Origin of the sequence: Arenimonas malthae CC-JY-1 (assembly GCF_000747075.1) — a bacterium.
Classification (GTDB): domain Bacteria; phylum Pseudomonadota; class Gammaproteobacteria; order Xanthomonadales; family Xanthomonadaceae; genus Arenimonas; species Arenimonas malthae.
Genome location: NZ_AVCH01000001.1, coordinates 1 through 114,979, shown reverse-complemented (window position 1 = coordinate 114,979; position 114,979 = coordinate 1). Strand labels below are relative to the sequence as shown.

The following is a 114,979-nucleotide window of genomic DNA, read 5'->3' as shown; positions in this document are numbered from 1 at the left end:
GGGATCTTCGCCCTCGTGTACGCGATTCCAGTGGGTGACGTCCAACGTGAGCTGCAAAGCGTCGCCGACCATTTGCTCGCGGCGCTGGACGAAGGCCTTGTGAGCCACCCGTCGCGGCGCCACATCGATGTCATGCCAAAGCGTCAGCTGCTGGCCGTTATTCCACTGGACCACCGCTAGATTCGCGCGGTAGGGCCGGCCGGTGACCTTGTCGTGGCGCACCTCTTCGCGAGCGGCGATGGACAGTTGCTCGGCCAGGCGGTCCAAGGCGCTTTTGGGCTTAGGGAGCGGATAGCCGCGATCGGCGGCGAACTTCGCCACTTCGTGCATGTCGACCGACGCGTTGCCGGTTTCGTCGCGGTAGTGCTGGATCAGACGTTGCAGTCGCTGGCTCTTTGTAGACACGTTTCTTTCCTCACAGACCGACGGGCGCGATATCTCCCCAGCCGTCGACCATGGCGCCCGGGGCCACGATCGAGCGAATCTTTACCAAGTGGTTCCGGAAATGGTCGAAGCGCTGTGTGCGGTGCTGCAGCTGTCCGGCGACCAGCCCCGGGTGCACACCGAGCGTTGCAGCAAACCCAAGTACATCGCGCTCGGCGAAATAAGGGGCCTTGCGGGCGACGAAGCCGCTGAGCTTCTCGGGCGGCACGGCGAAGGCAGCCGCGGCAGCGTTGGCGACGCGTTCTTCGTCGACCACATCCTCGTCGGTGCGTCCATCCAGGTCGACATCCAGGATCGGCGTCGCCTGTCCGTGGTGCTGCAGGACGTGCTCGAGTTCATGCCGGAGCACGAACCAGAAGTTGTCGATCCGATCGAAGCGGAACGACAAGGCAATGACCGGCGCCGTGGGGCCCAGCCACAGGCAGGCTCCGTCGATCTTCGAGCCTGGCAGCGCCTCAACGATCACAAATCGGATCCCGGCTTCGGCCAGTAGACGCGGCACCTTGCGGGCCTCTTCGGCGGACCCCAGGAGCGGCCGCAGGCGCGTCACCAGTGCGCGCCCGCCAGCGTCCGAATACGGCGGCACCAGCATGTCGGCGGCAATGGCTTTGACGCGGTACAGCCAGGCGAGCTGCAGCGGAGTGGCTGCGACAGATACCTCCGTGCGGCGCGCGGCATGCGGGAGGAATTCGACATCTTCGATGCGCTCGGCGTCGAAAAACGTCGCCACGGCCTTTTCGACGGAGGCGACGTCCTTGACGTTGACCACGCCCGGCAGCCAACCGCGCTTGGTCATTTCCGCAATCGGCAAGGCCCCGAAAATCTGGGCTCGGATGGCTCGGCCAGGGTCGCTGCGGTAGGCGATCCGCGCGAGTTGCAGGTCGTAGTCCTTCTGCAGTGAGAGCAAACGCTCGGCCGCGACGCCGAAGACCTCCTCAAGCTGGAGGGCCAGGTCCGCCGACAACGGGCGCTTGTCCGACACCAATCGGGTGACGGTGGCCTCGTCGATGCCCAGCACGATGGCGAGCGTGCGCTTGGTCCAGCCGCGCTCCTTCAGGAGCGAGGCAAGCAGTTGGCCGGGGGTGCGAGGTTCCATGGGGTGGATAATCAGGCGATTTGATCAATTTGTCAAATCGCTGCTAAAACAGGCGCATACAACTCAATGCTGGTTCCGGACTGCCCAGAATAGACCTCACCTACCCTGCGGCAAACGCTGGGGCCGAATGCCCGTGTCAAGTTCAGGCCACCTACTAAATGATCGATGCCTGCCCCGAATGAGTCGCGCTGGTGCGGTTTGCCAGTCGGCTAATATCTTGGAAGTCGGCGCCGACTGTTCCCCCGATACTTCGGGGTCGCTGGTCGTTGCCGAAGATTCAGTGAGGACTCGCCATGAACCCCGACACCTGTGGGCCTCTGCCGGTGAGGCGCGACCTAGCCAGGCCGGCCCTCAACGCGTTTTTTAGTATCTGCGAAAAGTGGGACCTCACCTCGGAAGAGGCCCGCATACTGCTCGGCAGTCCAGCACGTTCGACGTACTACCGGTGGAAGCGGGATCGCACCGGAGCGCTAACCCACGATGCGCTGGAGCGCATCAGCTACATTCTTGGTATCTACAAGGCCCTCCATATCCTCTTCGGCGCGTCGGCGCAGGCGGACGGATGGATCAAGCGAGACAACTCGGCGGCCTTGTTCGGGGGGCACAGCGCTCTGGAGCGGATGGTTGGAGGACAGGTCGCAGACTTGTATGTTGTCCGCCAGTACCTGGACTCCCAACGAGGCTGGGGCTAGGACCCTCTGCTTGCCCGCACCGTTGTCAGCACCACCGCCTCACTGCCCCGGCGATTTCCGATGGTCCGCACCGCCTGCGCAGGTCGTCCGCGCGAATTGAGATTCTGGTGTCCCGGAGACATTCCGCAGCTGCCGTCGGGAACGTTCGATGCCTCACGGGAGGGAACCGGCGAGCAGGACCGCTGGATCTTATTGATCGAGGCAGAGACTGCACGGTCAGGCGAACGACGCAGTGCTGGGAAACGTTGAGTTGCCCCTACGTGGGAAAACGACGTTTTCGGGTGGTCTGCGGGTGCCGGCTCAGTTGATCGTCGGTGCCGGACGAGGCTGAACCATTTCGCTGGTGCTGACCGCAGCGAAGACCCAGTACACGGCCACTTCCGGTTCCGACCTATTCCCTTGAAAAACTCGGTTGAATCGGCCTTCTGAAACTGGTCCACTGACTTCCCATCGATCCAGCGGAAATCGCAGCGATGATGGGACGTCAGGAAGCCGGGCAAGTGCCACTGTTCTACGCCTTCAACCTCGAAGACCACGTCCTGAAGGATTGTTGATCCTGGCGTGGGTGGCATTGTGGCGACCCATCGAAACGATCGGATTCGATTCTTGGGACTGCAGGGAAGAGCGTCGCCTGCTTACCGCGCTGTCTGGCGTGCCGATCCGTTTTGTGCCCACAGCGGATGCTGAGGACGAGCCGGGCTCGGATCGACAGGTCAGTTGAGCGCGCACTCCTCGTCATCAGGTCTGCCATTGAGTCATCGTGGGCAGATGAGTGTTTGCTGGCGTTCGTCCACGGGACGGCAACGCTTGCATCATCAGCGGGTGCTGCCTCGGAAGCTCCGAGTGGCATCGCGTTGGTTTCGGCCAAGCGAGGCGCTGCCGTCCTGGCGCCGGCGTGTTGACGCGCTTGAGGGGTCCCGGCCGGCGCTGGGACCGGCGGCAGCGGCCAGCAGAGTCGTCGGGTTGGCGCCCATATTGTAAATGCGACCTATTCGCATTAGAGTGACGCCGCCGCGGCCCATGCCGCACACCAGACTCTTTCGCCATGACGTCCCGATCTGCCCTCCGCCCTGCCCCGCTGGCCGCTGCCCTCGCCCTGATCCTCTCCCCAACGCTGGCTGCCGCCGCCGCTCCTGACGCCGACGCACCCGCATCGGGTGCACAGCCGACCACCCAGCTCGCCACCATCGAGGTGACCGGCAAGGTCGATTACCGGTACGTCCAGAAGACCACCTTGACCGCGACCCGGACCGACACCGACCTGCTCGACGTGCCCCAGGCGGTGACCGTCATCACCCAAGACCTCATCCGGGACTTGGGCATCCAGGGGATGGCCGATGCGGTGCGCTATGTCCCGGGGATCAGCGTCACCCAGGGCGAAGGCAATCGCGATGGCCTGGTGTTTCGAGGCAACAGCTCCACGGCGGATCTGTTCGTGGATGGATTGCGCGATGACACGCAGTACTACCGCGATACGTACAACATCGATCGCATTGAAGCCTTCAAGGGCCCCAATGCGATGATCTTCGGTCGCGGCAGCCCCGGCGGCCTGCTCAACCGCGTCACCAAAGTGCCGGGCGCGGACCCCGCCCGCGAGATTGGCCTGCAGATCGGTTCGTGGAACAAGCGCCGCCTGACGGCCGACCTCAACCAGCCGCTCAATGACCGTGCGGCCTTCCGTGTCTCCGGTGTTTATGAGGATTCCGACGGCTTTCGCGACGGGTTCGAACTGCGCCGCAAGGGCCTGAACCCCACGCTATCGCTGCGGCCGACCGACGCCACGGTGGTCACGCTGGGCTATGAGGTTTTCCGCGACGAGCGCACGGCAGATCGCGGCATCCCCAGCCTGTCCGCCGCCCAAGCGTTCGACGGCACGCGCTATCCGGTCAGCACGGACCGGGAGACCTTCTTCGGCGATCCCCAGGGCAGTCCGGCATCGGTGGACGTCAACGCCTTTACCGCGCTGATCGAACACGACTTCGGCGGGGCGTTCCTGCGCAACCGGTTCCGCTATGCGGACTACGACAAGTTCTATCAGAACGTGTTCCCCGGCAACGTCAATGCGGCCGGCACTACCGTAGCGCTCTCGGCGTACAACAACGACACCCGACGCGAGAATGCATTCAACCAGACGGACCTGACGTTTGACCTGGCCACCGGCCCCATCGAACACCGCTTCCTGATTGGCGCCGAAATCGGTCGTCAGGAAACGAGCAACGAGCGTCGCAGCGGCCGCTTCGCGCCGGGTCAGTCCGTCTGCCTGCCCGGGAGCTCGGCCAGCACTTGTCTGGTGGCGTTGTCGGATCCGAACGTGCGGCTGTCGGTGGACTATGCGAACAACAGCGCCGGCGGCAGCGGGGATGCCCGAAACGCCGGTGTCACCCGATTCGCCGCGCTCTACGCCCAGGACCAGATCACCCTTTCGCCTCAGTGGGATGCCGTCCTGGGTGTTCGGTGGGATCGCTTTGATGTGGACTTCACCGACCAGCGCAACGGGGTGTCGCTGGCGAATCGCGACCTCTCCTCGTCCGACGATTTGTTCTCGCCCCGGGTCGGATTGGTCTATCAGCCGGCCGACCAGCTCTCGTTCTATGCCAGCTACGGGGTCACGTACTTGCCGCGCTCGGGCGAGCAGCTGGCATCGCTGACGCCGGGTACGCAAGCCCTGGATCCCGAAGAGTTCAAGAACTACGAGATCGGCGCGAAGTGGGACATCACGCCGCGCTTGAGCGCGACGGCGGCCGCCTTCCGGCTCGGCCGCAGCAACGTGGCGGTGGTCGACCCGATCGACCCGACCCAGATGATCCTGTTCGAGGGCGACAGCCAGCGAACCGAGGGACTGGAGCTCTCGCTCAGTGGTGAAATCACGCGGACCTGGCAGGTGGTGGCCAGCTACACCTATCAGGATGCGGTGATCACGCGCGATATCCGCACCGGACCCACGAGTGTCACGCCGGAGGGTACGGAGCTGGCCCAGTCCCCCAAGCACATGGCCGGGCTCTGGAACCGCTTCGAACTCTCGGAACGCTGGGGGCTCGGGTTGGGTGCAATTTACCGAAGCCGGTCCTTTGCTTCGACCAGCAACCAGGTGACGCTGCGGAGCTACAGTCGCTTCGACGGCGCCGTGTACTACGCCGTCAACGAGAATGTCGACCTGCAGCTCAATGTCGAGAACCTCTTCGACAAGACCTACTTCCCGTCCGCGCACAGCGATAGCAACATTACGCCCGGCGCGCCGCGCAGCTACTATCTCAGTGCGCGATTCGCGTTCTAGCCGATGCATGGTTCAGGCAGGGATTGCGGCGCCGACCCACCGCCCGCGGGCGCAGGCCACGCAGGCTCCGGAAGGGTTAGCGTTCTGACACTAGCCGGCGGGGCCCAGGCCGGGAAGGCGAACCGGAATGCTCTCCTGCTCGCACCCTGCCCGGGTACCCGCATCGCGAATTCCGTTGGCAACGGCGTTCCAACCTAATCGCAGCGCGTTTCGAGACATGGCCGCGCACGCGGCCGGCGAGACCTCGACCCGTCTTCCACCGCACGCGATGGGGTCCATCAACCACGGGTGCAGTCCCGCAGTTGCCGGGTCCGCCTGCTGTATGACCAAGGCGATCCGGAACCCGCCTTCATCGATGTCGCCCCAGTGATAGGCCGTGGCCCGCGGCGGCAAGGCCGCTCGGATCCGGGCATAGGCGCGGCACCACGCCGGCGACGGCATGCCACCGGTGTAGAGGATGAGTCCGTCGGTGCGGGCCCCAAGCGCCATTGCTGCGACGTGGAAGGTGGTCAGGTTCTCGATGGTGAGGATCCATGCGGGCGCGCCGGCGTAGCCGATAACCGCCGACGGTGAAACGCCCACATAGGGCCGCACGATCCGGCACGCTTCCCCTGGGAGCAGGATCTTGCCGTGCCCTGAGACGAGGAACGGTTGTGGCTCTTTGCGCAAACCGATGCGTGCGAAGACTTCTTCGGCGTGGCGCGCGGGGGCCTGCACATCCTCGGCGGTCAGCACGTCGACGTGCCGCTGCAACGCCTCGATCCGCTTGCTGTGGGCGAACAGCTCGACGCTGACCTGCCGCAGCACGCGGTCCTCCGCCGGCTGCCCGCGAAGGTGGCAGACCAGCCGCGCGGCGTCTGCGAAGTCCGGCGCGGCGTCAGGCCCCATTCCGCGCACCGTGCGCAGGGACCGCCAGGTGGCCAGCAGGGTCGGGATCGGCAGTTCCGACGCCGCCCAGGGGGCCAACACACGTTCGGCAGTGTCCACCTGATCGGCGACGGTGGGACGGCCCAGGTGCGCGGCTAGGTGCCGCAGGCTGACCAATACCACGCCGTCGAGGGGGCGTTCGTCGCCGCCCAGTTTCGACCACTCCAGGCGCACCGCCCCAGCCGTCTCGGCCGCGCGCATGCGCTCATGCAGGAGGACCCGGTCATCCAGCGTGAGCGCCCAGTACGGACTTTGGGTGTCCTTAAACGAGATCCGAATCGTCCGCGTGCTCGCCGCGTGCAGCGCCCGCTCGCCACGCGCCAGCAACTGCTCAAGCGTCGCCTGGCTGAGATCCATCGCCTCGCTCCCTGGCCAGCCTCGCCATCTCTTGCTCGATCAGTTCCGGGTGGTACAACGGGTTGTCGCTGGCCAGCAGCTCACGGGTCGCGTCCGTGAGCACGGTGCGGTCCATCTGGATCGTCTTTCCGCCGTAGCGGCCCATGTCGTAGTAAACGCTCAGGAACGAGGAGAGTTTCGGCTGGTCGGTCTCGGGGCCGGCCATGATCAGCTGCAGGCCGAGGGAGTTGAGGTACTGCGCGGCCGCACGGACATTCTGCGTATCCATCTTGTCGAACGCCTCGTCGAGCAGCATGATCCCGCCGCCGCCGTTCTGACCCTGTACCTTGCCGTATGCAGCCGCCAGTGCCGCGCCGAAGATCACGTACAAGGGCGTGCGATGCTCGCCACCGGACCCGGGGCCGAAACGCTTGCTCAGCAGGCCAATGACTTTGCCCTCGCGACTGATCTCGACATCAAAGCTGAAAAAGCGCCGGTAGTCGGCCAACGGACTGCCGTCCTGCAGCAGGACTGAGCTGGCGTCGCCCTCCATCAGCTCCCGGAACGCCTCCGGCACCTGGCCGGCCTCGCCGAACAGCCCATCGTCGCCCCCCACCTCCCGGACCCGCTGCAGGAAGTCGTACAGGGGGCGGTGCAGGTCGACCACCCGGGAGCGGAACTGATAGCGCTCGTTGTTGGAGAACGGTGGTGCGTTCTTCAGCACCAGGTTCAGACCGCGCATTTGCTCGTCCACGCGGTCGAAACCCGACAGCAGTGCTTGTGCGACGTCGGTCCGGAAGATCTCCAGGGCCCGCTGGTAAGCCTCCTCGGATTCCTCCAGTCGCGCAGCCAGTTCGGTCTCCTCCAGCCGCTGGCGCTCGCGCTGGATAAAGCGCTGGGCCGGAATCCACTGGCCGTCCAGGCCCTCGGCGGCCAGGTGGTATTGGGCCACATAGGCCGCCAGCAAAGACCAGGCCTCTCGATCCGCGCTGGCGGCGCTCGAGCGCGCCCGCTGGATGGCCGCCTCGCAGGCCTGCATCCGGGCGTCCATGACCGGGTGGCGCTCGTCCAGGCGCGCCCGATGGCGATCTACCTCCTGCGCGTCGTACAGCGCATCCTGCCGGGCCGTGCGCTCGGTGCCGGCGGCCAGCGCGAGCTGCCCGGCTAGCTCGTTGACGGTCCGCTGCGACGTCTCCAGTCGCTGTTTGAGGGTGGTCACCCGTTCGAGCCCCTGGCTTTCCTGGCGCTTGGCCTCGACGGCGGCCAGGCGCGCCGCGGTGACGGCGTCCTGCAATGACCGGGTTCCCGGCGTGGCGGTGGTGGCGAGGCGCTCGGTCAAGTCCTGAACCACGGCCTGCCCGGCGGCGATCTCGGCCAGCCGCTGTTCGATATCGTGCTGCGTAACCTGGAGGTTGCCGAACGGCGTGAGTTGCAGCAGCGCACCCTGCAGGGCCTGCTCCTCGGCCTTGCGGGCAGTGGCCAGCCGCGTGCTCTCCTCGAGTTCGGCCTGTGCCTTGCGCCGCTGCGCGTGCGAGTCGGTTCGCCCGATCCGAAGATGCTCGGCACTGGCCAGCCGCCGGCGCTCCACGCCGCTGCCGGTCGCGATCATGCCGGTGCGGGTGAATCCCTTCTGACCTGCCACCAGGTCCGGGAGGGACTCCACGCACATCACCGACCCGAGCTCGCCGCGCAGGTAGGTCACCGCATCCGCATTCTCGCCATCGACCAGAAGGGCGGCGGGCTGACCTCCCGCCGGGGCCCGGTAAGGCCGCAGGCGCGACGGCAGGGCCAGCTTGACGCCATACACCGCCTGGGTGCCGCGCAGGCCCTCATAGGCCCGTACGGCGGCGATTTCCTTCCCCCTGGGCACCAGCAGCGCCTGCACGTGCGGCCCCAGATACGCCTCGATCACCGGCTGCCACGCCGGCGCCGAGATCCGCACCAGATCGCAAACCGGGGTGCAGTCAATTCCCGCCTCGGTGAGCTCGCGCTGGAGGCGAGCGACCTCCGGGTTGAGCTCAGCCAAGCCCCGGTTTGAGCGCTCCAGGGCCAAGGCCGCGTCTTTGCGCCGGGCCTCGGCCTCCTTGTATTCGGCCTCGGCCGCGGCCAAGGCACGCCGGACGGCCTGGTACGCCAGCTCGACCTGCCGCAGGGCGCTGGCCACGCTCACGGCGTCCGGGGCCGTGCCGGCGTCCGGCGCCAACCTGCTGTCCAGGTCAGCCAACTGCGTGAGGGCGGCCTCGAACAGGCCTCGCCTCTCGAGAAGCACCGGCAACCCGCCGGCCGTGCGCACCGCCGCCGTCATCGCCTGGACACTGGCGCGCAGCGCACGCTGCTGCTGCGCCAGGTCCTTCTGGCGGTCACCCAGGTGCTGCGCGCTGCCGGCCTGGCGGGCGTAGTCAGGATCCTGGTTAAGCGTTGCAATCGCCCGCTCCTTCGCCGCGTCGGCCGCCTCAAAAGCGGCCTGCGCTCGGCGGTGCTCGGTGTGGGCGCGATCGAGTTCGCCGGCCAGCGTGGTGACGGTCTCGCTCGCCTCTGCCATCGACTCGCCCAGCCGCTCGCTGTCGTACACGGCTCGCAGACACGCATAGTTCGCTTCCGCGATCCGTTCCCGGCGCACCACGTCGTACTTGCCGCAGACCACGCTGGCCTGGTCAATCTTCTCCTTGGTGAGTCGCACCACGTCGCGCACCTGGCGGAACTGGTCGAGCCTGAGCCGGAACTCGCGCACATTCGTGGGCCGTGCCTCGATCAGGTGGTCGCGCAGCGCCACGCTCAGATCGTCCATGCCCTTGAGCTGCAGCGAGCGCTGGAAGGCATTTCGGAACGCCTGCGGGTTCGGGCGATCGCCAGGCGCCGCCAGGTGTTCGACCAGCAAGCGCCGGGTGAAGTCTTCCCGGTTCGTGGTGAACACGGCGGTGCCGATCGAGCCTGCCTGTCGGCACGCATCGGCCGCCTGTGCCTGGAATCGTTTCCAAGGCAATACCTGCGAGCCACCGCTCCCCTGCTCCAGGAACGAGGCGCTGTCGACGGCCACGCCGGGCAGGATGAACAGCCCCTGGACGATGACTTCCGGACTGTGCGCGCTCGCCGACAGCGCGATGCCCGCGGTGACGACCTGGCCTGACGTCTCGTCGCGAAAGCCCAAGGCCACGTACGTGTTGGCCACATCGCGGCACCGGCCTTCCTCGGACTGGTCAAAGACCCCCAGGCAGTAGTCGCGCAGCGTCCGCGCCCGCTTCTTGCCGTTCGCCTGCGAGTTGAAATGGGTCCGGTGCGCATCCGCCGCCAGCATCACTGCCTGAATGGCGTCGAGCAACGCGGTCTTGCCGGTGCCGTTGGGGCCCAGGAAGGCCGTATTGCGACCCATGGTCAGATCCTGCCGCTCGTACAGGAAGAACTGCACCAACGTCACCGACTCAAGCAGCTTCATCGCTGCCCTCCTCGAGATCAACGCCGTGCGCCGCCAGCTGTAGCAGCGCGGACTCGCCCAGGACATCGACGATGCCGGCGCGAATCACCACGTGGTAGGGTTGCAGCGGGTCCTCCGCACCCTCGATCTTCGCGATGCCGTAGCGACGCAGGGCCTGCAACAGGTCGTCCAGTTCGCCTTTGGACGGAAAGGGACGACCGAGCAATTCACCGTAGGCGCGCTCCAGATCCTCCAACCCGACCAAGGCCTCCCCGTCGGTCACGTCCGCCCGGTGGATGGCATCGTCGTAGAGTCGACGAAGCACCAGTGCCAGGCGCGTCTCTGACAGGCGCATGCGTGGACCCACCCGGTGCCTCGCCAGCGCGACCACGTAGTTGTGGTGGTGATTGTGCTGCATCGTGACGCCGAGCCGGTCGAGCACGTCCTTAAACGCGGCGGCGTAGGTCACCAGCAGGTGATACGGGGTCGCGCTGCCGCGATCAGCGGCGTAGACCACCTGTTCGACCAGCAATTGGTAGGCCGCCCGCTCGAAATCGGCGCCGGTGTAACGTCCGTCGGTGGCCTCGGCCAGCCGCTCCCATGAGGCGGTCATGCGGCTTTCTCCCGTTGGATGACAAAACGCCGGTGTTCCACGTAGGGGTTGAGGGTGCGCGGGCCGTCGACGAACTGGATGCGGACCGCCGGCAGCATCTGTACGAACGGATCCTGGCGCGCCGCCGCGAGCGGGGCCTCGTTGCGCGAGGCGATCAGCAGCAAGCGCTGATAGCAACACAAGTCGCTGACGGTCTCAATTTGCAACTGGTCAGAAAACACGGGGGTGGCCCGCTGTAGGTGTCTCGCGACGTAGGCCGCCAGCTTGTCGGGGCGCACCAAGCGAGCGTCCGCCATGCGTTTGCGCAATGACTGCAGGGCCAGTTCCTCGAGCGTAGGGACCCGCGTTTGCACCCGGGTGGCGTCGGGCTCGCGGGTGACCTGCCGAGCCTTGCCCAGCCAACCCTCGCCCGCCAGCTCGCCCGCGGTCCCGGCCGGCAAGGCGCGATCGCCGTCGCGCAGCGACGCCACGCCGGCAATCGCCCGGGCGATCAGTTTGTCAAAATGCCTGGGAGCACGAAGGCGGTAATCCAGATACGCCAAAGCCCGCTGGTTGGCGGCGCGAATCTCGTCATCCAGTCGGCGAAGTTCGTCCTCCACGCTTTCCAGGCGCATCAAACGGCGGGTGTCGCGCTCGAAATAGGCTTCGGCCCGATCCGCGTCGCCCCCGGCGGTGTTGTGTTGGTACCAAGCGACGATGTCTTTCCGCCGCTCCGGGTCGTGTTGAATCTGGAGCGTCAAAGTGACGATGGCGGTCCGATGCTGCAGGGGGTGCGCCTTTGTTCGGAGCTCGTGGTAGTCACCGATGAAATGCCGACGGATGAAGTCATCGAAATAGCCCGCCACGAATTCCCGGGTGCTGGCCACCGATTGCAGCGACGCCATCAGGTCGTACACCGCCACGCCCGTGCTCGCCAGATGCGTCATGCAGTGCTTGGCTTCACGCGCCGCCTTGGCGTAGGCGTCCCCCTTCCCGCCCGCGGCCTCCTGGAGGTTGAGGAATACGGAGCGGACCTCGCTACCGAGGAACTCAGGCTCTTTGGTTCCGAATTCACGCAGCAGCGTATGAAACTGGGCCAGCACCGGGCGAATGGTGGCCATGTCGCGTACGCCGCGTTTGCGCTGGCTCAACCAGCCGCTGTCCCGAAACACGCTGTAGATGCCATGGGCCCGGATGTTGGCTGGGGTATCGGGCGCCGCGCCGTCCTCGGCTTCCCAGGGGTCGCTTACGACCAGGTACGACTCCAGGGCCGCAATCAACTCGCTTTTGGGAACGTCTTCACCGGGCGTACGCGCCCCGTCGCCCCAGAACTCGTCGACCAGGCGACCGAGCAGATCCCAGTAGCGTGTGTTGTTGGCGGCCGCCAAGGGCCGGAACACGGTCCGGGGCAGGCGGTCGAACAGCGTGTTGGCGTTGGGATCAGTCACGGGCATCACAAACGTAACATGAAGTTAAACATAACATGGTGTTTAGTTAAACGCCATGTTATGGTTTTCCCACCTTTCCGCGGGCCTCCCCTTCCCCATGCCGCGCCGCCAAGCCCCTCTGGACCGCCTCAAAGCGATCGAAACCCTGCTGCTTTGGGAGGGTCGGGTCACCAACAGCCGTTTGCGAGAATTTTTCCCAGTGCACGCGGTCCAGGCCAGTCGGGACCTGACCGCGTACCGCGAGCAGGCCGAGCATAACTGCCACCCGGTTCCGGGGGAGCGGGGGTATCGCGCGACCGACTGGGTCAAACCGGTTCTCACCGAAGGATCGTTTCGGGAGTACCAGCAGCTGGTTGGCGCCGCCGGCAGCGAAGGCGGCCTGCAAACGGGCGTCCCGTCGGAATCGGTGCTCGAAGATGCCACGCACACGTCACTTCGAATTTTCCCCGTCGTGCATGCGGCGATTCGCACCGGCCAAGGCGTGGACATCGAGTATCAGTCGCTGCGCCATCCTGAGGGCACGCGTCGGCGCATCTTTCCCCATGCCCTGATCCAGGCCGGGGTGCGCTGGCACGTCCGGGCCTATTGCGAGCGGGCTCAGGCCTTCCGGGATTTCAATCTGGGGCGAGTGCGCAGCGCGACGGCGGTACCGGTCAGCGCCCCGGCTACCGGCGCGGAGGACGTGGAGTGGAACACGCCGGCCACCCTGCGCTTGCGACCGCATCAAGCGCTCACGGCTGCGCAGAGCCAGATGATTCGCCTGGAGTACTTCGAAGGTACGGTGGGGTTGGCGTTGACGCGGCGCGCTCCCTTGGTCCCCTACCTCATCCAGGCCTATCGCGCGGCGCTGGATCCGGACCGCGAGTTGCCGCCGGCGTTTTTGCTGCAGGTTCACGAGCCCGAGCAATTGCCACCCTGTGCCCGGTGGGCGGAGACGTCGGACGGCGGGGTGCTCGGGAGCTAATGGCGTGGGGACAGAACCTTCCGACGCCGTCCGGTATCTGTCCCGGGACCAAAGGAGGCGGAGTTTGGTCTGACATTCCAGATCAGGGGCTGCCGTTGCAGTCGATTCCAGAGACGAACACCAGATGCCAGAATCTAGGTCGCTCATGCATGGAACCTGAGTATGTGGGTGTGTTTACCCGCCCTGATACGTGGTCGCCCCAACTTAGGCGGTTGCCTCAGCGATGACAGCGCGGTTTTGGCTTTGAACGCTCATCACGTCGCTATCCCGCGCAACACGACAGTTGCGTCACATCCTTCGTAAAGGTCTGTGCCGCGAGCTTCAGTCCCTCGACCATGGTGAGGTACGGGAACAGCTGGTCGGCCAACTCGTGCACCGTCATTCGTGCCCGGATGGCGATCGCCGCTGTTTGAATCAGCTCACCCGCCTCAGGAGCTACGGCCTGTACGCCGATCAGGCGGCCGGAATGAGCCTCGGCGACCAGCTTGATGAATCCGCGGGTGTCGAAATTAGCCAGCGCCCGCGGCACGTTGTCGAGCGTCAACGTGCGGCTGGTGGTCTCGATGCCGTCGTGGTGCGCCTGAGCTTCGCTGTAGCCCACGGTAGCGACCTGCGGGTCGGTGAACACCACCGCCGGCATCGCCGTCAGGTCCAGCGCCACATCGCCACCGGTCATATTGATTGCAGCGCGGGTGCCGGCTGCCGCTGCGACGTACACGAACTGCGGCTGGTCGGTACAGTCGCCGGCGGCATAGATATGCGGTGCGCTGGTGCGCATCCCCTTGTCGATGACGATGGCGCCTTGCGCATTGACGGCCACATCGGCCGCATCAAGGTTGAGCGTACGGGTGTTGGGAGTGCGCCCCGTGGCGACCAGCAGCTGGTCAACGCGCAGCTCGCCGCGTACGGTGGTCAGCAGGAACTCTCCATCCAGATGGGTGACCCGGCTGGCTTGCGTACGCTCCAGCACCTCAATGCCTTCGTCGAGGAATGCGGCCGAGACAGCTTCGCTGATGGCGGGGTCTTCGCGGAAGAACAGCTTGTTGCGCGCCAGGATAGTCACCTGACTGCCCAGTCGGGCAAAAGCCTGCGCGAGTTCAACCGCCACCACCGACGAACCGATCACCGCCAATCGTTCGGGGATCATGTCGGTGGCCAGCGCGTCGGTCGATGTCCAGAAAGGCGTGTCCTTCAAACCCGGAATCGGCGGAATCGCCGGGCTGGCCCCGGTGGCGATGAGGCAGCGGTCAAAACTCACCTCGCACAGGTCATTCTCAGTGATCGCCACGGCCAGCGTGTGCGCGTCCTTGAACCGGGCTTCCCCGCGCAACACGGTGATGGCGGGGGTGCGCGCCAGGATGCCTTCGTATTTGGCAAGGCGCAGTTCATCGACGCGTCCCTGCTGCTGCGCCAGCAAGCGCTCACGCTGTATCTTCGGCGAGGCGGCGGAAACGCCGCCATCGAAGGGGCTCGTGCGTCGCTGATGAGCGATATGGGCCGCGCGAATCATGATCTTGGACGGCACGCAGCCGACATTGACGCAGGTGCCGCCAAGGACACTGCGCTCGATCAGCGTCACGCGCGCCCCTTGCTCGACAGCCTTCAGGGCCGCCCCCATTGCCGCGCCGCCACTCCCAATGACCACGACGTGAAGCTTCGACGCACCCTGCGCATGCTCTGGTTCCCCCACCGGCCGACGTAGGGTGTTCTCCCGCAGGGGGCGCGCCTGGACAAGCTGCGCCCGGTAACCCAGGCCGGATACCGCCTCGGAAAGAGAGTTAACGTCCACGTTTGAATTGACATTGACCTCGATCTCAGCCTGGCGATCTGGGAAGGACACCGAGACCGTGCGCACACCCGGCACGCTCTCCAATGCTTGCCTGACGTGCGCGGCGCACGACCCGCAGGTCATGCCCTCGATGTGCAGCAAGATGGTCTGTGTCATCAGCGCGGACTCACTGCTTGACCGTAGAGGGATAGCCCGCGTTCTCCGTGGCCTCGGTGAGGGCGGCCGGGGTGGTCTTGGTATCGTCGTAGGTCACCACCGCCTCCTTGGGCTCCCAGGTCACCTTGGCCTCGATGACGCCTTCGACCTTTGACAGCGCCACCTTCACGGTGATCGGACAGGTGGCACAGGTCATGCTGGGCACCGACAGCGTAACGGTCTGGGTGGCAGCCCAGACCGGCGCACTCAGACCGACCGTCAGGACGAGCAACGCAAGGAACTTCTTCATGGGTATCTCCTTTCAGTAGAACAGGGGCATGGCATAGGGAAACACGAGGGCCATCAGCACCAGGCCAGCGACGATCCAGAACATCACCTTGTAGGCCAGCCGCACCCGAGGCACGGCGCATGCGTCGCCCGGCGCGCAGGCGGCTACAGGCCGGAAGATTCGGCGCCATGCGAAGAAAAGCGCCACGAGCGCTGCGACAATGAAGACCGGTCGGTAGGGTTCCAACACGGCCAAGTTGCCGATCCAGGCACCGGAGAAGCCCAGCGTGATCAGCACCAGCGGACCGAGGCAGCAAGTAGAGGCAAGAAGCGCGGCGATGCCGCCGGCGGCCAGCGCGCCACGACCGGTGCGGAGGTCTGCCATGGGATTCTCCTTCCGAGACTTCGCGTGATGCGCTAACGTTACTTCCGTAGTCAGGTACGGAGTCAAGCGCTATGGCCGACACACCAGACACCCTGACCATTGGAGCCTTTGCCAAGGCCGCCGAGGTCAACGTGGAAACGATCCGCTTCTATCAGCGCAAGGGGCTGCTGCCGGAGCCGGATCGCCCTATCGGTGGTATCCGTCGCTATGGGCCAGCGGACGTGGACCGCGTGAGGTTCGTGAAGTCCGCCCAACGACTGGGATTCAATCTGGACGAGGTCGCCCAGCTGCTCAGACTCGAGGACGGCACCCATTGCCACGAAGCGGCCGACCTGGCAGCAGCGCGCCTGAAAGACGTTCGCTTGCGGTTGGCCGACCTCAAGCGCATGGAATCAGCGCTGTCCCGACTGGTAACGGCGTGCAGTTCAAGCCAAGACCACGTGACTTGCCCTTTGATCGCCTCCCTTCACCGACGTACCGCCGCTGACTAATACTGCCTTTAAGGCACGCCAGGCGAGAAAACACGAAGTTGATACGGGACCCTTGCAAGGGGTCGCGGTCTGTCCAGACGGAGTTGGGCGTCGTTTCCACGCTGTTTCCGGATAGCGCTGAAAAGGCCGCGTGACGGCTGCTAGAGCCAACGCCGCGCCCACCAGCCGATCAGCTCCAGGGCCGGCGCGTACCAAGGTCGCTGTCTCCAAGCCGCCTTCAGCACCTCTCGGGACTCGGCCAGATCAAGCACGAAGTGTTCCGCCAACGTGGCGTTGAGGGCTGGCGCCTGCCCGAGCAGGTTGATCTCGTCGTTGAGGAAGAAGCTGCGGTAGTCGAAATTGGCGGTGCCGACCGTCGCCCAGTCCCGGTCGACCAGGGCGGTTTTGGCGTGCAGCACCCGTGGTTGGTACTCCCAGATGCGCACCCCCGCGTCGAGCATGTGTGCATAGGCCGCCCGTGCCGCCCATTGCGCCAACGGAACATCACTTTTGCCTGGCACCAGCACGCGGACATCCACGCCGCGGCGAGCGGCGCCGCACAAGGCCCGCTGGCTGCGCCGGTCCGGTGCGAAGTACGGCGTCGTCAGCCAGAGCCGCTCCCGGGCCTGGTCGAACGCCTCGGTGAACGCGCAGCGCAGGCGATGCCGGCAACGACGCGAACGGTTCGACAGCAGTGCCAAAGGCGACCGCGCCGTGGGCGCCGGGACGCGTGGCGCCCGGGGGTAGTCGTCGAACAACCGGATGGCCTCGGCCACCCGAGGGCCGGTTAGACGGACATGGGTGTCGCGCCAGCGAGCCGCCCCCACCGCCCGCTGGGAATTGCGCCGGTCGAGGTTGAATCCGCCCAGGTACGCGACCGCGTCGTCGATAACCAGGAGCTTGCGGTGATTGCGGACGTGGAATTGCCCCGGCTGGCGCCACGACCACGGCCGGCTCCAGTGCCACTGCACGCCGGCCGCGATCAGGGCACGGACCCGCTCGGGTGGAATCAGACGCCAAGAGCCCACGGCATCGATACGAACCTGGACCCGCCGGCCGGCCTGTGCCAGATCGGCCAAGGCGGTGAGCATCGGCCCGCCGACGTCATCATCCGCCACGATGTAACACTCCAGACGCGCGTCTCGCGTGGCGCCGGCGAGGTCCGCGTGCATCGCCTCGTAGAGGGCGTCCCCCTCCACGAAGACCGTGGTCGTTTCCGTTATGGATGGCATGGCAATGGCGGGTCAGCGTAGTTCCGGGGATCAGCCTAGCAGCGCGGCCGGGGCCCTGGGCCGCTAGCCCGGAAAGCGGGCGCGTACCTCGGCATCCCGGCCGGCGACCAGCGCCTTGAGCATGCTGCCGCCGCAGCAGGTCCCGTGGTCGCAACCTTCAGCGCCCTGAGGCGCTTTCCCCTGCGCTTGCAGCCGGTCCGTGGTCGGTTTGCATTGACGGCCGGCGCAGCATGGGCCTTATGATTAGGTAATGACCGTGGCGTCACCCAAAAACTAAAGGGGAAAGGAGCGCGGGCTTGGGCTGGTTCCCGCTGCGAATTCCGCCCCACTTCTCCAGCGGTCCGCTCCGGCGGGCCGTTTTCTTTGGGAAGGCCCGGCTCGGACAGCGCGGCGTAGGCCCCGATCCGGATCAGGCAGGGCTCTGCGAGCCCCCGTCATCCCACTGCCCAGGCGACAGCAGCCTGCTTCAGGGGCACGCCGCACGCGATCGGGTCACCGCAGAACCGTTCCCGTCGGCAGGTCAAAATCGACGTCTGCGGAATGCAAGAGGGTGTCTAGTTGTGATTCGGACAGGGCGCCGCGCTGCAAGGCCGCCTCGGCGACCCGCTCAATGGCTTGCCACACCCCGGGTTGCGCGAGATAGCTCCGCGCCTTGTCACAAACCTCAAACCACCGGAGCGGACCCAAGGCCGCACGCACGGCCAGTACATCGCCGTGTGCGTCTCGAAACAACTCATCCTCCGAGACCGTTGCGCCAACGCACTGTCGATACCGTTCCTGCGCGACGTACCCAGCCGCCGCGATGATGGCTTCCTCCAGCGCGTAGTCGATCTCTACATTTCCCGCACCTCGCGCTCGGGCGGCGGCCAGATCGTGGTGACGGTCGTAAATTGCAGCGGCTTGGGTGGCGGTGTGTTCACCGGTCAGTTTCACCGCAATGCAAATGCCGGTCAGGTGGGCGAAGACAATGTGTCCCGCCTCGTGGTACGCCGTGTCGGGGGTCAAGGCAGGGTTCCGATAGGGCCGTTGGGCCCCGATTGGACCATGCGGGAAGATGAAAATCTTCATCCATGGTCGCGCCCAATTCCCCAAAGGGGGTTCTGCTCCGCTCATTCTGACGGCCCGCTTCGGTAGGCCGGCATTCTTTGGGCGCCCCTTTCGTTCCCGACTCCCGCCGCTGAAGCTTCGCACTGGAGCATGCCATAGTCCCAAATTGGGACGACGCATTGCATCATCGCCATCCGCGCCCTGAAACGCTTCTTGGAGCGCCATCCGGAGACCGAGCAGCTGCTCCGGGGACCCTGATCCTGTCGTCATCGCCTCCCCGGCCCTCGAATGTCCAGTGGATGGGATCACACTGGCTTCGCCGGCGTCTGCAATCCGCCCAAGATGGCGCAGGTGCCCCGGCGGCCGCCGCAGCAATCGGCAATGGTGCGTTCCAACTCTTGCGCCATTCGTTGCAGTTCGGCCTGCCGCTCGCGGATCTCGGCGAGGTGGTGGCGCGCGAGCCGGTCCACGTCGTCGCAGGACAGGTCCGGATCCTCCGCCAATCGCATCAGGTCGCGAATCTCGCTCAGGCTAAAGCCCAGTTCCCGGCCGCGGGTGATAAAACGCAACCGTGCCACGTCGTGGTGGCCATAGACCCGATAGCCGTTCCCCGTTCGGACCGGCCCAGGAAGCAGTCCGATCCTCTCGTAATAGCGGATGGTCTCCAAGTGACAGCCACTGGCGGTGGCGGCTTCACTGATTTTCATTCGCATCCCGCTTGACTCTGTAGTGGCTACGGACTTTACGCTACCCCTCTCCCGCTGCCAACGAAGTGCCCCTGCCATGCCTCAGATCCGCCCTCTGCTCGTACTGCTGAGGCAGCAATGGATCGCAGCGCTCGTGATGGGTCTGGTGCTGCTGCCGGTTCACGCCCAGACACCCCCCGTTGAGCCGCGACAAACGTGGCAAATGCTCGACTACATCGCGGTGGACTATGCCGCTGCCGTCCACGGTGGCCGCATCCTGTCGCCTGGCGAGTATGCGGAGATGCAGGAGTTTGCCAGCGCGGTTCGCACGCAACTCCAAACCCTGCCGGCGAGTCCTCAACAGCCGCGGCTGCTGGCCCGAGCCGACCAGTTGGTCGCGGCGGTGGACCTCAAGGCCGACTCCACCCAGGTCGCCACGCTGGCTCGCGGGATGGCCGACGATTTGTTGGCCGACTATCCCATCGGGGCCGTGCCAGTGTCGCCACCAGAGCCGGCCCGCGTGACGGCGCTCTACGCCCAGCAATGTGCGGCCTGCCACGGTCCGACCGGGCGCGGAGACGGTCTGGCGGGAGCCACCTTGGATCCCCCGCCGATCGCCTTTACCGACGCGGGTCGCGCGGCCCAGCGGACGCCCCTGGCGCTGTATGAAGTGATCTCCCAGGGCGTGCAAGGCACCAGCATGCCCAGCTTTTCGGCGCTGTCGGAATCCGATCGCTGGGCGCTGGCGTTCTACACGGGCAGTCTGGCGTACTCCGCTCGCGCCCGCACCGACGGGGAGACCTTGTGGCGGGCGCGGGCCGACCTCCGTGGCCGCATCCCGACGCTCGAAGCCCTGACCCGGACCCGCGAGGCGGAGCTGGCGGCCACGGTCTCCCCGGCGGAGGCGCACGCCATCGTTGCCTACCTTCGATCACGCCCTGAGGCGGTGAACCAGTCGCCAGGCCGTTCCCATCCGTTCTCCCTCGCCCGCCAACGTATGGCCGCCAGCGAGCGGGAGTATGCCGCCGGCGACACGGCGCAGGCCACAACGTCGGCGTTGTCAGCCTACTTGGACGGCGTAGAGCCGGTTGAGGCGGCCCTGGGTACCCGCGATCCCTCACTGATGCGAGAGATCGAGACGGCCATGGCCCGCTACCGCAGCCAACTCGCTCGCCCCGGTGCCCTGGCGGACGTGAGCGCACAGTCGGCGGAGGTCAACGCGCTGTTGGATCGCGCCGAGGCGGTACTGACGGATACCCGGATGGACACGACCACGGCCTTTCTGGGCAGCTTCACCATCCTGGTGCGGGAAGGTCTGGAAGCGCTCCTGATCGTGATGGGCATGATCGTGTTCCTGCGCAAGGCCGAGCGCGCCGACATCTTGCCGTACGTCCATGCGGGATGGGCCAGCGCCTTGCTGGCCGGCGCGGCAACCTGGGCGGCAGCGACCTACTTGATTGACATCAGCGGTGCCAATCGGGAGCTGACCGAAGGATTATCGGCGCTATTCGCCGCTGCCGTGCTGCTGAGCGTTGGTATCTGGATGCATCAGAAGAGTTTGGCCGGACGCTGGCAGCAGTACCTGCAGGCCAAGTTGTCGAAGGCGTTGACGCGGCGATCGGCTCTCTTCTTGTTCGTGCTTGCGTTCATCGTGGTGTATCGCGAAGTGTTTGAGACCATCCTGTTCTTCATCGCGATGTGGAGCGAAGCGGTCTCCGGCGCCATCCTTGCTGGCTTCGCGGCCGGATGTTTGGTCTTGGCCGCGGTGGCCTATTGGATGGTTCGCGCCAGCGCACGTCTTCCCGTCGGCCGGTTCTTCTCGATCAGTTCGCTCCTGATCGCCGTACTGGCCGTCGTCTTGGCGGGCAAAGGCGTGGCTGCCCTTCAGGAGGCGGGTTGGGTCACCCAAGCAGGGGTGACGGGGCCACGCATCGAATGGCTGGGCGTGTACCCGTCCTGGGAGTCCTTGTTGGTGCAGTTGGGCGTGGCGACGCTGGCGATCATTGGCTTCATAACCAACACCCGGTCGCTGAAAGCGTCGGCCGCATCTTCCTCGCGCTCATGAGCTGCCCAAGGGACTTGCGATATTGCCGCCGGGCCGCGACCTCCGCGTGCGCCGCACTCCTCCTGAACAGCGTGCCGTGGCCAACGCATGGCCTGCGCGCGGAGTTCGCCTCGGGCTGGGGCCTTGCCGCTCGGTGGCCCACGTTGGGTGATCTCTGCGGTTCATGCTCGCCCGCCAACGGAGAAAGCCATGAGTGACTGCGGTTGCCACCACGATGCCAAGAACGCGCAAGAGCGCCGCATCCTGAAGATTGCGTTGGCTCTCAATGCCGCGATGGCGGTGATCGGCGGCATCGCCGGTTGGATCGCCGACTCGACCGGACTGCTGGCCGATGCACTGGACATGCTGTCGGATGCCATCGCCTACGCGATCGGGTTGGTCGCCATTGGACGCGCCGCGAGTTTCAAAGCCAATGCGGCCTGGCTCAGCGGTAGCATCTTGCTGGTGTTGGGTTTGGGCGTGCTGGCCGAGGTCGGGCGCCGGGTGGTTCACGGCGCCGAACCGGCCAGCAGTTGGATGATTGGGACGGCACTGCTGTCTTTGGCGGTCAATGTCACCGTGTTGCGCTTGCTCGCGCCGCTGAAGACGGGAGAGGTGCACCTGCGCGCGACGTGGCTGTTCACCCGCGCCGACGTTGTGGCGAACGTGGGGGTCATCCTTGCGGGCGGTCTGGTCCTGTGGCTCGACTCGCCCTATCCCGATTTCATGATCGGCACGTTGATCGGCCTGTATGTCATCAAGGAATCCTTCGAGATTCTGCGCGATGCCCGCCGTGCCCGGCAGGGGGCTGGCACATGAGGCAGCCTGACCGGTCAAAACGAACCGGCGACGCCCTGCGCGCTGGCGACGTTCATGCGCGGCAGGGAGCGCCCGGAGTGGAGGGAATCCGCACGAGCGCCATCGCATGGCTGCTGCTCTCGCTGGCGGTGCTGTTGTTGGACCAAGCCACCAAGTGGTGGGCGATGACGGCGATCCCCGATGACGTGGCCATCGCTGTCGTGGAAGGGTGGTGGAACTGGCGTCGTTCCTACAATCCCGGTGCGGCGTTTGGTTTGCTGGGCGGTGCGGGAGGCTGGCAGCGGCCGGTGCTTGCGGCATTGGCGCTGGGCGTGTCCGCTTACCTGGTGTACTCGCTTTACCGCCTGCCCCGACGGGCATGGCGACTGGCGGTTCCGTACGCCTTGGTGATTGGTGGTGCTTTGGGCAATGCGGCCGATCGGCTCAGTCGGGGGCAGGTCGTCGACTTCATTCAGTGGTACTGGCGGGACTTCTTCTGGCCCACCTTCAATGTGGCCGATATGGCCATCGTCATCGGGGCGGTGGCGATCGCGGCGAACGGCCTGATGCCACCGAAGCTGTCGCAAGGACAGGCGGCATGAAGTCTTTCTCGGCACGCCGGATGCGGCGGTGGCCTGGCATCGACCGGGCTGTCGGCTCCCGGCGACCTTGGAGCCCCTTGAGGCCCTTCACGCCCGCGATTTGTTTGCAGCTCCCCGTAATCTCATGTCCTCCTGAACGCGATGCGGCGTGCAGAGGAGAATGAAATTGTGTAACTCCAGTGCCGTCAGATACGCTGCCGCAGCCATGCGTACTTCCCCTCCCCTGCTGATGGCCCGACTTCGCGCATCCGTGCGGGTGGCCGCGTGGGTGCTGTTGGTGTTCCTGCTCAAGGTGGGCATGGTCGCGGCTTGCACGGTAGATGAGATGCAGGACAGCACCTGGGGGGCGACCAGCACCCAGGGGCCGGCGGCCGATACCGCCCTGACGCCCGATGCGTCGGCAGCGGACGATCCTTCGTCGCTCCTCTCGCATGCCGCGGGCGGCTGCCTGGACTGCCATTGCCATCATGCGGCGGCCCTGCCGCCCGTGGTCGTCCTTCTGGCCGGACCGCCGGCCATGGCCCGCGTTCTACCCGTTCCGATCGCCATGCCGATCGGTCCCGCACGCAACGAGCTTCGCCCTCCCATTCTCTGAGCCCTCTCGTTTTCGCTCCCTGACGCCGAGGCGTCGGGGTCGACGTGTGCTCAGAGGATGTTTCCATGCGTTTTATCCCTCCCCCGCGACGCTTGCGCGTCGTGTCGTTGCCGACGATCGTTCTGCTCCTGGCGGGCGCGTTGGCCGCGCCCATCCATGCCGCCTCGCCCGCGGCGTCTCCCATCGCCCTGCGCGATGCCGTCACCGCGGCCTGGCGCGCCCACCCCAGCGCCCGAGCCACAGACGCTACCTTGGCCGCCGCCCGCGCCCGCGCCGACGCTGCCGGCCGTCCGCTTTACAACCCCGAAGTCCAGTTTGCGGCCGATGACGAAGGCACCGACCGCACCACCACCGCGGGCGTCAGCCTGGCGCTGGACCTGAGCGGCAAACGTCGTGCCCGGCGCGATGCGGCCGCGTCACAGCTGGACGTTGCCGTGGCCCAGGCCCGGCTGAGCCGACGTGATTTCGTGGCCGCCTGGCTGGTGGGTTGGGCGGATTGGCAAAGCGCGTCACGGCGGGTGCAGCAAGGCGAGCAACGCCTGGCGCTGATCTCCCGATTTGCCGATCTGGCCGACAAGCAGTTCGGCGTGGGCGACATCTCGTCGCTTGAACGGGATCTGGCCCGGCTGGCCCGCGATGAAGCCGAAGCGGAACAGGCGGCGCTGCTGGCCGAAGCCGCCGAGGCCGAGGAAGCCTTCCGCAACGTCGGCGGACAGCCCGACGCCGTGGCCTCGGACTCGGCGTGGTCGCAGGCGCTGCCGGATGTGGCGCCCGCTCCCACGACCTGGGAGGCCTTGCCGGAATGGCAGATCGCGCAGGCCCAGTCCGAAGGGGCGGCCCGTCAGGTCACCGTCGCACAACGCGACCGAGTTCCGGACCCGACGCTCGCGCTCACCGGCGGCCGAATCGACTACGGTCCCGTCTCGGACAACGTGGTGGGCGTGTCGCTCAGCGTGCCGCTGTTCGTGCGCAACCCCTACCGGGCCGAGGTCGTGGCCGCGCTTGCCGATGCCGATGCCGCAGCAGCCCAGGCCGACATCACCGGGGCGCAGTTGGCCTCGCGGGCCCAGCGCACGGCGGCCAGTTATGCCGCGGTCCGTCGTGCCTTTGCCCGCTGGAGCCAAAGTACCGGTACCGATGTCGAAAAACGGGCCGAGCTGCTGGAACGCCTCTGGCGCGCCGGCGAGCTCTCGACCGCTGACTACCTGCTCCAGCTCAAGCAGACCCTGGATACCGCCCTTGCCGGCGCCGCGCTGGAAGGTCAGCTCTGGCGCCGCGCCACCGATTACCTCGCCGCCACCGGCCAGCTCGAAGCCTGGCTCGGAATGAATGACGCGACTGGAGAAACTTCGCGATGAACCCGAAAAGCTACCTGTTGATTCCCGCCGGTGCGGTCCTGGTCCTGTCTTTGGCAGGCTGTGGCGCCGAGCCTGCGGCGACGCCTTCACCCCAGGCCGTGGCCACCGACACGAGCACGCCACGCGGCGAAGACGCTGAACATGCCGACGAGGCAGGCCAGGAAGAGGCGGGCCACGACGAAGAGGCCGTGCATGACGAAGAGGCCGGCCACGATGAAGCGGAAGAAGGCGCGGAACCGGTTCGCATGGACGCCGCTGCGCTGGAAGCCGCCGGCATCAAGCTGGCGACCCTGGATGCGCGCTCACTGAGCGAACCGCTGCAGGCCCCGGGTGAAGTGCTGGACAACGCTTACGGCACCACCCTGATCACGCCGCGGGTCGAGGCCCTGGTGGTCCGCCGCCACGCCAAGCTGGGCGACGAAGTGGCCGTCGGCGCGCCGCTGGTGACGCTGTCGTCCGTGGAGGTGGCCCAAGCCCAGGGCGCGCTGGCCATCGCCGAGCAGGATTGGAAGCGCGTTCAATCCCTGGGACGCGAGGCCGTCTCGGGCCGCCGTTACCAGGAAGCCCAGGTCACCGTCGAGCAGGCACGTGCGACGGCGCGAGCCTACGGCTTGCCGGGCACGGCCACGGGCCGGTCCAATGGCGAGTTCACGCTGACCGCGCCGCATGCGGGGCGTCTGACCGAGGATGCCTTCGTGGTCGGCGAGCGGATCGAGCCCGGCCGCACGCTGTTCCGCCTGGTCGATGAGTCGGTGGTGTGGGTGGATGCCACGCTGCCGGCCGAGCAGGCCCGGCGCATCGCCATCGACAGCACCGCGCAGGTGGTGCTGGGCCCGGTGCGACTGCCCGGCAAGGTGGTGCAGCGCGCCCACCGCACCTCCGAGAACACCCGGACGGCGCTGGTGCGAATCGAAGTAGCCAACGAGGGCGATCGCCTGCACGGCGGCGATTACGTCGAGGTCTATCTCGATGCCGGCGGTGGCAGCGACCCGCAGCTGGCGGTGCCGACGGCGGCGCTGGTGCAGTTAGAGGGCGAGAACGTGGTCTTCAAGGAGACCGATGGCGCCCTGGCGCCCGTGGCGGTTCGCCCCGGTCCGGTGGTCGGCGACCACACCGTCATCGCCGACGGCCTGGTCATCGGCGACCGGGTGGTCGTCGAGGGCGCCTACGTGCTCAAGGCCCAGATGCTCAAGGCGCAACTGGGAGAAGGTCATGGTCATTGACGCCCGCGTCGCCGCGCGCGGAGGTGCGCCATGCTAAATCGCCTGGTCGAACTTTCGCTGCGCTACAAGTTCCTGGTCCTGATCATCTTCGCCGTCGTGGCCTTCCTGGGCCTGCGAGCGGTTCGCGACGTCCCCATCGATGCCTTCCCGGACGTCACCCCGGCACAGGTGAACATCTATACCGAGTCCCCGGGCCTGGCGGCCGAAGACGTCGAGCTGCTGTTGACCACCCCGGTCGAGTCCGCGCTGGCGGGCTTGCCCAAGGTGCAGGAAATCCGCTCGGTGAGCCTGTTTGGTCTTTCCTATGTGTCCGTGTATTTCGAGGACGACATGGAGATCTACTTCGCCCGCCAGCTGGTCAATGAACGCCTGCAGGAAATCGGCGACCGCCTGCCTGAGGGTTACGGCAAGCCCAGCATGGGTCCCAACAGCTCGGGCCTAGGCCAGGTGTTCTGGTACACGGTCGAGCGCGCTCCGGGCGTGAGCAAGGACCAGGTCACCGACATGGACCTGCGTACCTGGCAGGAGTGGACGGTGCGCTTGATCCTGCGCACAGCACCGGGCGTGGACGACGTCAGCTCCTGGGGCGGCGGCGAGCGCGAATACCAGGTCCGGATTGATCCGCAGCGGCTATATGCCCGGGGTCTGGGCTTTGGCGACGTGATTGCGGCCCTGCCGGCCAATAATGGCCAGGTCGGCGGCAACGTGATGGACGTGGGTCGCGAACAGTACCTGGTGCGCGGCCTGGGCTTGCTGTCCTCGACCGAGGACATCGGCGCGATCGTGCTCAAGGCCGAGGATGGCGTGCCGGTTTACCTGCGCGACGTCGCCCGGATCATCGAGTCGCCGGCGCCGCGCTTTGGCGCGGTGACCCGCGATGGCGAAGAGGTGGTGCTCGGCATGGCGTTGGCCCGCATCGGCGAGAACGCCAAGGATGTGGTGGAGGCGGTCAAGGCCAAGCTGGCCACGGTCCAGGACGCCCTGCCCGAGGGCATGGTCGTGCGCCCGATCTACGAGCGTACCGACCTGGTCAACAAGGCAGTGGGGACCGCGACCCGGGCCCTGATCGAGGGTTCGATCCTGGTGGCGATCGTCCTGTTCCTGTTCCTGGGCGAGTTGCGTTCGGCGCTGGTCGTGATCGTGACCCTGCCGCTGGCGATGCTGATGGCCTTCATCGGCATGGGCCAGTTCGGACTGTCGGCCAATTTGATGTCCCTGGCGGGCCTGGCCATCGGCATCGGCATGATGGTAGATGGTGCCGTGGTGATGGTGGAGAACGCCTACCGCATCATGGCCGAGCGGCACGCCCATGGCGAAAAGGTGGACCGGACCTCGGCGGTGCTGGCGGCGGCCAAGGAAGTGGCCAATCCCATCTCCTTCGCGATCCTGATCATCATCGTGGTGTTCCTGCCGCTGTTCAGCCTCGAGGGCCTAGAGGGCAAGCTGTTCAAGCCCATGGCCTTCACCATCGCGTTCGCGATGGCCGGATCGATGCTGCTGAGCCTGACGCTGATCCCGGTCTTGGCCGCCATGATCCTCAAGCCCAAGGAAGAGAAGGACACCCGCCTGGTGGCCTTCCTCAAGCGGCGCTATCGTCCGCTACTGGAGCGTGCCCTGTCCGCCAAACGCGCCGTGGTGATCACGGCCTCCGTGGCGCTAGTGCTGGCCTTGGGGCTCTTCCCGTTCCTGGGCAAGGAGTTCATGCCCCAGCTACAGGAAGGCTCGATCATGTGGCGGGTGACGGGCATCCCGTCGACGTCGCTGGATGAGTCGATCCGCACCAGCAATGTCATCGCCGAGGCGTTCAAGAAGTTCCCGGAAGTGGAGACGACGCTGGCCATGATCGGCCGCGCCGAGAAGGGCGAGACCGCCGACGTCAACTACATGGAGATCTACACGGCGCTGACCCCCGAGGAGGACTGGACCACCGGCCGCTCGATCAAGGAGCTCGAGGAAGCCATGCAGGAGACGCTGGAGGAGGTCGTGCCCAACGTGGTGCCCGGCTACACCCAGCCGATCCAGATGCGCGTCGAAGAGCTGATCTCCGGCGTCCGCGCGACCCTCGCGCTCAAGCTCTACGGCGAGGATCTGGGCGAACTTGATCGCATCAGTAGTCAGCTCAAGCCGGTTCTTGCCGGGATCGACGGCGTCGCCGACCTATCGCTGGAAGCGAACGTCGGTAAGCCGCAGATCCGCATCGAGGTGGATCGGGCCGAGCTGGCCCGGCACGGCATGAACGCCGAAGAGGTGCTGACCATCGTGCGCAATGGCCTGGGCGGCGAACCGGTCAGCGTGCTGCTGGACGGGGTGCGGCGGTTCGACATCTCCGTACGCCTGGATGACGGCACGCGCAGCTCGGTCGAAGCCCTGCGACGGATCCCGCTGAAAGCCGCTTCGGGTGCGTTGGTGCCGCTTTCGGAGGTCGCGACGGTGTCAGTAGCCGAGGGCTATTCGTTCATCCGTCGCGAGCAGCTGCAGCGTTACGCCGTGATCCAGATGGATGTGCGGGGTCGGGATGTCGATGGCTTCGTGGCTGATGCCACGGCGGCCATCGAATCGCAGGTGGACCTGCCGCCCGGCTACTGGATCGAGTGGGGCGGTGCGTTCGAGAACCAGCAGCGGGCCCTGGCCAAGCTGAGCCTGATCGTGCCCATCACGATCTTCTTCATCTTCGTGCTGCTGTACACCGCGTTCAACTCGATCAAGTTTGCGGCCCTGATCCTGGCCAACGTGCCCTTCGCCACCATTGGCGGCCTGCTGGCCTTGTTCCTGACCGGCCAGTACCTTTCGGTGCCGTCGGCGATCGGGTTCATCGCGGTGTTCGGCGTCGCCATGCTCAACGGCATCGTGCTCGTGAGCTTCCTCAACGAGCAGCGCGAACGCGGGCTATCGGTGCGCGAGGCGGTGCTACAAGGCACGGCCCTGCGACTGCGCCCGGTGCTGATGACCGCTAGCGTGGCGATCCTGGGTCTGGTGCCGATGCTGATCTCCAGTGGCGTCGGCGCCGAAACCCAGCGCCCGCTGGCTACCGTGGTGGTGGGCGGCCTGCTCAGCGCCACCCTGCTGACCCTGTTCCTGCTGCCCGTGGTCTACGAGTGGCTGGAAACCCGCGCCGAACGCAAGAACCCGGAGGCCACGCCATGAAGCGCATTACTGCCTTGCTGCACGCCCATCGGATGAGCGACATCGTGCACGCCCTGGAGGCCGCCGGTGAGCGGCGCCTGAGCGTGGTGCAGGCCCGCGGTTTGTTGCGCGCCTCCAGTGCCCGCGAGCAGGACTACTCGGTCGAGCTGGGTGAACGGGTGACCCAGGAAATCCAGCTGGACGTTTTCTGCGAGGACGAGCGGGTCGACGCGATCGTTGCGTTGATCCGGCAGCACGGCCGCACCGGGCAGGTGAATGCCGGATGGATCTTCACCAGTTCCATCGACGATGTGCTGCTGATCGACCGGGCGGACGTGCCGGCCTAGCCCAGCACGGCGAAGGACCCGAGGCAGGCGCGCTCCGTCGGAGCGCGCCTGCAGGCTCCCTACTTGAGGAATGCCCGATGAGTGATACCACGCCTCCCCCGGCCGCTAGCGCGGGGCACAACCACGGTCACGGCAGCGGGGGCCCTTGGGCCGGCCGCGCCGAGATCATTTTTTCCCTGGCCTCCGGCGCCCTCCTCCTGGCCGGCTGGGCCTGGGGTCGAACACAGGGCGACGGTGCCACCGGTCCTCTCATCCTGCTGCTGCTTGCCTATGCGGCCGGCGGCTTCTTCACCGTGCGCGAAGCGCTCGAGAACCTGCGCCACCGTGAGCTGAAGATCGATTCCCTGATGATCGTGGCGGCCGCGGGCGCCGCGGTCTTGGGCCAATGGGCCGAGGGGGCGTTGCTGTTGTTCCTGTTCAGTCTCGGCCATGCCCTCGAGAACTACGCGATGGGCCGCGCCCGTCGCGCCATCGAGGCCTTGGCCGACCTTCGGCCAGAGTCGGCGCTGGTGCGCCGAGGGGCCGAATTGGTCGAGGTGCCCGTAGGCGACTTGGTCGTCGGCGACGTCGTGGTGGTCAAGCCCGACGAGCGGGTGGCCGCTGACGGCTTCGTGGTGCTGGGCGAGAGCAGCATCGACCAAGCCGCCATCACGGGCGAAAGTGTGCCGGTCGATAAACGGCCGGTGGTGGACGTGGCCGAGGTAAGGCGACGTCTTGACGCGGTCGGCCCAGAACATCGGGTGTTCGCTGGCACGATCAATCAGGGCAAGGTCCTCGAGGTCGAAGTCACCCGCCTCGCCAGCCAGAGCACCTTGGCCCGAGTCGTGGAACTGGTGCGTTCGGCGGAGCACCAGAAATCCCCGACGCAGCTGTTCACGGACCGCTTCCAGAAGATCTTCGTCCCCGCGGTGCTGGGACTGGTGGGCCTGCTGCTGTTCGCCGGATTGGTGGTGGACGAGCCGTTCAGCGCGACCTTCTACCGCGCCATGGCGGTGCTGGTCGCGGCCAGCCCCTGCGCCTTGGCCATTTCCACGCCCAGCGCTGTGTTAAGCGGCGTGGCGCGGGCCGCGCGGGGCGGCGTGCTGATCAAGGGCGGCGGCCCGCTGGAGCGGCTGGGCGTCCTGCACGCACTGGCTTTCGATAAGACCGGCACGCTGACCGAGGGCCGACCGCAGGTTACGGACGTCATGCCCGCCGATGGCGTGACGAAGCAGGAACTGTTGAGCGTGGCCATCGCGGTCGAACGTCTGAGTGACCATCCCTTGGCTGCCGCGGTAGTGCGCGATGGCTTGGTCCGGCTAGGCGACCACGCCACGCCGCTGGCGACGGACCTGGAGAGCCTCACCGGGCGCGGGCTGAGGGCGACGGTGTCGGGCGAGACGGTGCACCTGGGCAAGAAGAGCTTGTTCGATGCGATCGGCGGTCCGGGCCTGCCCCCCTCCCTGAAGGCCCGGGTGCTGGACTTGGAGCATCAAGGCCGGACGGTGTTTGTGGTGCGCCAGGGAGAGCGGTATCTGGGTGTCGTGGGCTTGATGGACACGCCCCGGGAAGCAGCCAGGGCGGTGATGTCACAGCTACGTGAACTCGGCATGACCCGGCTGGTGATGCTCTCGGGCGACAACCAACGGGTCGCCGATGCGGTGGCCGCCAGCGTGGGCATCGACCGGGCCTATGGCGACCTGATGCCGGAGGACAAGGTCAAGGCGATCAAGACGCTGCGTGCCGAAGGCGAGGTCGCCATGGTGGGCGACGGCGTCAACGATGCGCCGGCGCTGGCCAGCGCGTCGGTCGGCATTGCCATGGGAGCCGCGGGGTCAGATGTCGCGCTTGAGACAGCGGACGTGGCCTTGATGGGCGACAAGCTTGAGCACCTGCCGTTCGTCGTGGGGTTGAGCCGGCAGACCCGGCGCATCATCCGCCAGAACTTGTGGGCCAGCCTAGGCATGGTGGCTATCCTCATTCCGGCAACGATCCTGGGCATGAAGATGGGCGTCGCCGTGCTTTTCCACGAGGGTTCCACCCTCTTGGTGGTGGCGAACGCGCTGCGCCTGCTAGCGTACCGTCCCGTTCTGGACTAGCGACGCGCATCGTGGTTGCCGGTGTGGCGATAGAAGTTAGCGCCTACCTCTCTGCTGATCGGATACGAAGCGTAGTAGAAAGTTGTGGACCGGGCGCACTACGCTGTAACCTTATGACTGTGAGCCATACCCCCCGTCCCCTACTCCGAGTTGTCCGCGCCCTTTTCTGGGCGCTGATTTTGTTGGGTGTGATGGTCCAGCCCGTGCTGAGTTCGGTCCAGGACCTTCACGAGTGGGAACATGCGCAATTGGATGCGACCGGCGACGCCAGCACGTCGGCCGCCCAGGTATCCCCGATTCCAGGCACCCTGGATGGGTTGCTGCATGCCTTTGACGGTTACGTAAATGCTACTGCCTTGACCGGTACTGGACTACCGTGGTCTGCGTGCATGTTGCGCAGTGTGCCACCCCAAACGGCTTTGCCTCTCGCGGTCCCCTCGCCCCTCTCTCGGTTCCTGCGCCCTCCGATCGCGGCCTGACGTCCTCACGTCCCCGGGGCTCACGCCCCGATTGCCCGTTCCCGGAGAAAATTCCCATGTTGAGAACCAAGACGGCCCTGGCCGTCCTGTGGTGCTGTGCCGTGCTGGCTCTGCCGGCCCAGGCCACCTCGCCCGCGCCAAAACTGGACCTGCATCAGGCCTTCGCGCTCACGCTCGAGCGCCATCCCGACTTGCGGCGACTGCCGCTGCAGCAAGTGGCCCTGACCGCCGAAGCCGACCTGGCCGCCCAGTCCCCCGCTTGGGTAGCAGGCGCTGGGGTGGAAAACGCGCTAGGCACGGGCCCCTATCGCGGCGCCGATGCCGCCGAACTAACCCTGAGCTTGGGTTCTGTCATCGAGCCCCAGGCACGCCGTGACGCACGCGTAGGTCTGGCGCAGTCCCGCCTGGCTGGACTGGATATCGCGGCCGAAGGCCGCCGTCTGGACCTCTTGGCCGAAGTCGCCCGCCGCTATCTGGAGGTGCTCGCCCTTCAGGAGGAAGCCACGGCGCTGGACGCGACGGTCGCGCAGCGGCGCACCGCGGCGGCGGCCGCGCGTCGCCGCGTGGGCGCCGGCGCTTCGCCGGCGTCGGTGCAGTTGGGCGCTGAAGCCGCAGTGGCACGTGCCGAGCTCGAGCTCGCCCGCACGCAGGCCGCCACGGCAGCCGCCCGCCGTCGACTGGCGCTGATGTGGGGCGGTGATCCGGTCGGGACCGTGGAGGGCGAACTGCTGGCGCTGCCAGCCACGCCCGACTTCGACCACGTGGTCACGCTACTGGAAAGCACGCCGGACCTGCAGCGTTTCGCTGGCGAAGCCCGCCTGCGCGAAGCCCGCCTGCAGTTGGCGCAGACCCAAACTCGTCCGGATCTGGAGTGGCAGGTGGGCCTGCGCCGCCTGCAGGGCAGCGACGACTGGGCGCTGATGGGCGGACTTTCGATGCCTCTGGGCAGCCGGCGCCGCGCCGAACCCGCGATCCGGGCCGCACGGGCTGAACTCGACGCCCTGGCCCTAGAGCGGGAAGCCGGCGAACTGGACCTTCGCGCAACGCTGGCCGAAGCCCACGGCCGGCTTCAGGTCGATGCCCTGGCCGTGCACCAGACCACGGAAAAGGTGCTGCCAGCGCTTGAGCGCGCCGAGGCTGCGGCCGGCAAGGCCTACCGCGCAGGCGCACTGAGCTACCTGGAGTGGGCGCAGCTTCAGTCCGAACTGCTGGCCGCCCGCCGCGACCGCATTGCTGCCGCACGCGACTTCCACCGAGCCCTGATTGAAATCCAGCGTCTGACGGCTGAGCCCTTCGTGCTCGCCGAGCGCACAACTGATGAGAGCACGCCATGACCTTGCGTTCATTCCTGATCCCGCTCCTGCTGACCCTGAGCCTTGCGGCCTGCGGTGGCTCCCAACCCGAGGTCCAGGGCGAAACCGCCGGGCACTCGGAGTCCGAAGCCGACGCCGAGCCCGCCAAGGGCGCCCACAACGGCCGCCTGCTCATCGAGGGTCCCTACACGGTGGAACTGGCGATCTTTGAAGACGGTGTACCGCCCGAGTACCGCGCCTGGCTCTACAAGGACGGCGAGCCGCTGCCACCGACCGCGGGCGAGTTGACCGTCGTGCTCACGCGCCTGGGCGACATCACCGATACGCACACCTTCACGCCCAAGGAGGACTATTTGCTGGGTAGCTTGGAGGTGTACGAGCCGCACTCGTTCGACGTGGCCGTCACCGCCCGCATCGATGGCCAGACCCTGGCGTGGACCTTCCCGAGCTACGAGGGCCGCACGAGCATCCCGGCCACCGTGGCCAAGGACGCCGGCATCCAGATCGCCCCGGCCGGACCTGGCGTGATCCGCGACGAGCATGACGTACAGGGCCTGCTGACGCCCATCGAAGGCCGGCATGCCCGCATCGTGGCCCGCTTTCCGGGTCCGGTGAAGGCCGTGCGCGTGGGCCTGGGCGACACGGTGCGCGCCGGCCAAGCGCTGGCCACGGTCGAGAGCAACGTCAGCTTGTCGAACTACACCGTGACCGCACCGCTGGCCGGCACCGTGCTGGCACGCAATGTCGCCGTAGGCGATCTGGCGGGCGAACAGCCGCTGTTCGAGATCGCCGACCTCTCGGCCCTGTGGGTGGATCTTCACCTCTTCGGCGCCGACGCCCAGCACATCACGCCCGGCCTGCCGGTCGAAGTGACCCGGCTCAGCGATGGCGTCAGTGCCCGCACCACGCTAGACCGCGTGCTGCCCGGCACGGCGACGGCCAGCCAGAGCACGGTCGCCCGCGCCACCATCGACAACGCCGACGGTCGCTGGCGTCCAGGCGCGGCGGTACGCGCCCGCGTCACGGTGGCTGAACAGAAGGTGGACCTGATGGTGCCGCTGGCCGCGCTGCAGCGATTCCGCGACTGGGACGTGGTGTTCGTTCGCTTCGGCGATGACTACGAGATCCGGCCGCTGGAGCTGGGTCGCCGCGATGGCGTCAACGTCGAAGTGCTCGGTGGCCTGAAGGCTGGCGATCCGGTGGTCGTCGCCCAGAGCTATCTGGTGAAGGCCGACATCGAGAAGTCGGGGGCGTCCCATGACCACTGAGACGCCTGGGTTTCTCGAGAAACTGATCCGGTTCGCCATCGCGCATCGGTGGCTGATGCTGCTGCTGACGGCAGCGCTATGCGCGCTGGGGATTTGGAGCTTCACCAAACTGCCCATCGATGCTACTCCGGACATCACCAACGTCCAGGTCCAGATCAACACCGAAGCGCCCGGCTACTCGCCGCTGGAGTCCGAGCAGCGGGTGACTTTTCCCATCGAGACGGCCATCGCCGGACTGGCCAAGCTTGAGTACACCCGGTCGCTCTCGCGCTATGGGCTGTCGCAGGTGACGGTGGTGTTCGAGGACGGCACCGACATCTACTTCGCCCGCCAGCAGGTAGCCGAGCGACTGCAGCAGGCCAAATCGCAGCTGCCGCCTGGCCTGGAGCCCGAACTCGGGCCCGTCGCCACCGGCCTGGGCGAGATCTACATGTACACCGTGGAGGCCGCCCCGGGGGCGACCAAGCCCGACGGCACGCCTTGGACGCCCACGGACCTGCGCACCTTGCAGGACTGGGTGGTGCGGCCGCAGCTGCGCAATACGCCGGGCGTGACCGAGGTGAACACCATCGGCGGCTTCGCCCGCCAGATCCACGTCACGCCCGACCCGGCCAAGCTTGTCGCCTTCGGCTTCACCCTGCAGGACGTCGTCGACGCCGTGGCCCGGAACAACCAGAACATCGGCGCCGGCTACATCGAGCGCAACGGCCAGCAGTATCTGGTGCGCGTGCCGGGCCAGGTGGCGGACCTCGGGGCCCTACGGCGGATTGTGCTCGACCGCCGCGAGGGCGTGCCGATCCGGGTCGGCGATGTCGCCGCCGTCGGCGAAGGTCCCGAACTGCGCACGGGCGCCGCGACCCAGAACGGAGAAGAGGTGGTGCTGGGCACGGTGTTCATGCTGGTCGGCGAAAACAGTCGCGCCGTGGCCCGCGCGACCGCCGAACGCTTGGCCGAGGTGTCCAAATCGCTGCCTCCGGGCGTCGCAGCCACACCAGTCTACGACCGAACCTCGCTGGTCGATCGCACCATCGCCACCGTGACCAAGAACCTGGTCGAGGGCGCGATCCTGGTCATCGTGGTGTTGCTGCTCCTGCTCGGCAATATCCGCGCCGCACTGATCACGGCGGCCGTGATTCCGATTGCCATGCTGATGACGATCACCGGTATGGTGCGCGGCGGGGTCTCGGGTAACCTGATGAGCCTGGGCGCGCTCGACTTCGGCCTGATTGTCGACGGCGCGGTGATCATCATCGAAAACTGCATCCGCCGCTTCGGCGACCGCCAGCACGCACTGGGCCGGCTGCTGACCCGGGAGGAGCGCTTCGATCTGACTGCGGCGGCCACGGCCGAAGTGATCAAGCCCAGCTTGTTCGGCGTGGCGATCATCGCGGCCGTGTACCTGCCGGTCTTCGCCCTCACCGGCATCGAGGGCAAGATGTTCCACCCGATGGCCTTCACGGTCGTGCTGGCGCTGACCGCGGCGATGCTGCTGTCGCTGACCTTCGTGCCGGCGGCGGTGGCGGTGTTCCTGGGTGGCAAGGTGCAGGAAAAGGAAAGCCGGGTACTGCAGGCCGTCCGTCGCGCCTATGCGCCGGCTTTGGACTGGGCCCTGCGGTTCCGGGTCCCCGTGGTGGCTGGCGCGGCGGCCCTGGTGGTCGTGTTCGGTCTGCTGGCCTCGCGCTTGGGCTCGGAATTTATCCCCAGCCTGGATGAGGGCGACATCGCCCTGCACGCCTTGCGCATCCCGGGCACCAGCCTGGGTCAGGCCGTGACCATGCAGGCCACCCTGGAAGCGCGCATCAAGCAGTTCCCCGAGGTGGCACGGGTGTTCGGCAAGCTAGGGACGGCCGAAGTGGCCACAGACCCGATGCCGCCGTCCGTGGCGGACACCTTCATCATGCTCAAGCCACGCGAGCAGTGGCCGGACCCCCGCAAGACCAAGGCCGCGCTGGTGGCCGAGATCGAGGCGGCCGTGAAGCAGCTGCCCGGCAACAACTACGAGTTCACCCAGCCGATCCAGATGCGAATGAACGAGCTGATCTCGGGCGTCCGCGCAGACGTCGCGATCAAGCTCTACGGCGATGATCTTGAAACCCTGGTGGAGGTCGGCAAACAGCTCGAGGCGGTCGCCAAGTCCGTGCCCGGTGCCGCCGACGTCAAACTCGAGCAGGCGACCGGCCTGCCGCTATTGACCATCACCCCTAACCCCGAGGGCCTGGTCCGCTACGGGCTGAATCAGGTCGCGGTGCAGGAGGCGGTGGGCACCGCGGTGGGCGGCACGGTGGCCGGCCAACTGTTCGAGGGCGACCGGCGCTTTGACCTCGTGGTGCGGTTGCCCGAGACCCTGCGAACCGATCCGGCCCGGCTGGCGGACCTGCCGGTGCCGTTGCCCTCTCAGGACGTGGGGCGCGATGAAGCCAGCCGAGGCGCCAACTGGGCCAGCGGCATTCCCACGACGGTGCCGCTTCGGGAACTGGCCACGATCGAGATCGTCGAGGGGCCGAACCAGATCAACCGCGAGAACGGCAAGCGCCGCATCGTGGTGACCGCCAATGTGCGGGGCCGCGATCTGGGCAGTTTCGTCGCCGATCTGCGCGAGCGCATCGATGCGCAGGTTACCGTGCCACCCGGCTACTGGGTCGACTACGGCGGCACCTTCGAGCAACTGATCGCGGCCAGCCAGCGGCTGTCGGTGGTGGTGCCGGTCACGCTGGTGCTGATCTTCGGGCTGCTGTTCATGGCGTTCGGCTCGGGACGGGATGCCGCGGTGATCTTCAGTGGCGTGCCGCTGGCGCTGACCGGCGGCGTGCTCGCCCTGTGGCTGCGAGACATCCCGCTGTCCATCTCGGCCGGCGTGGGCTTCATCGCTTTGTCGGGCGTGGCCGTGCTCAACGGCGTGGTCATGATCGCCTTCATCCGCAAGCTGCGGCAGGAGGGCGACCGGCTGGAGGACGCCATCCGCGATGGCGCTCTGGGCCGGCTGCGACCGGTGCTGATGACGGCGCTGGTGGCTTCGCTCGGGTTCGTGCCGATGGCCTTCAACGTTGGCGCCGGCGCGGAAGTTCAACGCCCACTGGCCACCGTAGTCATCGGCGGTATCGTGTCCTCGACGCTGCTGACCCTGCTGGTGCTGCCGGCGCTGTACCGGCTGCTGCACCGGGACACCGAAGCGGGTGATGGCCAGCTTCATCGATGACCAACGACTCTTTGCGGGAGAGCGAGGCTATGGAATTTGACACGTCGCCGTGGAGCCACCGGCATAACTATGCGGCCGATACGTCGGCCGCCGAACGGGGTACCCGCGTGGTGTTGTGGATCACGTTGCTGGCGATGGTCGTGGAGATCATCGCCGGCTGGGCATACAACTCCATGGCTCTGTTGGCCGACGGCTGGCATATGAGCTCGCACGCGCTGGCCATCGGTCTGAGCGTGCTGGCTTATGGGGCGGCGCGGCGCTACGCGGACGACCCCCGGTTCGCGTTCGGCCCCTGGAAGATCGAGGTGCTGGGCGGCTTTGCCAGCGCGGTGCTGTTGCTGGGGGTCGCGGCGCTGATGGCATTTGCCTCGATCGAGCGACTTCTGGATCCGCAACCGGTCCGCTATCGCGAGGCGCTGCTCGTGGCGGCTGTCGGGCTGGGAGTCAATCTCGTCTGCGCGTGGATTTTGGGGCGCAGCCATACCCACGGGCATGCCCATGGCCACGGCCATGAAAACGGGCACTCCCACGGGCCGGAGTCCGCCACCGACCTGAACCTGCGCTCAGCTTACGTGCACGTCTTGGCCGACGCGGCCACGTCGGTGCTTGCCCTGATCGCCCTGGCGGGCGGCTGGTGGTACGGCTGGCAGTGGCTTGATCCCGTGATGGGCATCGTGGGTGCCGTGCTGGTGGCCATTTGGGCGCGGCGTCTGATCATCGACACGTCCCGGGTGTTGCTGGACCGGGAAATGGATCATCCGGTCGTCGAGGAAATTCGCGAGGCCATCGATCTCGCACAAGAGGGCGCGCCGAGCCGTGTGACCGACCTCCACGTCTGGCGGGTGGGCCGGGCGTCCTATGCCTGCGCCCTGACGGTGGTGACGCCTGACGCGACGCTGACGGCGCAACATATCCGCGAGCGACTGGCGATCCACTCCGAAGTCGTGCACGCGACGATTGAAGTTCATTGTTGCGATGCGCCCCTAGGCCGGTCTGAGGCCGGGGCCGACCGTCCGGTCAACCCCGCGAGCCCTGGCGCGACCTTGTGACGGCGATGGGCAGTGCATTTTGCGCGGCCGTCGGGCGTGGGATAGGCAGACTGCAGGATCAGGGGAATCCAACGGGCGTGGGAATTCCCGGTAAACGCGAGCGTCCGGTTGGCATAAACCTTGCTACGTCAGGGGACGGGGCGCGTTGCCGACGTCCCGTCACCCCCCCCCAAGGAGCCCCTCATGCATCAGCTCTCGTCCGAAATGCAGGCCTGCATCCGCAGCTGTCTGGACTGCTATCAGCACTGCCAGCACATGGCCCTGACCACCTGCCTGGAAAAAGGCGGCGATCACGTGGCGCCGGATCATTTTCGCCTGATGATCGATTGCGCCGAGGCCTGCCGCGCCGCCGCCGCGCTCATGATCAATCACTCCCCGTACCACGCCGAGTTCTGCCGCCTGTGCGCGCAGATCTGCCGCGATTGCGCCGCCAGCTGCGAAGAACTGGACGGCATGGAGGCCTGCGTGCGCGCCTGCCGGCAGTGCGCACAAGCCTGCGAGGCGATGGCGGCGTCGCCCTGAACGACGTCCCCACGCGGTAAAACTTCCCAAGCCGGGTAACCCGTTCCTTCGGCCCCACGGGGGCCGGGGAACATCGGCGAACCGCTCCGCCCGGGGAACTTTTTGGCTCCAATGGCGGTCTAGACCGCATCTTCCCCAGTTCTGGGGTGTATCCCATCGCTTTTTTCTGGGTGTAGACTCCGGCCATGTCCCTGCTGCGCACCGTCGGCCACCTGCTGCTCGCTTTGGCGTTGATCGCCAACGCCGGGCTGCCGTCGGTCGCGTCCGCGGTCGATCATGCCGCGCACCAGAGCGCGGAGGTGGACCAGGACATGGCGGCGGCGGGGCATTCGATGGCCGACGGCGACATGGCGTCGTGCCATGACGAGACCGCCGTGACGCCCGTCGTGCCCAGCCCGGACTCGCCGCTGGATTGTTGTGACGGCGGCACCTGCACCTGCAGCTGCCTGCATCACGCGCCGGTCGTCGTGATCGCCGACGCTGACTGGGCGGTTTCCCCCTATCGCTGGGTGGCCCAATTGGGCCGCCTGGTGTCGGTCCCGGCCGCGCCTTCGGCGCCGGCTATTCGACCTCCGATCGCCTAAGCCCTCCCGGCGGATCTTGATCCGCCCCATTCGCTCGACCCGGCATCCGGGTCGCGTTGCCCGTGGCCTGTCGCCGCGGGTGCTTTGGAGGGTTTCCCATGACTGTACGTTTCCGCCCGGCCGCCCTGGCCGTGGCCCTGGGCTTGGCCCTGAGTGGCTGTGCGTCCTTGGCGTCGCGCCCCGGCGACACCGACATCAATGCTTTGCTGGCCGAGCGACGCGGCCCGCAGGTCGAGTGGTCCGCGGTGGGCCAACCGCCCCCAGAGCGCCAGGCCATCGACCAGTGGCTCGGTGCACCGATGACCGCCGAGGCGGCGGTGCGCGTAGCTATGCTGCGCAGTCCCCGCCTCCAGCAAGAATATGCGCGGCTGGGCCTGGCGCGGGCCGACGTGCTCGAGGCCGTGCAGGTGGCCAACCCCACCCTCTCGCTCTCCCGGTCCTATCTGGACCCGGGCAGCGGTTACAACCGTCTCGCCGGCCTGACCTTGCCGCTGGCCGATCTACTGGTGCTGCCGGTGCGCACGCGCCTAGCCCGCGCCGAGTACGAGCGCGCCAAGCTCGAGATCGCCGGCGCAGTCCTGAACGTCGCGGCCGACGTGGAAGCCGCTTGGTACACCTATGTGGGTGCTCAGCAAGTCGCGGATATGCGCACGGCCGTGGCCGGTGGCGCCGATGCCGCGGCCGAACTGGCGCAGCGCTTCTTTGATGCCGGCAATATCAGCGAGCTGCAGCTCAAGCAGGAACAGGCGGCCGCCAGCGAGGCGCGCATCATCGCCGCCCGGGCCCGTGCCGATGCCGGCCGCGCCCGCCTCACCCTCAATACCCTCCTGGGCCTCAGCGGCGAAGATGCGGCGTGGGCGACCAGCGATCGCCTGCCCATGCCGGTGGGCGCCGAAGACGATCCCCAGCAGTTGGCGGACCTGGCGCGCACCTCCAGCCTGGAATTGCTGGCGGCGCGGCAGCAGGCCGAGATCCTGGTCGACGCGTTGGGCATTACCCGCAAGCTGCGGTGGCTCGGCGGCAGCGAGATCGGCTACGAACGCGAACGCGACGCGGACGGGTCGCGTCTACGCGGTCCGACACTGGATCTGGAGCTGCCGATCTTCAATCAGGGCCAAGCCAAGTTGGCCCGGGCCGAAGCGCTGCTCGCCCGGGCTCGCGCCCGCGTGGCCACGGCGGAGCTCGGCGTCGACAACGCGGTACGCCTGGGGGCCGAACAGGTCCGCGAACTGAGTCAGGTCGTGGCGATCCACCGCGATGCCCTGATTCCGCAGCGCGAAAAAGTGGTCGAGCGCAGCCAGCAGGAGCAGAACTTCATGCTCATCGGCGTGTTCGAGCTGATCCAGGCCAAGGTGCAGGAATACAACGCCTACGAGAGCTATCTTGAAGCCGTGCGCGATTACTGGTTGGCTCGCGTGGAGCTGATGCGGGCCGTCGGCCAGCGCCTGCCTAGCGACGCCGCCATTGGGGACCGCACCCCCAGCGTGCAGGACATCCTGACGCCCTCGGCCGAGGAGGCGATGCCGGGCATGGACCATAGCGGCCACGACATGTCGTCGATGCCCACCGCTCCGGCGGACGCGATGGAGGGCATGGACCACAGCGGTATGGACATGCCGGCGAAGTCGGATGCGCCGGCGCCCCCCGCGTCTGCGCCCGCCGACGCGATGGAAGGCATGGACCACGGTGGCATGGACATGCCCGCGACATCGCCCGCGGCCACGCCGACACCGGTCGATCACTCCCAGCACGGTGCTCCGCCGGCGCCCCCCGCACCGCCGACTCAGGATGAGAAGGAAACCGAGGAAGTCACCCCCTCCCCGCCCGACCACAGCGCCCACGGAGGCACCCCATGAAGATCACACGACGCGACATCCTGCTGGGCGCAGGGGCCGGTCTGGTCACGACGGCCGCGACGGGCATGGCCCGCGCCCAGAGTCAGGGCCACGACATGAGCCAGATGAAAGAGCCCGCTGCGCCGCCTGAGGCGCCACCGGTCTCCCGCCCGCGAGCGGGCAAGGTACGCACGCTCAACGGCTGGACCCTGCCCTACCGCATGAACGGCGGCGTCAAGGAATTCCATCTGGTCGCCGAGGAGTTCGAACACGAGTTCGCGCCCGGCTCCAAGGCGATCTGCTGGGGCTACAACGGCTCCACGCCGGGGCCGACCATCGAGGCGACCGAGGGCGACCGGATCCGTATCTTCGTAACCAACCGCCTGCGCGAAGCCACCACCATCCACTGGCATGGCCTGATCCTGCCCAGCGGCATGGACGGCGTCGGCGGCCTGAACCAGCCGCAGATCAAGCCCGGCGAGACCTTCGCCTACGAGTTCACGCTCAAGCAGCACGGCACCCACATGTACCACCCGCACGCCGATGAGATGGTGCAGATGGCCATGGGCATGATGGGCTTGTTGATCATCCATCCCAAGCGGGGCGAGGCAGTGCCCGTCGACCGGGACTACGCCTTCCTGCTGCACAACTTCGCGCTGCATCCGGGCACGCGTCGCCCGGACCCGGCGATCATGCAGGACTTCGACCTGTGGACCTTCAACTCCAAGGTCTTCCCGGCGATCGAACCGATCGTGGCGCGTACCGGCGAGCGGGTCCGGATCCGCGTGGGCAACCTGAGCATGTGGAACCATCCGATCCACCTGCACGGCGTGCAGTTCCACATTACGGGCGGCGACGGTGGCCGCTTGCCGCGCTCGCAATGGCGCACGGAGGTCACCGAAATCGTCGGGGTTGGCCAGATGCGCGATATCGAGTTCACCGCGGTGCCGGGCGACTGGGCGTTCCACTGCCATATGTCGCACCACACGATGGGACCGATGGGACATGACATCCCGAACACCATCGGGGTGGACCAGCGCGGCGTGGAGGCGAAGATCCGCCAGATGCTCCCGGGCTACATGGCCATGGGCGAAGACGGCATGGGCGAGCACCAGGACCATACCGATGGCGGCATGCCAGGGCCCCCGAACACGCTGGCGATGATGGCCGGCAAGGGCCCGTTCGGAAACATCGAGATGGGCGGCATGTTCACCGTGGTCAAGGTGCGCGATGACCTGGCGCCGGGCGATTTCAGCGACCCGGGCTGGTACCGCAATCCTGCCGGCTCCGTCGCCCGGCGCGTCAGCAACGATCCCGCGTTCGGCAACCCGCCCCGTCGCCCCCGCTAACCAGGAGATCCGCAAATGTCCCTTATCAAGAGTGGTTTGATTCTCGTGGGTTTCGGTGCCGCGGCTGTGGCCGGTGGCATCTACTTTGGCGCCGTGCACCCCGGCGCCGATGAACCGCACTCGGCGGTCGTCTTCAAGCTGATCGAAACGGCGCGGGACCGCGCCATCGCCGTGCGCGCCCACGACGTCACCGTGCCCGCACTGGGGGAGGCGGCCCAGCTGAAATCCGGCGCGGGCAACTACGCCGCCATGTGCACCACCTGTCACCTCGCGCCGGGCATGGCTGCCACCGAGCTCAGCCAAGGCCTGTATCCCGCGCCGCCAAACCTGACCCAACTGGGGGCGCCCGATCCCGCCCGCGCGTTCTGGGTCATCAAGCACGGCATCAAGGCCTCGGGCATGCCTGCCTGGGGCAAGAGCATGTCGGACGAGTACATCTGGAACATGGTCGCCTTCCTGCAGCAGATGCCGACGATGTCGCCCGAGCAATACCAGGCCCTGGTGGCCAGCAGTGGCGGCCATGACCACGGCGGCGGCGAGAGCATGCCGCACGACGACGGCATGCCCGGCATGGCGGGCATGGACGGCGAGAGCGCGGATCACCACGGTGGCGCGGAGGTCGCGCCGCACGACGATGCCGGCTCGGCGCCGCACGATCACGGTGCCCCCGCCCCGGCTGCGCACGACGATGCCGGTGCACCGCCTCACGACCACGACGCGCCCCCGCCGCCGGCCCACGACGACGCTGGCGCGCCACCGCATGACCACTGACCCCTCTCTGACAGGACCCACCACCATGAAGCGTATTGCCACCCTTGCTGTCTTTTCCCTCGCCGCCGCCGGTAGCCCCGCGTTCGCTGAAGGCCCGGTCACCCCGCCCCACGCTCACGACGCGTCCACCGCGCAGGCAACCGCCGGCCAGGTGCTGAACATTCCTGCGCAGGCGCAGCCGGCGGTGGCGACCGTCGAACGTTTCTCCACCGCGCTGGTCGCGGGAAGACTCGACGCCGCCGGCGCGGAGCTCGATCCGAATGTGCTGATCCTGGAGAGCGGCGGCGCCGAACGCTCCGCCGCCGAGTACCTGGGGGGTCACGCCAAGGGCGACGCCGCCTTCCTCAAGACCGCGCACATCCAGCTGATCCGCCGCACGGCCCAGGTCAGCGGCGATCTGGCCTGGGTCGCGAGCGAAAGCGAACTGCACCTGAGCAAGGACGGCAAGCCGGTCACGGTGCTCAGCACCGAAACCATGCTGGTGCAGCGCTCGGACGCTGGCTGGAAAATCGTCCACATCCACTGGTCCTCGCGCACGAAAGCGCCGGGCGATCATCACTAGGAGGCCGCCATGCGCCGGTTGACTTCGATCCTGACCACCGTGGTGCTGCCGCTGGTCCTCGCTTCGTGCGAGGGCCGCAACGACCCGCCGCCGGAAGCCTTCGGTCCCCACGTGGTGGCGACCCCGGCTGCGAGCGTGACGTCCCCGCGAGCGGATGACACGTCCGCGCCCCATGTCGCCGAGCACCCCACGGCCTTGCCACCGATCACCATGCACAAGGACCCCTACTGTGAGTGCTGCAGCCTGTGGGCCCGCCACGTCGAGGGCGCCGGCTTCCCGGTGAGCGTGGTCGTTGATCGCAACATGGACGCCTTCAAGCGCAGCGTGGGCGTTCCTGCCGGCAAGGGCTCCTGCCACACCGCCCAGGTTGAGGGGTATTTCATCGAGGGCCACGTGCCCGTCGAGGACATTCACCGTCTCTTGGCCGAGCGCCCCGACGCCCGCGGCCTGTCCGCCCCGGGCATGCCCGTCGGCTCGCCTGGCATGCCGGGCCCACCGCGCCCCTACACCGTCTACCTGATTGGCAAGGACGGCAGCAGCACGCCCTTTAGCCAACACGGGCAGTAACTGGAGCTTCGGACATGACCACGCACGCCAGCCATCCCCCGACGCCGGGAACAACACCGACCGAGCAGCCCCGCGATCCGGTCTGCGGCATGTTCGTCGCCGGTCCGTTGTTCGTCTTGCGCGGGGACACTCGTTACCACTTCTGCTCGGAGCGCTGTCGCCAGAAGTTCCTGGCCGACCCGGCGCGCTATCTGGACGCCGATGCGCTGATCGAAGGGATGACGCCAACGCCGGTGCCACCGGTCGCGGCCGTGCCGGGCGCTCGCTACACCTGCCCGATGCACCCGGAGATCGTCCAGGACGGACCGGGCACCTGCCCCAAGTGCGGCATGGCGCTCGAGCCGATGCTGCCCTCGTTAGAGGAAGACGAGAACCCGGAGCTGGCTGACTTCACCCGCCGCTTCTGGAGCACCTTGCCCGCCACACTCATGGTGCTGACCCTCGCCATGTTCGGCCACCAATGGGATGGCATGGACGCGACCACGCGCAGCTGGCTTGAGTTGGCGCTCGCGACGCCGGTGGTGTTGTGGGCCGGCTGGCCGTTCTTCGTGCGCGGGCTCGCTTCCGTCCGCACCCGGAACCTGAACATGTGGACCCTGATCGGGACCGGCGTGGCGGCCGCGTACGGCTACAGCGTCGCGGCCACCATCGTGCCGGGCTGGTTCCCCGCCTCGTTCCAGGAGCACGGTCGCGTCGGGGTCTACTTCGAAGCGGCGGCGGTCATTGTGTCCCTGACTTTGCTGGGCCAGCTGCTCGAGCTCAAGGCCCGTTCGCAGACCTCGGCGGCCATCAAGGCGCTGCTGCGGCTGGCGCCCAAGACTGCCCGTCGCATCAACGCCGGCGGCGGCGAGGAAGACATTCCCTTGAGCCACGTTCACGTCGGGGATCGCCTGCGGGTGCGCCCGGGTGAGACCGTGCCGACCGACGGCGAGGTGGTGGCGGGACGCTCGAGCGTGGACGAGTCCATGCTCACGGGTGAACCCATGCCGGTGGGCAAGAACCCGGGCGACCGGGTCATCGGCGCGACCCAGAACACGACCGGCAGCCTGGTGATCGTGGCCGACAAGGTCGGCGCCGACACGGTGCTCAGCCAGATCGTGCAATTGGTCGCCAACGCCCAGCGCTCGCGGGCGCCCATGCAGCGCATGGCCGACACGGTGTCGTTCTGGTTCGTGCTGGCGGTGTTGGCGATCGCCTTGGCGACCCTGCTGGTCTGGGGCTTGTTCGGCCCCGAGCCGTCGTGGGTGTATGGCGTGCTCAATGCCGTGGCGGTGCTGATCATCGCCTGCCCCTGCGCCTTGGGCCTGGCGACACCGATGTCGATCATGGTGGCCACGGGACGCGCTGCCAGCGGCGGCGTCTTGTTCCGTGATGCCGAGGCGATCGAGAACCTGCGCAAGATCGATACCCTGATCGTCGACAAGACCGGCACCCTGACCGAAGGACGGCCGCGCTATCGGGACACGGCCGCCTTGCCGGGTTTCAGTCCCGCCGAAGTCCTGCGATTGGCCGCCAGCCTCGACCAGGGCAGCGAGCATCCCCTCGCCGCGGCCATCGTGACCGAAGCCCGCGACCGCGGCTTGGCGCTGTCGGTTCCGGACGCGTTCGAGTCGGCCAGCGGCATTGGCGTGCGCGGCCGCGTCGATGGCCGGGCGCTGGCGCTGGGCAACCGGACCCTGATGGCCGAAGAAGGGGTGGAGGTGACCGTCCTGCAGGGCGCCGCCGAGCGGCTGCGGGCCGAGGGCGCCAGTGTGATGTTCTTGGCGGTTGATGGCCGCATCGCCGGCCTGCTGGCGGTGTCCGATCCCATCAAGGAATCCACGCCCGAGGCGCTCGCCCAACTGCGCGCCGCCGGTCTGCGGCTGATCATGGCCACGGGCGATGGCGAAACGACGGCCCAAGCGGTGGCCCAGGCCCTGGGCATCACCGAGGTGCATGGCGAAGTGCGGCCTCAAGACAAGGCCGACCTGGTGGCGAATCTCAAAGCCCAAGGCCGACGCGTGGCGATGGCGGGCGATGGCATCAACGATGCCCCGGCGCTGGCCCTGGCCGATGTCGGTATCGCGATGGGCACGGGCACGGACGTGGCGATGAACAGTGGCCAGGTGACCCTGGTCAAGGGCGACCTGCGCGGCATCGTCCGGGCCCGGCAGATCTCCGAGGCCACGGTGGCCAACATGAAGCAAAACCTGGGCTTTGCCTTCCTCTACAACGCGCTGGGCGTGCCGATTGCGGCCGGCGTGCTCTATCCGATGTTCGGCCTGCTGCTCAGCCCGATGATCGCGGCCTTGGCCATGAGCCTGAGCTCGGTCTCGGTGGTGATCAACGCGCTGCGCCTGCGCACGAGCGAGCCGGGATGATTTTTTGCCTGGCCGCTGCGGCGGCGCAGGCATACCGGACCGGTGGGTGTTGGGACAACCACCGGTTCGTTTCTTTTGTCCCCCCAAGGAGATTTCCCCATGAAACGTCTGCTTCCGTTCGCTATCGCCCTGCTGATCGCCGCCCCGCTTGCCTGGGCCGACGACAAGGGTCACGACCACATGGCCGCCAAGAACGGCCAGACCCAGCCGCACGACATGGCCGCCATGTCCGCGGAAGAGTTCGCCAAGCTCGACGCCGACAAGAACGGTCAGCTCAGCCGCACGGAACTGCCCAAGGAACACAAGCTCGCTGCGCACTTCGACATGCTCGACACCGACAAGAACGGCACCCTCTCGGCCGCCGAGTTCGCCAAAGGCAACGGCATGTGAGGTTTCGCCCGGGGCGGCCTTGGCCGCCCCGGCCACTGGAGGCAAGGAGAGCGCAATGACACGATTCTGGACGGGCCTGGCGGCCCTGCTGCTGGCCGGTGCGACGATGGCGGCCCCCGCCGCCGCAGCCTCGGACGACACCGCCGCGATCAAGGCGGTGCTGGCGACTTACAAGACGGCGCTCGAGCGCCGAGACCTGACGGGGGTGGACGCCCTGTTTGCCGAGCGCAATGAAGTGATTGAATCGGGCAAGGTCGAAGGCTCCTATGCCGATTACGTCACGCATCACATTGGCCCGGAACTGGGCCATATCCAACGTTTCACCTTCGACGACTATGCCGTGACGGTCGAGCAGGCCGGCGACATCGCCTGGGCCACGGAGACCTACCGCTACACGATCGTGCTGCCCGATCGCGCAGACCCCATGGTGCGTCAGGGCGTGGCCACGACGGTGCTCGAGCGGCGGGAGGGAGCCTGGAAGATCCGCGCGATGCACAGCTCCTCGCGTGCGCCAAAGCCCGCGGCGCCATGAGGCGTCCGTGACGCAGGCCCTGGTGATGCCCGACCTGACCTTGGCCCTGGAGCATTGGCGCCAGGATCCGGGCGGGACCTATCGCACCTGGTTTCTGTGGGAGGAGCGGATCAAAAACTTCCGCTCGATCCGGCGGGGCCTGCAGGCGGTCGTGCAGGAGATCGAGGCCGGTACGTTCGGCACCGCCTACCGCGGCTCCACGTTGGAGACCGTGGTCTCGGCCGTCGCCGAGCAGCGTCAGATCTTCAAGGGCGCCGATCACGCCTTCTTGTGGAAGCCAAAGCTGCGCATCCCCGACATCTACGAAAGCCCGGACAACCAGCGCACGTTCGGGCGCTTCCTGCATGCCTGCGATTGCTGCGACGACGAGGCCGGCGTGTTGTGGGCGATCCAGGCGCTGGACGATTGCCGGATCAAGGGTCTGGGCCCAGCGGCCGCCAACCTGCTGTATTTCCTGCACCCCACCTTGGTGACGCCTTTCAACACGGCGATCGTCAAGGGCTACAACACGATCACGGGTGCCCGGGTCAAGCTGGGCCGCTGGGACGAGTACCTCGCCATGCGCCGCGGCGTGCTTGTGCTGAACCAGCAGTATCGGACGCGGCTGTCCAACGATCTGGGTGCGATCGCCGGGTTCCTGTTTGACGTCGGCTCGGGCCGGCTGCCGCTGCCGACCGCCGAGGCCAACCCGACGGCGTGGGCCGCCGATCTGGCCCGTGTCCGCAACGATGCCGCCGCCGAGCGCCGCCGTGCGGCCGAAGCGGCCGAGGACCGCTCCCATACCCAGGTCCAAGGGTGGCTGCGTGACCTGGGCCGGGCCTTGGGCTATCAGGTGTGGGTCGCCAGCAATGATCGCGGTCGCACCTACAACGGTGGCCGGTTGGCCGAGGGCTGCCTGGACACCCTGCCGGCGGCACTGGAGTCCTCCTTGGCGGTGGATACGATCCGGCTGATCGATGTGCTCTGGATCGAGCCCGAGGGGCGGGTCGCCGCCGCGTTCGAGGTCGAGCACAGCACCAGCCTGTACTCGGGCATCGTGCGCATGCTCGACCTTGCCTTGGGCGCAACCGATGGCCTGGCGGGGCGCTACTTCCTGGTGGCCCCGGATCGGCGCGAAGCCGATGCCCGGGCGCAGTTCGCGCGTCCTGCGTTCCAGCGCGTCCTGGATCTGGACCTGCGCTTTCTCGCCTACAGCGATCTGGCCGAGCACCGCGAATCCATGGCGCGGTTCGGGCAAGGACTGCGCCCGCTCGATGCCCTCGCCCGCCCATTGCGGGGTCCGGGTTGAGCGCGGACCTGATCCCGTTGGATCGCCGGCGGCCGCGCACCCCCTGGCGTGGCGGCGCCTTGATGGGCGCAGGTTGGGCAACGTTCGCCGGCGCCGTGGGCGACAACCGGGAACATGCCCACCACGCGCTTCAGTTGGTGGTTGGCGAAACGACTGACGTGGCGGTCTGGATCCGTGGCCGGGGCGAGGTCCAGGCACCGGCGGTGCTGCTCGACGCGGACGTCGTGCACCGGGTCCACCCCGGGCCCGCCTACCTGCTTTATCTGGACCGCGAGTCGCACGCCGGCCGTCTGCTGTCACCCACGTGCGTGGCCGGCGCCCGCGGGTTGACGTCCGCCGAGCGACACGCGGTGCTCGACGCCTGGCCTCGCCCCTCTCGTCTAGAGTTGGGACCGATCCTCGCGGCCTTGGGCCAGGGCCTACCGGCGAGTCCGCCCGTCGCCGCACCCTCCGATGACCGCGTCCAGCGCGTGCTGGACTCCTTGGTCACCCGGACGACATGGGAGGGCACGTTGACGAGTTTGGCCGCGGAGGCTGCGATCTCCCCCAGTCGCTTCCGACACCGGGTGCGGGAATTGATCGGCATGCCGCTGCTGCCCTACCTGCGCTGGCTGCGCCTGCGGCAGGCCCTGACGGTGGCGGCCACCGGCGAGAGCCTGACGCGGGCCGCCCAGGACGCCGGATTCGCCGACGCCGCCCATCTGACCCGGACCATGCAGCGGCATTTCGGCGTCGCCCCGAGCGATGTGATCCAGGCGCTCCGGCAAGGCGGCTGAAGCCCAAAGGTCAGCCAGTTCATTCAAGCCGCGGGGCGACGCCACGTCGATGATGCAGGTCATGGGCGCATGGGACGCCCCTTCTTGGAGAACTTCATGGCGGCCTGGGCCCGCACCCTGACTCGCTTCATCCACCGCCAGCGTCGACCCGTGCGCGGTCTGCTGGCCGTAGCGGCCCTCGTCTTGTTGATCGATGGGTTCCTGATCGAGCGCAGCGTGCTTCATTTGCTGCTGCTGCACCCGCTCCTGCTGATGGCGCTGCTCGCTGGACTGATCCTGACCGAGACCCCCGACCCGCCCGGAGCGTCCGATGGCCACTGACTTCATTCCGGCGTTGCGATTTGCCGCGCTGACCCCGTGGTACGACCGCACGGTCGCCTGGAGCACGCGCGAGGCCGAGATGAAGAACCGCGTCGTGGCGCTCGCCGCGCCCCGCCCGGGCGAGCGCGTGCTCGATCTGGGCTGCGGCACCGGCACGTTGCTGCTGGCCCTGGCCAACGCCGCGCCTTCCGCCACGCTGACCGGCATCGACGCAGACCCGGCGATCTTGGCGTTGGCCGCGGCCAAGATCGAGGCCGCCGGCGCCCAGGCCCGGCTGCTGCCCGGGTGGAGCGATGCCTTGCCGCTGCCCTACGCCCGTTTCGACCTCGCGGTGTCCACGCTGTTCTTCCATCACCTTCAGCCCCACGCCAAGCACCGCGCGGTGCAGGAACTACGACGAGTCCTGCGCCCGGGCGGGCGCCTGGTGATCGCCGATTTCGGGCGCGCCAAAGCGGGCTGGCGCCGCGGGATGTTCCATCTGGTCCGCCTGCTCGACGGCTATTCCAATACCCGCGACCACGCTGCCGGCACGCTGGCGTCGTTCCTGCTCGATGGCGGCTTCGTCGATGTGCAGTCGCTGACCCCGCTGCCGGTGCCGCTAGGCAGTATCGATTTCCTGGTAGCCACCCGACCTCCCCGCCCCTGACCCGACGACGCTCGGTTTGTAACGGCCGGGCGCCCGGTGGTTCCCCCCGCCGGGCGCAGGACTTTTGAAAAAGGAGCCACGACGATGCGTCCCGTGCTACGTGTGACGGCCTATCCGGTCGTGTTTGGCCTGAGTTTCTGGGCGGTGATGGAGATCGTGGCCCGCCCGGCCTGGCAATGGCCCGGGCTGGCGGCCGTCGCCTTGGTGGCTATGACGGTGGTGGCCGCCTTGGAATGGGTGATCCCCTACCAGCGCGCCTGGCTGGAGGATCACGACGATCTCGCCACCGACATCGCCCATGCGCTCGTGAACCTGGCCGTGCTGGCCGGCACCGCGTTCGCGCTCAATGCGCTGCGCGTGGACCTGCCCTCGATCTGGCCGGACGCGTGGCCGGCGTGGGCGCAGGTGCTGCTCGCCGGCGCGGTGATGGACCTGGGGCTGTATCTGATGCACCGCGCGAGCCACCACGTCGGGTGGCTGTGGCGCCTGCACGCCCCACACCACAGTTCTGAACGGCTGTACTGGCTCAACGGCGAGCGGCGTCATCCGCTGAGCGCCATGCTGCTGGCCAGCCCCGGTCTGCTAGTGGTCGTGGCCTTGGGCGCGCCCCCGGTCATCATCAGCGCCTGGCTCACGCTGCTCGCCGTGCACCTGGCGTTCCAGCACGCCAACCTCGACTACCGCATGGGGCCGCTGCGCTATGTGCTGGGGGTGGCCGAGATCCATCGCTGGCACCACAAGCGCGAGTACGAGGACGCGCAGGTCAACTTCGGGGAGTTCTGGATGCTGTGGGACCACCTGGGTGGCACCTTCCACGATCGGCCCAACGGGGTGGTCGCCGGCGAGGTGGGCCTGCGAGACCGGACCTTCCCGACCGCCTATGGCGCGCAACTGCGTTGGCCCTTTGAACGGCCGGCTTCCGCACCGACCGCCACACGTGGCTCGTCCTGAGCCCCGACCGCCCCCACGACAACGGTGATCCCATGCGACTGCGAATCCTCGCCCTTCTGGGCGTCCTGAGCCTGACCAACCCTGCCCTTGCCGTGGATGACATCGGCGACGTGACGCCGATGCGCTTGGTGCTGACCCAAAACGGCCAGGTGATCCTGGCCGAAACCCTGTACGTCACCGAGGCTCCCGCCCACCTGCGCGTCGGCACAGACAACGGCTACCCGGTGCGCACGTGCACGGCGACCCAACAAACGCTGACTTCGGTGAGCCTGTTCGCCGGTTGGCACGTGCAAGTGCAACGCGATCCCGCGGGCGTCCAGGTCCATCTGGTGCAACACGCCGTGCAGACTGGCCAGGGCGCCGCCGATGCCCGCGGCTGCACGCCCCTGACGGCGCAGTCCAACGAGGCCGTGACCTTGCACGCCACCGTGCCTGCGGCAGCGACCGGTGTGCAGCGCCAGGCGCTGGACGCCGGATTTGCGCTGGAAGTTGAGATGGGGACGCCGCTGGCGCGGTGATGCCCCGACTGCGCTAGTCTTGATGGACGGCAATGCCTCCGCACCGGCGCCTGGCCCCTCCAGTGCGGAGCGTCTCCTTGGGCCAGCCGAAGGAACCACGCTCATGTCCAAGAAGGAACAGTCGGGCCCCAAGGTCACCAAAACCGCGGCCAAGGTGCTGGGCAGTCCCGCCGCCAGTCCGACCGCCAAATCGTTGGCCGGTAGCGCGCTGGCCCAGGCCAAGACCAGCAAGCAAAGTTCGCCGGCGACAGCGACCAAGGCCGCCAAGGCGCTCACCGATGGACGCACCAGCAAGACGACGAAATCTCTGGCGGGCAGCGTCCTGACGCAGAAGGGAAAGCGCTAGCGCGCCCCAGCGGCCCCAGATCGGCGAACGGCAAACCAGCCGCCGTCTGGCGCCGGGCGGGACCGGCTACTTGTAAGCTCGGCAGACGTAGGCCCAATGGGCAGCGCTACGCTTTCTCGAGCCCAGACCACGTGCGCCCCGCAGACTCGGTGACCAGCACCGCGTAGGACGTGACCACGCGGCCCGCGGCCACCTGCGCCTTGGCCAGCACCTCGGCACGCGTCGCGGTGCCTTCGTAGTTGTATTCGGCGGGCGGCATTTTGACTCGCCCCTGCTCGGTTACGAGGGTATCGGTGAATCCTTGGTGCGCCATGTACTCGTACAGCTTTTCGTAGTGCGCCCAAGTATCGGCGCCGTGAAGTTCGACACGAACGGTGAAGCGTGGCATGGCATCAGCTCCTGGCTGCGGTGAGAGGATCAAGGCGTGGACGCGGGTACGGGACGATCGGCCTGGCCCCAGACGACATCGCCCAGCGCGAGGGGACCATCGAAGTGAGGGCAGCGGTGCCCCTGAAGTGCTTGTAGCTTGCGGCTGGGCATCAGGGTCAATCGGTTGCCGTCGTACTCGGTATAGAACGCCGGTCGATTGAGCGACCACGGCGTGACAAGTTGCATGAACTTTCCGACGGCCGTCGATGCCAAGGTGCCGTTGGGCCAGATGACTTGGGGTCGACCGCCGGCGGCGCCGTAGCGCTGCGCTTCTTCGGTCAGGCGGTGCTCGGTGATAAAGCCGAAGCAACGCAGGCAGGGACCCTCGGGTACGGACAGAATTACTTGGCCCGTGATCGTGTAGGGCGCTTGGTCGCCGTGCACATCCATGCCCAGGTCGAGATAGGGAATCAGGAAGCGACGGGCAAAGCGCTCGAGCTCGTCGCGGGCGCGGTAGCTGTCGACGCCGCCAAAGATCACGTCGCTGAACTTCAAGGCGTCGCTCACCTCCTGCCAAGGGGCGGCGAAGATCGCCACCTGTGCGCCGGGCTGGATCGCGAGGATGCGCTCGCGGATCACGTCGACCTTGCGGTCCTTGCGCGCTGCCGCCGCGGCATCGAGGCCGACCATCCGATTGCTGTTGCTAACATCAGCCCGATCAAAATCCACCAAATTGAAGCGGCCGACGCCGATATGAGCCAGCTGTTGGGCCAGATGCGAGCCGCCACCGCATAGCCCCACGATCGTGACCTCGGTGTGGGCCAAGATTGGACCGCCCAGACTTTCCTAGACATTCCAGTGGCCATAATTCATGGCAACGAGGGAGACGTCTATGAGGAGCATGCGGTACACGGATGAGTTCAAGGCCGAGGCGGTGAAGCAGCTCCTGGAGCGTTAGTTCACGGTAGTCCACGCCCGCGAGTTCCGACTATGCGCGATGTGCCGGATTATGGGTGTCCACGGAACCGGCAGCAGCCCAAATCCGGTAGTTTCATTGCGGCCGCCATCAGATCGTGCCCTGGGTAAACACTTGCAGTTCGAAAAGGAACACCTCGCGGAGCTGATCGAACTCGGCTTGCGCGATGGGCGTCGCTCTCTCGCTGACACCCCGGCTTGCTTCCCGAAGCGGACAACGCCGAGGCGTCGGCAGCGATCCGCTGGCGCGCAGTCTACGATTCGCGCATCCACGCGGCATCGTCATCGTGATAGCGGGCATCATGCTCGTAGGAACGGGCAATTCCCTCCAGCACGGCGGCGGTTTGCGGGTAGCTGCCCTGCAGCGCTTTTGCTGCCGTGTGGTAATGCTCTGCCAATGTGCGCTCCGGTGCGCCGCCAGCGAGCATTGCGCGGCTATGGACGCCGCGATTGTTGAGCACGCCGACATGAAATCCGCGCCGAATTATTTCGGCGCTTGGATCCTCTAGCAGCTCGCGCACAGGCGTGCACGGCCAGAGTCCGTCGGGGTCGGAGGGGCACTTTGACAACCATCCGCCCAGGAGGCTGTCCGTTGCCTCGGCCCGGTGCTTCGCCTGCGCGATCGCGCGCACCTGCTCCACCCAAGCGACGAACTTTTCGCGATCGACGGCGCCGCCTTCATCCAGTCCCGGCATCCCCCGGCCGTTGTGAAGCAGGCTCCATGCCTCGCTGCGCACACTCGGATGCACTTCAAATTCGGCAATCTCATCTTTCGGCGGGAAGCCGATGCAGACCAGCTCCATGAAGAACTCGGCGTCCTGAGACATCTGCGCTTTGAGCGTCTTGGCGGCTCTCCCGTTCTCCAGGGCGCCCATGAAGCGAAACTCCAGCACGGCCAGATCACGCCGCGGGAAGCTCTCATCGTCGGCCAACGCCTTCAAGGCTTCCGCAATGCGATACCCGTCCAGCAGGCCACCCTCGGACTCCGTTCCGGTGTGGATCCCATCCAGGATCGCCAACAGCCGCGCGCTACCGACCCCGGCCGGCCGAAACTGCAGCGTATTGAATGCGGTGCGGGGCCGCCCGGCTGCCATCAGGTGGTCGACCGCGTAATCGAGGTCCGGACCCTCGTCCAGAAACACTCCCGGCTGGACGTCACGCCAGTACGCGGCTTCCAGCTCCATCGGCAAGGTCTCGACAAAGTCCCACGTGGCGCGCTCGAAAGCCAAGGCGCTGAGCACCGCCGAAAGTTCGTCGTGCGCCTCCGTCGTTCGGACGGCCTGAAGGTAGGCGGCTCGACGCTCCGCTGACATGCCGTACAGGACGCCGCGAAGCACCGCATCGCGGTGTGGGTGGCCGCGCCGAGCGAAGTGGTCCCTCGCCCAGATCGCGGCCTCGGGCTCGAGGCCGCGCGCCATTCCGACATGCCAGCCGACGAGTCCGGGGGTCCCCGCCAACGTGATGAGCCGCTCCACGCCGTCCCATCCGTCCGCTTCGAAGATTTCCTCCAGCGCCGTGGCGCGCAGCCGCTCGCGCTGATGGTCGGCTTCGCGATAGTCGTCATCGCGGCCGTCCGGCAACTCGACCCATCCGTTCTCGAACAGCCAGGCGTGCCGGGTGGGCAGATCTACGGGCGCCAGATCGTCAAACAAGACGCGCAACTGCTTGGCTTCGGCCATCGCCGCGTCGTTGTCGCGGTTGTACGACAGGTGCCAGTTCAGGTGATGCCGCAAGGCATCGCGGACCTGTTGCCGCTGCGCGTCGGGGAACTCTATGGCACTGCGCAGCAGCGCGAGCACTTCGTCGCGATACGCGCCCTCGAACCCGTCGATATCCCGTACCAGCCTGGCGATGCGCTCGGCGCGGCCCTTGGCGAGACTAAGGAGCCGGGCTCCGAGTTCGCCGGCATACTCGTCATCGAATTCGCCCGGCCCCTGCGCGCCGGCGTCGTCGTCGCGCCACCGCGGCTTGGCATTGGCGCTGGCAAACCCGGGCCCGCTGGGAATGAAGCTAGCCAGCGTGTCCCACGCCACGCCCTCATGCGTGCGGATCAGTCGATCGAGCACGTCCAATCGCTGCTTCGCCGCCGCCGTCGTCTGCGGCCACCATGGACGCAGCAGCGATCGGAGGCTGTTGCTCGGCCGATTGCCCAGGTTCTCCGGAATCGGAAACGCAATCAGCCGCGCGAGCACATCGACTACGCGCCCGAGGTGCCGTGGCGCCCAAGCCAGTCTTTCCAGGGCCCACAGCAGGTCGGTGTGGTAGTTGCGACCGAACACCACGTCGCCGCCGCTTTCCGCGAACAACGCCCGAATCGGGACGTCGGGGTGTCGAAGGCTGGCTTCCACGGCTCGCAAGAACACCTCGGGGCTCGCCTCCGCCAGCTCCTGCAGCACGCCGGCGAGCGACAGCCAACGAGAGGAATCGGCGTCTTCGAGCAGGCCTCGCAGCAGGTCATCGACGCCACCCAGCACGACGGGGTCGCCTGTCCCTTCGGCGTAGACGCGCAATTTGGCCAGGGAGTCCACGATCGAGTCCACGACGATGCCCGACTCTTCCCGCACCTGGCCGTACACCGATGCCATCCAACGCCTGTCGTGCTCCAGTTCGAGCGCGGGGTCGGGCTTGGTCAGGACTGCCGTCGCCGTCGAAAAGAAACGCTGCAGCTGATCCGTAGTAATCGACGGCGAGAAAAGGTATAGCAGCTCGAACGGGGCTTTGGCTTTCCAGGTTGTACCGATCTTCAGGACGGGCGCATCGTCCATGGCGGCCAGCTGGAGCAGATCGCGCTCCACGTCTTCGTAGCGCCGGCCGGTGACCGCTTCGACGCAGGCGACATCGCCTGCCCGCCGGCCGTTCCACGCACCGATCAGAACGATGGCGCTTAGGCACAGTGCCGCCGGGTGCTCCATCCAGGCGGGACGGGCGATCGCACGGTTGGTGGCGCGGACGCGTCGATAGACCGACCAGGAGCGGCCGCAACTGCGCGTAAGACGGGCGGCATCGGTGGGCTCTACGCCCAGGTCGACGAGCGCGTTCTCGAAGTCCTGGGCCTCGGCGCGGGCGAGCGAAACCTCCGGATGGCTCTCAGCCCGGACGCGCTTGGCAGCGGCGGAGGCGCGGTCCCCCATGGGCAAGGGCACGATCAGCGTGAGGCCCTCACGAGGCGCGCGCGCAGCGGCTACCGCGGGGCTGGCCGCCACGGCGATCCGCAGTTCCGGATTGGCATCGGCGAAGCGCCAGCCTTCGACGTCGGTGACGCAAAGCGCGCGATCGGCCCAGCCCAAGGCGTGGAGCTGCGCACAGGCGAACGCCCCCGCCTCGGCACTGCTGTCGGCCTCGAGGGTAAGGATCGGGGGCGCCTTGGCGAGCTGCTCAGCGAACTGATCGACTTGCGTTACGCGCCCCGCCGACAACGCTTCCAAGGAGATGCCGGGACGGGTCTGGTTGCGCCAGGTGTCCCAGAACGCCTGCACGCCGCACACGCCCGGGCCCTGCAGTCCCAATTCCTGCCCGAACCACAGCGCTACGCCGGCCGCGGCTTCGAGCCATGCTTCCAGATCGTCCGCATCGTAGGCGCGCACGCTGCGCCAGTGGCCTTGTTCGGTGGCTTCGTCGCGCCAGGCGTCCTTGCCGCGCCAGATGCGCGGCGTAACGAACACAAAGTCACGCTCGCGAGCGATCTCTGCCGGAGTTTCGTCCATTCGCTTCCGGAAATCGCCGCGAGCCTTGGTAAGCACGTCCTCCGAACAGCCGAACTCCCACTGCGACCGCCCCGTTGGCACCCACGCATTGCCGGTGGCGGCCGAAATCGAGCCGTCCCAGCCAGGAAAGTTCAGGGTATCCGCGCCGCGCACCGCCAGCTCGGTCAAGGTGGCGGTGGCGCCGATCAGCCGCCGAACCAGGACCGCAATCCCTCCTGGAGCCTGCGGCGTGCCAGCCCATTGGTCGATTCGCGTGGCGGTGATTCGCATTGGGATTTCCGGTCCTCTGGTTTTCTTGAGTCTATAGCGCATGCCACAACCTAGCGGGGGGTTCTACCTCGTTTCCCCCGGAGGCCCCGTCGTCTGTTGGACGATCGCGGAGCTTCGGCTAGGAGAGTCCGGGTGCGACTTTTGCAGCAGGTGCCCGGCGCAAACCGCGGTAGTCTTGGCCTTTCCTGGAGAAAGCCTGCCACGCCGGTCCCGACAGGGCTTGAATTCACGTTAGGGCAACTCAATGTGCCGGGAATGACTAGGCGGCCAACCACGGATCCACTGAATCTACCTGGGTTGATCTTGGATAAGAACGTCCTGCAGAGCCTGTCGCCTGCGGAGTTCCGGGCCCTGGCGTCCCAATACCTGTTGCTCATGCCGGATGTTCTGTTCTTCGAGTGCCTAAAGGCCGATGCGACCATCCGCAGTCGCTGTTTCGGAGCCCTGCCTGATGGCGACAAGCCGATCCGGCTTGCCCATCACGTCGGCTACCACCTGCAGTACGAGCTGACGCATGGAACACCCCTGGGGCGGCCCGATGCGCATCTTATCGACTGGGGTTACCGATTCCACGAAATCTTGCGTGGCGAGGATCCCCTGCCTGCCGACGTTGCGGCGCAGATTGATCGCGAGAGCGCGGAACACGAGGCCCGGGTACGTGAGTACGTCGAGCACATTCGGCTGCTGGTCCAACGTATTGACGAGGTGTGCTCCGAGCACGGCGTGAAGCGTCCGGAGGCGGCGCAGATGATTCGCGCCGGATTGGCGGACCTGGCGACTGTGCGGGAATACCTCGGCGGCTCGCGCGACCCCAGCGGCAACGTCTGGTTGCCGCCGGTCGAGACCTTGGGGCCCGATAGCGCCATCGTGGTGCATTTCCAGGTCACCCACGCGCTGGCACTTAAGCGCGCTCTCGATCAAGGTCATGAATTCGACTCCGACGCGTCTGTAGAGCGCATGACACCGATGCTTGCTCGGGATCTATTCGATGCGGACTACCTGATCCTGGGTGTGCTGCAAGGTGGTCTGGCGACCCGAGAACTTCGGCTGCGGCGAATCTTTCGATGGCTAAGGCCCGAGGGCGACTTGTGGCCATCGGATGCGCGCCCTTAGCGCACTCTAGAGGATGCGCCCGCGCCGTTTTGGGGCGAGCCACCCAAGTCGAGCGATACGCCTGGGTCTGCGTTACGCGCCGTCCGGACCATTGACTGCCCCCGGGGACGTGCGACTAGCCGGCCGTGTCCGTCTGACCTCATGCATGTCGGATTGACTGGACCGCCCAGACCCTTCTGGCCAGCCCCTCCGTTAGCCGATTCGATCCGCCTTCAGTTCCATAGAGCGGCAAGACTCCAGCGCAAAGGGCGCAGCATTGATTGTGCTTAAGGACCCGGATGCCGGTTCAGAATAGTCCTTTCATATCGATCCAGCCGGGCGAGACTCTGACAGGGAGTGCCGGCATGGCTTGCCACGCCACGATCCAAAGAGCGGCGCGACGCTCACATGGGTCCACCAGGTGTCGGAAGGCCTCCCAACCGTCCGCTCCTCTAAACTCCCGGTAATGGCGGGGGCCTCGGATGAATCCCGCCAGGGCTCGGGGTGCCGATACGTTGGCGATGAGCGGCGGCCCCCTGGTGTCACCGGGGTCGAAAGTCACACGGGTGAGCCATTCGCGCGCGAAATGCGGGCTTCCCTGCCAGTCTGCCGGCCACAGGGTGTCCTCAAACAGGCTGGCCTCGAGTGCTGTACCAAACCGCTCGATCAGCTCCAGAATCTCACGATCATGGTCATCGAGAGCCGCCTGCGCTCCCAGTGCAGACGCCAGGTCAGGATTGAGCCGGTCCCGCGGGAGAATCAATGGGGCGTGGTGAACCGGGCAGATGGTGCGAAGGACATGCGACCAGCTGCGACGGTAGCCGCGAGGCCGGCCCGCGGCGTCGTCCTCAGCCCAGCAGGCCGGGCAAATCGCCATTCGAGCTTGGGGTGCCAAGAGCGCTGGCGAATCCGGCAACCGATGCGGCCGCAGCGAAGGGGCTGGCACCCCGAGGGCCAGCCCCAGGCGCTGCAGCGCGGGACACGATGGGTCATCCACGGTCCCCGCCGGTTGCTGGGCACCGGCATGGAGCTGCGACCACAGTTCGCCGGGCTCACTCTCGTACAGGGTGGCCGCCCGGGCCAGGCACGAGCGCAGTGACTCGTCGGGCCCGGGCGGTGAGACCCACCAGCGGGGAGTGGCTTGTTCCATGCTCACGCGGCCTTGGCCGGTTCGTTCGCGCGTTCCCGTGCCAGCCTGACAGCGGCCGTGGGCATTTCCACCCTCGCCCGCTCCAGGAGCTGGGGCGTGATCTGCTCCGTCCCAGACTCGACCGCATGGGCCGCCGCATAGGTAATCAGTCGCATCATGGGATCGAGCACGCCGTCAGACAGCCGAAGCAGCGCGGTCGTGATCGGCAGCGACGAGAGCTGCGAGGGCTGCTTGAGGGGCAGCACGCGCTCCAGGGCATCCAGGAAATTCACCAGGTAGGGGTCCTGCTTCCAGACCGGCAGGCTGCGGTAGGTGAAGCGGGCATTGAGATGCTCGTCAACCTGCATCGCATCGGGTGCCTGCGCGGTCCCCAGTGCCAACACCGGCAGCGACAGCTGGTTCATCAGGAACTTGATGGTATCCAGAGCAATGCGCTGCTGCCGCGCCGTCGAGGTCAGGATGTCCTGGATCTCGTCGACCACCAGCAGGCGCAGATTTGCCGCCCGGCACAACTTGAGCACCATGCGTTCTCGGTCGCTACCCACGTATCGTTTCGGATCGGGCACCCCCAGTTCGGTCAGGATCCGGTCGTAGAGCGCACGGGCCTCACGGGCACCCGTCATTTCGATCGTCAGGACCGGGAGGCTGGCCGCCTTGCTTCCCTCGGCGGCAATCGGCGGGTACCTGCGTTCAATGGCACGGGCGATCATGGTCTTGCCCGAGCCGGGAAGTCCCGAGACCACCAGTCCGCTGGCCCGGGACTTGGGCGGACTGAAGCGAAGGAAATCGATGTGATCCATGATCGGCTGCAGCCGTTCGTGGGTGATGAAGCGGTCGATGAGCATCCGGTTGGCACGCTCCAGATCCGGCAGTTCGAGCCAGGCCTGGGTCTTGGGGTCGAGGTGGGAATAGTCGGTCATGACAAGCTCCTTAGGTCCATTCTTCAACAGGGATGGGCGCACGGGCCGACGGGGTTTTCGCCGGCAGGGCGCTGAGATCGGTGGGGTTCACGGCAGCCGCACTGGCGGCCGCAGATCGCGGCGAGGAGCGTTGGGTCCGCGGGCGACGCGACGGATGACGGGCCTGACGGGTCTGCGCCTGGGCGGCCGCTTCAATCTGGTCGGTCTTCTCGAAGCCCTCGTCCGTCATCGCGTCCATCCGGGCCTGGGCCTCGGCATCGAGGGCACGTCGGCTGCCCGGTTCGCCCACCGCCCGCCCGGCGATCGCCGGCGCCGTCACGAGCATGCCGTCGGGACGACGGACCCAAACGGCACCGGGGCTGCGGGGGTCGTACCGAACCATGACCTCGTCCTGGCGGATGAGGGGGCTGAGGTCCGGGTGCCAGTAGCGACTGGCGCCGAAGGTGATGCCGGTGCGCCGAACCGGCCGCATCACGTACGGCAGGAAATCCATCCGGAACTTCAGCGGGGCCGCCGGCAGCGCCGGCGGGACCATCTGGCCCTGTTCGTCCTGCAGGCCCCGCTCCCAGGCCACCAGTGGCGGAACTCCGAGGCTGGAATGCCTGCGCGTGTGGTAGGTCCGGCAGACCTTCTGCGTCATCCACTGGCGGAACTCATCCAGGGTGAGGCGAGCCTTTCCGGCGCTGTCGTAGTCGCCCTTGTCACGGATGTTGCTGAAGGTGGTGCCCGGCAGTAGGTGGGCGATCTGCATCAGCGTGCCGATCAGGCGCTCGATGTGGGCCCCGTAGTGCGGCGTCCGCACCGGCCGCCAGGCCAGGTCGATCCCATGGTCCTGGCAGCCACGCTGCAGCGCCATGCTGCGGAAGTCCTTGCCGTTGTCGACCAGGATCTTCTTGGGCTTGCCGTACATGGGCCAGATGCCGGGATCGCCCTCGTTCTCGGGCTTGGGCAGCACCGTGTGCTCCACGCACAGGGAGACAGAAACCGCGGAAGGGGGATCCATGGAGATGTACATGCCCATGACGCAGCGGGTCGCCACGTCGATGGCCACGGTGACCCACGGACGTCCGATCACGGTTAGGCGGTCATCGCTCAGGACGAGGACGTCGGCCGGGGTGTGGTCAATTTCCAGAAGATCCAGGGGCCGTTCCGCCTCCAACTTGCCGGTGCGGGCCTCCCAGCGTTGCTTGGCCGCCTTGCAACCCAGCCGGGCGCGGTCCGCCTGGTAGCCGTCTTCACGGGCGATTCGGGTCAGCACCGCGGATCGGGACGGCGGCTTGAGCTTGAGTCGCCGAGCCAGGGAGCGGGCACGGACAACCACGTATTCCTTGGACGGTCGTTCCCGGCGCAGGTAGTGCTTGGCAATGACGTGCTTGATCAGCGCATCGACCTCCGGATCCAGCTGATTTAGTCCGAGCGGCCGACCTCCCGGGCTTCGGGCCAAGGCGCTGGCGCGCGGGTCCTTCCTGAAGGTCGCACGGGACCTCTGAAGCTGCCTGACGCTGATGCCGTGACGCTTGGCGAGCTTTTCGAGCTCGCTGCGGGCAACGGTGGTCCGGCTGTTCAGGGGCGTCAGGTCCTTGGCAAGGTCACAGCAGCGCTTCCATTCCGCAGCAGGGATTCCTTCGAAGGAGGAGGCTGCCGCAGTCTTGGGCAGCGCCTCGATCCGGGCGATCGCGACGGAACTGACCGCCCCCGTGGCCACATCACGCACACGCATGTGAGTGAGCGAGTCGGCCCCGTCGATCTGAATGACCCGGCCATTGGCGACACAGGTCGTGCCTGGGGTGAGTTCGAGCGTCATGGCCGCGCCCTCCCCGTCCGAAGGTGACATTCGGTAAGCACGACCGTGGCGAAGCCGAGCAACCGGCGAACAGCCGCCAAGCGGCAGCTCACCGCGTCAGGATCACGTTTCAACAAGGACGTCGACTTGATTTCGACGACCGTCCAACGTCGAAATCCCAACCGGACAATGGCGCGGGTGACCCGGTCGTAGACCACCAGGAAGTCAGGTGTATACCGGTGGACGCCCTGGTCATCCGCGTAGCGGAGAGTGAACGGCTGTGCGTGGATGGCCACCAGGCCGGCGTGTCGCGAGAAGAACGCAATGGCATTCGCCTCGAGATCGCTCTCTACGGGCACGGACTGGGTGGGTGGCGTCCAGGCAACGCGACCGCAGACGTGTCTCCCATGGGAGAGCGGAATTTCTCGAGCGGACCATCGAATGGCGCCGTCCATTCTGGACGGCGGGAGTTGATGCATGGCTTTCATGGGAATTTCTCCAAGGCACAGAGCGGCCCCGACATGGGTCGGGGCGACGATTCGGCTTGTGGTCAACAGATGCCCATGGGGTGCCCTCCCTTGAATGAGAGGCTTCCATGCCAGGGGGCTTGGAGACTGTGGATGTCCCACAAGGACGCTCTGCCTTGAGCTGCTCACGCTCCATCGGGGATGGCGACGCATCGTCCGTGCCGGCGGCTCGAGGCGCGCTGGCGGAGGTGAGTAAAGGGACGCTAGCGGTGTTTCTCGCCCGCGAAAGTTAGACGAGGTTCTGCCGAAATGTGTTTACCCCGCGCCACGCAGGGGTTTCGCGCTCGTTGGCGGCCCCGGGCGTCGCCGGGTGGAGGCCGCTTGCGCAACCGGCTGTTCGCTGGCCGGTATCCGCTTTACCGTGACGTTAGATGCCAGCATGCTCCGTAATGCTGTCGCACGCCATCCGCAACCCCCGGTTCCCGGAGGACAAGGTTAGAAGAAATGTCTATATCTTTCCGCAACTTGCCCAGGGGCTGTCACGGTGCGCCGCGGTTTGGCGGACTGTGACAGCACCCCACCGTCTCAGGAATCGGGTGAACCTGCCCCAGCCGCTGGGCTGCGACGCGAGAACACCACCTCCATCACAAGATAAGCCCCGAGAGCCGCACCCGATGCGATGCCCGCGCTTGGACCGCCAAACAGAGCAACCAGGGCGACCGCCGCAACGCCCGCCATGGCGCCACGCAGTCTCGGGCGAAACAGGAACAGGCATGCTGCCAAAGAGGTTCCAAACGCCCACGGATACCAGTTGAGCAATGAAACCATTCGACTGAAAGCCGATGGCATTCTGGTGGGCGCCGTGAATTCGTGCCCTCTGTCCGCCAACGTCCTGTCTCGTTCCTCAGCGCTGACCAGCGCCCCCTCCTTGTACGACGCGTCATAAAACGCCCTGATGCGATCCTCAGCAAGCCGAGGGTCAACGGGCGCACCGAGATGAAAACCGACCACAAGGGTGCACAGGGCGGCGAGACTGAAGGCCAAGAGCACTCGCGCCCCGCTGGTGAGAAAGATTGAATTCATCCCAATCCCCGGGCCCAGGCGTCAACGAGCCGCCGCAGCCAGCCAGGCCGCTCTCACCGCTTCCCCCTTGGGCGTCACCGGGTCCCTGGACGCAGGTGCTCCCGGCGGATCCTGGCCAGCGCAGCCACCAAGCGCGCCCAATGCGAGCAGAAGGGCAGCCAGAATCCGAGTCACGCGGCCGCCTCCTTTCGCCGCCCGAGCAACATCGCCAGCACGCCTTCGAAGCGGTCGATCTCCCCCGCTTCGCCGCTGGACCGCGTGTAGACGTCGGCATCGTCGCAGACGCGCAGCACGCGGCACTGGCCGGCGCCGGCATCGTCTTCGGTGATTTCCGCCTCGTAGATGCATTCGCCTGTCCAGGCGCGCCACACGCGCAGCAGGCCTTGGTCCAGCCAGACCACCCAGCGGTCCTCGAGCGACGTGGGCCACAGGCCCTGCCGCAGCAGGGCCATTTCCTCGGGCGTGAACACGCGCTGGCAACGGACCGGCCAGGCCAGGCGCATCACGCGAAGGCGGTTCAACCACTCGTCTCGTTCGTCCATGGCGCTCGGGTCGGGAAGGCGTGTCGGGGATTGTGCCGGCTTGGCGGCTCAATAAGTGAGACGGCGTCGCCGTTCCGGCCCGGCCGCCGGGCGCCCGGCCGGGGGTGGGAAGAATTCCCGCTCAGCCGTGGCAAGTCCCGCAGCACGACTTCGGCGCCGGCTCCGCCGGCACGGCCGAATAGCCTTCGGCGGCCAGCGCGGCCACGACCTGGCCGGCGTCCAGCGCACCGGCCACGTCCACCGTGCCGGCCAGCAGGTCCACCTTGACCTCGGCGCCGGGGTCCAGCGCCTTGAGCACGCGCGGCACCAGCACGGCGCAGCTGCCGCATTCCATCGGGGAGACATTGAATTTCATGGCTTTTCCTTGGTTGGGAACCGGCAAGCGGCCGGCACCGCACACGCTCCGGCTTCCCACGGCGGCAGGGTCAAGGCGCGCGGTGCGTGACAAAAGGCGTTGACCTTCCCATGATGGGAGGCCGGAGGCTGGCCCTACCCCAGGCAGGAGCAAGCCATGAACACCCCGCTTCTTATCCCTCCCACAGACGTCGCCAGCCGATTCCGCTTCGGCGTGACCGGCATGACCTGCGCGTCCTGCGCGGGCCGCGTCGAAAAGGCCCTGGCCAAGGTGCCGGGCGTGCTGTCGGCCAGCGTGAACCTGGCCACCGAAACCGCCGACGTCGGCACCGACGGCAGCGTGTCGGCCGCCGCGATCACCACGGCAGTGGAAGGCGCCGGCTACGGCGTCGCCATCGAAGAAGTCTCGATGGCCATCCTCGGCATGACCTGCGCATCCTGCGTCGGCCGCGTTGAGAAGGCGCTGGCGAAGGTGCCCGGCGTGCAGTCCGCGAGCGTCAACCTGGCCACCGAAACCGCCAGCGTGCGCGTGACCGCCGGCACGCCGCGCGAGGCGCTGGTGCAGGCCGTGGCCACCGCCGGTTACGAGGTGGCGCCGGAAGCCGCGCCAACCGCCGCCGGCACCGCCCCCACTCCCCCGCCCGCCCAGGTCGCGGCCCACGACCGTGAACGCCGCCACCTCATCCTCGCCGCCCTGCTCTCGCTGCCGCTGGCGGTGCCCATGCTCGGCATGCCTTTCGACCAGCACTGGGCCCTGCCCGGCTGGTGGCAGCTGGTGCTGGCCACGCCGGTGCAGTTCTGGCTGGGTGCGCGCTTCTATCGCGCCGCGTGGAAGGCGCTGAAGGCGCGCGCCGGCAACATGGACGTGCTGGTCGCGCTGGGCACCAGCGCCGGTTATGGCCTGAGCCTCTACCACCTGCTCTTCACCAAGCCGCACCACGGCGAACCGCCGCTGTATTTCGAAGCCTCGGCGGTGATCATCACGCTCATCCTGATGGGCAAGTGGCTCGAAGCCCGCGCCAAGCGCCAGACCACCGAAGCCATCCGCGCGCTGCAGGCGCTGCGGCCCGCCACCGCGCGGGTGCGCCATGCCAACGGCCATGAACAGGAAGTGCCCGTGGCCAGCGTGGTGGTCGGCGACCACGTGGTCGTGCGCCCGGGCGAACGCTTCCCGGTGGACGGCGACGTCATCGAAGGCCGCAGCCACAGCGACGAGTCGCTGGTGAGCGGCGAATCGCTGCCGGTGGCCAAGGAGCCCGGCGACCGCGTCACCGGCGGCGCGGTGAACGCCGAAGGCCGCCTCGTGGTGCGCACCACCGCGGTGGGCGCGGAATCGGCGCTGGCGCGCATCATCCGCCTGGTCGAGGACGCGCAGGCGAAGAAGGCGCCCATCCAGCGCATCGTCGACCGCGTGAGCGCGGTGTTCGTGCCGGTCGTGGTGGTCATCGCCCTGGCCACGCTGCTGGCCTGGGGCCTGGCCAGCGGCGACTGGACCCAGGCGGTGCTCAACGCCGTGGCAGTGCTGGTCATCGCCTGCCCCTGCGCCCTGGGCCTGGCCACGCCCACGGCCATCATGGCCGGCACCGGCGTCGCCGCCCGCGCCGGCATCCTGATCAAGGACGCCGAGGCGCTGGAAACCACCCGCGCGCTGCGCACCGTCGCCTTCGACAAGACCGGCACGCTCACCGCCGGGCGGCCGCGCGTGGTCGCCGTCGAGGCGCTCGATGCCGGCCCCGACGCGGTGCTGTCGGAAGCCGCCGCGCTGCAGTCCGGCAGCGAACACCCGCTCGCGCGCGCCGTGCTGGACGCCGCCGGCGAGGCGAAACTCGCCGTCGCGCCGGCCACCGGCATCGCCGCCATTCCCGGGCGCGGCATCGAAGGCCGCATCGCCGGTCGTCGCCACCTGCTCGGCAGCGGCCGGCTGATGCAGGAGCACGGCATCCGCACCGCACCCCTCGACGCCGCCGCGCAGCGGCTGGCGGCCCAGGGACGCACCGTGTCCTGGCTTGCCGCCGACACCGGCGCCGGCTTCGCCCTGCGCGGCCTGCTCGCCTTCGGCGACCCGCCGCGCGCCGAGGCCACCGAGGCCATCGCCGCGCTGCACGCCATGGGCCTGCGCACGGTGATGGTGTCGGGCGACAACCGCGGCGCGGCCAATGCCATCGCCTCGGCGCTGGGCATCGCCCCGGAGGACGTGATGGCCGAAGTGCTGCCCGGCGAAAAGGCCGAGGTCATCCGCGGCCTCGCGCACGAAGGCCGCGTGGCCATGGTGGGCGACGGCATCAACGATGCACCGGCGCTGGCCGCCGCCGACGTCGGCTTCGCCATGGGCAGCGGCACCGACGTGGCCATGCACGCCGCCGGCGTCACGCTGATGCGCCCGGATCCCCGCCTGGTGGCCGACGCCATCGACATTTCCCGGCGCACCACCCGCAAGATCCACCAGAACCTGTTCTGGGCCTTCATATACAACCTGGTGGGCATCCCGCTGGCCGCGGCCGGCCTGCTCAACCCGGTGGTCGCCGGAGCCGCGATGGCGCTGTCGAGCGTCAGCGTGGTGTCCAATACCCTGCTGCTGCGGCGCTGGTCGCCGCGTGCGCGGCACTGAAACGGAGCCCCTTCCATGGCACGCCACGCCATCCGCCCCGAACTGTCCGAAGCCAAGGACCAGGGCCTGCACAACATCGGTGAAGCCTCGGCGCTCACCGGGGTGTCGGCCAAGATGATCCGGCACTACGAGGCCATCGGCCTGATCCCGCCGGCCAGCCGCACCTTCGCCAACTACCGGCTCTACAACGAAGCCGACCTGCATCGCCTGCGCTTCATCCGGCGCGCCCGCAACCTGGGGTTCCCGATGAAGCAGATCGAAGTGCTGCTGGGCCTGTGGGGCGACCCGAAGCGCAGCAGCGCCGAAGTGAAGCGGCTGGCACAGGCCCATTCCGACGAGCTGGCCGCGCGCATCGCCGAGATGCAGGCCATGCAGCGCACGCTGCAGTCGCTCGCCGAACATTGCCACGGCGACCATCGGCCCGAGTGCCCCATCCTCGACGACCTCGCCGGGCCCGCGCATTGAACGCGCTGGTCCACGGCATCCGTCCGAACGTGGTGCAGTTCCTGCACCAGCTGCTGCAGGTGCTGCTGGTGGGCCTGACGCTCGGGATGATGCGCACCGTGGTGCCGGCGCTGGCGGAAACCGAGTTCGGCGTGCCGCGGGGGTCCTTCCTGCTGCTGGGCACCTTCGTCATCGCCTTCGGCGTGGTGAAGGGCGTGATGAACTTCGTCGCCGGCCGCCTATCCGAACGCCTGGGCCGGCGCCGCGTGCTGGTGCTGGGCTGGCTGGTGGCACTGCCCATCCCGGGCCTGGTGTGGTTCGCGCCCGGCTGGGGCTGGATCGTCTTCGCCACCATCCTGCTGGGCGTGAACCAGGGCCTGACCTGGTCGATGACCCAGACCTCCAAGCTCGACCTCACCCGCCCCGACGAGCGCGGGCTGACGATCGGCCTCAACGAATTCGCAGGGTACGCCGGCGTGGCGCTGGCGGGCCTGGCCACGGCATGGCTGGCCACCGCGTTGGGCGCGCGCACCGGCCTGCTGGTGTTCGGCGGCGGCACCGTGCTGGTGGCGCTGGGGCTGACGCTGGCCTGGGTGAAGGACACCCTGCCCTGGGCCCGGCAGGACGCGGCCCGCCACGCAGCCGCCGACGACACGCCGGTGCCCGGCACCTGGGACGTCTTCGCGCGCGTGTCCTGGCGCGACCGCCGGCTGATGGCGGTGTGCCAGGCCGGCCTGGTCGAGAAATTCGTCGACGCGCTGGTTTGGGTGATGCTGCCGCTGTTCCTTTACCAGCGCGGGCTCAGCCTGCCTTCGGTCGGCGGCGTGGTCGGCGTTTACGGCCTGGCGTGGGGCGGCTCGCAGTTGTTCACCGGGAAATTGTCGGACCACGTGGGCCGGCAGTGGCCGAACGTGCTGGGCATGTTCACCTGCGGCGGCGGCGTGGCCCTGATGGTGCTGGGCGAAGGCGTCGCGTGGTGGAGCGTTTCGGCGGCGGTGACGGGCCTGGGCATGGCCCTGCTCTACCCCAACCTTTCCGCCGCGGTGGCCGACGTGGCGCCGCCGGCGTGGCGCGGCACGGCGATCGGCATCTACCGGTTCTGGCGCGACCTGGGTTACGGCGTGGGTGCCCTGGGGCTGGGGCTGGCCGCGCAGCTGGGCGGCGACATGGCCGCCGCCTTCTGGTTCGTGGCCCTGGCCATGTTTGCCTCGGGCACGCTGCTGGCCTGGTTCGGCGAAGAAACGCACACCGGCCTGCGCCGCCCCGGCGCTTGACCTTCCCATGCCGTCAGGGCGCAGCATGGCGCACCTGACCTCCGCCCCGGAAAACCGCCATGCATGAGTTCGTCCTGTTCTACTCCCCCGGCGCCTGTTCGCTGGCGGTGCACGCCGCGCTGGAACACGCCGGCGCCGCCTACGAGGCGGTGAACGTGGACCTGCGCCAGAAACTGCAGCTGGCGCCGGAATACCTGCGCCTGAACCCGCAGGGACGCGTGCCCACCCTGGTGGTCGACGGGCGGCCGCTTACCGAAGCCGTGGCCATCGCCGACTTCCTCGACCGCCGTTTCCCGGAAGCCGGCCTGCTGCCGCACGGCGATTTCGACCGTGCGCTGGCCATGGCCGCGATACAGCGCCTCTCGAGCGACATCCATCCGCTCTACCGCGCGCTGTGGATTCCCGGTTGGTTCTCCGACGATCCCGCCGCGCACGATGCGCTCAAGGCCACCGCCACGCGCCGCCTGCTCGAGTTCTACGCCGAACTCGACCGCCGCCTGGGCGAAGGCAGCTGGGGGCCCGGCGAACCCGCCGGTTTCCTCGCCTTCTACACCGCGGTGTTCCTGCGCTGGAGCGCGGCCGTGGCGCCCGGCGGGCTAGGCCCGCACTGCGAGGCGCTGCGCCAGCACCTGTCGCAGCACCCGTCACTGGCCGAAGTGGTGGCCCGCGAGGGCGTGCGCCTGGACAGCCTCAAGCGCCTCACCGACTGAACCCGCGGATTGATGCCGGTCAAGGCCGCCGGGCGTCGGCAGGCGGAACATGGAATCCACCAGTCACGGCCATCGCGCCAGGGAGTTCACATGATCCGTTACGTCACCGGCGACATCCTGCTCAGCCAGGCCAACGCCATCGCGCATGGCGTCGCGCCCAACGACGACTTCAACCAGGGCCTGGCCCTTTCGCTGCGCGAGTTCTCGCCGGCGATGTACAAGGATTTCCGCCACTTCTGCCAGTCCACGCACCCCAAGCCGGGCACGCTGTGGAGCTGGGGTGGCGCCGGCGGTGCGCGCATCGTCGCGCTGTTCACCCAGGAAGGCGCGTATGGCCACGGCGCCAAGCCCGGCCGCGCCACCACCGCCAACGTCAACCACGCGCTGCGCGCGCTGGCGCACGAAGTGCAGAAGGAAGGTTGGGCCAGCCTCGCCCTGCCCCGCCTGGCCACCGGCGTGGGTGGCCTGGACTGGGCCGAGGTGAAGCCGCTCATCGAGCAGCAGCTGGGCGGCCTTGGCATCCCGGTGATCGTGTACGAGACCTACCACAAGGGCGAACCGGCACAGGAAGGCCTGTAAGCCCGCGGCGGGCGTGGCGCTTGACCTTCCAACGGGGTCAGGCGCCACGCTGGTTTCACCGCGACCGTTGTAGACTTCCCCCATGCCGCTGCTGCGCACCCTCGCCCACCTGATGCTTGCCCTGGCCCTGCTGGCCGGCGGCATGGCGCCGGGCATGGCCGGTGCCGGCGAACCTTCCGGCGATGCCGCGATGGCCTCGCCCTGCCACGGCGCCGACGGCGACCTCGTGGATCCGCCCCCGGCCGATTGCTGCGACGAGGGCGGCGCCTGCCCCTGCGACTGCCTGCACCACGCGCCGGTGGCCTTCGCTGCCGCGGAATCCCTGCCCCACCTGCCCGTGCGCGGCGTCGACGAACGACCCGCCGCCAGCGCCCTGCCCGCCACCAGCGCGGCGCCCGAGATCCGACCTCCCATCGCCTGATCGCCGCCGGCGGGCCCTGGCCCGCCACCTTGCGACACGCCCGGCATCCGCCGGGCCACCCGGTTTTGCCGGGAACGATTGACCGGAGATCAAACCATGACCGTTCTGCTTGCCCGCGCCGGACTGGCGCTGGCGCTCGCCACCGCCCTGGGCGGTTGCGCCACCCTCGCCCCGCAGCCGCGCGGCGACGACATCACGCCCCTGCTCGAAGCCCGAGGCGGCCCGGCCGTCGACTGGGCCGCGCAGGCCGGCCGCAGTGACGCCGGCGACGTCGCCATCGCACCGCTGCTGGCCAAACCCATGACCCTCGAGGCGGCGCTGCGCGTCGCCATGCTGCGCAGCCCGCGCCTGCAGGAGGAATACGCCCGCCTCGGCCTCGCCCGCGCCGAAGTGATCGAGGCCGTGCAGGTGGAAAACCCGCGGATCTCCTTCTCGCGCATGTCGCTCGACAGTGGCGGCGAGAAGCGCGCCACCGGGCTCTCCCTGCCCCTGCTCGACCTGCTGGTGCTGCCCATGCGCGCCCGCCTGGCGAACGCCGAATACGAGCGCGCCAGGCTCGAGATCGCGTCGGCGGTGCTGGGCGTGGTGGCCGAGGTCGAGGCCGCCTGGTACGAACACGTGACCGCCGCCCAGGTGGCGGCCATGCGCGAGGCCGTGGCCGAAGGCGCCGACGCCAGCGCGGAGCTGGCGCAGCGCTTCTTCGACGCCGGCAACATCAGCGAGCTGCAGCTGCGGCAGGAGCAGGCGGTGGCCAGCGAGGCGCGCATCGACGCGCTGCGCGCCCGCGCCGAAGCGGGCCGCAAGGCCCTGGCCCTGCATTCCCTGCTGGGCCTGCGCGGCGAAGAGACCGCCTGGCAGGCCAGCGACACGCTGCCGCTGCCGGTGCCCGAGGAAGACGCTCCGGAACTGCTGGCGAAGCTGGCCCGCGACGGCAACCTGGAATTGCTGGCCGCCCGCCAGGAAGCCGACGTGCTGGCCGACGCGCTGGGCATCACCCGCAAGCTGCGCTGGCTGGGCGGCAGCGAAATCGGCTACGAGCGCGAGAAGGAAGCCGAAGGCGAGCGCCTGCGCGGCCCCTCGATTTCGCTCGAGCTGCCGGTGTTCAACCAGGGCCAGGGCAAGCTGGCGCGCGCCGAGGCGCAGCTGGCCGGCGCGCTGGCCCGCGTGGCGCAGGCCGAGCTTTCCAGCGAACACGCCGTGCGCCAGGGCGCGGAGACCGTGGCGGCGCTGCGCCGCGTGGTCGCCACCCATCGCGAATCGCTGGTGCCGCAGCGCGAGGCCATCGTGGCCCGCCAGCAGGAGCGCCAGAACTTCATGCTCATCGGCGTGTTCGAGCTGATCCAGGCCAAGGTGGCGGAATACGACGCCTACCAGGCCTACCTGGAGGCGGTGCGCGACTACTGGCTGGCCCGCGTCGAGCTGGCCCATGCCGTGGGCCAGCGCCTGCCCAGCGACGCCGGCATCGGCGAACGCACGCCGGGCGTGCAGGACATCCTGGCGCCGCCGGCCGCGGGAGGGCACGAAGGCATGGACCATTCGCAGCACGGTGGCATGGACCACTCGATGCACGAAGGCATGGACCACTCCAAGCACGAGGGCATGGACCATTCCAAACACCAGGGCATGGACCACTCGGGCCACGACATGCCCGAACCGGAGCCTGAGCCGGAGCCGGAGCCCGAAAAATCCGATACCGAAGCAGAAGACGAACACGCCCACCACCACGGAGCCACGCCATGAAACTCACCCGACGCAACCTGCTGATCGGCGCCGGGGCCGGCCTGGTCACCGGCACCGCCGCCCCCGCGCTGGCGCAATCGGGCGGCCATGAAGGCCACGCCATGCCCGAATCCGCGCCGCTGCCGCCGCGCCGCGACGGTGGCAAGGTGCGCACGCTCAACGGCTGGTCGCTGCCGCACCGGATGGTCGGCGGCGTGAAGGAATTCCACCTCGTCGCCGAGGAGTTCGAGCACGAATTCGCGCCGGGCTCGAAAGCCCTGTGCTGGGGCTACAACGGCGGCACGCCGGGCCCCACGATCGAAGCCGTGGAAGGCGACCGCGTGCGCATCCTGGTCACCAACCGGCTGCGCGAACCCACCACCATCCACTGGCACGGCCTGATCCTGCCCAGCGGCATGGACGGCGTCGGCGGACTGAGCCAGCCGAAGATCGGCCCGGGCGAAACCTTCGCCTACGAATTCACGCTGCAGCAGCACGGCACGCACATGTACCACCCGCACGCCGACGAGATGGTGCAGATGGCCATGGGCATGATGGGCCTGTTCATCATCCACCCGCGCGGCGGCGACCACGTGGACCGCGACTACGCGCTGCTGCTGCACAACTTCGCCCTGCACCCCGGCACCCGCCGCCCCGACCCGGCGGTGATGCAGGATTTCGACCTGTGGACCTTCAACTCCAAGGTCTTCCCCGCGATCGAACCGATGGTGGCGCGCACCGGCGAACGCGTGCGCATCCGCGTGGGCAACCTGAGCATGTGGAACCACCCGATCCACCTGCATGGCGTGCAGTTCGAGGTGACCGGTTCCGACGGCGGCCGCTGGCCGAAGTCGCAGTGGCGGCGGGAAGTGACCGAGATCGTCGGCGTCGGCCAGATGCGCGACATCGAATTCACCGCCGTGCCCGGCGACTGGGCCTTCCACTGCCACATGTCGCACCACACCATGGGGCCGATGGGCCACGACATCCCGAACACGCTGGGCGTGGACCAGTCGGGCGTGGAGGAGAAGATCCGCCGGATGCTGCCGGGCTACATGGCCATGGGCCAGGACGGCATGTCGGAGCACCAGGACCATACCGACAGTGGCCACATGAAGGGCCCGGAAAACACGCTGGCGATGATGGCCGGCAAGGGGCCGTTCGGAAACATCGAAATGGGCGGCATGTTCACCGTGGTCAAGGTGCGCGACGACCTGGCCCCGGGCGATTTCAGCGACCCGGGCTGGTACCGCAACCCGCCCGGCACCGTGGCCAGCCGCGTCAGCACCGACCCCGCGTACGGCGCGCCCGTGCGCCGCAAGACGACCTGATCCGAAGGAGTACGACCATGAAGCGTTTCCGCACCACGCTTGCCCTGCTGGCCTGCCTGCTCGCCGCGCCCGTCGCGACCGCCGCGCCGCCGAACGCCAGCCCCGTCGACAACGCCCTGCCCCTGGTCACCGTGCACAAGAGCCGCTATTGCGGCTGCTGCGTGAAGTGGGTCGAACACATGCGCGCCGAAGGCTTCGAGGTGCGCGTGGTCGAGACCGAGGACATGGGCCCGGTGAAGCAGCGCGTCGGCATCCCGCCGGCCAAGGGCTCCTGCCACACCGCCGAAGTGGAGGGCTATTTCGTCGAAGGCCACGTGCCCGCGGCCGACGTGAAGCGCCTGCTGGCCGAACGCCCGAAGGCGCGCGGCCTCACGGTGCCTGGCATGCCGGCCGGTTCGCCGGGTATGGAAACGCCGGACGGCCGCGTGCAGCCCTACACCGTCGAGCTGATCAGCCCCGACGGCAAGGCCACGCCCTACGCGCGCCACGGCGGCGCGCAGTAAGCCCGGGCAGCGGGGAGGCTCAGGCCTCCCCGGACACCGACAGCACCACGTTGCCGGCCACCTGGCCGGTTTCCACCGCGGCATGCGCGTCGGCGATGCGCTCCAGCGGCAGCCGCAGCGCGATGTTGTGGCTGAGCGCGCCCGCGCCCAGCCACTGCGAAAGCTGCCGCTCGCAGCGCTGGCGATCGTCCGGCGCGAGGTGGTAGACGATGAAGAAGGCCAGCTGCAGGTTTTTCAGGATGCCCGGCACGAACGGCACCCTTGCCTCGGGCTGGCCGCTGCCGTACACCACCGCGATGCCGCCCGTGGCCAGCATGGCAAAGTCGTGCGTGGCGTTGGCGGCGAGGTCCACTTCGATGATGCGCTGCACGCCCTCGCCGCCGGTGAGCGCCAACACGCGCGCCACCAGGTCTTCGCGGCGGTAGTCCACCACCGCGTGCGCGCCGGCTGCCAACGCCAGCGCGGCTTTTTCCGGCGAGCTGACGCTGGCGATCACCTGCGATGCGCCAGCCAGCCGCGCCATCTGCACGGCGTAATGGCCCACCGCGCCGGCGCCGCCGGCCACCAGCACGCGCTGGCCGGCCACGCCGCCGTAACCGGTGACGGCATGGCAGGCAGTGAGCGCGGGAATGCCCAGGCAGGCGCCGGCCTCGAGCGGCACGCCGTCGGGCAGGCGCACGGCCTGCGCCGAGGGCAGCACCACGTAGTCGGCGGCGGTGCCGTCAGGGCGGCCCCAGGCGGCGTTCCACAGCCAGACGCGTTGGCCGATGCGTTCGGCCGACACGCCCTCGCCCACCGCGTCGACGACGCCGGCGCCGTCGCTGTGCGGCGACACCTGCGGGAATGGCAGCGCCGATGATCGGGTGCCGGCGCGGCTTTTGGTGTCGGACGGGTTCACGCCCGACCACGCGACGCGCACGCGCACTTCGCCGGGGCCGGCCACGGGGACCGGCGCCTCGGTGAGCGTGAGCACGTCGCCGGCGGGGCCGGTGCGGGTGTAGACGACCTTGCGCATGGCTGCCTCCCGGCAGGCGTCAGAAACGGACGCGGGCCGAGAGCATGCCGCCGAGCCCCTCGGTGTCGCCAAAGGCCTGCTCGACGCGGGCACCGAGTTCGGTGCGGCCGAACCGCTTCGACACGGCCAGGCCCAGGCGGCCGTGGGTGGACGCGCCGTCGCGTTCAACCAGGACCGTATCGTCCACGATGTCCAGCCGCGCCTCGCCGTCGTCGCCGGCGTCACGGCCCAGGGCCACGTCCACCGTCCACTGGAACGGCAGCGAGCTGCGCCCGGCGTAGTTGCCCAGCGCGAGGCCGATACCGGCGGCCAGTGAACTTCCGCCGGCCAGGTCCACGCGTCCCGCATTGCCCGACAGCACCGGCAGGTCCACGTCGGTCCACTGCAGGTTCGCCGACGGCTGCAGCCACAGGCTGCCCATCGCGATGCGGCGGCCGAATTCCAGCGCCGTGCCGACCACGCGCGCGACCTGCTCGCCGTGGATGCCGACGCTGGTCCAGCGCGTGTCCAGGTCCAGCCAGTCGGCGCGCAGCAGCGCCTGGCCGTACCAGCCCTGCGCGCCGTCCCAGGCGGCGTAGGCACCCAGGTGCTGGCCGTCGAACTCGCTGCGGTCGCCGTTGCCGAAGCGCATGTCGGACCGGCCGGCGCCGCCGAGCGCGCCCACGCGCCAGGCGCCGGTGGCGTATTCCACGCCCACCTGCACGCCGTCGTGCGAACCGTCCCAGGCCACGTCGCGGCGGCCCTGCGCACTGCGTGCGCGGCCTTCCTGGTCGGTTTCACCGCCCATTACCTGCGCCCAGGCGGACAAACCGTCTTCGCCGCCGCCGCGCCGGCCCTGCGACCAGGCGTCCACGCCGGCGCGCCACAGCGCGCGGGCGCCGTCGGCGACAAAGGCCGTGCGGTAGGCGCGTTCGCCCAGTTCGCTTTCCAGCGACCACGTGCGGTCCACCGCGTCGAAATCCAGGCCCAGGTCCATGAAGCCCAGGGCGGTCTGGGCCAGCACGAACTCCCCGCCCGTCGCCGTGCCCGTGGCCCGGGCCAGCACCGGGCCGTCCAGGCCCAGGCCGCTCGCGGCCTGGAGCAGGTTCAGCTCGATGACGGTGGTGCCCGAGGCGCTGCCCACTTCCAGGGTGTCCGCGCTGCCGCCGGCCAGCAGGGAAACATCGAGCGCGACACGCGACGTGCCGCCGCCCACCAGCTCGCCGGAGAACGACATCAGGTCGCCGGTGCGGTGGTTCACCAGGCTGATGCGGCCGGCGTTCTCCAGGCGCTCCAGGCCGTCCACCCGCACCGAGGCAGCGGGCCCGGCCAGTGGCGCCAGCGCCAGCAGGCCGCGGTTGACCAGGCGGTCGGCGCCGTCGCCGAAGTCGCTGGTGCCCTCGAGGTAGATGCGGCCGTCGTTGGCCAGGACGTCTACGCCCTCGCTCAGCTGGAACGGCCCCCACAGGCGGCCCGTGGCGGCGACGCGGATGTCGGAGCCACCGCCACTGACCTGCAGCGATGGGCCTTCGCCGCCCAGCACGATGCCGGCGATGTCCACCCGGGTCCCGGTGCCCGAGTGGGCCATGATGCCGGCCAGGCTGCCGAACACGAAGGCGTTCTCATGCACGTCCACCCGGACGCCGCCCTCGATGCTTTCGCTGAGGATGGCCGGGCCGTTGAGCGCCACCACTTCGTCGAGCACCTCGATCCGCGTGTCGCCCGACCAGGTGCTGGTGGCGATGGCCGCGGTCAGGTCGCCGCCTTCGAAATGCGAGATGACGCTGCCGACCACCAGGTGCTGGTTGCCCTCGCCGGTGCCCACCACGATGCCCGATGACCCGTTGCCGAAGGCTTCGATGCGGTCCACCACGATGGACACGTCGCCGCCGGCGAAGGCGCCGACGCCGGCGCTGTATTCGCCGTAGGTGCGCACCGTGCCCAGTTGGAAGTCCACGGCGCCGCCGGTCTCGGCGCTGATGCCGGTGGACCAGTCGCCGCCGGCTTCGATGGACCCGACTTCCGCGCGGATGTTTCCGTCCAGGGAAAGCAGCTGCAGGCCGTCGGCGATGAAGCCGTTGGTCTGCACGCTGTCGGCGCGCACGTCGATGTCGGCGTAGGTGTCGACGAAGATGCCGCGGGCGACGTCGCCGAACACGCCGACGTTGCCGGCCTCGATGCTGACGTCGCCGGTGTCGCTGCCGGCGAAGATGCCGACGATCTCGCCGCCGTCCATCCAGACGTCGCCGGCGCGGATGTCGATGTCGCCGCTGAGGGTCAGCGCGCGGATGCCTTCGCTGCGGTGGCCGGCGATGGCAATGCTGCCGACGTCGACGTCGATGGCGCCGCTGTCGGAAATGGCGAACACGCCCTGGCTGTAGAGCGCGTCCTGGACGTGGATCTCGCCGACCGAGACGGCGATGTCGCCGGTGACGGTGCCGGCCACCACGCCCGCGCCGCCGGCGCCGCCGTGGAGCTCGCGCGCGGTGACCGAAACGTTTCCGGTGAAGCTTTCGGCCTGGATGGCGATGTCGGCGGCCACGCGATCGGCCACCACGCTGACGTCGCCGCCGCCGGAAAGCGCGGCGATGCCGTGCAGGCCGCCCTGGACCTGGTCGGCCACCACCGACACGCGGCCGCTGGTGGACGCGACCTCGATCGCCGGCGCCACCCCGCCGACCACCTCGGTGCCGGCTTCCGCGGTGAAACGGACCTCGCCGTCACCCATCACGGCCACCGAGCCATGCACCTGCGCGCCGCTGCCCAGCACGACCTCGAAGTCCTGGACGCCCTGGTAGTCGATGCCCTCGTAGGGTTCGGCACCCGGGGCGCAGGTTACCGTGCCGCCCGGGGCGGCGGCGCCGCATTCTTCGGCGGCCAGCGCCGAAAGCGGCTGCAGCGCGGCCAGGCCGACCAGGCCCGCGAACGCGACGCGACCGAGCGCGGCGCCGCGCCAGTAGGAGGCAATGGCCAGGGCCAGCGGCGCGCGGCGCGCCGCGATGCCGCGGGCCCGGGTCCGGTGCAGCGGATGGTTCGTTTCCAAGCGTGTTCTCCAGTAGTCGAAGGCTCCCCGAGCCTCGATCCTGGGGCTTGCCACCGTGGCAGGCTCAATAGCCAGGAAGTCACCTTCGGCGGACCACCGGAATGGCGCTGGCTGCACTCGACGACGTGTTCGCGCCATGGAGAATCGGTGCCATGAACATCGGCAAGGTTTCCAAGCTCACCGGGCTCAGCGCCCGCATGATCCGGCACTACGAAGCCCAGGGCATCCTGCATTCGCCGCGCAGGCGCGAGTCCGGCCACCGCGACTATGGCGCCGAGGAGATCCGCACCCTCCGCTTCATCCGCAATGCCCGCGACCTGGGCTTCCGCATCGCCGACATCGGCCGGTTGATCGAACTCTCGCGCCTGGGCCCCTGCGGCAGCACCGCGATCGAGGCCCTGGTGGCCGAGCGCCTGCGCGAGCTGCGCCGGCAGGAGGACGAAATCCAGGCCAACCGGCGCCGGCTGGAACATCTGCTGCAGATGCCGCCGCCCGCGACGCCCGGTTGCGCCCTGGTGGGCCTGCTGGCAGGCGAGCTGGTGCCGGCCTAGGCCTGGCAGCTCCAGGCGGTGGCCGGCCCCGCCGGCAGGGCCGCGCCCCCCACGTGCATGCCGCGCCAGCCGGCCAGGGCCAGGCAGCCCTGCCCGGCCGGCCACGACAGCGCGTCGGCTTCCCCGGGGTCGCAGGGCACCAGGTCCAGGCGCCGGAACACCGCCCGCTGCACGCCTTCGCCGCTGCGTTTGCCCTGGGCTTCCAGCAGCGCCCAGGCTTCGCGGAAACGGCGGTCGCGGCCTGCTTCGCCATCGCCCAGCACCCAGGCGGCCGTGGCCGGGGAAAACAGCCGGCGCGCCAGGTCGGCCCAGTCGCGCCGGTCCGGCGCCAGTTCGAGGTCGACACCGATGGGGCGCTCCGCGACCGCGGCGGCCACCTGGTCGTGGCTGTGGCTGAGCGAGAGGCAGAGCCGGCGCCCGCCGGGGCCAACAAGCTCGCGGCGCTGCGCCGCGGCGACATGGAAGTGCCAGTCGGGCGGTTCGCCGCCGGCGAACGCCGCGGCCAGTTGGCGGGCCAGGACGTGCCCGGCCAGGAACTGGGCGCGGCGCGGGCCCGCGGCGATGGCGGCGAGGCGGTCGCGCTCCTCGCCACCGAGCCAGCCGGGCATCGCCGGCACCGAGGCGATCGGCAGCAGCGCCAGCAGCACGTCGTGGTCGCGGAAATCGGCAGGCATGGCGGGCATCTTCGCACCAGGCGGCGGGCAAAAAGAAAGCCCGGCCGGAGCCGGGCTTTCTGGACATCACTGATGATGGCGTCCCCACGGGGATTCGAACCCCGGTCGCTACCGTGAAAGGGTAATGTCCTAGGCCTCTAGACGATGGGGACAGCGTGCCGCTTTGATTCGGTGGTGGAGCTAATCGGGATCGAACCGATGACCTCTACAATGCCATTGTAGCGCTCTCCCAGCTGAGCTATAGCCCCACCGAAGGAAGAAGCGAAAGTTTAGACAGGCGCCAAACGTTCGTCAAGCACATGCCGCACTTTTTTTGTCGGCCGGCGTTTCGCCGGTGTCCGACAGGGTGTGGGGACCGTGCCCCTGCCCTTCAAGATAGTCGAGCCATTTGTTGAGGAAACTGTTCATGCGCAGGCGGTGGCTGACCATGGCCTGCACGCTGGGGCGCAGGCCCAGCACGTCCTGCCAGTGGCGGCCGACGTAGCAGTGCGTCACTTCGGCCTGGCGCGCGTCCCGGTACAGGCGCACGTAGGCCGAAGGATCGGGCTGGCCGGTGGCGGCGTCGAGCATGCGGTAGCTCAGGCGCAGCTCGACGGTGTAGGGGTGCTGTGCCAGCACGTCCACCTGCAGTTCCAGGCCGCCCGGCACGCTGGAAACATAGCGCCCCTCGGCCAGCGCCTGCGGCTGGAACATGCGCGTGAGGCGCTGGAAATTCTCGCCGTAAAGGCCCATCAGCCACTCGAAGCGGCTCAGGCGCGGCAGTCCGTTTTTCAGGTGCGTTGCGGGCATGGGCCGATGCTAGCACGCAGCCCGGCGCCGGCCCGCGGGGCTCAGAACATGTGCCGGTGGATGCCCAGGTTGGCCAGCACCTTGCCCGCGATTTCCTCGATCGAAGTGTGGGTCGTGCTGAGCACCGGAATGTTCTCCTGGCGGAACATGGCCTCGGCCGCCACCACTTCCGAGCGGCAAGTTTCCAGGGTGGCGTAGCGTGAATTCGGCCGGCGTTCCTGGCGGATCTGCTGCAGCCGCGCCGGGTCGATGGTCAGGCCGAACAGCTTGCGCCGGTGGGCGCGCAGGCGTTTGGGCAGTTCGCGGCCTTCCAGGTCCTCGACGGTAAGCGGGTAGTTGGCGGCCTTCACGCCGTAGTGGAGGGCCATGTACAGGCAGGTGGGCGTCTTGCCCGAGCGCGACACGCCGACCAGGATGACGTCGGCGTCGTCGTAGTGGATGTCCATGCCGTCGTCATGGGTGAGCGCGTAGTTGGTGGCGTTGATGCGCTGTTCGTAGGCGGCGAAGTCCACGAGGCCGTGGGCGTGGCCGACCCGGGGGTGGCGCACCCGGCCCAGTTCCTGCTCGAGCGGGCTGATGAAGGGGGCGAACACGTCCAGCATCAGGGCGCCGCTGCTGGCCAGCAGGGCGTTGAGCTCTTCGTCCACCACCGTGTTCACCACCACGGGGCGGCAGCCGGTGGCTTCGCCGGCGGCCCGGATCTCGGCCACGGCGGCCTCGGCCTTCTCCACGCTGTCGACGAAGGCGATGCGCCGGCTGGCGAATTCGACCCCGCTGAACTGGGTCAGCAGGCTGTGGCCGATGGTCTCGGCGGTGATGCCGGTGCCGTCGGAAACGTAGAAAATCGGCCGAACCCCTTCCATGCCCTGCCCCCGCCTGCGGCACCGGTCTCCCGGCGCACGAATCCCTAGACAATTCAAGCTTGTATGGCTTGCCCTCGGGTCGCATCATATACAGCTTGAACCCATCGCACGCGGGGCCCGCCGCTCTGGCCGCCCCCACTCCCGAGCGCACGGAGACCGCATTGAACGCCGACGTCCTTTGGCTGCACGAACTCCGCCTCTCCGACCTGGCCCAGGTCGGCGGCAAGAACTCCTCGCTCGGCGAGATGATCGGCCAGCTGGCCCACCTCGGCGTTTCGGTGCCCGGCGGCTTCGCCACCACGGCCCACGCCTTCCGTGAATTCATCGCCCACAACAACCTGCACCAGCGCATCTATGACCGCCTGGCCGCGCTGGATGTCGAGGACGTGGACGCCCTGGTCGCCGCCGGCGGCGAGATCCGCGGCTGGGTCATCGACGCCCCGCTGCAGCCGCAGCTCGACCAGGCCATCCGCGAGGCCTACCGCAAGCTCTGCGCCGAAGCCGGCGCCGCCGACCTGGCCGTGGCCGTGCGCTCCTCCGCCACCGCCGAGGACCTGCCGGACGCCAGCTTCGCCGGCCAGCAGGAGACCTTCCTCAACGTCACCGGCGAGGACGACGTCGTCCACAAGGTGAAGGAAGTCTTCGCCAGCCTCTACAATGACCGCGCCATCGCGTATCGCGTGCACCACGGCTTCAAGCACGAGGACGTGTTCCTCTCGGCCGGCGTGCAGCTGATGGTGCGCTCCGACATCGGCGCCTCGGGCGTGCTGTTCACGCTCGACACCGAATCCGGTTTCCGCGACGTGGTGTTCGTCACCTCCAGCTACGGCCTGGGCGAAATGGTCGTGCAGGGTGCGGTGAACCCGGACGAGTTCTACGTCTACAAGCCCACGCTGCAGGCCGGCAAGCCGGCCATCCTGCGCCGCACGCTGGGCAGCAAGCTGATCCGCATGGTGTATTCCGACAAGCCCGGCGAACGCGTGCGCATCGAGGACACGCCGGCCGACCTGCGCCGCGGCTTCTCGGTCACCGACGCCGACGTCGAGGAACTGTCGCGCCAGGCGCTCGTCATCGAGAAGCACTACGGCCGCCCGATGGACATCGAGTGGGCCAAGGACGGCAACACCGGCAAGCTCTACATCGTGCAGGCGCGCCCGGAAACGGTGAAGTCGCGCGCCCACGCCACCCAGATCGAGCGCTACGCCCTCGCCGCCCGCGGCGAGGTGCTCAGCGAGGGCCGCGCCATCGGCCACAAGATCGGCGCCGGCACCGCCCGCGTGGTGCGCAGCCTGGCCGAGATGAGCAAGTTCCAGCCCGGCGACGTGCTGGTGGCCGACATGACCGACCCCGACTGGGAGCCGATCATGAAGCGCGCCGCCGCCATCGTCACCAACCGCGGCGGCCGCACCTGCCACGCGGCCATCATCGCCCGCGAGCTGGGCGTGCCGGCCGTGGTGGGCACCGGCGACGCGATGCAGTCCATCCCCGACGGCGCCGAAGTCACCGTCAGCTGCGCCGAGGGCGACACCGGCTACATCTACGCCGGCCAGCTCGGCTTCGAGGTCACCACCACCGACCTCGGCAACATGCCGCCCGCGCCGCTCAAGATCATGATGAACGTCGGCAACCCGGAGCGCGCCTTCGACTTCGCGCAGCTGCCCAACCAGGGCATCGGCCTGGCGCGCCTGGAGTTCATCATCGCCCGCCAGATCGGCGTGCACCCGCGTGCCCTGATCGAATACGACAAGCAGCCGGCCGAGCTGAAGAAGCAGATCGACCAGATCACCGCCGGCTACGCCGACCCGGTGAGCTTCTACGTCGAGCGCCTGGCCGAGGGCATCGCCACCCTCACGGCGGCGTTCGCGCCGAACGCGGTCATCGTGCGCCTGTCGGACTTCAAGTCCAACGAATACGCCAACCTGGTCGGCGGCAAGGCCTACGAGCCGCACGAAGAAAACCCGATGATCGGCTTCCGCGGCGCCTCGCGCTACGTGCACCCCGACTTCCGCGACTGCTTCGCGCTGGAGTGCCGGGCCGTGCGCAAGGTGCGCGACGAGATGGGCCTGACCAACTGTTGGATCATGATCCCGTTCGTGCGCACCCTCGACGAAGGCCGCGCGGTGATCGCGGCGCTCGAGGCCAACGGCCTCAAGCGCGGCGAGAACGGCCTGAAGGTGATCATGATGTGCGAGGTGCCCTCGAACGCGCTGCTGGCCGACGAGTTCCTCGAGCTCTTCGACGGCTTCTCGATCGGTTCCAACGACCTGACCCAGCTCAGCCTGGGCCTGGACCGCGATTCCGGCATCGTCGCCCACCTGTTCGACGAGCGCGACCCGGCGGTGAAGAAGCTGCTGTCCATGGCCATCGGCGCCGCCCGCGCCAAGGGCAAGTACATCGGCATCTGCGGCCAGGGTCCGTCCGACCACCCCGACCTGGCCGAGTGGCTGATGCAGCAGGGCATCGAGTCGGTGTCGCTCAACCCCGACACCGTGATCGACACCTGGCTGCGCCTGGCCAAGCTCAAGGCCAGCTGATGGCGGCACCGGCCACGCTCGCCGAACTCACCGGCAACGCAGGCGACTTCCTCGGTCGCCTGGCTTCCTCGGAATGGCTGTGGCGCATCGGCGTGGCGCTGGCGATCGCGCTGGTGGGGATGTGGCTGGCGCGGCTGCTGGCCAAGGGCCTGGACCGCGTGATGACGCGGGTGGGCATGGACCTGATCCTGCGCGATTTCCTGCGCAACATCGCCTACGTGGTGCTGCTGGTGGTGGTGCTGGTGGCCGCGCTCGATGCGCTGGGCGTGCCCACCACCTCGCTGCTGGCGGTGCTGGGCGCCGCCGGCCTGGCCATCGGCCTGGCACTGAAGGATTCGCTGTCGAACATCGCCTCGGGCGTGATGCTGATCGTGCTGCGGCCGTTCCGCGCCGGCGACGCGGTGCAGATCGCCGGGCAGGAAGGCGTCGTCGAGCGCGTGGGCATCTTCCAGACCGTGCTGCGGGCCTACCAGAACCACGACATCACCCTGCCCAACAGCGAAGTCACCACCTCGCCCATCGTGAACTTCACCTCGCGCGGCGAGCGACGCATCGACCTGCCGGTGGGCGTGGGCTACGGCGACGACATCCGCCACGCGCGCGCGGTGCTGCTGGGCCTGGCCAAGGCGCACCCGCGGGTGCTGGCCACGCCGGAAACCGACGTGCTGGTCAGCGGCCTGGGCGAAAGCAGCGTCAACCTGGTGCTCCGCGCCTGGGTGAAGACGCCGGATTTCGTCACCGTGCGCAGCGACCTGACCGAAGCGATCCACCGCGACTTCGCCCAGGCGGGCGTGTCCATCCCCTTCCCGCAGCGCGACCTGCACGTGTACCACCACGACGCCGACGGGCGCCCGCTGGCGCAGGTGACGGCGGCGGTGGAAGACACCGACCGCGGCTGAGCGGCGTCAGGGCGCCGGCTGGCCGCCGAGCTTGCCCATGTGCTGGCGGTAGTGCGCCAGTTCCTTCACCGACTCGCGGATGTCCGACAGCGCCGTGTGCGCGCCCACCTTCCCCACCCCGGCCAGCACGTCCGGCGCCCAGCGGCGCGCCAGCTCCTTGAGCGTGGAGACGTCGAGGTTGCGGTAGTGGAAGTAGCGCTCCAGCCGCGGCATGTGCCGCACCAGGAAACGCCGGTCCTGGCAGATCGAGTTGCCGCAGATCGGCGATTTCCCGGCCGGCACCCATTCGCTGAGGAAGGCCACCGTCATCGCCTCGGCCTGGGCCATGGTCACCGTGCTGTCGAGCACGCGCTGCCACAGGCCCGAACGCGAATGCGTGCCACGGTTCCACTCGTCCATGGCCTCGAGCCGTTCCAGCGGATGCCGGATGGCGAGCTCGGGGCCTTCGGCCAGCACGTTGAGCTGGCTGTCGGTGACCAGGGTGGCGATCTCGAGCACCGAATCGGTGTCGGGGTCGAGGCCGGTCATCTCGAGGTCGATCCAGATCAGGTTCTGTTCGTGCGCGGGCATGGGGCTATGGCGGCGTGGTTGCGATGGCCGCATGATACCCCGCGCTTCCCACCACGCAGGCCCCACCATGTTCCCCGCGGACAACCTGGACCACTACCGCATCCTCTCGTCCATGCTGGCCCCCGCCCTGCTGATGGCCGCGACCGGTTCGCTGCTGATCTCGGCCAACAACCGCCTGGCGCGCGTGGTCGACCGCCTGCGTTCGCTGGTGGGCCAGCTCGACGGCAGCTCGCCCCAGCACCGCCCCGAACTCGAGCTGCAGATCAGCCGCCACCGCGTGCGCTCCAAGCACGTGCTGCGCGCCTGCGTGATGCTCTATGTGTCGCTGGGCTGCTTCGTGGGCACCAGCCTGGCGCTGGCGGTGGACGCCTTCAGCGGCTTCCGGCTGGGCCTGGCGCCGACGGTGCTGGCGGTGGCCGGCGTGCTGGGCCTGCTGCTGGCCAGCTTCTTCCTCACGCTCGAGGTGGTGCTGGCGGTGCGCAACTTCAGCGCCGAGCTGGACCTGGAAATGACCCGCCGCGGCCGGAAGGACTGAATCAGAGCCCCGGGCGGGCCCGCTTGCGGCGGAAATACTCGGTCAGGCGCGACCCCGCTTCTTCCGCCAACACGCCGCCCTCGGCCTGCAGCCGGTGGTTGTGGCGGGAATCGGTGAGCAGGTTGAAGACGCTGCCGGCGGCGCCGGTCTTGGGGTCGCTGGCGCCGTACACCACCCGTGCCAGCCGGGCGTGCACCATGGCCATCGAGCACATGGCGCAGGGCTCGAGCGTGACGTAGAGCGTGCAGCCGGTGAGCCGGTAGTTGCCCAGGGCCTGGCCGCCGCGGCGCAGGGCCACGATCTCGGCGTGGGCGGTGGGGTCGTTCTCGGTGATGTTGCGGTTCCAGCCCTCGGCGACGAGCTCGCCGCCGGGGCCGACCAGCACCGCGCCCACCGGGACCTCGCCTTCCTGTTCGGCCCGGTCGGCCAGCGCCAGCGCGTGGCGCATCCAGTCTTCGTCGCTGCGGGGTTCGCTCATTCCCACTCGATGGTCGCGGGCGGCTTGCCGCTGATGTCATAAACTACGCGAGAAATATCGCGTATCTCATTGATAATACGGCGAGAAACCGTGTCGAGGAAGTCGTAGGGCAAGTGCGCCCAGTGCGCCGTCATGAAGTCCACGGTCTCGACCGCGCGCAGCGCGATCACCCACTCGTAGGCGCGGGCGTCGCCGACCACGCCCACCGACTTCACCGGCAGGAACACCGCGAAGGCCTGCGAGGTCTTGTCGTACCAGCCGGCCTTGCGCAGCTCCTCGATGAAGATGGCGTCGGCGCGGGCCAGCAGTTCGGCATAGTCGCGCTTCACTTCGCCCAGGATGCGCACGCCGAGGCCCGGGCCGGGGAACGGATGGCGGTAGACCATCTCGCGCGGCAGGCCCAGTTCGACGCCGATGCGGCGAACCTCGTCCTTGAACAGCTCGCGCAGCGGTTCCACCAGGCCCAGCTTCATGTGCTCGGGCAGGCCGCCCACGTTGTGGTGGCTCTTGATGACGTGGGCCTTGCCGGTCTTGGAGCCGGCCGACTCGATCACGTCGGGGTAGATCGTGCCCTGGGCCAGCCACTTCACGTTGCGCAGCTTGGCCGATTCTTCCTCGAAGATCTCGACGAACAGGCGGCCGATGATCTTGCGCTTGGCCTCCGGGTCGGACACGCCGGCCAGGGCTTCGAAATAGCGGTCGGCGGCGTTGACGCGGATGACCTTCACGCCCATGTGCTCGGCGAACATCGCCATCACCTGGTCGCCTTCCTGCCAGCGCAGCAGGCCGGTGTCGACGAACACGCAGGTCAGGCGCTCGCCGATGGCCTTGTGCAGCAGGGCCGCCACCACCGAGGAGTCGACGCCGCCGGACAGGCCCAGCAGCACCTCGTCCTGGCCCACCTGGGCGCGCACGCGCTGGATCTGGTCCTCGATGATGTTGGCCGCGGTCCACAGCGTGGCGCAGCCGCAGATCTCCACCGCGAAGCGGCGCAGCATCTGCTCGCCCGACTTGGTGTGGGTCACTTCCGGGTGGAACTGCACGCCGTACCAGCGGCGGGCTTCGTCGGCCATGGCGATGATGGGCACCGACGCGGTGCGCGCCGTGACTTCGAAACCGTCGGGGATGCGGGTGACGCGGTCACCGTGGCTCATCCACACGTCCAGGCGCGGCGGGCTGCCGGCGTGGTCCTTGAGGCCGTCGAGCAGCGAGCATTCGGCCGTGACCTCGACCTCGGCGTAGCCGAACTCGCGGTGGTGGCCGCCCTCGACCAGGCCGCCGAGCTGCATGGCCATGGTCTGCATGCCGTAGCAGATGCCCAGGATCGGCACGCCGGCGTCGAACACCGCCTGCGGCGCGCGCGGCGAGCCCGCTTCGGTGGTCGATTCCGGGCCACCCGAGAGGATGATGCCCTTGGCGCCCCAGGCGGCGATCTCGGCCGGGTCGTGGTCCCAGGCCCAGATTTCGCAGTAGACGCCGAACTCGCGGATGCGGCGGGCGATCAGCTGCGTGTACTGGGCGCCGAAGTCGAGGATGAGGATCTTGTCGCCGTGGATGTCGGTCATGTGGTGGCGTCCTGGCCTCAGCCCATCCGGTAGTTGGGCGGTTCCTTGGTGATCTGCACGTCGTGGACGTGGGCTTCGCGGGTGCCGGCGTTGGTGACGCGCACGAACTTGGGCCGCGTGCGCATTTCCTCGATGGTGGCGCAGCCGACGTAGCCCATGGACGAACGCAGGCCGCCCGCCAGCTGGTGCACGATGTTGCGCAGCAGGCCGCGGTACGGCACCCGGCCCTCGATGCCCTCGGGCACCAGCTTGTCGGCGTCGGACGCGTCCTGGAAATAGCGGTCCTTGCTGCCCAGCTCCATCGCGCCCAGCGAACCCATGCCGCGGTAGCTCTTGTAGCTGCGGCCCTGGAACAGTTCGATCTCGCCCGGGCTTTCCTCGGTGCCGGCGAACAGGCCGCCGATCATGATGCAGCTGGCGCCGGCCACGAGGGCCTTGGCGATGTCGCCCGAGTAGCGGATGCCGCCGTCGGCGATCAGCGGGATGCGGCCCTTGAGCGCGTCGGCCACCATGCCCACGGCGGTGATCTGCGGCACGCCCACGCCGGCGACGATGCGGGTGGTGCAGATGGAACCGGGGCCCACGCCCACCTTCACCGCGTCCGCGCCGGCGTCCATCAGGGCCAGGGCGGCGTCGCCGGTGACGATGTTGCCGCCGATGACCTGCAGCTTCGGGTAGTTCTTCTTGACCCAGGCGACGCGGTCGAGCACGCCCTGGGAATGGCCGTGCGCGGTGTCCACCACCACCACGTCCACGCCCGCGGCCACCAGCGCCTCGATGCGCGCCTCGGTGTCGCCGCCCACGCCCACCGCGGCGCCGGCCAGCAGCTGCTCGTCGGCGTCCTTGGCGGCGTAGGGGTTGTCGCGGGCCTTCTGGATGTCCTTGACGGTGATCAGGCCGCGCAGCGCGAAGCTGTCGTCCACCACCAGCACCTTCTCGATGCGGTGCTTGTGCATCAGCTGCAGCACCTCGTCGTCGCTGGCGCCCTCGCGCACCGTGACCAGCTTTTCCTTGCGGGTCATGATGTTCTTGACGGGGTCGTCGAGCTTCTTCTCGAAGCGCATGTCGCGGCTGGTGACGATGCCCACCAGCTGGCCTCCGTCCACCACCGGCACGCCGGAGATGTTGCGGGCGCGGGTGAGCTTGATCACTTCGCCGATGGTCGTCTGCGGCGTCACGGTGAAGGGCTCGCGGATGACGCCCGCTTCGAAGTTCTTCACCTGCAGCACGTGCGCGGCCTGCTGCTGCAGCGTCATGTTCTTGTGGATGATGCCGATGCCGCCGAGCTGGGCCATGGCGATGGCCAGGCGCGCCTCGGTCACGGTGTCCATGGCGGCCGAGACGATGGGCAGGTTCAGGCGGATGCCGCGCGTGAGCTGCGTGGCGAGGCTGACGTCCTTGGGCAGGACCGCGGAATGGGCGGGAACGAGGGAGACGTCGTCGAACGTCAGTGCTTCTGCCTGGATGCGCAGCATGGAGCGGCTCCGGGGGATGGGAAGCGCGACATTATAGCCGCCCCGCCGCCCCCGCAGGGACCCGACGGCAGGACGCTGTGGGGCGGCGCGTCAGAGCAGGCCGAGGCTCAGCCCCGGCCACCAGGTCAGCAGCGCGACCGCCAGGCCCAGGATCAGGAAGAACGGCAGGCAGGCCCGCACCAGGGTGCCGATGGGCTTGTTGAACCGGTAGGCGGCGATGAACAGGTTCATGCCCACCGGCGGGGTGAAGTAGCCCAGCTGCAGGTTGGCCAGCATCACCACGCCCAGGTGCACCGGGTGGATGCCGAAACCCGCGGCCACCGGCAGCAGCAGCGGCGTCAGGATGACGATGGCCGAGAAGATGTCGAGCAGCATGCCCACGACGAGCAGGAAGAGGTTGAGCAGGCCCAGGAACACCCAGGGGCTGTCCACGTGCCCGCGCAGGGCCTCGAACAGGGTGGTCGGCACTTCCTGGTCCACCAGCCAGTTCGACAGGGCCAGGGCGGCGCCCAGGATCAGCAGGATGGCGCCCACCATGCGCATGGACTCGGCCATTACCCCGGGCAGGCTTCGGAGGCTTATTTCCCTTTTTATACCGACAGTTACGAGAAGAACATAAAGTGCCGTCACAGCCGCCGCCTCGCTCGGCGCCAGTTCGCCCGAGTAGATGCCGCCGAGCACGATCAGCGGCAGCGGCAGTTCCCAGGCGCATTCGCGCAGGGCCGTCGCCAATTCACCGGCGTCGAAGCGGTGGCGCGACTTCGGCAGGCCCTGCCCCACCCACATCGCGTGGGCCGAAAGCATCGCCACCATCAGCAGGCCCGGCAGCAGGCCGGCCAGGAAGAGGTCGGGGATCGTCACCGGCGTTTCGCCACCCACCTGCCCCGCCACGAACCCGTAGACGATCAGCGGGAGCGAGGGCGCGAACAGCAGTCCCAGGCTGCCGGCCGAGGTCACCAGGCCCAGGCTGTAGCGTTCGGAATAACCGGCCTGGCGCAGCGCCGGGTACAGCAGCGCGCCCAGTGCCACGATGGTCACGCCCGAGGCGCCGGTGAAGGCGGTGAAGAAGGCGCAGGCGACGATGGCGACGATGGCCAGGCCTCCCGGCAGCCAGCCCAGCAGCGCGTTCGACAGCCGCACCAGGCGCTTGGGCGCCGCGCTTTCGCCCAGCAGGTAGCCGGCCAGGGTGAACAGCGGGATGGCGATCAGGCCCGGCATGTCGCCCAACCGGTAGAACTCCACGGCCACGACCACCAGGTCGTAGCCGGCGAGGTGGAAGCCCAGCAGCGCCACCGCCGCGATCACGGCGAACAGCGGCATGCCCAGCGCCGCCAGGGCCAGGATGACGACGAGCCCGAGCGGCAGGCTCATGCGCCGCCCTCGCCTTCCAGCGGCGGCGGCTCGGCCAGCGCCGACACCACGAAGCGCAGCGCCATCAGCCCGAAGCCCGCCGGCAGCGCCAGCATCGGCACCCAGCTGGGCACGCCGGCGATGAAGGGCACCGGCGCCTCGCGCTCGAAACCCACCATGCCAGCGCCGAACCAGGCCAGGGCGGCGCAGATGCCCGCCGCGGACAGGTGCGCGATGGCCCAGGCGACGCGGCGCGCCGCCGGCGGCAGCACGCGCGGCAAGGCGTCGATGGCGATGTGCTTGTGGCCGCGGGTGGCGCCCAGCGCGCCCAGCAGCGCCAGCCACAGCACGCCGGCGCGGCTGAGCGGCTCGGCCCAGGCCAGTCCGCCGTCGAAGAACACCCGCAGCGCGATCTGCGCCACCGACAGCAGCAACAGCGCGCCCAGCAGGCCGGCCAGCAGCGCGTCTTCGGCGCGGTGCAGGCGCGCCAGCCAGCGGCCGGGCCCGCCCTGCGCCATCAGCGGGCCCCGGTCTGGGCCAGGGCCTGGCGCAATGCGGCCAGGATTTCCGGCGAGATCTCGCCCTTGGCCTCCATCTCGGCCGTCACCTGCTTGCCGAAACCACGCCAGCGCGCGGCTTCGGCCGGGTCGAGCGTGGTCACCACCAGGCCCTGCTTCTTCAGCGCCTCGAGCGCGGCCACGTCGTCGCGGCGCACGTTGGCGTCCATCCGCTGCGCCGCGCCGTCGAAGGCCTTCTGCACCGCCGCCTGGTCGGCCGGCGAAAGTTTCTTCCAGGCCTTGTCGTCCACCACCAGGTAACCGACCACGAAACTCAGCGGCAGATCCACCAGGCTGCGCAGCTTGCCGTGCCACTGCAGCGCGATGGCGCCGCTGGGGGTGTTGGCCACGGTGTCCACCATGCCGGTCTGCAGGCTGGTGAAGACGTCGCCGATGGGCAGCGGGATGGTGTTCACGCCGCCGATTTCGAAGGTGCGGATGGCGATGGAATCGTTGGCCGGCACCCACAGCTTCACGCCGGCCATGTCGGCCTGGCTGCGCAGCGGCTTGTTGCCCATCAGGTAGGCGAAACCCACGCCCGAGGCGCCGAGCATGTGCAGGCCGCGCTGGCCGAAACCCTTCGCCAGCATCGGGTCCACCACCGGGCGCACCTTGTCCACGTCGGCCCAGCCGGAGAACTGGAACGGCAGGCTGTACACCGTGGCGTCCGGGTAGACCATCGACAGTTCGCTCGACGTCAGCACGCCGCCCTGCAGCTGGCCCAGGCGGATCTTGCGCAGCACCACGGCGTCGTTGCCCATCACGCCGCCGGGGAAATACTTCACTTCGACCCGGCCGCCGGTGGCCTGCCTGACTTCGGCGGCGGCGGCGCGCAATTCGCGCATCCAGGCAGAGCCGTCGGGCGCGAGCGTGGCGATCTTGAGCGTCTGCGCGGCCGCGGGGGCGGCCAGGCACAGGGCGAGAAGCAGCAACAGGGTCCGGCGCAGCATGGGGGGCCTCGGGGGCGGTCAGAAGTAGTCGCGTCCGCTGGCCTGCAGCGCTTGCGCACGCTGCTGGGCCAGCACGTTCATCAGGGTGAAACCGGGCTGGCGTGGCTCGGCCGCCAGCACTTCGGCCAGGAGCCGGTCGTGCAGCGCCTGGTCGAACACCAGCCGGGCGTAGTACTCGGCCATCAGGGTCTTGGCGTAGAGGTTGCGGCCGCCGCTGAGGGCGATGGCCGCCTCGAAGTGTTCGCGGCCGAGCTCGGGCTTTCCGCCGATGGACTCGGGCCGCAGCGAATTGAGCACGCCCAGGTAGACGCGGGCCATGCCGCGGTCGTGCGCCGGGTCGATGGCGACCACGCGTTCGAGCAGGGCCTGGACCTTGGGCAGTTCGGCGATGGCGGCCCAGTCCTCGCTGTTGGCCTGCAGGTGGCCGGCCCAGGCGGCGCCGAGGCCATAGAGCGTATCCACGCGCTTCGCCGGGGCGGCGGCAACGGCCTCGAGGAAGGGCTCGACCGGGCCCTCGATGGCGGCGCACAGGCGCGGGTCCTGCAGGCAGGTGCCGCGGCGCGCGTAGTCCATGGCCTTGGCGGCGAGGCGGCGCGCCCGCGCCTGGTCGCCTTCGGTGAAGTTGCCGGCATATGCGCCGTTGAGCTGGGCGGCGGCGAACAGCAGCGGCGCGTTGGCGGCCTTGCCGGGAGTCTGCCCGGCGACCAGGCCGTCGAGCAGCAGCAGGTAGGCCGGCAGGCCGTCGCGCACCGTGGCCGGGTCGTCGCTGGCCATCACCGCGGCGCCGAGGTTGCTGGCAAGGCGGTCGCTGGCCTTGCCCATCACCGCCGCGCAGCCACCCGCGGCCAGGGCCACCAGGCCGGCCAGCAGCAGTCGAACCAGGGCGGGATGGAGCATTCGCATGGCGTCAGGCTCCAGTGTGGCCGGTCAAGATGACGCCAATGCGGCGTCGAAGGCTTCGGCGGCTTCCAGCGTGTTCTGCATCAGCGTGGCGACGGTCATCGGGCCCACGCCGCCCGGCACCGGCGTGATCCAGGAGGCGCGCTCGAAGGCCGCGTCGAAGCCGACGTCGCCGACCAGGCGGCCGTCCTCGAGCCGGTTGATGCCGACGTCGATCACCACCGCGCCCGGCTTCACCCATTCGCCCGGCACCAGGCCGGGGCGGCCCACCGCCACCACCAGGATGTCCGCCTCGCCCACGTGCCGCTGCAGCACCTCGCGCGGGGTGAACTTGTGGCAGCAGGTGGTGGTGCAGCCGGCGATCAGCAGTTCCAGCGCCATCGGCCGGCCGACGTGGTTGCTCACGCCCACCACGGTGGCGCTCTGGCCGCGCACGGGGCGGTCGGTGTAGGCCAGCAGCGTGGTGATGCCGCGCGGCGTGCACGGGCGCAGGCCGAACTGGCGCAGCGCCAGGTGGCCGACGTTTTCCGGGTGGAAACCGTCCACGTCCTTGCGCGGGTCGATGCGGTGGATCAGGTGGCTGCCATCGCGGCCGCCGGGCAGCGGCAGCTGCACCAGGATGCCGTGGATGGTCGGGTCGGCGTTGAGCCGGTCGATCAGCGCGGTGAGTTCGGCGTCGGAGGTGCCGGCCGGCAGGTCGTAGTCGACCGCGCGGATGCCGACCTTCTTGGCGGCACGGCGCTTGTTGCGCACGTAGACGGCCGAGGCCGGGTCCTCGCCCACCAGCACCACCGCCAGGCCGGGGGCCGGCTTGCCCGCGGCCTGGCGCGCCTTCACGCGCTGCGCGAGGTCGTCCAGGAGCTTGTCGGCAATGCCCTTGCCGTCGAGGATGCGGGCGGTCATGGCAGGATTATCCCCGAACCTCCCTGCAGACCGCCACATGACCGACACCACCGCCCTCGAAGCCGCCGCCTTCCGCCGCCTGCTCGCGCACCTGCGCGAACGCAGCGACGTGCAGAATATCGACCTGATGATCCAGGCCGGCTTCTGCCGCAACTGCCTTTCGAACTGGCTGCAGGAGGCCGCCGAAGCCGCCGGCACGCCCATGGACAAGGAAGCGGCGCGCGAACACGTCTACGGCATGCCCTTCGCCGAATGGAAGGCGCGCTACCAGCGCGAGGCGACGCCGGAGCAGCTGGCCGCCTTCGAGGCCGCCCAGCGCCGCCACGGCTGAACCGCCCGGGCGCACGCAAAAAAAACGCCCCGGCCAGGCCGGGGCGTGCAATTCCCACTGACGGGAAGGAGAGACGGTGGCTCAGGCGCGCTTGCGGGCGCGCTTGGCAGCCGGGCGCGCCGGGCGGCGCGGGCTGCGCTTGGGCTTGAGGAAGCGGGCTTCGAACTCGGCCTCGGCCTGGGCGGCGAAGCCGGCGGCCTGCTTGCGCAGCTTGGCGACCTTGCGGCCGGCTTCGAGGGCCGCGGCGTCGGCGCGTGCGCGAAGGGCCTCGGCATTGGCGGCGGCGGCGGCGATCTGCTTGATTGCCTGCTTGCGGGCGAGCGACGCGGCACCCAGGCCGGCAAGCAGCACGGCGCGCGGCGAAAGGACGACGGGAGCGGGACGACGACGGCGCGGGGAAGTCTGTCGGGTCATGGCGAACCTCGTGGCGGGGCCAGGGCGGCCCGTTTCGCCCCCGAGTCTCGGCGCCCCGCCCCGAGTTTTCACACTAGAGCCGGCGCCGGCTTGCGGGGCGCGGAAGGTCGGGCGATGCTGCCCGCATCCCCGCGATGGAGTGCTCCTGCATGGCCGCCAAGAAATCCGCCTGGGCGAAGTCCCCGCACGACGCCAAGGCCTTCGACTACGCCGGCGACAAGCTCAAGAAGGCCTGGCCCGGCCTGCACGCCGGCGACGCCGAACCCTTCCCCGACGACAAGCGCGCCGCCGCGCTGATCAAGGCCGCCGGCAAGGCCGCGCCCAAGGGCATGGACGCCGCGGAGCTGGCCGAAGCGCTGCAGGACGCCTGGCGCGCCTTCCACCGCGGTGACTTCCAGCAGGCTTTCGAGGCCGGCAGCGCGCTGGGCCCGGTGGGCGCGTCGGTGGCCTGCAAGGCCATCGCCATCCACGCCACCCACCTGGTGGACGACGAGGACGAGCAGCTCAGTCGCTACGAGCAGGCCGGCAAGCTGGCCGAAGCCGCCATCGCCGCCCTGCCCGGCGAAGCCAACAGCCACTACCGCTATGCCCACGCCATGGGCCGCTACAGCCAGGGCATCTCGATCGCCAAGGCGCTCAAGCTGGGCCTGGCCACCAAGGTGCGCAAGGCGCTGGAAAAAACCCTGGAGCTCGCGCCGAAGCACGCCGAGGCGCACACGGCGCTGGGCCTGTACCACGCCGAGATCATCGACAAGGTCGGCACGCTCGTCGGCGGCCTGACCTACGGCGCCAAGGCCGCGGAGGCCGAGAAGCACCTGGCCACCGCGCTCAAGCTCACGCCCGACTCGCCGATCGCGCACGTCGAGCACGCCAACCTGCTGTTGCTGCTGCACGGCGAGAAGAAGGAAGACCAGGCCGCGAACGCCTTCGAGAAGGCCGGCAAGCTCAAGCCCCGGGACGCCATGGAGGCCCTGGACGCCGAGTTCGCCCGTGCCCAGCTCGAATAAGCTGCAGGGGCTGGACGAGGCCGAAGCCGCCCGCCGCCTGGCCCGCTTCGGCCGCAACGAACTGCCGCCGCCGCTGCGCCGCGGCCTGGGGCGCATCGCCGCGCAGGTGATGACCGAGCCCATGTTCCTGCTGCTGGCGCTGGCCGCCGGCGCCTACCTGGTGCTGGGCGAGCCGGCCGAAGGCAGCCTGCTGGCCGGATTCGCGGTCATCACCATCGGCCTGGTGGTGGTGCAGGAACGACGCAGCGAACGGGCGCTCGAGGCGCTGCGCGCGCTGGGCGCGCCCATGGCGGTCGTGCTGCGCGAAGGCGCGGTGCGCCGCGTTCCCGCCGGCGAGGTGGTGCCCGGCGACATCATCGTGCTTGAGGAAGGCAGCCGCGTGCCGGCCGACGGCCCGCTGCTGTCGGCGCAGTCGCTGCGGGTGGACGAGTCCCTGCTCACCGGCGAAAGCGTGCCCGTGGACAAGCAGCCGGGCGCCGCCGGCGACGAAGGCGAAGTGGCCGCCGGGACGCTCGTGGTTTCCGGCACCGGGCTGGCCGAGGTGTCGCGCACCGGCGCCGCCACGCGAACCGGCCAGATCGGCCAGGCCCTGGGCAGCATCGGCATCGAATCCACCCGCCTCCAGCGCGACACCGTCCGGCTGGTGCGGATGTTCGGGCTGCTGGCGCTGGCGGTGAGCCTGTCGCTGCTGCTCTTCCACGGCCTGGTCCGCGGCGAATGGGTGCAGGGCCTGCTGTCGTCGATCGCGCTGGCCATGGCCATGCTGCCCGAGGAGTTCCCGCTGGCGCTGGCCGTGTTCTTCGCGCTGGGCGCCTGGCGCCTGGCGCGGGTGGGCGTGCTGGTGCGGCGCGCGGCGGTGGTGGAAATGCTGGGCGCGGCCACGGTGTTGTGCGTGGACAAGACCGGCACCCTCACCGAAAACCGCATGCGCGTGGCCTGGCTGGACGACGGCCGGCAGGCCAGCCGGCTTGGATCCGCCACCGCGCTTTCGCCCGGGCAGCAGGCGCTGCTGCGCACCGCCGTGCTGGCCAGCCGCACGCATTCGATGGACCCGATGGACCGCGCCCTGCAGGCGATGGAAGGACACGGCGCCGCGCCGGCCGAAACCGCGCACCTGCCGCTCACCGCCGAACTGCCCGCCATGAGCGTGGCGCACGCAGGCGAGGCCGGGCTACTGCGCATCGCCACCAAGGGCGCGCCGGAGGCGGTGGCGCGGCTGTGCGGCCTGTCCGCCGCGGAGCTCGAGGCGGTGCATGTGCGCGCCTCCGACGCCGCGGCCCGCGGCCTGCGCGTACTCGGCGTGGCCGAGGCCGAGGTGCAGGGTCCCCTGCCCGCCAGCCAGCGCGACCTGCCGTTGCGCTGGCTCGGCCTGGTCGGCTTCGAAGACCCGCTGCGCGCCAGCGTGCCCGCCGCCGTGGCCGAAGCCCGCGAAGCCGGCCTCAGGGTGGTGATGCTCACCGGTGACTTCGCGCCCACGGCGCGCGCCATCGCCCGCCAGGCCGGCCTGGACGCCCCCGACGACGTACTGCTGGGCGACCAGCTGGCCGCGCTCGACGACGCCGCCTTCGCCCGCGCCGCCGCGGCCACCGGCGTCTTCGCCCGCGTGCGGCCCGAACAGAAGCTGCGCCTGGTCGAAGCGCTCAAGGCCCGCGGCGAGGTGGTGGCCATGACCGGCGACGGCGTCAACGACGCGCCGGCGCTCAAATCCGCGCACATCGGCATCGCCATGGGCAAGCGCGGCACCGACGTGGCCCGCGAGGCGGCGCCGCTGGTGCTGGTGGAGGAAGACTTCGGGCTCATCGTGGCCGCCGTGCGCCAGGGCCGGCGCATCTTCGACAACCTGCGCAAGGTGATGCTCTACATCGTGGCCATCCACGTGCCCATCGCCGGCCTGGCGGTGCTGCCGCTGCTGCTGGGTTTCCCGCCGCTGCTGCTGCCGGCGCACGTGGTGCTGATCGAGATGGTGATCGACCCGATGTGCTCGGTCACCTTCGAAAGCCAGCCCGACGAACCCGACCTGATGCAGCAGCCGCCGCGCCCGCTGGGCGAATCGCTGGTGGGCGGCCTGCAGCTCCTCCTGGCCTCGGGCCTGGGCGCGGTGCTGCTGCTGGCCTGCCTGGGCAGTTACCTGCTGGCCCAGGCCGACGGCCTGCCGCAGGACGTGGTGCGCACGCTGGCGATGCTTTCGCTGACGGCGGGCAACCTGGCGCTGGTGGCCAGCCTGTCGCACCGCCGCGGCGCCTGGGTCCGCGGCAATGGCCGGGCCTACGTCGCCATCGCCGCGGGCTCGGCCCTGGTGCTGGCGGCCTGCATCTTCGTGCCGGCGCTGCGCGGGCTGTTCGATTTCGGCCTGCCGGCCCCGGGCGACGCCCTGCGGGCCCTGGCCCTGGGCCTGGCCGGCGGCCTGGCGCTGGAACTGTTCAAGCCGCTGGCGCGGGTGCAGCGCGTGCTCGGCCGCCACGTGCGGGCCGCCTGAGCCCGGAAAACAAAAAGGCCCGGCAGTGCCGGGCCTTTTCGGGACTTGGTGGGCGGTACAGGATTTGAACCTGTGACCCCTGCCGTGTGAAAGCAGTGCTCTACCGCTGAGCTAACCGCCCCAAGGAGCCGCGAATCTTACGCGGGCGGCCGGAAACGGTCAACACGCCGGCCTAGCGCAGCTTGGTGGCCAGCATGGCGGCGGCTTCGGACGGGGGCGCGAAACTGTCGGGCCGGGCCTTGTCCCAGAACACCTGGAACACCGGGTGCTCGGCCGGCACCCCTTCCAGCAGCCGGCCCTGGGCCACGAAGCGGTGCAGCGTGGCCAGCGAACGCACCTCGGTGGACGAGACCCGGCGCACGATGTGCTCCGGCCCCAGCTGCGAGGGATGGGTCAGGCCGGCGGCCGCCAGCAGTTCCTTCAGCGCCACCAGGGTGTTGCGGTGGAAGTTGTACACGCGCGTGGCCTTGTCGGCCGGGTCCAGCGCCGCCTGGCGGTGGCGGTCCTGGGTGGCGATGCCGGTGGGGCAGCGGTCGGTGTGGCAGCTCTGCGACTGGATGCAGCCCAGCGCGAACATGAAACCCCGCGCCGCGTTGCACCAGTCGGCGCCCAGCGCCAGCGTGCGGGCGATGTCGAAGGCGGTGACCACCTTGCCGGCCGCCGCCACCCGCACGCGGCTGCGCAGGTCCAGCCCCACCAGGGTGTTGTGCACCAGCATCAGCGCCTCGCGCATCGGCGCGCCCACGTGGTCGGTGAACTCCAGCGGCGCGGCGCCGGTGCCGCCCTCGCCGCCGTCCACCACGATGAAGTCGGGCGTGATGCCGGTTTCGCGCATGGCCTTGGCGATGGCGAACCATTCCCAGGGATGCCCCACCGCCAGCTTGAAGCCGGTGGGCTTGCCACCCGAGAGCGTGCGCAGGCGATCGACGAATTCGAGCAGGCCGATGGGCGTGGAGAACGCCGAATGCGCCGCCGGCGAGTGGCATTCCACGCCCTGCGGCACGCCGCGTGCCTCGGCGATCTCGGCGCTCACCTTGGCCGCCGGCAGGATGCCGCCCTGCCCGGGCTTGGCGCCCTGGCTGAGCTTGAGCTCGATCATCTTCACCTGCGGGTCGACGGCGTTGTCGCGGAAGCGGGCTTCGTCGAAACCGCCGTCCGGGTCGCGGCAGCCGAAATAACCCGAGCCGATCTCCCACACCAGGTCGCCGCCGTGTTCGCGGTGGTAGCGCGAGATCGAGCCCTCGCCGGTGTCGTGGTAGAAGCCGCCGCGCTTCGCGCCGGCGTTGAGCGCGCGGATGGCGTTGGCCGAGAGCGAACCGAAGCTCATGGCCGAGATGTTGAAGACGCTGGCCTCGTAGGGCTGCGCCCTGCCCTCGCCGACCGCGATGCGGAAGTCGTGCGATTCGATGCGCGCCGGCCGCATCGAATGGTTGATCCATTCGTAGTCGTCGCCATACACGTCGCGCTGGGTGCCGAACGGGCGCTTGTCGAGCACGTCCTTGGCGCGCTGGTAGACGATGGCGCGCTGCTGGCGCGAGAACGGCCGCTCGTCGGTGTCCGTCTCGATGAAGTACTGGCGGATCTCGGGGCCGATCGATTCCAGCCCGTAGCGGAAATGCGCCGTGAGCGGGAAGTTGCGCCGCAGCGCCTGCTTGGTTTGCAGCAGGTCCCACAGGCCCACCAGCGACAGCGTCCCGAACACCCCCAGGCCCCAGCCGGCGAGCGGCGTGTACACCAGGGCCACGCCGCTGGCCACGGCCAGCAGCAGGCAGGCGGCGAAGGGCCAGTAGCGCGAAGGCAGCATGGGCGTCTCCTCAGGTGGTGCCCGGGGCGGGAGTCGAACCCGCATGGCCTTGCGGCCGGAGGATTTTAAGTCCCATGCGTCTACCAGTTTCGCCACCCGGGCCTCCGGCGATGTTGCCGCAAGCGTGCGGTGGCCGCCAGCGCGGAATGCCGCGGTGTCCGCGCAAATCCGTGGCCAAAAAAAAGCCCCGCCGAGACGGGGCTTCAAGATTTGGAGGCCGAGGTCGGAATTGAACCGGCGTACGCGGATTTGCAGTCCGCTGCATAACCACTCTGCCACCCGGCCGGGTGTCTAACATGGGCGAGCAGCTTAGCGCGGCTGGCCCGGAAAAAACAAAACCCCGACGGGCGGGGTTTTGTGTCGAACTGGAGCGGGAAACGAGACTCGAACTCGCGACCCCGACCTTGGCAAGGTCGTGCTCTACCAACTGAGCTATTCCCGCGGAACAGACGCACATTTTGGGGATTCCCCCGGCGGCTGTCAACACCCTTTTTCGAATTCAGCCCTTCTTGCGCATGGTCGGCCAGGCCGCCCGCAGGTAATCCCAGCCCGACCACAGGGTCAGGGCCGCGGCGATGGCCAGCAGCCATTCGCCCAGCTTGAACACCGGCAGCAGCCACAGGTCTTCCTGGAACAGCAGGCAACTGATGGCGGTCATCTGCACGATGGTCTTGAGCTTGCCCAGGCCGGCCACCTTCACCAGGCCGTGCGCGCCCATCTGCGCCATCCACTCGCGCAGGGCCGAAATGGTGATCTCGCGGCCGATGATCACCGCGCTCAGCAGCGCCATCCACGGCGTGTCGTGGCGCTCCACCACCAGCAGCAGCGCGAAGGCCACCGTGAGCTTGTCGGCCACCGGGTCGAGGAAGGCGCCGAAGGCGGAATACATGCCATAGCGCCGGGCGATCCAGCCATCCAGCCAGTCCGTCACCGCGCCCAGGATGAACACCGCCGCCGCGGCGATGTTGGTCCAGCCGTAAGGCAGGTAGAAGACGATGACCATCACTGGGATCAGGATGATCCGGAAGATGGTGAGCATGGTGGGGATGGTCAGGGTCATCGGGCGTCCGGGGGCGGGCTCAGGGCGATTGTGGCTCAAGTCCGTGCAGCGCGGCGTAGATGCGCTGCGCCAGCGCGGCGTTGACGCCCTCGACCCGGGCGATTTCCTCCACGCCCGCGGCCTTCAGCCCCACCAGGCCGCCGAAGTGCTTGAGCAGGCTGGCGCGCCGGCGCGGGCCGATGCCCGGGATGTCCTCGAGGCGGCTGGTTTCGCGCGCCTTCTGGCGCTTGCCGCGGTGGCCGGTGATGGCGAAGCGGTGGGCCTCGTCGCGCACCTGCTGCACCAGCTGCAGACCGGGCGAGGCGGCACCGGGGCGCAGTTCGCGGCCGTCGGGCAACACCAGCGCCTCGTGCCCGGCGCGGCGGGCCTCGCCCTTGGCCACGCCCACCATGGCCACGCCCCGTACCCCCAGTTCGTCGAGCACCGCACGCGCCTGGGCCAGCTGGCCGGCGCCGCCGTCGATCAGCAGCAGGTCGGGCAGCACGCCCTCCTCCACTCCGCGCCTGAAGCGTCGCTCCAGCGCCTGGTGCATGGCGGCGTAGTCGTCGCCCGGTTCGATGCCGCTGATGTTGAAGCGCCGGTACTGGCCGCGCACCGGGCCTTCGGCGTCGAACACCACGCACGACGCCACGGTGGCCTCGCCCATGGTGTGGCTGATGTCGAAACACTCGATGCGCTTGGGCGGCTCCGGCAGCTCCAGCAGCTCCTGCAGCGACAGCAGGCGGGCGCGCTGGCTGGCGCTGCTGCCGATCTCGGTGGCCAGGGCCAGGGCGGCGTTCTGGCGGGCGATGTCGAGGTAACGCGCGCGTTCGCCGCGCACCGAGGCCTTGAGCTCCACCTTGCGCCCGGCCTGGCCGGTGAACACGTCCTGCAGCAGGTCCTGGTCGGGGATGGCGTGGCTGAGCACGATCTCGCGCGGCGGCCGCTGCTCGAGGTAATGCTGGGCCACGAAGGCCCCCAGCACTTCCTCCGGCGACTCCACCCCGTTGGCCTTGGGGAAATAGCTGCGCGTGCCCTGGTTGAAGCCGTTGCGGAAGGCCATCAGCAGCACGCAGGCCAAACCCTGGTCCACCACGCAGGCTAGCACGTCCATCTCCACCTGCTCGCCCTCCACGTACTGGCGGGCCTGGATGCGGCGGATGGCGGCGATCTGGTCGCGCAGCTGGGCCGCCTGCTCGAACTCCAACCGCGCGCTGGCCGCTTCCATGGCCTTGCCCAGCTCGTCCACCAGTTCGGTGCTGCGGCCCTCCAGGAACAGCACCGCGCGGCGCACCGTGGCGTCGTACTCGCGGGTGGGCACCAGCCCCACGCAAGGCGCGGTGCAGCGGCCGATCTGGTGCTGCAGGCAGGGCCGGCTGCGGTTGCGGAACACGCTGTCCTCGCAGCTGCGCAGCTTGAAGAGCTTGAACATCAGGTCCAGCGTCTCGCGCACCGCGCCCGAGCTGGGGTAAGGCCCGAAGTAGCGCCCCGGCAGCGAACGCGGGCCGCGGTGGTAGGCCAGGCGCGGCCAGGTTTCGTCGGTGAGCAGGATCTGCGGGTAACTCTTGTCGTCGCGCAGCAGCACGTTGTAGCGCGGCCGCAGCGACTTGATCAGCTGGTTCTCCAGGATCAGCGCCTCGCTTTCGGTGCGCGTCACCGTGACCTCGATGTTGGCGATCTGCGCCACCATCAGGGCGATGCGCCGCGAGGGCTGTTCCTTGAGGAAATAGCTGGCCACGCGCTTCTTCAGCGAGGCCGCCTTGCCCACGTAGAGCACGCTGCCGTCGGCGCCCAGCATGCGGTACACGCCCGGCGCGGGCGTCAGCTTGCGGACGAAGGCCTTGCCGTCGAAGCCGGCGGCTCCACCTGCGGGCTCGGTCATTCGCCGATCGGCAGGCGGGCCAGCTTGCCGTTGCCCAGGTCGTAGCGCAGCACTTCGTGCGCGCCGGTGTTGGCGATCCACAGCGAACCCGGGCCGGTGGCCAGCGCGGCCGGCTGTTCCAGGGCGTGCGACAGCGGGTGCGTGGCCACGTCGCCGCCGCCGAGGCGCAGCCGGCGCAGGCTGCCGTTGTAGCTGTCGGCGATCCACAGCACCGGGCTGGACGGGTCGAGCGCGATGGCCTGCGGGAACTGCAGGCGGGCCTCGCGGCGCTGCCCGTCCTCGTCGCCGAACTCGTAGAGTCCCTGCCCCACCAGCGTCTGCACCTGCCCCTGGGCCACCTGCAGGCTGCGGATGGCGGAGCTGGCGGCGTCGGCGATGTAGAGCGTCTGCTGCACCTGGGCCAGGCCGGCCGGGTGCGCGAACATGGCGCTGGCGGCCGGGCCGTCGGCGATGCCCAGTTCGCCCGAACCGGCCACGCGGCGAAGCTTCGCCCCGCCCAGCTCGTAGTCCCAGATCTGGTTGGTGCCGGCCATGGCGATGTAGATGCGGTCGAGCGTGCCGACCACGTCCCAGGGCTGGTTGAGTGGCAGCTCCGCGGCCTTGCCGCTGCCCTCGCGCACGGGACCGGCGCGGCCGTTGCCGAGCAGGGTTTCGACCACGCCGTCGAGCAGGCGGATGCGGCGCAGCGCGTGGTTGCCGGTGTCGGCCACGTACAGCGATTCGCGCACCAGGCACAGGCCGCGCGGCAGGCGGAAGGCGGCGTCTTCCGGCGCGCCGTCCACCAGGTCGCCGTGGCCGGTGCCGAACTCGCGCAGCACGCGGCCCGAATGGGTGCATTCGAGGATGCGGTGGTGGCCGGTGTCGGCCACGTACAGGTGGTTTTCGCCCACGGCCAGGCCGGACGGGAAAGCCAGCGGCAGGCGCGGTTCGGCGCCGGTGCGGCGGGCCGGTTCGCCCGGCATCACGGCGCCGCCGACTTCGTCGATCAGGCCCTGCACGGCGACGTCGATGGCGCCGGACTGGTCGTCGCCGGTGAACACCTGGCGCAGCCGCCCGCGGGTGTCGATCAGCGCCACCGAGGGCCAGCCCTGGATGCCGTAGTGCTGCCAGGTGGTCCAGCCGCGGTCGTTGGCGACCGGGAACGGCAGGCCCAGGCGGTTGACCGCCTTGAGCACCAGCCGGCCGTCGAGTTCCGAGTCGAACTTCGGCTGGTGGATGCCCAGCAGCGACAGCCCCACCGGGAAGCGCGCCTGCAGCCGCACCAGGTCTTCCAGCAGCGTGTGGCAGTAGGCCGAGGCCGCGTTCCAGAACACCAGGGCCAGCACGCGGCCGCGCTGCGCCTCGATGCGCTGCGGCGTGGCGTTGAGCCACTGCAGGCTGGGCTGCAGTTCGGGGGCGGCGACCAGGGCTGGATTCATGCGGGGGCTGTCCGGGGGAACGAAGGCATTATGCCTCCCTGGCCAAACGCCGCAGCAAGCCGTCGGCGGCCTCGCGGGCCAGCGCGCAGACGTGGTCGAAATCGCGGGTGTCGCCGTAATACGGGTCCGGCACTTCGCCGTTGCGCCTTACCCCGCTCCAGTCCAGCACCAGGGCGATGCGGCCCTTGGCCGCCGTGGGCGCCAGCGACTTCACCGCCGCCAGGTTGTCGCGGTCGGCGCACAGCACCAGGTCGAAGCGCTGGAAATCGGCGAACTGCAGCTGCCGGGCGCGCTGGCCGCTGATGTCCACGCCGGCGCGCAGGGCGGCGGCGATGGCGCGCGGGTCGGGCGGCTGCCCGGCATGCCAGCCGCCGGTGCCGGCGGAATCCACCGAATACGCCACCGGTGATTGCGCGCGCAGGTGCGCCGCCCAGCCTTCCAGCAGGGGCGAACGGCAGATGTTGCCCATGCATACAAACAAGATATTCAAATAGTTACGTCACATTATTAAAGTTTATTGTCAGCCCGGAAACGGGCATCCGCCCGCGCCAGGTCGGCTTCGGTGTCCACGCCGGGCGGGAACGGCACCGGCGTCAGGCCCACGGCGATGCGGTGGCCGGCTTCGAGCACGCGCAGCTGCTCCAGCGCCTCCAGGGTTTCCAGCTCGCCGGGCGGCAGCCGGGTGAATTCGCGCAGGAAGCCGGCGCGGTAGGCGTAGATGCCGATGTGGCGCAGCACCGGACCCGGCCCCAGCGTGGTGCGGTCGCGGGCAAAGCGGTCGCGCTGCCACGGGATCGGCGCGCGGCTGAAGTACAGCGCGTGCCCGGCGCGGTCGCGCACCAGCTTGACGGCGTTGGGGTCGAACAGGGTGTCGGCGTCTTCTATGGGCGCGGCCAGGGTGGCCATGCCCGCCGTGCCCGAAGCGAGTACTTCGGCCACGGCGCGGATGCCTTCGGGCGGGGCGAAGGGTTCGTCGCCCTGCAGGTTCACCACGATGGTGTCGTCGGCCCAGCCAAGCTGGTCGGCGCATTCGGCCAGCCGGTCGGTGCCGGAGGCGTGGTCGGCGCGGGTCATGCACACGGTCAGGGCTTCGTCGCGCAGTGCCCCGGCGATGCGGGCGTCGTCGGTGGCCACCACCACCCCGCGGGCGCCGGCGGCCAGGGCGCGGCGCGCCACGTGCACCACCATCGGCGTGCCGGCGATCAGGCGCAGCGGCTTGCCCGGCAGGCGCGAGGCGCCGTAGCGCGCGGGGATGGCGACGATGAAATCGGTCTCAGGCATTCACGGGGCTCCAGTCGGCCAGGCGCTCGGCGATCGCATCGAGCAGGCCGGCGGGCAGTTCCGCCGACACCGGTACGAACCAGGCATTGGCCAGGGAAAAATCGACGCACTTCACCGCGTCCTTCTCGGTCATCAGCAGCGGCAGCGGCGGGCTGAAGCGCAGGTCGGCGGCGAGGAAGGCGTGGTGGTCGGGAAAAGGGTGTTCGTGCACCTGCAGGCCGGCTTCGCGCAGCGAGGCGAAGAAGCGCCCCGGGTTGCCGATGCCGGCCAGCGCATGCACCGGCCCCGGCGCGAACAGGGCCAGCGGGCGCGAGGCGCCCCCGTCCAGCGGCTCGGCCTCGCCCAGGCGCAGGCGCATGGGCCAGTCGCCCTCGCCCGCCGTGCCGCCGTTGACCACGCGGAAATCCACGCGCCGGCCCGGCAGCTCGCGCAGCGGGCCGGCCGGCAGCAGGAGGCCGTTGCCGTGGCGGCGCTGGCCGTCCACCACTTCGATTTCGATGTCGCGGCCCAGGCGCACATGCTGCAGGCCATCGTCGGCGATCACCAGGTTGCAGCCCTCGGCGACCAGGCGGCGCGCACCGGCCACGCGGTCGCTGTCCACGAACACCGGCAGGCCGGTGCGGCGGGCGATCAGCAGCGGTTCGTCGCCGCAGACTTCCGGCGGCAGGTGCGGGGTGACGCGCACGGGTTCCTGCGAACGGCGGCCGTAGCCGCGGCTGACGATGCCGGGCCGCCAGCCTCGTTCCGCCAGCGCCCGCGCCAGGGCGATGGTGAGCGGGGTCTTGCCGCTGCCGCCGGCCACCAGGTTGCCCACCACCAGCACCGGCACCCGCAGCCGGTGCACGCGGCGCAGCCCGCGCCGGTAGAGCGCGGCGCGCACCGCCAGCAGCCCGCGGTAAACGAGCGACAGCAGGCGCAGCCCGGGGCCCGGCGCCACGCCGCCGTACCAGCGCCGCAGCAGCCAGTGCTCCAGCGCGGCTTTCACCCGGCCTCCGTCTCGCGGAACTGCATGCGGTGCAGGTGGGCGTAAAGCCCACCCCGCGCCAGCAGCTGGGCATGCGTGCCCTGCTCCACCAGCTTGCCGCCGTCGAGCACCAGCACCTGGTCGGCGTGTTCCACCGTGGACAGGCGGTGCGCGATGACCAGCGTGGTGCGGTCGGGGATCAGGCGGTTGAGCGCGTCCTGCACCAGGCGTTCGGATTCGGTGTCGAGCGCGGCCGTGGCCTCGTCCAGGATCAGGATGGGCGCGTCCTTGAGGATGGCGCGGGCGATGGCCAGGCGCTGGCGCTGGCCGCCCGAGAGCAGGCCGCCGTTTTCGCCGATGTGAGCCTGCAAGCCGCCCGGCAGGCGTTCGATGAACTCGAGCGCATTGGCATCGCGGGCGGCCGCGCGGATGCGCTCGGGCTCGGTGCCGGCGGCGGCGCCGTAGGCGATGTTGGCCTCGATGGTGTCGTCGAACAGCATCACGCGCTGGCCAACCATGGCGATCTGCCGGCGCAGGTCGGCCAGGCGGTAATCGCCCACCGGGTGGCCGTCCACCCGCACCTGGCCGCTGCTGGCCTCGTAGAAGCGCGGCAGCAGGCGGATCAGCGTGGACTTGCCGCTGCCCGAGCGGCCGACGATGGCCGTCACGGTGCCCGGCGCGGCGGTGAAGGAAATGCCCGACAGCGCCGGCGCTTCCTGGCCCGGGTATGTCACCGACACGTCGCGGAATTCGAGCTCGCCGCGGGCGCGTTGCAGCGGCCGGGTGCCGCGGTCGTCCTCGTCGGGTTCGTCGAGGATGGTGAACAGGCGGTCGGCCGCCGCCACGCCCTTCTGCACCAGGCTCTGCACGTTGGTGATGCGCTTGAGCGAGGGCAGCAGGGCCATCATCGAGGTGAGCAGCGCCACGAAGCTGCCGGCGGTCATTCGGCCGCGGCTGGCTTCGTGGCCCGCCACCAGCAGGATGACCGCCAGGCCGATGGCGGCCAGGATCTGCACCATGGACGAGGCGGCGGCGCGGGTGGATTCCACCTTGATGCCCAGCCGCAGGTTGCGGCCCACCAGGTCGCGGTAGCGCGCCAGCTCGGAGTCCTGGGCGCCGTAGATCTTCACTTCCTGCTGGGCCGACAGCGCCTGCTCGGCGATCTGCGCCATGTTGGCCACGCCGTCCTGGATGCCGCGGTTGATGCGCCGGTAGCGGCGCCCCACCACCGAGGAGATGCCGGCGATCAGCGGCGCCAGCACCAGCATCACCAAGGTGACGCGCGGGCTGTAGTAGAACATCACGCCCAGCAGGGCGACGATGGTGAGCGTGTCGGTGAGGATCACCTTGATCGCGTCGGAGCTGGCCTGGGTGACCTGCTCGGTGTCGTAGTTCAGGCGCGACACCATGGCCGCCACCGGCTCGCGGTCGAAGCGCACGCTGGGCAGGCGCAGGTACTTGGCCAGGATGTCCTCGCGCAGGTCGCGCACCACGCTGCGGCCGGTGCGGGCCATGCCGTAGTCGGTGGCGAAGGTGGCGGCGCCACGCACCAGGAACAGCAGCACGATGGCCAGCGGGATCGACCAGCGCATGTCCGGGTTCTGGGCGACGAAGGTCTCGTCCACCATCGGCTTCATCATCCAGGTGAAGGCCGCCGCGGCCCCCGCCTCGAACAGCATGCCGACGCCGGCCGCGGCCAGCAGCGGCCAGTAGCGCCGCGCCCGCCCGAGCAGGCGGCGGTAGATCACCCAGGCCGAAGTCTCCTTGCTCAAGGCCGGGCCTCGGGCGTGGTGGCGATGGAGATGCGGGTGAAGCCGAGCTGGCCCAGCGCGTCCATGGCCGTGATCAGGGCCTGGGTGTCGGCGCGGGCATCGGCGCGCACCACGACCGGGCGCTCGCGGTCGCTGCCCGCCACGCGGGCGATGGCTTCGCGAAGGGAGGTGGCGTCGCGCTTGAGCACTTCGTTGCTGCCGATGAAGAAGCGGCCGTCGGCGTCCACCAGGATCGTCAGCGGCTCGGCCGCTTCGACCTCGGCGCTGGACTGGGTGGTGGGCAGCACGATCTTGAGCGCCGAGCGGTGGTCGAAGGTGGTGGTGACCACCAGGAAGATGATGAGGCAGAACACCACGTCGATCAGCGAGACGAGGTTGATCTCCGGCTCGTCGGGCACCCGGCCCGAACCCAGCTTCATGCCTCGCCACCCCGGGCCTTGGTCGCCCGCGGCGGCTTGCCGGGCGTGGCCGACGGGGCCTCGTCGAGCGCGTCGAGCAGGGCGATGGCCTGCTTTTCCATGTCCACCACGTACTCGGTCACCCGGCCGCGCAGGTAGCGGTGGAACATCACCGCCGGGATCGCCACGCACAGGCCCGCGGCCGTGCTGATCAGCGCCTGGCCGATGCCGCCGGCAAGCTTGTTGGCGTCGCCGACGCCGGAGGTGAGGATGCCCAGGAACATCTGGATCATGCCGAACACGGTGCCCAGCAGGCCCAGCAGCGGCGTCACCGCGGCGATGGTGCCCAGGGTGTTGAGGAAACGCTCGAGCCGGTGCGCCACGTGGCGGCCGACGTCCTCGATGCGCTCCTTGATGATCTCGCGCGGGCGGTGGCGCACGTCCAGGCCGGCGGCCAGCAGTTCGCCCAGCGGCGAATTGTGGCGGAGGATGTCGATGTGCTTGGGGTCGAGCTGGCGGCCGCGGGCCCAGTCACGGACCTCCTCGCCCAGGCCCGGGGGCAGCACTTCCCTGCGGCGCAGGCTCCAGAAGCGTTCGAGGATGATGGCCAGGGCCAGCACGGCCAGCGCGATGATCGGCGCCATCACCCAGCCGCCCGCTTTGATCAGTTCCAGCACGCCACACCTTTGCCGTTGGGGGGTCGCCGATAGCATAGCCTGTGCCGCCGCCGGGGGTGGCATGGCGCCAGTAGCGCGGGTGGTCCTGGCGCCAGCGTTCGAGCACCTGCACGCCGCCGCGACCCAGGCGCAGCCGGATGGCACCGCTGCCCGCGCTGTCGTGCAGGGCCACGCCGTAACGGTCGTACCGCGCCAGCACCTGCGCCTTGGGCAGGCCGAAGCGGTTCTCGTGGCCCACCGGCAGCAAACCCAGCGAGGGCCGCACCGCCGCCAGGAAGTCCAGGCTCGACGAGGTGTCGCTGCCGTGGTGCGGCACCACCAGCAGGTCGCTGCGGATGGCCGCCGGTGGGAGCTTCGCCAGCCGCGCCTCGACGTGGCGGCCGATGTCGCCGGGCAACAGCGCGGTGGCGCCGCCGGCCTCGATGCGCAGCACGCAGCTGCTGTCGTTGCGCAGGTAGGGGAAATACGGCGTGGGGTGCAGCCAGCGGAAGCGCACGCCGTCCCAGGTCCATTCCCCGCCTTGTTCGCAGCGGCGCATGCCGGGGCCGGCCCAGCCTTCGGGCGCGAACACCGCGGCTGGTGGCATGGCCGCGATAACGGCCGGCGCGCCGCCGGCGTGGTCGTTGTCGCCGTGGCTGATGACCAGCGCGTCCAGCCGGCGCACGCCGAGTGCGCGCAAGGTGGGCAGCACCGCGGTTTCGCCGGCGTCGAGGCCGCGCACCGGTGCGGGACCGGCGTCGTACAGCAGTACATGGCGCTCGGTGAGGACCAGCAGCGACAGGCCCTGGCCGACGTCCACCAGCACCAGGTCGGCCTCGCCGTGCGCGGGCCGCGGCAGCGCGGGCCATAACAGGGGCAACAGCAGCAGCGGCGACAGGTGTTTGCCGGGCACGCCGCGCGGCAGCAGCAGCCAGAACACGCCCGCCAGGGCCAGCGCGACCGCCAGCGGCGTCGGCGCCGGCAGCCACACCAGCGCGGCAGGCCAGTCGGCGACGTACTCCAGTACCCACCACAGCGCCTGCATCAGCGCGGCGGCGCCCTGCCAGGCCAGCGTCGCCGCCGCATCGCTGGCAGGCGACAGCGCGATGCCCAGCAGCGCCAGCGGCACCACGCCCAGGCTGATCCAGGGAATGCCCACCAGGTTCACCAGCGGCCCCGGCAGCGACGCCTGGTTGAAGAACCACACGCCCAGCGGCAGCAGCCCCAGCATGGCCACCGCCTGCGCGCCCAGGAAGGGGCGCCACCAGCCCTGCCCTGCGGCGTCCGGCAGGCACCACAGCAACCAGGCCACGCCGAGGAAACTGAGCCAGAAGCCGGGCGCCAGCACGCTCAGCGGATCCACCAGCAGGATGGCCACGGCGGCCAGGGCCAGCGCGTCGCCGGTGCCCAGCGGGCGTCGCAGCAGCCGCGCCGCCGCGACCACGGCGATCATCAGCGCGGTGCGCATCGTGGGCAGCGCGAATCCCGCCAACGCCGTGTAGGCCGCCGCCATGCCCAGCGCCGCGACCGCCGCGCCCTGGGGTCGCGGCCAGCGCCGCCCCAGCGAGGGAAACACCCGCCAGGCCCCCTGCCCCAGCAGCGCGCCCAGGCCGGCGACCAGGCCCACGTGGAAACCGGAAATGGCGATCAGGTGCGTCAGGCCGGTGGCGCGCAGCACTTCCCAGTCGTGTTCGTCCAGGCCGCGGGTGTCGCCCAGCGCCAGCGCCTGCACGAAGCGCGCGCCAGGGCCGGGCACGGCGGCCGCGATGCGCCCGGAGAGGGCCGCTCGCGCCGCGTCGAGGCCTTCTCCGGGCGAAAGCTGGCGCGCACGTTCCGGTTCAAGCACGTGGCCAGTAGCGGCGATGCGCTGCTCGAGCGCGCGCCGCTCCACGTCGACGCCGCCGGGGTTCACCAGGCCGCGCGGCGGACGCAGTTTCAGGCGAAGCTGCCAGCGGCTTCCGGGGGCAAGCGCGGGCGGCTGGCCGGGCGGTTCGACGAACCAGCCCAGTCGCACGGTGCGCCCGGCCAGCGGCGCCGCGCGGCCCGGTGCCCCGGTGATGGTGAACAGGAAACGCGTGGCGTCCTCGTGGCGCGCAGGTAGCCCCGTGACGACGCCCTCCACCTCGAGCGGCAGGCCCGTCAGCGAGGCCGGCAACCGGGCCTGCAGGGCCGCCGCACCCTGCGCCGAAGCCAGGGCGATGCCCAGCAGCGCCGCACCCAGCGGACGCAGCCATTCGCCACGCCACCACAGCAGCAGGCCCGCGAAACCCCAAGCCCAGTGCCACGGAGCCTCGGGAAGGCTGGCCAAGCCCTGCACCCACAGCACGCCCGCCAGCAGGCCGGCCGCTACGGCCAGCCCGAAGGGTGCCGGCGCGGTCGCCCGCGCGGGCGGCACGCTAGCCCTCGGTCAAAGGTCGCAGCTGCCCCTGGGTGAGTTCCAGGGTTCGATCCAGTCGCCGCGCCAGGCGGCGATCGTGGGTGACCATGACCAGGGCGGTACCCTGCTCGCGGTTGAGTTCCAGCATCAGCTCGAACACGCCGGCGGCGGTTTTTTCGTCGAGGTTGCCGGTGGGCTCGTCGCCCAGCACGCAGGCCGGGCGCGTCACCAGCGCGCGCGCCACCGCGGCGCGCTGGCGTTCGCCGCCCGACAGTTCGCCCGGCTTGTGGCCGAGGCGATGGCCCAGGCCGACGCGCTCGAGCAGCGCCCGGGCCGGCGCCTGCGCGGCGGCCACGGCTTCGCCGCGGATGAGCAGCGGCATCATCACGTTCTCGAGCGCGGTGAATTCCGGCAGCAGGTGGTGGAACTGGTAAACGAAGCCCAGCGCGCGGTTGCGCAGTTCGCCGCGGGCGCGTTCGCCCAGGGCCGACATGCGCTGGCCCGCCACGTGCACTTCGCCGGAGCTGGCCTGGTCCAGGCCGCCCAGCAGGTGCAGCAGCGTGCTCTTGCCGGCGCCCGACGCACCGACGATGGCCACGGTTTCGCCGCGCCGGACGGTGAGGTCGAGGCGGTCGAACACCGGCGTGCGCAGGTCGCCTTCCTCGTAGGTCTTGCCCAGCTTCTCGCAGCGGATGACGACGTCCATGTTCGTGGCCTCACTCATAACGCAGCGCCGTGGCCGGGTCGGTGCGCGAGGCGCGCCAGGCCGGGTAGATCGTCGCCAGCAGGCACAGCACGAAGGCCACGCCCGCCACCGACAGCACGTCCATGGGGTCCACCAGGGTGGGCACGCCGGAGATGTAATAGACGTCCGACGGCATCAGCTCGGCGCCGACCAGGCCTTCGACGAAACGCACGACGTGCGAGAGGTTGCTGGCCAGCAGCACGCCGCCGGCCACGCCGATGGCGATGCCGACCACGCCGATCACCAGGCCCTGCACCACGAACACCCGCATCACCCCGCCGGGCGACATGCCCAGCGTGCGCAGGATGGCGATGTCGGACTGCTTGTCCTGCACCAGCATCACCAGCGAGGACACCAGGTTGAAGGCGGCGATGGCGATGACCAGCGAGAGCAGGATGAACATCACCGTCTTTTCCATCTTCAGCGCGCGGAAGAAGTTGGCATGGTCGCGGGTCCAGTCGCGCACGCGGTAGGCGCCGTCGAGGCGGTCGCTCAGGTCGCGCGCCACCGGCCAGGCCTGCCAGAGGTCGTTGAGCTTCAGGCGCACGCCGGTGACGCCCTCGCCCATCCGGCCCAGCTTCTGCGCGTCCTGCAGGTGCACCAGGGCCATGCCCAGGTCATATTCCTGCGCGCCGGCCTCGAAGATGCCGACCACGGTGAAGCGCCGCGCGCGCGGCATGGCGCCGAGCGGGGTGACGGTGGATTCGGAGATGTACACGTTCACCGCGTCGCCGACGCCGGCGCCGAGCATGAGCGAGAGTTCGCGCCCGAGCACGATGCCGTAGCCGCCGGGCTTGAGGTCGGCCAGCGAACCCTGGACCATCTTTTCGCCCAGCTCCGACACCCGCGGTTCGAGCTCGGGCAACACGCCGCGGATGATGGCGCCGCGGCGGTTGAGGCCCTGCACCAGCGATTCGGTTTCGACATAGGGCGCGGCGCCCAGCACCCGCGGGTCCTGGCCGGCCAGCTCGACCGCGCGCGGCCAGTCCTGCAGCGGGCCGTCGAGGCCCGACACCGTGGCGTGCGCCACCATGCCCAGGATGCGGTCGCGCAGTTCCTGCTGGAAGCCGCTCATCACCGCGATGGTGGTGATGAGCGCGATGACGCCGATGATGATGCCCAGGATGGACGCCATCGAGATGAAGGAGATGAAGCCGTTGCGGCGCTTGGCGCGCAGGTAGCGCAGGCCGATCGAGAATGGCAGGGGCTGGAACATGGGGTCCTAGGCTGCCACGGCGGGCAGGATGGGGTCATGGCGGGACGAGGCGGCCACCGCGAGCCGGAGCTGGCGGCGGCCCGCCGCGTCCAGCGTGTCGGGCCACCAGGCCAGCCGCAGCGTGCGGCCACCGGGCGTGCGTGCGCAGAGTAGCGTGAGCGGGCCCTGTTCGCGCAAGCGCGGGGCGCGCAGCGCGGCGCCCTCTTCGCTGCCATTCATGATGCGCAGGGCCGGGCCGGCGACCGACAGCGACAGGCACGGCC

100 protein-coding genes, 6 tRNA genes and 1 pseudogene (1 of these 107 cut by a window edge) are annotated in these 114,979 nt (G+C 68.8%); 51 read left to right on the top strand and 56 right to left on the bottom strand.

Annotated features, from left to right (window positions below):
* Together N790_RS00530 and N790_RS00525 are read right to left on the bottom strand one after the other, a co-directional pair.
* On the bottom strand, positions 1-405 hold the 5' portion of the coding sequence (locus N790_RS00530) for a hypothetical protein (protein ID WP_043799496.1). It extends 78 nt beyond the left edge of the window; the window shows 405 of its 483 coding nt (coding positions 1-405); it begins with the start codon at positions 403-405; the stop codon falls past the left edge of the window.
* A gap of 10 nt (positions 406-415) precedes the next feature.
* Positions 416-1,540 (bottom strand): HigA family addiction module antitoxin, encoded by a 1,125-nt coding sequence (locus tag N790_RS00525; protein WP_043799493.1) that lies wholly within the window; start codon positions 1,538-1,540, stop codon positions 416-418.
* Between the two features lie 293 nt (positions 1,541-1,833).
* Between N790_RS00525 and N790_RS00520 the strand changes: the two genes are divergently transcribed.
* Entirely contained in the window at positions 1,834-2,232 is a 399-nt protein-coding gene (locus N790_RS00520) for an MbcA/ParS/Xre antitoxin family protein (protein ID WP_043799491.1), read from the top strand.
* Between the two features lie 1,045 nt (positions 2,233-3,277).
* A complete protein-coding gene (locus N790_RS00515) occupies positions 3,278-5,506 on the top strand; it encodes a TonB-dependent receptor (RefSeq protein WP_043799488.1) in 2,229 nt (742 codons plus the stop codon).
* Between the two features lie 90 nt (positions 5,507-5,596).
* Here N790_RS00515 and N790_RS15000 read toward each other — a convergent pair whose 3' ends face one another.
* The 4 genes from N790_RS15000 to N790_RS00495 are packed head-to-tail and all read right to left on the bottom strand — an operon-like array spanning position 5,597 to position 12,221.
* A complete protein-coding gene (locus N790_RS15000) occupies positions 5,597-6,790 on the bottom strand; it encodes a Wadjet anti-phage system protein JetD domain-containing protein (protein ID WP_052385547.1) in 1,194 nt (397 codons plus the stop codon).
* On the bottom strand, positions 6,765-10,202 hold the full coding sequence (locus N790_RS00505; RefSeq protein ID WP_043799485.1) for an SbcC/MukB-like Walker B domain-containing protein: 3,438 nt from the start codon (positions 10,200-10,202) through the stop codon (positions 6,765-6,767). The genes N790_RS15000 and N790_RS00505 overlap by 26 nt, the downstream gene beginning before the upstream one ends.
* On the bottom strand, positions 10,189-10,794 hold the full coding sequence (locus N790_RS00500) for a DUF4194 domain-containing protein (RefSeq protein ID WP_043799483.1): 606 nt from the start codon (positions 10,792-10,794) through the stop codon (positions 10,189-10,191). The genes N790_RS00505 and N790_RS00500 overlap by 14 nt, the downstream gene beginning before the upstream one ends.
* The gene (locus N790_RS00495; RefSeq protein ID WP_156969859.1) at positions 10,791-12,221 is read right to left on the bottom strand and encodes a Wadjet anti-phage system protein JetA family protein; all 1,431 of its coding nucleotides are present in this window, start codon (positions 12,219-12,221) and stop codon (positions 10,791-10,793) included. Before N790_RS00495 ends, N790_RS00500 begins: the two co-directional genes overlap by 4 nt.
* Before the next feature lie 55 nt (positions 12,222-12,276).
* Here N790_RS00495 and N790_RS00490 point away from each other — a divergent pair, with 55 nt between their 5' ends.
* A complete protein-coding gene (locus N790_RS00490; protein WP_034211203.1) occupies positions 12,277-13,185 on the top strand; it encodes a helix-turn-helix transcriptional regulator in 909 nt (302 codons plus the stop codon).
* Positions 13,186-13,447: 262 nt separating this feature from the next.
* On the opposite strand, the gene merA is transcribed toward N790_RS00490, so the two are convergent.
* The 3 genes from merA to merT are packed head-to-tail and all read right to left on the bottom strand — an operon-like array spanning position 13,448 to position 15,782.
* Positions 13,448-15,130: a mercury(II) reductase gene (gene merA / locus N790_RS00485; RefSeq protein ID WP_034211204.1), complete on the bottom strand. Its 1,683-nt coding sequence runs from the start codon at positions 15,128-15,130 to the stop codon at positions 13,448-13,450.
* A 10-nt stretch (positions 15,131-15,140) separates the two neighbouring features.
* Positions 15,141-15,419 (bottom strand): mercury resistance system periplasmic binding protein MerP, encoded by a 279-nt coding sequence (merP, locus tag N790_RS00480; RefSeq protein ID WP_034211205.1) that lies wholly within the window; start codon positions 15,417-15,419, stop codon positions 15,141-15,143.
* Between the two features lie 12 nt (positions 15,420-15,431).
* Positions 15,432-15,782, bottom strand: coding sequence for a mercuric ion transporter MerT (gene merT, locus N790_RS00475; protein WP_034211206.1), 351 nt, complete (start codon positions 15,780-15,782; stop codon positions 15,432-15,434).
* Between the two features lie 71 nt (positions 15,783-15,853).
* Here merT and merR point away from each other — a divergent pair, with 71 nt between their 5' ends.
* Positions 15,854-16,273, top strand: coding sequence for a mercury resistance transcriptional regulator MerR (gene merR, locus N790_RS00470; RefSeq protein ID WP_034211207.1), 420 nt, complete (start codon positions 15,854-15,856; stop codon positions 16,271-16,273).
* 140 nt (positions 16,274-16,413) lie between these two features.
* Here merR and N790_RS00465 read toward each other — a convergent pair whose 3' ends face one another.
* The 3 genes from N790_RS00465 to N790_RS00455 all read right to left on the bottom strand — a co-directional run bounded on the left by N790_RS00465 (position 16,414) and on the right by N790_RS00455 (position 19,238).
* Positions 16,414-17,484 carry a phospholipase D-like domain-containing protein gene (locus N790_RS00465; RefSeq protein ID WP_052385545.1) on the bottom strand — a complete coding sequence of 357 codons (1,071 nt, stop codon included), beginning with the start codon at positions 17,482-17,484 and terminating at the stop codon, positions 16,414-16,416.
* Between the two features lie 492 nt (positions 17,485-17,976).
* Positions 17,977-18,489 carry a hypothetical protein gene (locus tag N790_RS00460; RefSeq protein ID WP_156968906.1) on the bottom strand — a complete coding sequence of 171 codons (513 nt, stop codon included), beginning with the start codon at positions 18,487-18,489 and terminating at the stop codon, positions 17,977-17,979.
* 347 nt (positions 18,490-18,836) lie between these two features.
* Positions 18,837-19,238, bottom strand: coding sequence for a MerR family transcriptional regulator (locus N790_RS00455; RefSeq protein ID WP_043799477.1), 402 nt, complete (start codon positions 19,236-19,238; stop codon positions 18,837-18,839).
* Positions 19,239-19,314: 76 nt separating this feature from the next.
* Here N790_RS00455 and N790_RS00450 point away from each other — a divergent pair, with 76 nt between their 5' ends.
* The 30 genes from N790_RS00450 to N790_RS00305 all read left to right on the top strand — a co-directional run bounded on the left by N790_RS00450 (position 19,315) and on the right by N790_RS00305 (position 53,008).
* Positions 19,315-21,282 carry an FTR1 family protein gene (locus N790_RS00450; protein WP_043799474.1) on the top strand — a complete coding sequence of 656 codons (1,968 nt, stop codon included), beginning with the start codon at positions 19,315-19,317 and terminating at the stop codon, positions 21,280-21,282.
* Between the two features lie 189 nt (positions 21,283-21,471).
* The gene (locus N790_RS00445; RefSeq protein WP_043799472.1) at positions 21,472-22,080 is read left to right on the top strand and encodes a cation diffusion facilitator family transporter; all 609 of its coding nucleotides are present in this window, start codon (positions 21,472-21,474) and stop codon (positions 22,078-22,080) included.
* Positions 22,077-22,661, top strand: a complete 585-nt coding sequence (gene lspA, locus N790_RS00440; RefSeq protein ID WP_084062431.1) for a signal peptidase II — start codon at positions 22,077-22,079, stop codon at positions 22,659-22,661. The genes N790_RS00445 and lspA overlap by 4 nt, the downstream gene beginning before the upstream one ends.
* Before the next feature lie 277 nt (positions 22,662-22,938).
* Positions 22,939-23,256 (top strand): hypothetical protein, encoded by a 318-nt coding sequence (locus N790_RS00435; protein ID WP_169742122.1) that lies wholly within the window; start codon positions 22,939-22,941, stop codon positions 23,254-23,256.
* Between the two features lie 65 nt (positions 23,257-23,321).
* Positions 23,322-24,614: a TolC family protein gene (locus tag N790_RS00430; RefSeq protein WP_084062428.1), complete on the top strand. Its 1,293-nt coding sequence runs from the start codon at positions 23,322-23,324 to the stop codon at positions 24,612-24,614.
* Positions 24,611-25,837 carry an efflux RND transporter periplasmic adaptor subunit gene (locus N790_RS00425; protein WP_245593715.1) on the top strand — a complete coding sequence of 409 codons (1,227 nt, stop codon included), beginning with the start codon at positions 24,611-24,613 and terminating at the stop codon, positions 25,835-25,837. Before N790_RS00430 ends, N790_RS00425 begins: the two co-directional genes overlap by 4 nt.
* Positions 25,838-25,867: 30 nt before the next feature.
* Positions 25,868-28,981: an efflux RND transporter permease subunit gene (locus N790_RS00420; protein WP_043799466.1), complete on the top strand. Its 3,114-nt coding sequence runs from the start codon at positions 25,868-25,870 to the stop codon at positions 28,979-28,981.
* On the top strand, positions 28,978-29,307 hold the full coding sequence (locus N790_RS00415) for a P-II family nitrogen regulator (protein WP_043799464.1): 330 nt from the start codon (positions 28,978-28,980) through the stop codon (positions 29,305-29,307). The genes N790_RS00420 and N790_RS00415 overlap by 4 nt, the downstream gene beginning before the upstream one ends.
* 77 nt (positions 29,308-29,384) lie before the next feature.
* On the top strand, positions 29,385-31,385 hold the full coding sequence (locus tag N790_RS00410) for a heavy metal translocating P-type ATPase (protein ID WP_052385542.1): 2,001 nt from the start codon (positions 29,385-29,387) through the stop codon (positions 31,383-31,385).
* Between the two features lie 535 nt (positions 31,386-31,920).
* A complete protein-coding gene (locus N790_RS00405) occupies positions 31,921-33,198 on the top strand; it encodes a TolC family protein (protein WP_034211220.1) in 1,278 nt (425 codons plus the stop codon).
* Positions 33,195-34,445 carry an efflux RND transporter periplasmic adaptor subunit gene (locus N790_RS00400; protein ID WP_043799458.1) on the top strand — a complete coding sequence of 417 codons (1,251 nt, stop codon included), beginning with the start codon at positions 33,195-33,197 and terminating at the stop codon, positions 34,443-34,445. Before N790_RS00405 ends, N790_RS00400 begins: the two co-directional genes overlap by 4 nt.
* Positions 34,435-37,641, top strand: coding sequence for an efflux RND transporter permease subunit (locus tag N790_RS00395; RefSeq protein WP_043799454.1), 3,207 nt, complete (start codon positions 34,435-34,437; stop codon positions 37,639-37,641). The genes N790_RS00400 and N790_RS00395 overlap by 11 nt, the downstream gene beginning before the upstream one ends.
* A gap of 29 nt (positions 37,642-37,670) precedes the next feature.
* Positions 37,671-38,690: a CDF family Co(II)/Ni(II) efflux transporter DmeF gene (gene dmeF, locus N790_RS00390; protein WP_052385563.1), complete on the top strand. Its 1,020-nt coding sequence runs from the start codon at positions 37,671-37,673 to the stop codon at positions 38,688-38,690.
* 183 nt (positions 38,691-38,873) lie between these two features.
* Entirely contained in the window at positions 38,874-39,212 is a 339-nt protein-coding gene (locus N790_RS00385) for a four-helix bundle copper-binding protein (RefSeq protein ID WP_043799661.1), read from the top strand.
* Between the two features lie 185 nt (positions 39,213-39,397).
* Positions 39,398-39,796 (top strand): CopL family metal-binding regulatory protein, encoded by a 399-nt coding sequence (locus tag N790_RS00380; protein ID WP_043799451.1) that lies wholly within the window; start codon positions 39,398-39,400, stop codon positions 39,794-39,796.
* A 98-nt stretch (positions 39,797-39,894) separates the two neighbouring features.
* Positions 39,895-41,652, top strand: coding sequence for a TolC family protein (locus N790_RS00375; protein WP_043799449.1), 1,758 nt, complete (start codon positions 39,895-39,897; stop codon positions 41,650-41,652).
* Positions 41,649-42,980, top strand: a complete 1,332-nt coding sequence (locus tag N790_RS00370) for a multicopper oxidase family protein (protein ID WP_211251930.1) — start codon at positions 41,649-41,651, stop codon at positions 42,978-42,980. The genes N790_RS00375 and N790_RS00370 overlap by 4 nt, the downstream gene beginning before the upstream one ends.
* A gap of 15 nt (positions 42,981-42,995) precedes the next feature.
* Positions 42,996-43,751, top strand: coding sequence for a c-type cytochrome (locus N790_RS00365; protein WP_084062423.1), 756 nt, complete (start codon positions 42,996-42,998; stop codon positions 43,749-43,751).
* 25 nt (positions 43,752-43,776) lie between these two features.
* Positions 43,777-44,313, top strand: a complete 537-nt coding sequence (locus tag N790_RS00360; RefSeq protein ID WP_043799654.1) for a YybH family protein — start codon at positions 43,777-43,779, stop codon at positions 44,311-44,313.
* Between the two features lie 9 nt (positions 44,314-44,322).
* The gene (locus N790_RS00355; protein ID WP_245593714.1) at positions 44,323-44,880 is read left to right on the top strand and encodes a DUF411 domain-containing protein; all 558 of its coding nucleotides are present in this window, start codon (positions 44,323-44,325) and stop codon (positions 44,878-44,880) included.
* 89 nt (positions 44,881-44,969) lie between these two features.
* Positions 44,970-47,240 carry a heavy metal translocating P-type ATPase gene (locus N790_RS00350; RefSeq protein WP_052385540.1) on the top strand — a complete coding sequence of 757 codons (2,271 nt, stop codon included), beginning with the start codon at positions 44,970-44,972 and terminating at the stop codon, positions 47,238-47,240.
* A gap of 99 nt (positions 47,241-47,339) precedes the next feature.
* A complete protein-coding gene (locus tag N790_RS00345; protein WP_052385539.1) occupies positions 47,340-47,630 on the top strand; it encodes an EF-hand domain-containing protein in 291 nt (96 codons plus the stop codon).
* A gap of 55 nt (positions 47,631-47,685) precedes the next feature.
* Complete coding sequence (locus N790_RS00340; RefSeq protein ID WP_043799448.1) at positions 47,686-48,162, top strand: SgcJ/EcaC family oxidoreductase; 477 nt, start codon at positions 47,686-47,688, stop codon at positions 48,160-48,162.
* A 7-nt stretch (positions 48,163-48,169) separates the two neighbouring features.
* Positions 48,170-49,450, top strand: a complete 1,281-nt coding sequence (locus N790_RS00335; RefSeq protein WP_245593713.1) for a type II restriction endonuclease — start codon at positions 48,170-48,172, stop codon at positions 49,448-49,450.
* Positions 49,447-50,226 (top strand): helix-turn-helix transcriptional regulator, encoded by a 780-nt coding sequence (locus N790_RS00330; RefSeq protein WP_052385538.1) that lies wholly within the window; start codon positions 49,447-49,449, stop codon positions 50,224-50,226. The genes N790_RS00335 and N790_RS00330 overlap by 4 nt, the downstream gene beginning before the upstream one ends.
* 96 nt (positions 50,227-50,322) lie before the next feature.
* Positions 50,323-50,547, top strand: a complete 225-nt coding sequence (locus N790_RS00325) for a hypothetical protein (RefSeq protein ID WP_156969858.1) — start codon at positions 50,323-50,325, stop codon at positions 50,545-50,547.
* On the top strand, positions 50,537-51,193 hold the full coding sequence (locus N790_RS00320; protein WP_043799443.1) for a class I SAM-dependent methyltransferase: 657 nt from the start codon (positions 50,537-50,539) through the stop codon (positions 51,191-51,193). The genes N790_RS00325 and N790_RS00320 overlap by 11 nt, the downstream gene beginning before the upstream one ends.
* A gap of 84 nt (positions 51,194-51,277) precedes the next feature.
* A complete protein-coding gene (locus tag N790_RS00315; RefSeq protein ID WP_043799440.1) occupies positions 51,278-52,144 on the top strand; it encodes a sterol desaturase family protein in 867 nt (288 codons plus the stop codon).
* Positions 52,145-52,176: 32 nt separating this feature from the next.
* Positions 52,177-52,662 (top strand): hypothetical protein, encoded by a 486-nt coding sequence (locus tag N790_RS00310; protein WP_043799437.1) that lies wholly within the window; start codon positions 52,177-52,179, stop codon positions 52,660-52,662.
* Positions 52,663-52,765: 103 nt separating this feature from the next.
* Complete coding sequence (locus tag N790_RS00305) at positions 52,766-53,008, top strand: hypothetical protein (protein WP_043799434.1); 243 nt, start codon at positions 52,766-52,768, stop codon at positions 53,006-53,008.
* 106 nt (positions 53,009-53,114) lie between these two features.
* On the opposite strand, the gene N790_RS00300 is transcribed toward N790_RS00305, so the two are convergent.
* From N790_RS00300 to N790_RS00290, 3 genes are all read right to left on the bottom strand, one after another.
* Positions 53,115-53,396, bottom strand: coding sequence for a hypothetical protein (locus N790_RS00300; protein ID WP_043799431.1), 282 nt, complete (start codon positions 53,394-53,396; stop codon positions 53,115-53,117).
* A gap of 29 nt (positions 53,397-53,425) precedes the next feature.
* Positions 53,426-54,202 (bottom strand): HesA/MoeB/ThiF family protein, encoded by a 777-nt coding sequence (locus N790_RS00295; RefSeq protein ID WP_169742121.1) that lies wholly within the window; start codon positions 54,200-54,202, stop codon positions 53,426-53,428.
* Between the two features lie 404 nt (positions 54,203-54,606).
* A complete protein-coding gene (locus tag N790_RS00290) occupies positions 54,607-58,326 on the bottom strand; it encodes a hypothetical protein (RefSeq protein WP_043799427.1) in 3,720 nt (1,239 codons plus the stop codon).
* 303 nt (positions 58,327-58,629) lie between these two features.
* On the opposite strand from N790_RS00290, the gene N790_RS00285 reads away from it, so the two are divergent.
* Positions 58,630-59,439 (top strand): hypothetical protein, encoded by an 810-nt coding sequence (locus tag N790_RS00285; RefSeq protein WP_156969857.1) that lies wholly within the window; start codon positions 58,630-58,632, stop codon positions 59,437-59,439.
* Between the two features lie 286 nt (positions 59,440-59,725).
* On the opposite strand, the gene N790_RS16830 is transcribed toward N790_RS00285, so the two are convergent.
* The 6 genes from N790_RS16830 to N790_RS00260 all read right to left on the bottom strand — a co-directional run bounded on the left by N790_RS16830 (position 59,726) and on the right by N790_RS00260 (position 65,718).
* A complete protein-coding gene (locus N790_RS16830; RefSeq protein WP_084062415.1) occupies positions 59,726-60,568 on the bottom strand; it encodes a TniQ family protein in 843 nt (280 codons plus the stop codon).
* Positions 60,569-60,570: 2 nt separating this feature from the next.
* Positions 60,571-61,488 (bottom strand): TniB family NTP-binding protein, encoded by a 918-nt coding sequence (locus N790_RS00280; protein WP_043799422.1) that lies wholly within the window; start codon positions 61,486-61,488, stop codon positions 60,571-60,573.
* A 10-nt stretch (positions 61,489-61,498) separates the two neighbouring features.
* Positions 61,499-63,292 carry a Mu transposase C-terminal domain-containing protein gene (locus N790_RS14995; RefSeq protein ID WP_169742120.1) on the bottom strand — a complete coding sequence of 598 codons (1,794 nt, stop codon included), beginning with the start codon at positions 63,290-63,292 and terminating at the stop codon, positions 61,499-61,501.
* Positions 63,289-63,759, bottom strand: coding sequence for a TnsA endonuclease N-terminal domain-containing protein (locus N790_RS00270; RefSeq protein WP_156969856.1), 471 nt, complete (start codon positions 63,757-63,759; stop codon positions 63,289-63,291). The genes N790_RS14995 and N790_RS00270 overlap by 4 nt, the downstream gene beginning before the upstream one ends.
* Before the next feature lie 1,232 nt (positions 63,760-64,991).
* Positions 64,992-65,342: a hypothetical protein gene (locus tag N790_RS00265; RefSeq protein ID WP_169742119.1), complete on the bottom strand. Its 351-nt coding sequence runs from the start codon at positions 65,340-65,342 to the stop codon at positions 64,992-64,994.
* Between the two features lie 142 nt (positions 65,343-65,484).
* A complete protein-coding gene (locus tag N790_RS00260) occupies positions 65,485-65,718 on the bottom strand; it encodes a heavy-metal-associated domain-containing protein (protein ID WP_052385535.1) in 234 nt (77 codons plus the stop codon).
* Positions 65,719-65,874: 156 nt separating this feature from the next.
* Between N790_RS00260 and N790_RS00255 the strand changes: the two genes are divergently transcribed.
* From N790_RS00255 to N790_RS00215, 9 genes are all read left to right on the top strand, one after another.
* Positions 65,875-68,325 carry a heavy metal translocating P-type ATPase gene (locus N790_RS00255; RefSeq protein WP_043799413.1) on the top strand — a complete coding sequence of 817 codons (2,451 nt, stop codon included), beginning with the start codon at positions 65,875-65,877 and terminating at the stop codon, positions 68,323-68,325.
* Between the two features lie 15 nt (positions 68,326-68,340).
* Positions 68,341-68,790: a Cu(I)-responsive transcriptional regulator gene (gene cueR / locus N790_RS00250; protein WP_052385534.1), complete on the top strand. Its 450-nt coding sequence runs from the start codon at positions 68,341-68,343 to the stop codon at positions 68,788-68,790.
* Positions 68,787-70,043 (top strand): MFS transporter, encoded by a 1,257-nt coding sequence (locus N790_RS00245; RefSeq protein WP_043799410.1) that lies wholly within the window; start codon positions 68,787-68,789, stop codon positions 70,041-70,043. Before cueR ends, N790_RS00245 begins: the two co-directional genes overlap by 4 nt.
* Before the next feature lie 59 nt (positions 70,044-70,102).
* On the top strand, positions 70,103-70,753 hold the full coding sequence (locus tag N790_RS14990; protein WP_052385533.1) for a glutathione S-transferase family protein: 651 nt from the start codon (positions 70,103-70,105) through the stop codon (positions 70,751-70,753).
* A 90-nt stretch (positions 70,754-70,843) separates the two neighbouring features.
* Positions 70,844-71,332, top strand: a complete 489-nt coding sequence (locus N790_RS00235; RefSeq protein ID WP_043799408.1) for a macro domain-containing protein — start codon at positions 70,844-70,846, stop codon at positions 71,330-71,332.
* Positions 71,333-71,414: 82 nt separating this feature from the next.
* A complete protein-coding gene (locus N790_RS00230; protein ID WP_043799406.1) occupies positions 71,415-71,753 on the top strand; it encodes a hypothetical protein in 339 nt (112 codons plus the stop codon).
* Between the two features lie 96 nt (positions 71,754-71,849).
* The gene (locus N790_RS00225) at positions 71,850-73,493 is read left to right on the top strand and encodes a TolC family protein (protein WP_043799404.1); all 1,644 of its coding nucleotides are present in this window, start codon (positions 71,850-71,852) and stop codon (positions 73,491-73,493) included.
* Positions 73,490-74,803, top strand: a complete 1,314-nt coding sequence (locus N790_RS00220; RefSeq protein ID WP_084062409.1) for a multicopper oxidase family protein — start codon at positions 73,490-73,492, stop codon at positions 74,801-74,803. Before N790_RS00225 ends, N790_RS00220 begins: the two co-directional genes overlap by 4 nt.
* Positions 74,804-74,820: 17 nt before the next feature.
* Positions 74,821-75,306: a DUF411 domain-containing protein gene (locus N790_RS00215; protein ID WP_084062406.1), complete on the top strand. Its 486-nt coding sequence runs from the start codon at positions 74,821-74,823 to the stop codon at positions 75,304-75,306.
* A gap of 19 nt (positions 75,307-75,325) precedes the next feature.
* Here the strand turns inward: N790_RS00215 and N790_RS00210 are convergent, their stop codons facing one another.
* Together N790_RS00210 and N790_RS00205 are read right to left on the bottom strand one after the other, a co-directional pair.
* A complete protein-coding gene (locus N790_RS00210; protein ID WP_043799401.1) occupies positions 75,326-76,321 on the bottom strand; it encodes an NADPH:quinone reductase in 996 nt (331 codons plus the stop codon).
* A gap of 19 nt (positions 76,322-76,340) precedes the next feature.
* Positions 76,341-79,343 (bottom strand): autotransporter domain-containing protein, encoded by a 3,003-nt coding sequence (locus N790_RS00205; protein ID WP_043799399.1) that lies wholly within the window; start codon positions 79,341-79,343, stop codon positions 76,341-76,343.
* Between the two features lie 101 nt (positions 79,344-79,444).
* Here N790_RS00205 and N790_RS00200 point away from each other — a divergent pair, with 101 nt between their 5' ends.
* Entirely contained in the window at positions 79,445-79,894 is a 450-nt protein-coding gene (locus tag N790_RS00200; protein WP_084062404.1) for a MerR family transcriptional regulator, read from the top strand.
* Here N790_RS00200 and N790_RS14985 read toward each other — a convergent pair.
* The 5 genes from N790_RS14985 to ppsR form a co-directional block, all read right to left on the bottom strand.
* Positions 79,891-80,568, bottom strand: a complete 678-nt coding sequence (locus N790_RS14985) for a 4'-phosphopantetheinyl transferase family protein (RefSeq protein ID WP_052385532.1) — start codon at positions 80,566-80,568, stop codon at positions 79,891-79,893. The genes N790_RS00200 and N790_RS14985 overlap by 4 nt on opposite strands.
* Positions 80,569-80,644: 76 nt before the next feature.
* Positions 80,645-80,720, bottom strand: a tRNA-Glu gene (locus N790_RS00190).
* Positions 80,721-80,740: 20 nt separating this feature from the next.
* Positions 80,741-80,816 (bottom strand) — tRNA-Ala (locus N790_RS00185).
* Positions 80,817-80,859: 43 nt separating this feature from the next.
* The gene (locus tag N790_RS00180; RefSeq protein WP_043799394.1) at positions 80,860-81,357 is read right to left on the bottom strand and encodes a DUF1249 domain-containing protein; all 498 of its coding nucleotides are present in this window, start codon (positions 81,355-81,357) and stop codon (positions 80,860-80,862) included.
* 41 nt (positions 81,358-81,398) lie between these two features.
* Positions 81,399-82,220 (bottom strand): posphoenolpyruvate synthetase regulatory kinase/phosphorylase PpsR, encoded by an 822-nt coding sequence (gene ppsR / locus N790_RS00175; RefSeq protein ID WP_043799391.1) that lies wholly within the window; start codon positions 82,218-82,220, stop codon positions 81,399-81,401.
* A 161-nt stretch (positions 82,221-82,381) separates the two neighbouring features.
* Between ppsR and ppsA the strand changes: the two genes are divergently transcribed.
* On the top strand, positions 82,382-84,754 hold the full coding sequence (gene ppsA / locus N790_RS00170) for a phosphoenolpyruvate synthase (RefSeq protein WP_043799390.1): 2,373 nt from the start codon (positions 82,382-82,384) through the stop codon (positions 84,752-84,754).
* Positions 84,754-85,653: a mechanosensitive ion channel family protein gene (locus tag N790_RS00165; protein ID WP_052385531.1), complete on the top strand. Its 900-nt coding sequence runs from the start codon at positions 84,754-84,756 to the stop codon at positions 85,651-85,653. The genes ppsA and N790_RS00165 overlap by 1 nt, the downstream gene beginning before the upstream one ends.
* 6 nt (positions 85,654-85,659) lie before the next feature.
* Here N790_RS00165 and orn read toward each other — a convergent pair whose 3' ends face one another.
* The gene (gene orn, locus N790_RS00160) at positions 85,660-86,223 is read right to left on the bottom strand and encodes an oligoribonuclease (RefSeq protein ID WP_043799387.1); all 564 of its coding nucleotides are present in this window, start codon (positions 86,221-86,223) and stop codon (positions 85,660-85,662) included.
* A 67-nt stretch (positions 86,224-86,290) separates the two neighbouring features.
* On the opposite strand from orn, the gene N790_RS00155 reads away from it, so the two are divergent.
* Positions 86,291-86,758 carry a DUF2721 domain-containing protein gene (locus N790_RS00155; protein WP_043799384.1) on the top strand — a complete coding sequence of 156 codons (468 nt, stop codon included), beginning with the start codon at positions 86,291-86,293 and terminating at the stop codon, positions 86,756-86,758.
* A gap of 1 nt (position 86,759) precedes the next feature.
* Here the strand turns inward: N790_RS00155 and tadA are convergent, their stop codons facing one another.
* The 8 genes from tadA to folD form a co-directional block, all read right to left on the bottom strand.
* The gene (gene tadA, locus N790_RS00150) at positions 86,760-87,236 is read right to left on the bottom strand and encodes a tRNA adenosine(34) deaminase TadA (protein ID WP_043799382.1); all 477 of its coding nucleotides are present in this window, start codon (positions 87,234-87,236) and stop codon (positions 86,760-86,762) included.
* Positions 87,233-88,801: a glutamine-hydrolyzing GMP synthase gene (guaA, locus tag N790_RS00145; protein WP_043799381.1), complete on the bottom strand. Its 1,569-nt coding sequence runs from the start codon at positions 88,799-88,801 to the stop codon at positions 87,233-87,235. Before guaA ends, tadA begins: the two co-directional genes overlap by 4 nt.
* 17 nt (positions 88,802-88,818) lie before the next feature.
* A complete protein-coding gene (gene guaB / locus N790_RS00140; RefSeq protein WP_043799378.1) occupies positions 88,819-90,276 on the bottom strand; it encodes an IMP dehydrogenase in 1,458 nt (485 codons plus the stop codon).
* Positions 90,277-90,366: 90 nt separating this feature from the next.
* Positions 90,367-91,647 carry a TRAP transporter large permease gene (locus tag N790_RS00135; RefSeq protein WP_043799375.1) on the bottom strand — a complete coding sequence of 427 codons (1,281 nt, stop codon included), beginning with the start codon at positions 91,645-91,647 and terminating at the stop codon, positions 90,367-90,369.
* Positions 91,644-92,144, bottom strand: a complete 501-nt coding sequence (locus N790_RS00130) for a TRAP transporter small permease (RefSeq protein ID WP_052385530.1) — start codon at positions 92,142-92,144, stop codon at positions 91,644-91,646. The genes N790_RS00135 and N790_RS00130 overlap by 4 nt, the downstream gene beginning before the upstream one ends.
* Positions 92,144-93,133 carry a TRAP transporter substrate-binding protein DctP gene (gene dctP, locus N790_RS00125; RefSeq protein ID WP_043799372.1) on the bottom strand — a complete coding sequence of 330 codons (990 nt, stop codon included), beginning with the start codon at positions 93,131-93,133 and terminating at the stop codon, positions 92,144-92,146. The genes N790_RS00130 and dctP overlap by 1 nt, the downstream gene beginning before the upstream one ends.
* A gap of 18 nt (positions 93,134-93,151) precedes the next feature.
* Positions 93,152-94,030, bottom strand: a complete 879-nt coding sequence (locus tag N790_RS00120) for a TRAP transporter TatT component family protein (protein ID WP_245593712.1) — start codon at positions 94,028-94,030, stop codon at positions 93,152-93,154.
* 30 nt (positions 94,031-94,060) lie between these two features.
* Positions 94,061-94,936 (bottom strand): bifunctional methylenetetrahydrofolate dehydrogenase/methenyltetrahydrofolate cyclohydrolase FolD, encoded by an 876-nt coding sequence (gene folD / locus N790_RS00115; RefSeq protein ID WP_043799368.1) that lies wholly within the window; start codon positions 94,934-94,936, stop codon positions 94,061-94,063.
* A 37-nt stretch (positions 94,937-94,973) separates the two neighbouring features.
* Between folD and N790_RS00110 the strand changes: the two genes are divergently transcribed.
* Positions 94,974-95,267, top strand: coding sequence for a DUF1244 domain-containing protein (locus N790_RS00110; protein WP_043799365.1), 294 nt, complete (start codon positions 94,974-94,976; stop codon positions 95,265-95,267).
* Between the two features lie 81 nt (positions 95,268-95,348).
* On the opposite strand, the gene N790_RS00105 is transcribed toward N790_RS00110, so the two are convergent.
* The gene (locus tag N790_RS00105; RefSeq protein ID WP_156969855.1) at positions 95,349-95,681 is read right to left on the bottom strand and encodes a hypothetical protein; all 333 of its coding nucleotides are present in this window, start codon (positions 95,679-95,681) and stop codon (positions 95,349-95,351) included.
* A gap of 149 nt (positions 95,682-95,830) precedes the next feature.
* Here N790_RS00105 and N790_RS00100 point away from each other — a divergent pair, with 149 nt between their 5' ends.
* Both N790_RS00100 and N790_RS00095 read left to right on the top strand, forming a co-directional pair.
* Positions 95,831-96,688, top strand: a complete 858-nt coding sequence (locus N790_RS00100; RefSeq protein ID WP_043799360.1) for a tetratricopeptide repeat protein — start codon at positions 95,831-95,833, stop codon at positions 96,686-96,688.
* The gene (locus N790_RS00095; RefSeq protein ID WP_211251929.1) at positions 96,672-99,164 is read left to right on the top strand and encodes a cation-translocating P-type ATPase; all 2,493 of its coding nucleotides are present in this window, start codon (positions 96,672-96,674) and stop codon (positions 99,162-99,164) included. Before N790_RS00100 ends, N790_RS00095 begins: the two co-directional genes overlap by 17 nt.
* A gap of 46 nt (positions 99,165-99,210) precedes the next feature.
* Here the strand turns inward: N790_RS00095 and N790_RS00090 are convergent.
* The 18 genes and pseudogenes from N790_RS00090 to N790_RS16220 all read right to left on the bottom strand — a co-directional run.
* A tRNA-Val gene (locus N790_RS00090) sits at positions 99,211-99,285 on the bottom strand.
* Positions 99,286-99,336: 51 nt separating this feature from the next.
* The gene (locus tag N790_RS00085) at positions 99,337-100,968 is read right to left on the bottom strand and encodes an FMN-binding glutamate synthase family protein (protein ID WP_043799357.1); all 1,632 of its coding nucleotides are present in this window, start codon (positions 100,966-100,968) and stop codon (positions 99,337-99,339) included.
* A 15-nt stretch (positions 100,969-100,983) separates the two neighbouring features.
* Positions 100,984-101,070 (bottom strand) — tRNA-Leu (locus N790_RS00080).
* Positions 101,071-101,179: 109 nt separating this feature from the next.
* Positions 101,180-101,253: transfer RNA gene (locus tag N790_RS00075), tRNA-Cys, on the bottom strand.
* An 81-nt stretch (positions 101,254-101,334) separates the two neighbouring features.
* Positions 101,335-101,410 (bottom strand) — tRNA-Gly (locus tag N790_RS00070).
* Between the two features lie 57 nt (positions 101,411-101,467).
* Entirely contained in the window at positions 101,468-102,028 is a 561-nt protein-coding gene (pgsA, locus tag N790_RS00065) for a CDP-diacylglycerol--glycerol-3-phosphate 3-phosphatidyltransferase (RefSeq protein ID WP_043799356.1), read from the bottom strand.
* 19 nt (positions 102,029-102,047) lie between these two features.
* The gene (gene uvrC, locus N790_RS00060; RefSeq protein WP_043799353.1) at positions 102,048-103,889 is read right to left on the bottom strand and encodes an excinuclease ABC subunit UvrC; all 1,842 of its coding nucleotides are present in this window, start codon (positions 103,887-103,889) and stop codon (positions 102,048-102,050) included.
* Positions 103,886-105,307, bottom strand: a complete 1,422-nt coding sequence (locus N790_RS00055) for a redoxin domain-containing protein (RefSeq protein ID WP_043799351.1) — start codon at positions 105,305-105,307, stop codon at positions 103,886-103,888. Before N790_RS00055 ends, uvrC begins: the two co-directional genes overlap by 4 nt.
* A gap of 28 nt (positions 105,308-105,335) precedes the next feature.
* The gene (locus tag N790_RS00050; protein ID WP_342668305.1) at positions 105,336-105,788 is read right to left on the bottom strand and encodes a low molecular weight protein-tyrosine-phosphatase; all 453 of its coding nucleotides are present in this window, start codon (positions 105,786-105,788) and stop codon (positions 105,336-105,338) included.
* 26 nt (positions 105,789-105,814) lie between these two features.
* On the bottom strand, positions 105,815-106,588 hold the full coding sequence (gene kdsB, locus N790_RS00045) for a 3-deoxy-manno-octulosonate cytidylyltransferase (RefSeq protein WP_043799346.1): 774 nt from the start codon (positions 106,586-106,588) through the stop codon (positions 105,815-105,817).
* The gene (lpxK, locus tag N790_RS00040) at positions 106,581-107,573 is read right to left on the bottom strand and encodes a tetraacyldisaccharide 4'-kinase (RefSeq protein WP_211251928.1); all 993 of its coding nucleotides are present in this window, start codon (positions 107,571-107,573) and stop codon (positions 106,581-106,583) included. Before lpxK ends, kdsB begins: the two co-directional genes overlap by 8 nt.
* Positions 107,570-109,324, bottom strand: coding sequence for a lipid A export permease/ATP-binding protein MsbA (gene msbA / locus N790_RS00035; RefSeq protein WP_043799344.1), 1,755 nt, complete (start codon positions 109,322-109,324; stop codon positions 107,570-107,572). Before msbA ends, lpxK begins: the two co-directional genes overlap by 4 nt.
* Entirely contained in the window at positions 109,321-109,743 is a 423-nt protein-coding gene (locus N790_RS00030) for an ExbD/TolR family protein (protein ID WP_043799342.1), read from the bottom strand. The genes msbA and N790_RS00030 overlap by 4 nt, the downstream gene beginning before the upstream one ends.
* Positions 109,740-110,366: a MotA/TolQ/ExbB proton channel family protein gene (locus N790_RS00025; protein ID WP_052385529.1), complete on the bottom strand. Its 627-nt coding sequence runs from the start codon at positions 110,364-110,366 to the stop codon at positions 109,740-109,742. The genes N790_RS00030 and N790_RS00025 overlap by 4 nt, the downstream gene beginning before the upstream one ends.
* A complete protein-coding gene (locus tag N790_RS00020) occupies positions 110,254-112,773 on the bottom strand; it encodes a DNA internalization-related competence protein ComEC/Rec2 (protein WP_052385528.1) in 2,520 nt (839 codons plus the stop codon). The genes N790_RS00025 and N790_RS00020 overlap by 113 nt, the downstream gene beginning before the upstream one ends.
* A 1-nt stretch (position 112,774) precedes the next feature.
* A complete protein-coding gene (lolD, locus tag N790_RS00015; protein WP_483756954.1) occupies positions 112,775-113,461 on the bottom strand; it encodes a lipoprotein-releasing ABC transporter ATP-binding protein LolD in 687 nt (228 codons plus the stop codon).
* Between the two features lie 10 nt (positions 113,462-113,471).
* On the bottom strand, positions 113,472-114,716 hold the full coding sequence (locus N790_RS00010) for a lipoprotein-releasing ABC transporter permease subunit (protein ID WP_043799337.1): 1,245 nt from the start codon (positions 114,714-114,716) through the stop codon (positions 113,472-113,474).
* 6 nt (positions 114,717-114,722) lie between these two features.
* Positions 114,723-114,979 (bottom strand): annotated as a pseudogene (locus N790_RS16220) (hypothetical protein); the annotation flags it as partial.

Bases quoted from the DNA above. Each gene is read 5' to 3' on its own strand.
- N790_RS00525 (WP_043799493.1), bottom strand. From the start codon at position 1,540: ATGGAACCTCGCACCCCCGGCCAACTGCTTGCCTCGCTCCTGAAGGAG.
- N790_RS00520 (WP_043799491.1), top strand. From the start codon at position 1,834: ATGAACCCCGACACCTGTGGGCCTCTGCCGGTGAGGCGCGACCTAGCC.
- N790_RS00515 (WP_043799488.1), top strand. From the start codon at position 3,278: ATGACGTCCCGATCTGCCCTCCGCCCTGCCCCGCTGGCCGCTGCCCTC.
- N790_RS15000 (WP_052385547.1), bottom strand. From the start codon at position 6,790: ATGGATCTCAGCCAGGCGACGCTTGAGCAGTTGCTGGCGCGTGGCGAG.
- N790_RS00505 (WP_043799485.1), bottom strand. From the start codon at position 10,202: ATGAAGCTGCTTGAGTCGGTGACGTTGGTGCAGTTCTTCCTGTACGAG.
- N790_RS00500 (WP_043799483.1), bottom strand. From the start codon at position 10,794: ATGACCGCCTCATGGGAGCGGCTGGCCGAGGCCACCGACGGACGTTAC.
- N790_RS00490 (WP_034211203.1), top strand. From the start codon at position 12,277: ATGTTATGGTTTTCCCACCTTTCCGCGGGCCTCCCCTTCCCCATGCCG.
- merA (WP_034211204.1), bottom strand. From the start codon at position 15,130: ATGACACAGACCATCTTGCTGCACATCGAGGGCATGACCTGCGGGTCG.
- merP (WP_034211205.1), bottom strand. From the start codon at position 15,419: ATGAAGAAGTTCCTTGCGTTGCTCGTCCTGACGGTCGGTCTGAGTGCG.
- merT (WP_034211206.1), bottom strand. From the start codon at position 15,782: ATGGCAGACCTCCGCACCGGTCGTGGCGCGCTGGCCGCCGGCGGCATC.
- merR (WP_034211207.1), top strand. From the start codon at position 15,854: ATGGCCGACACACCAGACACCCTGACCATTGGAGCCTTTGCCAAGGCC.
- N790_RS00465 (WP_052385545.1), bottom strand. From the start codon at position 17,484: ATGCCATCCATAACGGAAACGACCACGGTCTTCGTGGAGGGGGACGCC.
- N790_RS00455 (WP_043799477.1), bottom strand. From the start codon at position 19,238: ATGAAAATCAGTGAAGCCGCCACCGCCAGTGGCTGTCACTTGGAGACC.
- N790_RS00450 (WP_043799474.1), top strand. From the start codon at position 19,315: ATGCCTCAGATCCGCCCTCTGCTCGTACTGCTGAGGCAGCAATGGATC.
- N790_RS00445 (WP_043799472.1), top strand. From the start codon at position 21,472: ATGAGTGACTGCGGTTGCCACCACGATGCCAAGAACGCGCAAGAGCGC.
- lspA (WP_084062431.1), top strand. From the start codon at position 22,077: ATGAGGCAGCCTGACCGGTCAAAACGAACCGGCGACGCCCTGCGCGCT.
- N790_RS00430 (WP_084062428.1), top strand. From the start codon at position 23,322: ATGCGTTTTATCCCTCCCCCGCGACGCTTGCGCGTCGTGTCGTTGCCG.
- N790_RS00425 (WP_245593715.1), top strand. From the start codon at position 24,611: ATGAACCCGAAAAGCTACCTGTTGATTCCCGCCGGTGCGGTCCTGGTC.
- N790_RS00420 (WP_043799466.1), top strand. From the start codon at position 25,868: ATGCTAAATCGCCTGGTCGAACTTTCGCTGCGCTACAAGTTCCTGGTC.
- N790_RS00415 (WP_043799464.1), top strand. From the start codon at position 28,978: ATGAAGCGCATTACTGCCTTGCTGCACGCCCATCGGATGAGCGACATC.
- N790_RS00410 (WP_052385542.1), top strand. From the start codon at position 29,385: ATGAGTGATACCACGCCTCCCCCGGCCGCTAGCGCGGGGCACAACCAC.
- N790_RS00405 (WP_034211220.1), top strand. From the start codon at position 31,921: ATGTTGAGAACCAAGACGGCCCTGGCCGTCCTGTGGTGCTGTGCCGTG.
- N790_RS00400 (WP_043799458.1), top strand. From the start codon at position 33,195: ATGACCTTGCGTTCATTCCTGATCCCGCTCCTGCTGACCCTGAGCCTT.
- N790_RS00395 (WP_043799454.1), top strand. From the start codon at position 34,435: ATGACCACTGAGACGCCTGGGTTTCTCGAGAAACTGATCCGGTTCGCC.
- dmeF (WP_052385563.1), top strand. From the start codon at position 37,671: ATGGAATTTGACACGTCGCCGTGGAGCCACCGGCATAACTATGCGGCC.
- N790_RS00385 (WP_043799661.1), top strand. From the start codon at position 38,874: ATGCATCAGCTCTCGTCCGAAATGCAGGCCTGCATCCGCAGCTGTCTG.
- N790_RS00380 (WP_043799451.1), top strand. From the start codon at position 39,398: ATGTCCCTGCTGCGCACCGTCGGCCACCTGCTGCTCGCTTTGGCGTTG.
- N790_RS00375 (WP_043799449.1), top strand. From the start codon at position 39,895: ATGACTGTACGTTTCCGCCCGGCCGCCCTGGCCGTGGCCCTGGGCTTG.
- N790_RS00370 (WP_211251930.1), top strand. From the start codon at position 41,649: ATGAAGATCACACGACGCGACATCCTGCTGGGCGCAGGGGCCGGTCTG.
- N790_RS00365 (WP_084062423.1), top strand. From the start codon at position 42,996: ATGTCCCTTATCAAGAGTGGTTTGATTCTCGTGGGTTTCGGTGCCGCG.
- N790_RS00360 (WP_043799654.1), top strand. From the start codon at position 43,777: ATGAAGCGTATTGCCACCCTTGCTGTCTTTTCCCTCGCCGCCGCCGGT.
- N790_RS00355 (WP_245593714.1), top strand. From the start codon at position 44,323: ATGCGCCGGTTGACTTCGATCCTGACCACCGTGGTGCTGCCGCTGGTC.
- N790_RS00350 (WP_052385540.1), top strand. From the start codon at position 44,970: ATGTTCGTCGCCGGTCCGTTGTTCGTCTTGCGCGGGGACACTCGTTAC.
- N790_RS00345 (WP_052385539.1), top strand. From the start codon at position 47,340: ATGAAACGTCTGCTTCCGTTCGCTATCGCCCTGCTGATCGCCGCCCCG.
- N790_RS00340 (WP_043799448.1), top strand. From the start codon at position 47,686: ATGACACGATTCTGGACGGGCCTGGCGGCCCTGCTGCTGGCCGGTGCG.
- N790_RS00325 (WP_156969858.1), top strand. From the start codon at position 50,323: ATGGCGGCCTGGGCCCGCACCCTGACTCGCTTCATCCACCGCCAGCGT.
- N790_RS00320 (WP_043799443.1), top strand. From the start codon at position 50,537: ATGGCCACTGACTTCATTCCGGCGTTGCGATTTGCCGCGCTGACCCCG.
- N790_RS00315 (WP_043799440.1), top strand. From the start codon at position 51,278: ATGCGTCCCGTGCTACGTGTGACGGCCTATCCGGTCGTGTTTGGCCTG.
- N790_RS00310 (WP_043799437.1), top strand. From the start codon at position 52,177: ATGCGACTGCGAATCCTCGCCCTTCTGGGCGTCCTGAGCCTGACCAAC.
- N790_RS00305 (WP_043799434.1), top strand. From the start codon at position 52,766: ATGTCCAAGAAGGAACAGTCGGGCCCCAAGGTCACCAAAACCGCGGCC.
- N790_RS00300 (WP_043799431.1), bottom strand. From the start codon at position 53,396: ATGCCACGCTTCACCGTTCGTGTCGAACTTCACGGCGCCGATACTTGG.
- N790_RS00290 (WP_043799427.1), bottom strand. From the start codon at position 58,326: ATGCGAATCACCGCCACGCGAATCGACCAATGGGCTGGCACGCCGCAG.
- N790_RS16830 (WP_084062415.1), bottom strand. From the start codon at position 60,568: ATGGAACAAGCCACTCCCCGCTGGTGGGTCTCACCGCCCGGGCCCGAC.
- N790_RS00280 (WP_043799422.1), bottom strand. From the start codon at position 61,488: ATGACCGACTATTCCCACCTCGACCCCAAGACCCAGGCCTGGCTCGAA.
- N790_RS14995 (WP_169742120.1), bottom strand. From the start codon at position 63,292: ATGACGCTCGAACTCACCCCAGGCACGACCTGTGTCGCCAATGGCCGG.
- N790_RS00270 (WP_156969856.1), bottom strand. From the start codon at position 63,759: ATGAAAGCCATGCATCAACTCCCGCCGTCCAGAATGGACGGCGCCATT.
- N790_RS00260 (WP_052385535.1), bottom strand. From the start codon at position 65,718: ATGAAATTCAATGTCTCCCCGATGGAATGCGGCAGCTGCGCCGTGCTG.
- N790_RS00255 (WP_043799413.1), top strand. From the start codon at position 65,875: ATGAACACCCCGCTTCTTATCCCTCCCACAGACGTCGCCAGCCGATTC.
- cueR (WP_052385534.1), top strand. From the start codon at position 68,341: ATGGCACGCCACGCCATCCGCCCCGAACTGTCCGAAGCCAAGGACCAG.
- N790_RS14990 (WP_052385533.1), top strand. From the start codon at position 70,103: ATGCATGAGTTCGTCCTGTTCTACTCCCCCGGCGCCTGTTCGCTGGCG.
- N790_RS00235 (WP_043799408.1), top strand. From the start codon at position 70,844: ATGATCCGTTACGTCACCGGCGACATCCTGCTCAGCCAGGCCAACGCC.
- N790_RS00230 (WP_043799406.1), top strand. From the start codon at position 71,415: ATGCCGCTGCTGCGCACCCTCGCCCACCTGATGCTTGCCCTGGCCCTG.
- N790_RS00225 (WP_043799404.1), top strand. From the start codon at position 71,850: ATGACCGTTCTGCTTGCCCGCGCCGGACTGGCGCTGGCGCTCGCCACC.
- N790_RS00220 (WP_084062409.1), top strand. From the start codon at position 73,490: ATGAAACTCACCCGACGCAACCTGCTGATCGGCGCCGGGGCCGGCCTG.
- N790_RS00215 (WP_084062406.1), top strand. From the start codon at position 74,821: ATGAAGCGTTTCCGCACCACGCTTGCCCTGCTGGCCTGCCTGCTCGCC.
- N790_RS00210 (WP_043799401.1), bottom strand. From the start codon at position 76,321: ATGCGCAAGGTCGTCTACACCCGCACCGGCCCCGCCGGCGACGTGCTC.
- N790_RS00200 (WP_084062404.1), top strand. From the start codon at position 79,445: ATGGCGCTGGCTGCACTCGACGACGTGTTCGCGCCATGGAGAATCGGT.
- N790_RS14985 (WP_052385532.1), bottom strand. From the start codon at position 80,568: ATGCCTGCCGATTTCCGCGACCACGACGTGCTGCTGGCGCTGCTGCCG.
- N790_RS00180 (WP_043799394.1), bottom strand. From the start codon at position 81,357: ATGCCCGCAACGCACCTGAAAAACGGACTGCCGCGCCTGAGCCGCTTC.
- ppsR (WP_043799391.1), bottom strand. From the start codon at position 82,220: ATGGAAGGGGTTCGGCCGATTTTCTACGTTTCCGACGGCACCGGCATC.
- N790_RS00165 (WP_052385531.1), top strand. From the start codon at position 84,754: ATGGCGGCACCGGCCACGCTCGCCGAACTCACCGGCAACGCAGGCGAC.
- orn (WP_043799387.1), bottom strand. From the start codon at position 86,223: ATGCCCGCGCACGAACAGAACCTGATCTGGATCGACCTCGAGATGACC.
- N790_RS00155 (WP_043799384.1), top strand. From the start codon at position 86,291: ATGTTCCCCGCGGACAACCTGGACCACTACCGCATCCTCTCGTCCATG.
- tadA (WP_043799382.1), bottom strand. From the start codon at position 87,236: ATGAGCGAACCCCGCAGCGACGAAGACTGGATGCGCCACGCGCTGGCG.
- guaA (WP_043799381.1), bottom strand. From the start codon at position 88,801: ATGACCGACATCCACGGCGACAAGATCCTCATCCTCGACTTCGGCGCC.
- guaB (WP_043799378.1), bottom strand. From the start codon at position 90,276: ATGCTGCGCATCCAGGCAGAAGCACTGACGTTCGACGACGTCTCCCTC.
- N790_RS00135 (WP_043799375.1), bottom strand. From the start codon at position 91,647: ATGAGCCTGCCGCTCGGGCTCGTCGTCATCCTGGCCCTGGCGGCGCTG.
- N790_RS00130 (WP_052385530.1), bottom strand. From the start codon at position 92,144: ATGGCGCAGGGCGGGCCCGGCCGCTGGCTGGCGCGCCTGCACCGCGCC.
- dctP (WP_043799372.1), bottom strand. From the start codon at position 93,133: ATGCTGCGCCGGACCCTGTTGCTGCTTCTCGCCCTGTGCCTGGCCGCC.
- N790_RS00120 (WP_245593712.1), bottom strand. From the start codon at position 94,030: ATGCTCCATCCCGCCCTGGTTCGACTGCTGCTGGCCGGCCTGGTGGCC.
- folD (WP_043799368.1), bottom strand. From the start codon at position 94,936: ATGACCGCCCGCATCCTCGACGGCAAGGGCATTGCCGACAAGCTCCTG.
- N790_RS00110 (WP_043799365.1), top strand. From the start codon at position 94,974: ATGACCGACACCACCGCCCTCGAAGCCGCCGCCTTCCGCCGCCTGCTC.
- N790_RS00105 (WP_156969855.1), bottom strand. From the start codon at position 95,681: ATGACCCGACAGACTTCCCCGCGCCGTCGTCGTCCCGCTCCCGTCGTC.
- N790_RS00100 (WP_043799360.1), top strand. From the start codon at position 95,831: ATGGCCGCCAAGAAATCCGCCTGGGCGAAGTCCCCGCACGACGCCAAG.
- N790_RS00085 (WP_043799357.1), bottom strand. From the start codon at position 100,968: ATGCTGCCTTCGCGCTACTGGCCCTTCGCCGCCTGCCTGCTGCTGGCC.
- pgsA (WP_043799356.1), bottom strand. From the start codon at position 102,028: ATGACCCTGACCATCCCCACCATGCTCACCATCTTCCGGATCATCCTG.
- uvrC (WP_043799353.1), bottom strand. From the start codon at position 103,889: ATGACCGAGCCCGCAGGTGGAGCCGCCGGCTTCGACGGCAAGGCCTTC.
- N790_RS00055 (WP_043799351.1), bottom strand. From the start codon at position 105,307: ATGAATCCAGCCCTGGTCGCCGCCCCCGAACTGCAGCCCAGCCTGCAG.
- kdsB (WP_043799346.1), bottom strand. From the start codon at position 106,588: ATGCCTGAGACCGATTTCATCGTCGCCATCCCCGCGCGCTACGGCGCC.
- N790_RS00030 (WP_043799342.1), bottom strand. From the start codon at position 109,743: ATGAAGCTGGGTTCGGGCCGGGTGCCCGACGAGCCGGAGATCAACCTC.
- N790_RS00025 (WP_052385529.1), bottom strand. From the start codon at position 110,366: ATGGCGCCGATCATCGCGCTGGCCGTGCTGGCCCTGGCCATCATCCTC.
- lolD (WP_483756954.1), bottom strand. From the start codon at position 113,461: ATGGACGTCGTCATCCGCTGCGAGAAGCTGGGCAAGACCTACGAGGAA.
- N790_RS00010 (WP_043799337.1), bottom strand. From the start codon at position 114,716: ATGTTCCAGCCCCTGCCATTCTCGATCGGCCTGCGCTACCTGCGCGCC.